This window comes from Micromonospora sp. WMMD1082 (genome assembly GCF_029626175.1).
Taxonomy (GTDB): Bacteria; Actinomycetota; Actinomycetes; order Mycobacteriales; family Micromonosporaceae; genus Micromonospora.
Genome location: NZ_JARUBM010000002.1, coordinates 7318154 through 7430596, shown reverse-complemented (window position 1 = coordinate 7430596; position 112443 = coordinate 7318154). Strand labels below are relative to the sequence as shown.

Annotated in this window: 112 protein-coding genes and 6 tRNA genes (1 of these 118 running past the window's edge); 68 read left to right on the top strand and 50 right to left on the bottom strand. The window is 71.2% G+C overall.

Annotation, left to right across the window (positions count from 1 at the left end):
• The 8 genes from O7615_RS34255 to O7615_RS34220 form a co-directional block, all read left to right on the top strand.
• On the top strand, positions 1-982 hold a 982-nt coding region (locus tag O7615_RS34255; RefSeq protein ID WP_278181922.1), incomplete at its 5' end, for an extracellular solute-binding protein.
• Positions 983-1091: 109 nt separating this feature from the next.
• Complete coding sequence (locus O7615_RS34250) at positions 1092-2060, top strand: sugar ABC transporter permease (RefSeq protein WP_278175045.1); 969 nt, start codon at positions 1092-1094, stop codon at positions 2058-2060.
• Between the two features lie 10 nt (positions 2061-2070).
• The gene (locus tag O7615_RS34245) at positions 2071-2913 is read left to right on the top strand and encodes a carbohydrate ABC transporter permease (protein ID WP_278175044.1); all 843 of its coding nucleotides are present in this window, start codon (positions 2071-2073) and stop codon (positions 2911-2913) included.
• Positions 2910-4343, top strand: coding sequence for a GH1 family beta-glucosidase (locus O7615_RS34240; protein ID WP_278175043.1), 1434 nt, complete (start codon positions 2910-2912; stop codon positions 4341-4343). Before O7615_RS34245 ends, O7615_RS34240 begins: the two co-directional genes overlap by 4 nt.
• An 82-nt stretch (positions 4344-4425) precedes the next feature.
• A complete protein-coding gene (locus tag O7615_RS34235; RefSeq protein ID WP_278175042.1) occupies positions 4426-5472 on the top strand; it encodes a LacI family DNA-binding transcriptional regulator in 1047 nt (348 codons plus the stop codon).
• A 224-nt stretch (positions 5473-5696) separates the two neighbouring features.
• Positions 5697-6398 carry an amino acid-binding protein gene (locus O7615_RS34230; RefSeq protein ID WP_278175041.1) on the top strand — a complete coding sequence of 234 codons (702 nt, stop codon included), beginning with the start codon at positions 5697-5699 and terminating at the stop codon, positions 6396-6398.
• A 108-nt stretch (positions 6399-6506) separates the two neighbouring features.
• Complete coding sequence (locus tag O7615_RS34225; protein WP_278175040.1) at positions 6507-7568, top strand: GNAT family N-acetyltransferase; 1062 nt, start codon at positions 6507-6509, stop codon at positions 7566-7568.
• Positions 7569-8045: 477 nt separating this feature from the next.
• Positions 8046-11120 (top strand): glycoside hydrolase family 9 protein, encoded by a 3075-nt coding sequence (locus tag O7615_RS34220; protein WP_278175039.1) that lies wholly within the window; start codon positions 8046-8048, stop codon positions 11118-11120.
• Between the two features lie 34 nt (positions 11121-11154).
• Here O7615_RS34220 and O7615_RS34215 read toward each other — a convergent pair whose 3' ends face one another.
• From O7615_RS34215 to bioB, 3 genes are read right to left on the bottom strand one after another with little or no spacing between them, the layout of a single operon-like run.
• Positions 11155-11658, bottom strand: coding sequence for a GNAT family protein (locus tag O7615_RS34215; protein ID WP_278175038.1), 504 nt, complete (start codon positions 11656-11658; stop codon positions 11155-11157).
• A gap of 5 nt (positions 11659-11663) precedes the next feature.
• A complete protein-coding gene (locus O7615_RS34210) occupies positions 11664-11882 on the bottom strand; it encodes a hypothetical protein (RefSeq protein WP_278175037.1) in 219 nt (72 codons plus the stop codon).
• A complete protein-coding gene (gene bioB, locus O7615_RS34205; RefSeq protein ID WP_278181921.1) occupies positions 11882-12877 on the bottom strand; it encodes a biotin synthase BioB in 996 nt (331 codons plus the stop codon). Before bioB ends, O7615_RS34210 begins: the two co-directional genes overlap by 1 nt.
• Before the next feature lie 237 nt (positions 12878-13114).
• On the opposite strand from bioB, the gene O7615_RS34200 reads away from it, so the two are divergent.
• Positions 13115-14251 (top strand): 8-amino-7-oxononanoate synthase, encoded by a 1137-nt coding sequence (locus tag O7615_RS34200; protein WP_278181920.1) that lies wholly within the window; start codon positions 13115-13117, stop codon positions 14249-14251.
• Positions 14239-14976, top strand: a complete 738-nt coding sequence (gene bioD / locus O7615_RS34195; RefSeq protein ID WP_278181919.1) for a dethiobiotin synthase — start codon at positions 14239-14241, stop codon at positions 14974-14976. Before O7615_RS34200 ends, bioD begins: the two co-directional genes overlap by 13 nt.
• Before the next feature lie 40 nt (positions 14977-15016).
• Here the strand turns inward: bioD and O7615_RS34190 are convergent, their stop codons facing one another.
• Complete coding sequence (locus O7615_RS34190) at positions 15017-16129, bottom strand: cytochrome P450 (protein ID WP_278182340.1); 1113 nt, start codon at positions 16127-16129, stop codon at positions 15017-15019.
• A 102-nt stretch (positions 16130-16231) separates the two neighbouring features.
• The gene (locus O7615_RS34185; protein WP_278182339.1) at positions 16232-16900 is read right to left on the bottom strand and encodes a 50S ribosomal protein L11 methyltransferase; all 669 of its coding nucleotides are present in this window, start codon (positions 16898-16900) and stop codon (positions 16232-16234) included.
• Positions 16901-17075: 175 nt separating this feature from the next.
• Between O7615_RS34185 and O7615_RS34180 the strand changes: the two genes are divergently transcribed.
• Positions 17076-18008: a hypothetical protein gene (locus tag O7615_RS34180; protein WP_278181918.1), complete on the top strand. Its 933-nt coding sequence runs from the start codon at positions 17076-17078 to the stop codon at positions 18006-18008.
• 92 nt (positions 18009-18100) lie between these two features.
• Here O7615_RS34180 and O7615_RS34175 read toward each other — a convergent pair whose 3' ends face one another.
• Entirely contained in the window at positions 18101-18703 is a 603-nt protein-coding gene (locus O7615_RS34175; RefSeq protein WP_278181917.1) for a TetR/AcrR family transcriptional regulator, read from the bottom strand.
• A gap of 248 nt (positions 18704-18951) precedes the next feature.
• Here O7615_RS34175 and O7615_RS34170 point away from each other — a divergent pair.
• From O7615_RS34170 to O7615_RS34160, 3 genes are all read left to right on the top strand, one after another.
• Positions 18952-19024: transfer RNA gene (locus O7615_RS34170), tRNA-Gly, on the top strand.
• Between the two features lie 34 nt (positions 19025-19058).
• Positions 19059-19129 (top strand) — tRNA-Cys (locus O7615_RS34165).
• Positions 19130-19142: 13 nt separating this feature from the next.
• Positions 19143-19217, top strand: a tRNA-Val gene (locus O7615_RS34160).
• A 240-nt stretch (positions 19218-19457) separates the two neighbouring features.
• Here the strand turns inward: O7615_RS34160 and O7615_RS34155 are convergent.
• The gene (locus tag O7615_RS34155) at positions 19458-20138 is read right to left on the bottom strand and encodes a hypothetical protein (RefSeq protein WP_278181916.1); all 681 of its coding nucleotides are present in this window, start codon (positions 20136-20138) and stop codon (positions 19458-19460) included.
• A gap of 127 nt (positions 20139-20265) precedes the next feature.
• Here O7615_RS34155 and O7615_RS34150 point away from each other — a divergent pair, with 127 nt between their 5' ends.
• Entirely contained in the window at positions 20266-20394 is a 129-nt protein-coding gene (locus O7615_RS34150) for a LuxR C-terminal-related transcriptional regulator (protein WP_278181915.1), read from the top strand.
• Between the two features lie 28 nt (positions 20395-20422).
• Here O7615_RS34150 and O7615_RS34145 read toward each other — a convergent pair whose 3' ends face one another.
• The 5 genes from O7615_RS34145 to O7615_RS34125 form a co-directional block, all read right to left on the bottom strand.
• Positions 20423-20812 carry a DUF4260 family protein gene (locus tag O7615_RS34145; protein WP_278181914.1) on the bottom strand — a complete coding sequence of 130 codons (390 nt, stop codon included), beginning with the start codon at positions 20810-20812 and terminating at the stop codon, positions 20423-20425.
• Entirely contained in the window at positions 20809-21237 is a 429-nt protein-coding gene (locus O7615_RS34140) for an SRPBCC domain-containing protein (RefSeq protein ID WP_278181913.1), read from the bottom strand. Before O7615_RS34140 ends, O7615_RS34145 begins: the two co-directional genes overlap by 4 nt.
• A gap of 349 nt (positions 21238-21586) precedes the next feature.
• On the bottom strand, positions 21587-21910 hold the full coding sequence (locus O7615_RS34135) for a hypothetical protein (protein ID WP_278181912.1): 324 nt from the start codon (positions 21908-21910) through the stop codon (positions 21587-21589).
• Positions 21907-22290 (bottom strand): winged helix-turn-helix domain-containing protein, encoded by a 384-nt coding sequence (locus O7615_RS34130; protein WP_278181911.1) that lies wholly within the window; start codon positions 22288-22290, stop codon positions 21907-21909. The genes O7615_RS34135 and O7615_RS34130 overlap by 4 nt, the downstream gene beginning before the upstream one ends.
• Before the next feature lie 402 nt (positions 22291-22692).
• Complete coding sequence (locus tag O7615_RS34125) at positions 22693-22935, bottom strand: DUF6458 family protein (protein ID WP_278181910.1); 243 nt, start codon at positions 22933-22935, stop codon at positions 22693-22695.
• Between the two features lie 160 nt (positions 22936-23095).
• Here O7615_RS34125 and O7615_RS34120 point away from each other — a divergent pair.
• From O7615_RS34120 to O7615_RS34100, 5 genes are all read left to right on the top strand, one after another.
• Positions 23096-23168: transfer RNA gene (locus tag O7615_RS34120), tRNA-Gly, on the top strand.
• Positions 23169-23207: 39 nt separating this feature from the next.
• Positions 23208-23279 (top strand) — tRNA-Val (locus O7615_RS34115).
• 267 nt (positions 23280-23546) lie between these two features.
• Positions 23547-24218, top strand: a complete 672-nt coding sequence (locus O7615_RS34110) for a nucleotidyltransferase domain-containing protein (RefSeq protein ID WP_278181909.1) — start codon at positions 23547-23549, stop codon at positions 24216-24218.
• A 96-nt stretch (positions 24219-24314) separates the two neighbouring features.
• Positions 24315-24716, top strand: coding sequence for a tetratricopeptide repeat protein (locus O7615_RS34105; RefSeq protein WP_278181908.1), 402 nt, complete (start codon positions 24315-24317; stop codon positions 24714-24716).
• Positions 24717-24836: 120 nt separating this feature from the next.
• A complete protein-coding gene (locus O7615_RS34100; protein ID WP_278181907.1) occupies positions 24837-24983 on the top strand; it encodes a hypothetical protein in 147 nt (48 codons plus the stop codon).
• On the opposite strand, the gene O7615_RS34095 is transcribed toward O7615_RS34100, so the two are convergent.
• Together O7615_RS34095 and O7615_RS34090 are read right to left on the bottom strand one after the other, a co-directional pair.
• A complete protein-coding gene (locus O7615_RS34095; RefSeq protein ID WP_278181906.1) occupies positions 24972-27131 on the bottom strand; it encodes a glycogen debranching N-terminal domain-containing protein in 2160 nt (719 codons plus the stop codon). The two genes, O7615_RS34100 and O7615_RS34095, sit on opposite strands and share 12 nt — an antisense overlap.
• Positions 27132-27281: 150 nt before the next feature.
• Positions 27282-27965 (bottom strand): class I SAM-dependent methyltransferase, encoded by a 684-nt coding sequence (locus O7615_RS34090; RefSeq protein WP_278181905.1) that lies wholly within the window; start codon positions 27963-27965, stop codon positions 27282-27284.
• A gap of 20 nt (positions 27966-27985) precedes the next feature.
• Between O7615_RS34090 and O7615_RS34085 the strand changes: the two genes are divergently transcribed.
• Positions 27986-28312: a metalloregulator ArsR/SmtB family transcription factor gene (locus tag O7615_RS34085; protein WP_278181904.1), complete on the top strand. Its 327-nt coding sequence runs from the start codon at positions 27986-27988 to the stop codon at positions 28310-28312.
• Positions 28312-28698, top strand: coding sequence for a VOC family protein (locus tag O7615_RS34080; protein WP_278181902.1), 387 nt, complete (start codon positions 28312-28314; stop codon positions 28696-28698). Before O7615_RS34085 ends, O7615_RS34080 begins: the two co-directional genes overlap by 1 nt.
• A gap of 16 nt (positions 28699-28714) precedes the next feature.
• Here O7615_RS34080 and O7615_RS34075 read toward each other — a convergent pair whose 3' ends face one another.
• The 3 genes from O7615_RS34075 to O7615_RS34065 all read right to left on the bottom strand — a co-directional run bounded on the left by O7615_RS34075 (position 28715) and on the right by O7615_RS34065 (position 32608).
• A complete protein-coding gene (locus O7615_RS34075) occupies positions 28715-29386 on the bottom strand; it encodes a polysaccharide deacetylase family protein (protein ID WP_278181901.1) in 672 nt (223 codons plus the stop codon).
• A 95-nt stretch (positions 29387-29481) separates the two neighbouring features.
• Entirely contained in the window at positions 29482-30657 is a 1176-nt protein-coding gene (locus O7615_RS34070; protein WP_278181900.1) for an endo-1,4-beta-xylanase, read from the bottom strand.
• Positions 30658-30985: 328 nt separating this feature from the next.
• Positions 30986-32608, bottom strand: coding sequence for a glycoside hydrolase family 43 protein (locus O7615_RS34065; RefSeq protein WP_278181899.1), 1623 nt, complete (start codon positions 32606-32608; stop codon positions 30986-30988).
• Between the two features lie 257 nt (positions 32609-32865).
• Here O7615_RS34065 and O7615_RS34060 point away from each other — a divergent pair, with 257 nt between their 5' ends.
• From O7615_RS34060 to O7615_RS34045, 4 genes are all read left to right on the top strand, one after another.
• On the top strand, positions 32866-34158 hold the full coding sequence (locus tag O7615_RS34060; RefSeq protein ID WP_278181898.1) for an extracellular solute-binding protein: 1293 nt from the start codon (positions 32866-32868) through the stop codon (positions 34156-34158).
• A 35-nt stretch (positions 34159-34193) separates the two neighbouring features.
• Entirely contained in the window at positions 34194-35213 is a 1020-nt protein-coding gene (locus O7615_RS34055) for a LacI family DNA-binding transcriptional regulator (protein WP_278181897.1), read from the top strand.
• A gap of 148 nt (positions 35214-35361) precedes the next feature.
• On the top strand, positions 35362-36378 hold the full coding sequence (locus O7615_RS34050) for a LacI family DNA-binding transcriptional regulator (protein WP_278181896.1): 1017 nt from the start codon (positions 35362-35364) through the stop codon (positions 36376-36378).
• A gap of 332 nt (positions 36379-36710) precedes the next feature.
• A complete protein-coding gene (locus O7615_RS34045) occupies positions 36711-37739 on the top strand; it encodes an NAD-dependent epimerase/dehydratase family protein (protein ID WP_278181895.1) in 1029 nt (342 codons plus the stop codon).
• Positions 37740-37791: 52 nt separating this feature from the next.
• On the opposite strand, the gene O7615_RS34040 is transcribed toward O7615_RS34045, so the two are convergent.
• On the bottom strand, positions 37792-38766 hold the full coding sequence (locus O7615_RS34040; RefSeq protein WP_278181894.1) for a nitroreductase: 975 nt from the start codon (positions 38764-38766) through the stop codon (positions 37792-37794).
• Positions 38767-38934: 168 nt separating this feature from the next.
• On the opposite strand from O7615_RS34040, the gene O7615_RS34035 reads away from it, so the two are divergent.
• Positions 38935-39573, top strand: coding sequence for a response regulator transcription factor (locus O7615_RS34035; RefSeq protein WP_278181893.1), 639 nt, complete (start codon positions 38935-38937; stop codon positions 39571-39573).
• A 10-nt stretch (positions 39574-39583) separates the two neighbouring features.
• Here the strand turns inward: O7615_RS34035 and O7615_RS34030 are convergent, their stop codons facing one another.
• The 6 genes from O7615_RS34030 to O7615_RS34005 form a co-directional block, all read right to left on the bottom strand.
• Positions 39584-41257: a GAF domain-containing sensor histidine kinase gene (locus tag O7615_RS34030; RefSeq protein WP_278182338.1), complete on the bottom strand. Its 1674-nt coding sequence runs from the start codon at positions 41255-41257 to the stop codon at positions 39584-39586.
• 95 nt (positions 41258-41352) lie between these two features.
• Positions 41353-42387 carry a nitroreductase gene (locus O7615_RS34025; protein ID WP_278182337.1) on the bottom strand — a complete coding sequence of 345 codons (1035 nt, stop codon included), beginning with the start codon at positions 42385-42387 and terminating at the stop codon, positions 41353-41355.
• Between the two features lie 115 nt (positions 42388-42502).
• Positions 42503-43408: a universal stress protein gene (locus O7615_RS34020; protein WP_278181892.1), complete on the bottom strand. Its 906-nt coding sequence runs from the start codon at positions 43406-43408 to the stop codon at positions 42503-42505.
• Between the two features lie 10 nt (positions 43409-43418).
• Positions 43419-45812 (bottom strand): phosphoketolase family protein, encoded by a 2394-nt coding sequence (locus tag O7615_RS34015; RefSeq protein WP_278181891.1) that lies wholly within the window; start codon positions 45810-45812, stop codon positions 43419-43421.
• Between the two features lie 117 nt (positions 45813-45929).
• A complete protein-coding gene (locus O7615_RS34010; protein WP_278182336.1) occupies positions 45930-46748 on the bottom strand; it encodes a universal stress protein in 819 nt (272 codons plus the stop codon).
• A gap of 197 nt (positions 46749-46945) precedes the next feature.
• Positions 46946-47332, bottom strand: coding sequence for a VOC family protein (locus O7615_RS34005; RefSeq protein WP_278181890.1), 387 nt, complete (start codon positions 47330-47332; stop codon positions 46946-46948).
• A gap of 129 nt (positions 47333-47461) precedes the next feature.
• Between O7615_RS34005 and O7615_RS34000 the strand changes: the two genes are divergently transcribed.
• The 8 genes from O7615_RS34000 to O7615_RS33965 all read left to right on the top strand — a co-directional run bounded on the left by O7615_RS34000 (position 47462) and on the right by O7615_RS33965 (position 54881).
• A complete protein-coding gene (locus O7615_RS34000; protein WP_278181889.1) occupies positions 47462-47857 on the top strand; it encodes a VOC family protein in 396 nt (131 codons plus the stop codon).
• Positions 47858-47948: 91 nt separating this feature from the next.
• On the top strand, positions 47949-48185 hold the full coding sequence (locus O7615_RS33995; protein ID WP_111218248.1) for an HTH domain-containing protein: 237 nt from the start codon (positions 47949-47951) through the stop codon (positions 48183-48185).
• A complete protein-coding gene (locus O7615_RS33990; RefSeq protein WP_278181888.1) occupies positions 48185-48763 on the top strand; it encodes a Clp protease N-terminal domain-containing protein in 579 nt (192 codons plus the stop codon). The genes O7615_RS33995 and O7615_RS33990 overlap by 1 nt, the downstream gene beginning before the upstream one ends.
• A gap of 125 nt (positions 48764-48888) precedes the next feature.
• Positions 48889-50250: an IS4 family transposase gene (locus tag O7615_RS33985; RefSeq protein ID WP_278175131.1), complete on the top strand. Its 1362-nt coding sequence runs from the start codon at positions 48889-48891 to the stop codon at positions 50248-50250.
• Positions 50251-50416: 166 nt separating this feature from the next.
• On the top strand, positions 50417-51400 hold the full coding sequence (locus O7615_RS33980; protein ID WP_278181887.1) for a diacylglycerol kinase family protein: 984 nt from the start codon (positions 50417-50419) through the stop codon (positions 51398-51400).
• Positions 51401-51451: 51 nt separating this feature from the next.
• The gene (locus O7615_RS33975; RefSeq protein WP_278181886.1) at positions 51452-52468 is read left to right on the top strand and encodes a YihY/virulence factor BrkB family protein; all 1017 of its coding nucleotides are present in this window, start codon (positions 51452-51454) and stop codon (positions 52466-52468) included.
• 81 nt (positions 52469-52549) lie between these two features.
• Entirely contained in the window at positions 52550-54040 is a 1491-nt protein-coding gene (locus O7615_RS33970; protein WP_278181885.1) for a phosphatase PAP2 family protein, read from the top strand.
• A gap of 19 nt (positions 54041-54059) precedes the next feature.
• Positions 54060-54881, top strand: a complete 822-nt coding sequence (locus tag O7615_RS33965; protein WP_347405116.1) for an endonuclease/exonuclease/phosphatase family protein — start codon at positions 54060-54062, stop codon at positions 54879-54881.
• 125 nt (positions 54882-55006) lie between these two features.
• On the opposite strand, the gene O7615_RS33960 is transcribed toward O7615_RS33965, so the two are convergent.
• Positions 55007-55969, bottom strand: coding sequence for a TIGR03557 family F420-dependent LLM class oxidoreductase (locus O7615_RS33960; RefSeq protein ID WP_278181883.1), 963 nt, complete (start codon positions 55967-55969; stop codon positions 55007-55009).
• A 351-nt stretch (positions 55970-56320) separates the two neighbouring features.
• Here O7615_RS33960 and O7615_RS33955 point away from each other — a divergent pair, with 351 nt between their 5' ends.
• Positions 56321-57709 carry a cellulase family glycosylhydrolase gene (locus O7615_RS33955; RefSeq protein WP_278181882.1) on the top strand — a complete coding sequence of 463 codons (1389 nt, stop codon included), beginning with the start codon at positions 56321-56323 and terminating at the stop codon, positions 57707-57709.
• A 204-nt stretch (positions 57710-57913) separates the two neighbouring features.
• Here the strand turns inward: O7615_RS33955 and O7615_RS33950 are convergent, their stop codons facing one another.
• A complete protein-coding gene (locus O7615_RS33950; RefSeq protein ID WP_278182335.1) occupies positions 57914-58150 on the bottom strand; it encodes a hypothetical protein in 237 nt (78 codons plus the stop codon).
• A 32-nt stretch (positions 58151-58182) separates the two neighbouring features.
• Entirely contained in the window at positions 58183-58437 is a 255-nt protein-coding gene (locus O7615_RS33945) for a DivIVA domain-containing protein (protein ID WP_278181881.1), read from the bottom strand.
• Positions 58438-58872: 435 nt separating this feature from the next.
• Here O7615_RS33945 and O7615_RS33940 point away from each other — a divergent pair, with 435 nt between their 5' ends.
• The 3 genes from O7615_RS33940 to O7615_RS33930 all read left to right on the top strand — a co-directional run bounded on the left by O7615_RS33940 (position 58873) and on the right by O7615_RS33930 (position 61177).
• The gene (locus O7615_RS33940) at positions 58873-59730 is read left to right on the top strand and encodes a helix-turn-helix transcriptional regulator (protein ID WP_347405140.1); all 858 of its coding nucleotides are present in this window, start codon (positions 58873-58875) and stop codon (positions 59728-59730) included.
• Positions 59727-59936 (top strand): DUF397 domain-containing protein, encoded by a 210-nt coding sequence (locus O7615_RS33935; protein WP_278181879.1) that lies wholly within the window; start codon positions 59727-59729, stop codon positions 59934-59936. The genes O7615_RS33940 and O7615_RS33935 overlap by 4 nt, the downstream gene beginning before the upstream one ends.
• A 194-nt stretch (positions 59937-60130) precedes the next feature.
• A complete protein-coding gene (locus O7615_RS33930; RefSeq protein WP_278181878.1) occupies positions 60131-61177 on the top strand; it encodes a sporulation protein in 1047 nt (348 codons plus the stop codon).
• Positions 61178-61269: 92 nt separating this feature from the next.
• Here O7615_RS33930 and O7615_RS33925 read toward each other — a convergent pair whose 3' ends face one another.
• Together O7615_RS33925 and O7615_RS33920 are read right to left on the bottom strand one after the other, a co-directional pair.
• Positions 61270-61647, bottom strand: a complete 378-nt coding sequence (locus O7615_RS33925; protein ID WP_278181877.1) for a hypothetical protein — start codon at positions 61645-61647, stop codon at positions 61270-61272.
• Positions 61648-61810: 163 nt separating this feature from the next.
• Entirely contained in the window at positions 61811-63853 is a 2043-nt protein-coding gene (locus O7615_RS33920) for a glycerophosphodiester phosphodiesterase family protein (RefSeq protein ID WP_278181876.1), read from the bottom strand.
• Positions 63854-64034: 181 nt separating this feature from the next.
• Here O7615_RS33920 and O7615_RS33915 point away from each other — a divergent pair, with 181 nt between their 5' ends.
• Positions 64035-64430: a hypothetical protein gene (locus O7615_RS33915; protein ID WP_278181875.1), complete on the top strand. Its 396-nt coding sequence runs from the start codon at positions 64035-64037 to the stop codon at positions 64428-64430.
• 63 nt (positions 64431-64493) lie between these two features.
• On the opposite strand, the gene O7615_RS33910 is transcribed toward O7615_RS33915, so the two are convergent.
• The 3 genes from O7615_RS33910 to O7615_RS33900 form a co-directional block, all read right to left on the bottom strand.
• Positions 64494-66716, bottom strand: coding sequence for an AAA family ATPase (locus O7615_RS33910; RefSeq protein ID WP_278182334.1), 2223 nt, complete (start codon positions 66714-66716; stop codon positions 64494-64496).
• Positions 66717-66934: 218 nt separating this feature from the next.
• Complete coding sequence (locus tag O7615_RS33905; RefSeq protein WP_278181874.1) at positions 66935-68911, bottom strand: tetratricopeptide repeat protein; 1977 nt, start codon at positions 68909-68911, stop codon at positions 66935-66937.
• A 68-nt stretch (positions 68912-68979) separates the two neighbouring features.
• Entirely contained in the window at positions 68980-69441 is a 462-nt protein-coding gene (locus O7615_RS33900) for a MarR family transcriptional regulator (RefSeq protein ID WP_278182333.1), read from the bottom strand.
• 49 nt (positions 69442-69490) lie between these two features.
• Between O7615_RS33900 and O7615_RS33895 the strand changes: the two genes are divergently transcribed.
• The gene (locus O7615_RS33895; RefSeq protein WP_278181873.1) at positions 69491-70012 is read left to right on the top strand and encodes a VOC family protein; all 522 of its coding nucleotides are present in this window, start codon (positions 69491-69493) and stop codon (positions 70010-70012) included.
• A gap of 118 nt (positions 70013-70130) precedes the next feature.
• A complete protein-coding gene (locus O7615_RS33890) occupies positions 70131-70994 on the top strand; it encodes a hypothetical protein (protein ID WP_278181872.1) in 864 nt (287 codons plus the stop codon).
• 503 nt (positions 70995-71497) lie between these two features.
• Here the strand turns inward: O7615_RS33890 and O7615_RS33885 are convergent.
• From O7615_RS33885 to O7615_RS33875, 3 genes are all read right to left on the bottom strand, one after another.
• Positions 71498-71677: a DUF4236 domain-containing protein gene (locus tag O7615_RS33885; protein ID WP_278181871.1), complete on the bottom strand. Its 180-nt coding sequence runs from the start codon at positions 71675-71677 to the stop codon at positions 71498-71500.
• A 120-nt stretch (positions 71678-71797) separates the two neighbouring features.
• Positions 71798-72253, bottom strand: coding sequence for an Rrf2 family transcriptional regulator (locus O7615_RS33880; RefSeq protein WP_278181870.1), 456 nt, complete (start codon positions 72251-72253; stop codon positions 71798-71800).
• Positions 72254-72358: 105 nt separating this feature from the next.
• A complete protein-coding gene (locus tag O7615_RS33875) occupies positions 72359-73258 on the bottom strand; it encodes an AraC family transcriptional regulator (RefSeq protein ID WP_278181869.1) in 900 nt (299 codons plus the stop codon).
• A 228-nt stretch (positions 73259-73486) separates the two neighbouring features.
• Between O7615_RS33875 and O7615_RS33870 the strand changes: the two genes are divergently transcribed.
• Positions 73487-74263 (top strand): SDR family oxidoreductase, encoded by a 777-nt coding sequence (locus tag O7615_RS33870; protein WP_278181868.1) that lies wholly within the window; start codon positions 73487-73489, stop codon positions 74261-74263.
• Positions 74264-74490: 227 nt separating this feature from the next.
• On the opposite strand, the gene O7615_RS33865 is transcribed toward O7615_RS33870, so the two are convergent.
• A complete protein-coding gene (locus O7615_RS33865) occupies positions 74491-74922 on the bottom strand; it encodes an SsgA family sporulation/cell division regulator (RefSeq protein WP_007457244.1) in 432 nt (143 codons plus the stop codon).
• Positions 74923-75552: 630 nt separating this feature from the next.
• On the opposite strand from O7615_RS33865, the gene O7615_RS33860 reads away from it, so the two are divergent.
• The 6 genes from O7615_RS33860 to O7615_RS33830 all read left to right on the top strand — a co-directional run bounded on the left by O7615_RS33860 (position 75553) and on the right by O7615_RS33830 (position 79453).
• Positions 75553-75969 carry a TIGR02611 family protein gene (locus O7615_RS33860; RefSeq protein ID WP_278181867.1) on the top strand — a complete coding sequence of 139 codons (417 nt, stop codon included), beginning with the start codon at positions 75553-75555 and terminating at the stop codon, positions 75967-75969.
• Positions 75970-76019: 50 nt separating this feature from the next.
• Positions 76020-76094: transfer RNA gene (locus O7615_RS33855), tRNA-Val, on the top strand.
• Positions 76095-76473: 379 nt separating this feature from the next.
• Positions 76474-77685 (top strand): helix-turn-helix transcriptional regulator, encoded by a 1212-nt coding sequence (locus O7615_RS33845; RefSeq protein ID WP_278181866.1) that lies wholly within the window; start codon positions 76474-76476, stop codon positions 77683-77685.
• A 133-nt stretch (positions 77686-77818) separates the two neighbouring features.
• Positions 77819-78028 (top strand): hypothetical protein, encoded by a 210-nt coding sequence (locus O7615_RS33840; RefSeq protein WP_278181865.1) that lies wholly within the window; start codon positions 77819-77821, stop codon positions 78026-78028.
• Positions 78025-78321: a hypothetical protein gene (locus tag O7615_RS33835; RefSeq protein ID WP_278181864.1), complete on the top strand. Its 297-nt coding sequence runs from the start codon at positions 78025-78027 to the stop codon at positions 78319-78321. The genes O7615_RS33840 and O7615_RS33835 overlap by 4 nt, the downstream gene beginning before the upstream one ends.
• 121 nt (positions 78322-78442) lie before the next feature.
• Entirely contained in the window at positions 78443-79453 is a 1011-nt protein-coding gene (locus O7615_RS33830) for a DUF5954 family protein (protein WP_278181863.1), read from the top strand.
• A gap of 26 nt (positions 79454-79479) precedes the next feature.
• Here O7615_RS33830 and O7615_RS33825 read toward each other — a convergent pair whose 3' ends face one another.
• Positions 79480-80256 (bottom strand): hypothetical protein, encoded by a 777-nt coding sequence (locus O7615_RS33825; protein WP_278181862.1) that lies wholly within the window; start codon positions 80254-80256, stop codon positions 79480-79482.
• 220 nt (positions 80257-80476) lie between these two features.
• Entirely contained in the window at positions 80477-80830 is a 354-nt protein-coding gene (locus tag O7615_RS33820) for a helix-turn-helix domain-containing protein (protein WP_278181861.1), read from the bottom strand.
• 84 nt (positions 80831-80914) lie between these two features.
• Here O7615_RS33820 and O7615_RS33815 point away from each other — a divergent pair, with 84 nt between their 5' ends.
• Positions 80915-81805, top strand: a complete 891-nt coding sequence (locus tag O7615_RS33815; protein ID WP_278181860.1) for a pirin family protein — start codon at positions 80915-80917, stop codon at positions 81803-81805.
• A 43-nt stretch (positions 81806-81848) separates the two neighbouring features.
• Here the strand turns inward: O7615_RS33815 and O7615_RS33810 are convergent, their stop codons facing one another.
• Entirely contained in the window at positions 81849-83075 is a 1227-nt protein-coding gene (locus tag O7615_RS33810; protein WP_278181859.1) for a serine protease, read from the bottom strand.
• Positions 83076-83273: 198 nt separating this feature from the next.
• Between O7615_RS33810 and O7615_RS33805 the strand changes: the two genes are divergently transcribed.
• Both O7615_RS33805 and O7615_RS33800 read left to right on the top strand, forming a co-directional pair.
• Entirely contained in the window at positions 83274-83681 is a 408-nt protein-coding gene (locus O7615_RS33805; RefSeq protein WP_278181858.1) for a YciI family protein, read from the top strand.
• Between the two features lie 8 nt (positions 83682-83689).
• Complete coding sequence (locus O7615_RS33800) at positions 83690-84832, top strand: DUF6596 domain-containing protein (RefSeq protein ID WP_278182331.1); 1143 nt, start codon at positions 83690-83692, stop codon at positions 84830-84832.
• Between the two features lie 38 nt (positions 84833-84870).
• Here the strand turns inward: O7615_RS33800 and O7615_RS33795 are convergent, their stop codons facing one another.
• A complete protein-coding gene (locus O7615_RS33795; RefSeq protein WP_278181857.1) occupies positions 84871-86862 on the bottom strand; it encodes an acyl-CoA dehydrogenase in 1992 nt (663 codons plus the stop codon).
• Positions 86863-86934: 72 nt separating this feature from the next.
• Between O7615_RS33795 and O7615_RS33790 the strand changes: the two genes are divergently transcribed.
• From O7615_RS33790 to O7615_RS33775, 4 genes are all read left to right on the top strand, one after another.
• Positions 86935-87534: a TetR/AcrR family transcriptional regulator gene (locus O7615_RS33790; protein ID WP_278181856.1), complete on the top strand. Its 600-nt coding sequence runs from the start codon at positions 86935-86937 to the stop codon at positions 87532-87534.
• 103 nt (positions 87535-87637) lie between these two features.
• Positions 87638-87826: a hypothetical protein gene (locus tag O7615_RS33785; protein WP_278181855.1), complete on the top strand. Its 189-nt coding sequence runs from the start codon at positions 87638-87640 to the stop codon at positions 87824-87826.
• Positions 87827-88219: 393 nt separating this feature from the next.
• A complete protein-coding gene (locus tag O7615_RS33780) occupies positions 88220-88804 on the top strand; it encodes a hypothetical protein (RefSeq protein ID WP_278181854.1) in 585 nt (194 codons plus the stop codon).
• A 265-nt stretch (positions 88805-89069) separates the two neighbouring features.
• Complete coding sequence (locus O7615_RS33775) at positions 89070-89684, top strand: lytic polysaccharide monooxygenase (RefSeq protein ID WP_278181853.1); 615 nt, start codon at positions 89070-89072, stop codon at positions 89682-89684.
• An 83-nt stretch (positions 89685-89767) separates the two neighbouring features.
• Here O7615_RS33775 and O7615_RS33770 read toward each other — a convergent pair whose 3' ends face one another.
• On the bottom strand, positions 89768-90664 hold the full coding sequence (locus O7615_RS33770) for an RNA polymerase sigma-70 factor (RefSeq protein ID WP_278181852.1): 897 nt from the start codon (positions 90662-90664) through the stop codon (positions 89768-89770).
• A 36-nt stretch (positions 90665-90700) separates the two neighbouring features.
• Entirely contained in the window at positions 90701-91888 is a 1188-nt protein-coding gene (locus tag O7615_RS33765; RefSeq protein WP_278181851.1) for an FAD-dependent oxidoreductase, read from the bottom strand.
• Between the two features lie 155 nt (positions 91889-92043).
• Here O7615_RS33765 and O7615_RS33760 point away from each other — a divergent pair, with 155 nt between their 5' ends.
• The 3 genes from O7615_RS33760 to O7615_RS33750 all read left to right on the top strand — a co-directional run bounded on the left by O7615_RS33760 (position 92044) and on the right by O7615_RS33750 (position 94978).
• Positions 92044-92526, top strand: coding sequence for an Rrf2 family transcriptional regulator (locus tag O7615_RS33760; protein ID WP_278181850.1), 483 nt, complete (start codon positions 92044-92046; stop codon positions 92524-92526).
• A 67-nt stretch (positions 92527-92593) separates the two neighbouring features.
• Positions 92594-93259 carry a BBE domain-containing protein gene (locus tag O7615_RS33755; RefSeq protein ID WP_278181849.1) on the top strand — a complete coding sequence of 222 codons (666 nt, stop codon included), beginning with the start codon at positions 92594-92596 and terminating at the stop codon, positions 93257-93259.
• A 126-nt stretch (positions 93260-93385) separates the two neighbouring features.
• Positions 93386-94978 (top strand): GGDEF domain-containing protein, encoded by a 1593-nt coding sequence (locus O7615_RS33750; RefSeq protein ID WP_278181848.1) that lies wholly within the window; start codon positions 93386-93388, stop codon positions 94976-94978.
• A 69-nt stretch (positions 94979-95047) separates the two neighbouring features.
• Here the strand turns inward: O7615_RS33750 and O7615_RS33745 are convergent, their stop codons facing one another.
• The 5 genes from O7615_RS33745 to O7615_RS33725 form a co-directional block, all read right to left on the bottom strand.
• Complete coding sequence (locus O7615_RS33745; RefSeq protein ID WP_278182330.1) at positions 95048-96106, bottom strand: glycoside hydrolase family 11 protein; 1059 nt, start codon at positions 96104-96106, stop codon at positions 95048-95050.
• Between the two features lie 349 nt (positions 96107-96455).
• Complete coding sequence (locus O7615_RS33740; RefSeq protein ID WP_278181847.1) at positions 96456-97937, bottom strand: permease prefix domain 1-containing protein; 1482 nt, start codon at positions 97935-97937, stop codon at positions 96456-96458.
• A complete protein-coding gene (locus O7615_RS33735; RefSeq protein WP_278181846.1) occupies positions 97934-98308 on the bottom strand; it encodes a helix-turn-helix transcriptional regulator in 375 nt (124 codons plus the stop codon). The genes O7615_RS33740 and O7615_RS33735 overlap by 4 nt, the downstream gene beginning before the upstream one ends.
• 149 nt (positions 98309-98457) lie before the next feature.
• A complete protein-coding gene (locus O7615_RS33730) occupies positions 98458-99846 on the bottom strand; it encodes a DEAD/DEAH box helicase (RefSeq protein WP_278181845.1) in 1389 nt (462 codons plus the stop codon).
• 165 nt (positions 99847-100011) lie between these two features.
• Positions 100012-100230, bottom strand: coding sequence for a hypothetical protein (locus O7615_RS33725; protein ID WP_278181844.1), 219 nt, complete (start codon positions 100228-100230; stop codon positions 100012-100014).
• A 359-nt stretch (positions 100231-100589) separates the two neighbouring features.
• On the opposite strand from O7615_RS33725, the gene O7615_RS33720 reads away from it, so the two are divergent.
• Positions 100590-106097 carry a biotin carboxylase N-terminal domain-containing protein gene (locus tag O7615_RS33720; RefSeq protein WP_278181843.1) on the top strand — a complete coding sequence of 1836 codons (5508 nt, stop codon included), beginning with the start codon at positions 100590-100592 and terminating at the stop codon, positions 106095-106097.
• 58 nt (positions 106098-106155) lie between these two features.
• The gene (locus O7615_RS33715; RefSeq protein ID WP_278181842.1) at positions 106156-106629 is read left to right on the top strand and encodes an SRPBCC family protein; all 474 of its coding nucleotides are present in this window, start codon (positions 106156-106158) and stop codon (positions 106627-106629) included.
• A gap of 65 nt (positions 106630-106694) precedes the next feature.
• On the opposite strand, the gene O7615_RS33710 is transcribed toward O7615_RS33715, so the two are convergent.
• On the bottom strand, positions 106695-108071 hold the full coding sequence (locus O7615_RS33710; RefSeq protein WP_278181841.1) for a hypothetical protein: 1377 nt from the start codon (positions 108069-108071) through the stop codon (positions 106695-106697).
• A gap of 168 nt (positions 108072-108239) precedes the next feature.
• On the opposite strand from O7615_RS33710, the gene O7615_RS33705 reads away from it, so the two are divergent.
• Positions 108240-108605 (top strand): hypothetical protein, encoded by a 366-nt coding sequence (locus tag O7615_RS33705; RefSeq protein WP_278181840.1) that lies wholly within the window; start codon positions 108240-108242, stop codon positions 108603-108605.
• A gap of 26 nt (positions 108606-108631) precedes the next feature.
• Entirely contained in the window at positions 108632-109498 is an 867-nt protein-coding gene (locus O7615_RS33700) for a DUF2637 domain-containing protein (RefSeq protein WP_278181838.1), read from the top strand.
• A 116-nt stretch (positions 109499-109614) separates the two neighbouring features.
• On the opposite strand, the gene O7615_RS33695 is transcribed toward O7615_RS33700, so the two are convergent.
• A complete protein-coding gene (locus tag O7615_RS33695) occupies positions 109615-109821 on the bottom strand; it encodes a DUF397 domain-containing protein (protein WP_278181837.1) in 207 nt (68 codons plus the stop codon).
• An 18-nt stretch (positions 109822-109839) separates the two neighbouring features.
• Positions 109840-110706, bottom strand: a complete 867-nt coding sequence (locus O7615_RS33690; RefSeq protein WP_278181836.1) for a helix-turn-helix transcriptional regulator — start codon at positions 110704-110706, stop codon at positions 109840-109842.
• 210 nt (positions 110707-110916) lie between these two features.
• Between O7615_RS33690 and O7615_RS33685 the strand changes: the two genes are divergently transcribed.
• The 5 genes from O7615_RS33685 to O7615_RS33665 form a co-directional block, all read left to right on the top strand.
• A complete protein-coding gene (locus O7615_RS33685; protein ID WP_278181835.1) occupies positions 110917-111198 on the top strand; it encodes a hypothetical protein in 282 nt (93 codons plus the stop codon).
• On the top strand, positions 111195-111440 hold the full coding sequence (locus O7615_RS33680) for a hypothetical protein (protein ID WP_278181834.1): 246 nt from the start codon (positions 111195-111197) through the stop codon (positions 111438-111440). Before O7615_RS33685 ends, O7615_RS33680 begins: the two co-directional genes overlap by 4 nt.
• 226 nt (positions 111441-111666) lie before the next feature.
• Positions 111667-111921: a hypothetical protein gene (locus O7615_RS33675; RefSeq protein WP_278181833.1), complete on the top strand. Its 255-nt coding sequence runs from the start codon at positions 111667-111669 to the stop codon at positions 111919-111921.
• A 10-nt stretch (positions 111922-111931) separates the two neighbouring features.
• Positions 111932-112189, top strand: coding sequence for a hypothetical protein (locus O7615_RS33670; RefSeq protein WP_278181832.1), 258 nt, complete (start codon positions 111932-111934; stop codon positions 112187-112189).
• Between the two features lie 175 nt (positions 112190-112364).
• A protein-coding gene (locus O7615_RS33665) for a hypothetical protein (RefSeq protein ID WP_278181831.1) crosses the window boundary here: on the top strand, positions 112365-112443 show its start. Its footprint extends 488 nt past the window's final position; only the first 79 of its 567 coding nucleotides appear in the window; the start codon lies at positions 112365-112367; its stop codon lies off the right edge, out of view.

Genomic DNA, 112443 nt, shown 5'->3' with positions numbered 1-112443 from the left:
CATCCTCAACGAGTTCAAGGCCAACCCGCGCAACTGGGTGGACCTGACTCCGCTGGTCGACGACCACTCCACCGAGTATCTCCCCTGGAAGTGGGAGCTGGGCAAGGCGCCGGACGGGCGGCTGATCGGTCTGCCGACCGACGTCGGCAGCCTCGCCGTCTGCTACCGCAAGGACCTGTTCGGGGCGGCCGGCCTGCCCACCGAGCGGGACGAGGTGTCGGCGCTCTGGCCGGAGTGGAGCGGCTTCCACGCGGCCGGCCAGAAGTACAAGCAGGCCACCGGCAAGAACTTCATCGACTCGATCACCGCCGTCTCCAACGGCGTGCTCTTTCAGCAGGGCAGCGACCTGTTCTACGACAAGGAGAACAACATCATCGCGGACAGCAGCCCCGCGGTGAAGGCGGCCTGGGAGACCGCGACCTCGATGGCGGACATCTCCGCCAAGACGGCGACCTGGTCGCCCGAGTGGTCGGGCGGTTTCAAGCAGGGCACCTTCGCGGCGACCTTCTGCCCGTCCTGGATGCTCGGCATCGTGGCGGACAACTCCGGTGAGGCCAACAAGGGCAAGTGGGACGTGGCGGCCGTGCCGGGTGGCGGCGGCAACTGGGGCGGCTCCTGGCTGGCCGTGCCGGAGCAGAGCGCGCACCAGAAGGAGGCGGCGAAGCTCGCCGAGTTCCTGACCAACGCCACCAGCCAGGTGGAGGCCTTCAAGCTCAAGGGCCCGCTGCCCACCAGCCTGGAGGCGCTGCAGAACGAGGCGTTCCTCAGCTACACCAACGAGTACTTCAGCAACGCGCCGACCGGCAAGATCTTCGGCGAGAGCGTCAGCAAGATCGAGCCGGTGCACCTGGGCCCGAAGCACCAGGCGGTGAAGGAGAACGCGCTCGAGCCGGCCCTGCGGTCGTTCGAGAACGGGCAGGCCAGCAAGGACAAGGCCTGGGAGCAGTTCGTGAAGGACGCCGGTGTTCAGGGCGCCTTCTGAGTGATTCCCAACCGGTGGCGTTCGGGGACTACCCGGACGCCACCGGTCGGTCCCCTTCTGGGTTGCCCCTGCGCGAGGGCCCCCGGCCTCGCCGGAAAAGGAAAACAGCATGAGTCTGTCGGCCACGACGGCGCCGCCGTCGCCAGCACCACCACCACCCGATGCTGCGCCCCGGCGTCGTCGCGGGTACCTGCTCAACCGCCTGGATCTCAAGTACTCGCCGTACCTCTACATCGCGCCGTTCTTCCTGATCTTCGGCGTGTTCGGGCTGTACCCGATGCTGCGCACCGCCTGGATGTCGCTGCACGACTGGGACATGATCGGCGATCACTCGTTCATCGGATTCGACAACTACACCCAGCTGGTCTCCGACGAGTACTTCTGGAACGCGCTGGTCAACACCTTCGGCATCTTCGCCCTGTCGACCATCCCGCAGCTGCTGCTGGCGCTCTTCCTGGCGAACCTGCTCAACCGCACGCTGCTGCGCGCCAAGACCTTCTTCCGGATGGCCATCTTCGTCCCGAACGTGGTCTCGGTGGCTGCGGTGGCGATCGTCTTCGGCATGCTGTTCCAGCGCGAGTTCGGCCTGTTCAACTGGCTGCTCAGCTTCGTCGGGGTGGACCAGATCGACTGGCGGGCGCAGCGGTGGAGTTCCTGGACGGCGATCGCCACCATGGTCAACTGGCGGTGGACCGGCTACAACACCCTGATCCTGCTCGCCGGCATGCAGGCCATCCCGAAGGACCTGTACGAGGCGGCCGCGATCGACGGCGCCAGTCAGTGGCGGCAGTTCTGGCGGATCACCCTGCCGATGCTCAAGCCCACCTTCATCTTCGTGGTCATCCTCTCCACGATCGGCGGCATGCAGCTCTTCACCGAGCCGCTGCTCTTCGCCAACGGGCGCATCCTCGGTGGCAATCAGCGGGAGTTCCAGACCCTGGCCATGTACATGTACGAGAAGGGCATCGACAACCTGAGCACCGCAGGCTACGGGGCCGCGGTGGCCTGGGCGATCTTCATGATCATCGTCTTGATGTCGCTGCTCAACTTCGTTCTCGTCCGCCGCGCGGCCAAGTGAGGAGAGGTCTGTGTTCTCGGCTTCCCAGCGCCTGTGGCGCACCAGTCCATTGACCTACATGGCCCTCGTCCTGGCGGCCCTGTTGTCGATCTACCCCTTCTACTACATGCTGGTGATCGGCAGCCGCACCCTGGACGCCATCAACGACGTGCCGCCGCCGTTCACCCCCGGAAGTGCCTTCGGCGACAACTTCGGGCGGGTGCTCGACAACGACGCGGCCAACTTCCTCACCGGCCTGACGAACTCGATCATCGTCTCCTCGGTGGTCACCGTGTCGGTGGTGCTCACCGGCTCGCTGGCCGGCTTCGCCTTCGCGAAGCTGCGATTCCGGGGCCGCAACATCCTGCTGCTGGCGATCATCGTCACCATGATGATCCCGACCCAGATGGGCCTCATCCCGCTCTGGGGCATGATGCAGGAGCTCGACTGGCATGGCACCCTCTACGCGGTCACCGTGCCGTTCCTGGTCACCGGCTTCGGCGTGTTCATGATGCGGCAGTACGCCAGCCAGGCGATCTCCGACGAACTGATCGAGGCCGGCCGGGTCGACGGCGCCAGCACCTTCCGGATCTACTGGAACATCGTGCTGCCCGCGTTGCGTCCGGCCGCCGGCGTGCTGGGTCTGTTGACCTTCATGGAGAACTGGAACTCGTTCCTCTGGCCGTACGCGATCCTCACCCCGGAGAACCCGACCCTGCAGGTCTCGCTCTCCTTCCTGTCGTACGCCTACTACACCGACTACTCCCAGGTCTTCGCCGCCACGGCGGTCGGCACCCTGCCACTGGTCCTGGTCTTCATTCTGTTCGGCCGCCAGATCATCGGCGGGATCATGGAAGGTGCAGTCAAGTCGTGAGTAACCCCGCCACCCCGCCCGCCGTCGGCGTCCTGGACGAAGACGCGCCGCTGACCTTCCCACCCGGCTTTCTCTGGGGTGCGGCGACCGCCGCGTACCAGATCGAGGGCGCGGCGGCCGAGGGCGGCCGGACCCCGTCGATCTGGGACACCTTCAGCCACACCGAGGGCCGGACGGTCGCCGGGCACACCGGCGACGTCGCCTGCGACCACTACCACCGGCTCGGCGAGGACGTTCGCCTGATGGCCGAGCTGGGGTTGAAGTCGTACCGTTTCTCGGTTTCCTGGCCCCGGGTGCAGCCGGGCGGGTCGGGCCCGGCGAACGCCGAGGGGCTCGACTTCTACCGGCGGCTGGTCGACGAGCTGCTGGCCAACGGGATCGAGCCCTGGCTCACCCTCTACCACTGGGACCTGCCCCAGGAGCTGGAGGACGCCGGTGGCTGGCCGGCTCGGGACACCGCTTACCGGTTCGCCGACTACAGCCAGCTGGTGGCGGACGCGCTGGGCGACCGGGTGAAGTACTGGACCACGCTCAACGAGCCCTGGTGCTCCGCCTTCCTTGGCTACGGCTCCGGGGTGCACGCCCCCGGCCGCCGCGCCGGGGCGGACGCGGTCCGCGCCGGGCACCACCTGATGCTCGGGCACGGGCTCGCCGTGCAGGCGCTGCGCGCGGCCCGGCCCGGCCCGCAGCTCGGGGTGACCGTCAACCTGTACCCGGTGACCCCGGCCACCGACGCGCCGGGTGACGTGGACGCCGCGCGACGCATCGACGGGCTGGCCAACCGGTTCTTCCTCGACCCGCTGCTGCGCGGAAGCTACCCCGCCGACCTGGTCGCCGACCTGGCCAAGGTGACCGACTTCGAGCACGTCCACGACGGGGATCTGGCCACCATCGCCACGCCGCTGGACCTGGTCGGGGTCAACTACTACAGCCGGCACGTGGTGGCCGCACCGGTGCCCGGGGAGAAGCCGGAACCCTACTGGCGGGCGTCGTCCAGCTGGCCGGGTAGCGAGGACGTCCGATTCGTCACCCGGGGGGTGCCGGTCACCGACATGGGCTGGGAGATCGACTCCCCGGGTCTGCTGGAGACGCTGCGCCGGGTGCACGAGGAGTACACGGACCTGCCGCTGTACGTGACGGAGAACGGGTCGGCCTTCGTCGACGTGGTGGTCGACGGTCAGGTCGACGACGCCGACCGGCTGGCCTACTTCGAGGCCCACCTGCGCGCCTCGCACGAGGCGATCAGCGCGGGCGTCCCCCTGCGGGGATACTTCGCCTGGTCGCTGATGGATAATTTCGAGTGGGCCTGGGGTTACACCAAGCGGTTCGGCATGATCTACATCGACTACGACAGCCAGACCCGTATCCCCAAGTCCAGCGCCAGGTGGTACGCGGAGGTGATCCGACGCAACGGTCTGGCCGCACAATAGGGCGACGGCCAGCCAGTAACGGGCGGCCCGGCACCGACGCTGAAGCAGGTGCCGGGGCCGCCTGACGTCGGAGGAGCAGACGATGACAACGCAGCGCACCCGGTCGCTCGGGCGCCCGACCCTCGACGCGGTCGCCGCCCGCGCCGGTGTCGGCCGCGGCACGGTCTCCCGCGTGGTCAACGGCTCCCCCCAGGTGAGTCCGGAGGCCCGGGCCGCCGTCCAGCAGGCCATCGCCGAGCTGGGGTACGTGCCGAACCGCGCCGCCCGGGCACTGGTCACCCAGCGGACCGACTCGGTGGCCCTGGTGGTCAGCGAGTCCGGCGAGCGGATCTTCGCCGAGCCGTTCTTCGCCGGCATCGTCCGGGGGATCAGCTCCGCCCTGCTGGAGACGCCGTTGCAGCTCTGGCTGGCCATGGCGCAGTCGCCGCTGGAGCGGGAACGGGTCGAGCACCACCTGACCAACCAGCACGTCGACGGGGTGCTGCTGCTGTCGTTGCACGATGCCGATCCGCTGCCCACCCTGCTGGAGGAGCGCGGCCTGCCCACCGTGCTCGGTGGCCGTCCCGCGCGGATGCTGCACCCCGACGCGCAGCCCGCCTCGTTCGTCGACATCGACAACGCCGGTGGGGCGCGGCAGGCCGTGGAGTACCTCGCCGGACGGGGGCGGCGGCGCATCGCCACCATCGCCGGGTCGCAGGACATGGGCGCCGGCCTGGCCCGGTTGTCCGGGTACCGGGATGCGGTACGCACCGCCGGGTTCGGCGTCAACCCCGATCTGATCGCGTACGGCGACTTCAGCGAGGAGAGCGGGGCGACGGCCATGCGGCAGTTGCTGGACCGCTGTCCCGACCTGGACGCGGTCTTCGTCGCCGCCGACCTGATGGCCTTCGGCGCGTTGCGGACGCTGCGCGAGGCGGGGCGCCGGGTGCCGGAGGACGTGGCCGTGGTCGGCTTCGAGGACGCGCCGATCGCCCGGCAGGCCGACCCGCCGTTGTCGTCGGTGTTCCAGCCCACCGAGGAGATGGGGCGGCAGATGGCGCGGCTGCTGGTCGCCCGGATCCGGGGCGACGAGATCCCCGCGCCACACATCGTCCTGGACACCCAGTTCGTCGAGCGCGCCTCCGCCTGACCCCTCGGCCGCCGGGCCGGTCACGGCTTGCGGCGCCTCGGGCTGTCGGCCCGACCAGCGGCGCTATCTGCCCGCATGTCGCGATCTCAGCAGCTCGGGCGGGGTGTCAAGGTCAGGTTTGACCCTCGGGTCATGCCACCGCAACAGGGACGAAATGGTCATCTGACAGGCTGGGGATCAGCCTGTCGGCCACCGTGCCGGCCCGCCGAGCGGAGGGGTTAGAGATGTTGTTGCGCGTGCGGGTCACCCTGCCGGACCGCCCGGGCACGCTCGGCCAGGTGGCGCGCACCCTCGGGGTGTCGGGCGCGGACATCGTCCAGGTGGTCGTGCTGGAACGCCTCGGCGGCCGGGCGGTCGACGACTTCACCGTGGTCTGGCCGGGCGCCGCCCGGGTGGAGCGGCTGTTGGCGGGCCTGGCGGCGATCCCCGGAGTGCGGGTGGACGGCGTGTGGCGGGCGATCGGCGCGCCCACCACCACCGGCCAGGACGCCGAGCTGCTGGCACAGGTCGCCGGCAACCCGGTCGACGGGCTGGCCACCCTGGTCGACGCGGTGCCGGGGCTGCTCGCCGCCGAGTGGGCGGTGGCCGCCATGGTGCCCGTCGACTGGGCCTCCCGCAGCGGAGGCGGCGGCGCGACGGTGGGGCACGCCAGCTGGCGTACGCCCGTACCGCCGCAGTTGCCGGAGGTGACCCCGCTGCGCGCCCGGTCGATGACCATGCCCGACGGCGGCCACTTCGCGGTCGCGCCGTTCGGTCGGGCCGGGCTGGTCCTGGTGGTCTGCCGCGAGCACAGCGAGACCCTGGCGCCCGCCGCGTTCCACTCCACCGAGGTGGATCGGCTCGCTCAGCTGGTCCGGGCCAGCGCGGTGATCCTCGGTGACCGGCTGGACCTGGTCGGCACCCCACCGGTCAGCGCGAACCCGTGACCGGGCCCCAGCTGTGACGCAGACCGCACGGCTGGTCACGGCTGGACATGGTGGGGCAACCGGCTGGCAACAGCGGCAGGCGAGGGTGGCACGGGAAGGGAGGCAACGATGACGCTGTGGCGGATCCGAGCCACCGTGGACGACCGGCCGGGCTACCTGTCGGTGCTCACGGCGAGCCTCGCGTTGCGCGGAGTCAACATCCTCACCGTGCAGGTGCACACCACCGAGCGCGGTGCCGTCGACGACTTCCTCGTCGACGCGCCGGACACTCTCGACGAGGCGGATCTCCTCGCCGCCGTCGAGCGGGGGCGGGGTCGGGACTGTTGGGTGGCACGCAGTGAGGCGCGTGGTTTGGCCGACCAGCCCACCCGGGTGCTCGGGCTGGCCACCCGGCTGGTGCACGACCCGGACGCGACCGGCGAGGTGCTCCGGGCCCTGCTCGGCGCCGACGAGGTGACCTGGCGGCCCGCACCCGCCGCCGCCCGCCCGGGGATCGACGATCTGACCATGTCGCTGGCCGATCCCAACGGCGGGTCGTATCTGCTGCGCCGGGTCGCGCCGAGCTTCACCCCGGCGGAGTACGCCCGGGCGCAGGCGCTGCTGGAGCTGGGTGCCACGGCGGCCCGTCGCAGCACCGAGCAGGTCACCGTGGTTCTGCCGGACGGTGCCGAGCTGATCGTACGCCCCGCCGTCGCGGACGACCTGACGTCGGTGGTCGAGCTGCACCAGGCCTGTTCGGCGGCCAGCCGGCAGCGTCGTTACCTGGGAGGTGCGGGCCAACCCTCCCCGGCCCGCCTGCGCCGGCTGCTGGAGCCGGTCCGTGGGCTGACCCTGATCGCCGCGACGACCGGCTCCGGCGGGGCGGCGGAGTCGGTCGTCGCGATGGCCAACCTGCTCGCCGAGGGCGACGAGGCCGAGCTGGCGCTGCTGGTGCGCGACGACTGGCAGCGGCGCGGGCTGGGCTCGACGCTGCTGCGCCGGCTCACCCGGCAGGCCGAGTCGGCCGGTTACGCGGCGCTGGTGCTGCACGTCCAGGCGGACAACGCACCGATGCTGCGTACGCTGCGCCGACTGTCCCGGCCGACCACGATCGAGCGGGACGGTGCCCTGCTGACCATGACCATGCCCCTGGCCGCCCAGGTGCCGGCACCGGCCGAGACCAGCGGCTGAGGGCGGGTTGGTCGGCGGATCAGACGACCGTCCTCCGGTGCGGAGGACGGTGAGGTGGGCAGGGCCCCCGGTGCGGGAGCCCTGCCCATCGCTTGGCCGGGGACTGGTCCGTGGACGATCGTTTGCGGTTGAGTGACTCGCACAGCGGCGCGTCGAGTCACTCGGCGGCAAACGATCAGCAAGCCCAACCGGGCGTGCCGTTAGCGCGGAACGGCAACTGTCCAAGATTTGCTCGTGCGGCGGGACGCGTGCCCCTGTGTGGCGTACGTTCCGGCGTGTGCGGCCTGGTGTGCCGGGGGCCGGTGGCGTGGCTCTTCACAAGCGGTGACTCGGGCATTACATTGCTGGGTATCCATGGGAGCGCTCCCGCTCCTGTTGAAGCCACCTCGCACCGCCACCTCCGTCGGCAGCCGTCCACTCCGACGCGCCCACGCGTCTGGTCGATGCTGCCCGCCACGCATCGACAGGAGCAGTCGCATGCATCACCACCCACGGCCGCGCCGCGCCCGCGCCAACCGGCACCGACCGAACCATCGCCCGGACCAGCCCTGGCCGCGTCGTGCCGACCAACCGTGGCCCCGGCTCCGCCGCGCCGACCAGCCTCGCCGCGCCGACCAGCCTCGCCGGGCGGACCAGCCTCGCCGGGCCGATCAGCCCTGGCCTCGCCGCCCCGACCAGCCCTGGCCGCGCCGACTGCTGGCCGTCGTCACGGCGCTGGCCGCCGGGCTCGCGCTCGCGCTCGGCGTACCCGCGACCGGCGCCGCCGCCGGGCCGGTCGGCGGGGGCGGATCCGACGGGGCCCAGCCCGCTGTCGCGCCGGCGTTCAACTACGCGGAGGCGTTGCAGAAGTCGCTGCTGTTCTACGAGGCGCAGCAGTCCGGGACGCTACCGGAGTGGAATCGGGTGTCGTGGCGCGGCGACTCCGCACTGCGCGACGGCGCCGACGTGGGGGTCGACCTCACCGGTGGCTGGTACGACGCCGGCGACCACGTCAAGTTCGGCTTTCCGATGGCCTTCAGCGCCACCATGCTCGCCTGGGGTGCGGTGGAGTACCGGTCCGGGTACGCCGCCTCCGGTCAGCTGACCCACCTGCTGAACAATCTGCGTTTCGTCAACGACTACTTCGTCAAGGCGCACCCGTCACCGAACGTCCTCTATGGACAGGTGGGTCGGGGCGACGACCACAAGTGGTGGGGGCCGGCCGAGGTGATGCCGATGGCGCGGCCCGCGTACAAGATCGATGCGAGCTGTGGCGGCGCGGACCTGGCGGGGGAGACGGCGGCGGCGTTGGCCGCGTCGTCCATGGTCTTCCGGCCCACCGACGCCGCGTACGCCGACAGGCTGCTGACCCACGCGCGGCAGCTCTACACGTTCGCCGACACGGTACGCAGGAGCTATCACGAGTGCATCACCGACGCGACGAACTTCTACCGCTCCTGGAGCGGGTGGCAGGACGAGCTGGTGTGGGGCGCGATCTGGCTGTACCGGGCCACCGGCGAGGCGGCGTACCTGGCCAAGGCGGAGAGCGAGTACGACCAACTCGGCACCGAACCGCAGACCTCCACCCGTTCCTACAAGTGGACGGTCGCCTGGGACAACAAGCAGTTCGGGGCGTACGTGCTGCTGGCGAACCTGACCGGCAAGCAGAAGTACGTCGACGACGCCAACCGGTGGCTCGACTTCTGGACGGTCGGCGTCGACGGGGAACGGGTCCGGTACTCGCCCGGCGGGATGGCCGTGCTCGACTCGTGGGGCGCCCTGCGCTACGCCGCCAACACCGCGTTCGCCGCGCTGGTCTACAGCGACAACATCACCGACGCGACCCGCAAGGCCCGCTACCACGACTTCGCCGTCCGGCAGATCAACTATGCGCTCGGCGACAACCCGCGCAACTCCAGCTACGTCATCGGCTTCGGCGCGAACCCGCCGAGGAATCCGCATCACCGCACCGCGCACGGCTCATGGTGGGACAGCATGACCGTGCCCACCGAGACCCGGCACACCCTCTACGGCGCGCTGGTCGGCGGCCCGTCCGCGCCGAACGACGCGTACACCGACAGCCGCTCGGACTACGTCATGAACGAGGTCGCCACCGACTACAACGCCGGCTTCACCTCCGCGCTGGCCCGGCTGACCCAGGAGTACGGCGGCACTCCGCTGGCCAACTTCCCGGTGCCCGAACAGCCCGACATCGACGAGCTGACCGTGGAGACCACGATCATGCAGAACGAGCCTCGGGCCACCGCGATCAAGGCGATCATCTACAACAAGTCGGCCTTCCCGGCCCGCGCGCTGACCGACGCGACGTTCCGCTACTACTTCCGCCCCGACGGCACCGGACCGGTGCAGGTGACCCCCGGCTACACGCAGGGCTGCCCGGCACCCACCACCGCCCGGCAGGCCGGCGGCGACCTCTGGTACGTCGAGGTCGACTGCACCGGGCACACCATCGCCCCCGCCGGGCAGTCGCCGCACCGGATGGAGGTGCAGTTCAAGGTCGGGGTGCCCGAGGGCGGCACCTGGGATCCGAGCAACGACCCGTCGTACCAGGCGACCACCGGGCCCAACCCGACGGTGCCGCTCTACTCCGGCGGGGCGGTGGTGTGGGGCGCCGAGCCCACGCCGGCAGCCGGCGACACCACCCCGCCGAGCACCCCGGGCACCCCGGTGGCGACCGAGGTCACCTCCCGGTCGGCGAGCCTGACCTGGGCGGCCTCCACCGACACCGGCAGCGGGATCGACCGCTACCAGGTCAGCGTCTACATGGTCGGCGGTGACGTGTACTCGTACTCCTTCGCCACGACCAACTCGCTGGTGGTCACGCTCTCGCCAACCCGCACCTACGAGATCCAGGTGCAGGCCATCGACCAGGCCGGCAACCGCTCCCCGTGGTCGGCGAAACTGACCGTGACCACACCGTTCACCGACACCGGGGACACGGTCCCGCCGACCGCGCCCGGTTCGCTGACGGCATCGGCGATCACTGCGACCGGGGCGACGCTCACCTGGGCCCCGTCGACCGACAACGTGGGCGTGACCGGGTACCGGGTCTACCGTGGGCCGGCCCTGGTCGACGTCCTGCTCGACACGGTCACCGACACGACGTACGAGGCGACGGAGCTGGAGCCGCAGATCCCGTACTACTTCTACGTGGTGGCGATCGACGCCGCGGGCAACGTCTCGCCGCCCTCGGAGCGGGTGACGGTGACCACCTCCGCGCCGCTGCCGGCCTCGCCCTGTCGGGTTTCCTACGGCACCAACGACTGGGGTACCGGCTTCACCGCGAACATCACGATCACCAACACCGGCACGGCGGCGGTCGACGGCTGGACGTTGGCGTTCACCTTCCCCGGCACCGGGCAGCGGGTCGGCCAGGGCTGGGGAGCCACCTTCCAGCAGAGCGGTACGGCGGTGACCGCGACCAACCTGTCCTACAACCGCACCCTGGCGCCGGGCGCGTCGGCCGGCATCGGCTTCAACGGTACGCACACCGGCAGCAACCCCAGACCGTCGACCTTCACCCTCAACGGCGCCACCTGCACCGCCTCCTGACGCGTCTGGTCGCCAGCCGGCGGCGAGGTGCGGTTCAGCGCAGGTCGTCGGCGAGCAGGTCCATCAGCAGACCGTCGTGCCAACGGCCGTCGTCGCCGCGCTCGTAGCGGCGCAGGATGCCGACCGGCCGGAAGCCGACCTTCGCGTACGCCCGGATCGCGGCGGTGTTCGCCGCCGCCGGGTCGATGGTGAAGCGGTGGTGGCCGTGGGCGTCGATCAGATGGCGGATCAGGGTGCGGATGGCGTCCCCGCCCAGCCCGGCGCCGCGTACCGACGGGTCGAGGAAGATGTCGACGCTGGCGTGCCGGTAGTCCGGATCGTCCTCGGCGTACGACTGGATCGCGCCGACGACCCGGCCGTCGTGCTCGATCGCGTACACCGACAGGGTTTCGTCGGCGAGATCCGCCTCGACGGCGGCGACCAGGTCGTCGCCGCCGCGCCACCAGCGGCGTACCTCCGGTTCGGCCCGGATCGCCGCGAGCCTCGCCACATCGGTGGCCGCCGCCGGCCGCAGGGTGACGACCTCTCCCCGCAGCATCGTGCTCAGCCTCGCCGTTCGCCGTGCGCGACGCAGACCGCCGCCCAGCCGACCGGCAGCACCTGCACCTTCATCCGGCGGCGGCAGTGCGGGCAGTACCGGGGTGGCTCCAACGCCCGGGCCGCCGCGCAACCGGCGTGCGGCCCCGCCGACGCGGCCTCCCCACACCGGTCGCACCAGGACCCCACCGCCGGCCCGGCCTGCTCGCGGTCGGCGGTCGGCATCACAGGGTCGCCGAGAGCGCCTTGACCGGCATCTTCAGCTCGTCGAGCAGCTTGAGATCCTCGGTCGCCGGCCGACCGAGGGTGGTCAGGTAGTTGCCGACGATCACGGCGTTGATGCCGCCGAGCAGCCCGTCACGGGTACCGAGGTCACCCAGGGTGATTTCCCGGCCGCCCGCGTACCGCAGAATGGTGCGCGGCATGGCCAGCCGGAACGCGGCGATGGCCCGCAGCGCGTCCTTGCCCTCCACCACCGGGCGGTCGCCGAGCGGGGTGCCGGGTCGGGGGTTGAGGAAGTTCAACGGGACCTCGTGCGGGTCCAGCTCGGCCAGCTGCGCGGCGAACTCCGCCCGCTGCTCCACCGTCTCACCGAGGCCGAGGATGCCGCCGCAGCAGACCTCCATGCCGGATTCGCGGACCATCCGCAGGGTCTCCCACCGCTCCTCCCAGGAGTGCGTGGTGACCACGTTCGGGAAGTACGACCGGCAGGTCTCCAGGTTGTGGTTGTAGCGGTGCACACCCATCTCGACCAGCTCGTCGACCTGCTCCTGGGTGAGCATGCCGAGCGAGGCGGCGACCTGGATGTCGACCTCGGCCTTGATCGCGGCGACCCCCTCGCGCAGCTGCGTCATCAGCCGGGCGTCCGGGCCGCGTACCGCGGCCACGATGCAGAACTCGGTCGCCCCGGTGGCGGCGGTCTGCCTGGCCGCCTCGACCAGCGAGGGGATGTCCAGCCAGACCGACCGTACCGGCGAGGTGAACAGGCCGGACTGCGAGCAGAAGTGACAGTCCTCCGGGCACCCGCCGGTCTTGAGCGAGACAATGCCCTCGACCTCGACCTCCGGGCCGCACCAGCGCATCCGCACGTCGTGGGCGAGCTGGAGCGTGTCGGACAGGTGCTCGTCGGGCAGGCTCAGCACGGCGAGGACACCGGCCTCGTCGAGACCGACGCCGTTGTGCAGCACCTGGGCCCGGGCCTGGTCGAGGATCTCTGGCATGGCAGTACCCTACAAGGCCGCCGCGCCGGCAGGCCCGACCCGGCCGCCGGCGGGCCGGAGCGACCGCAGGCCGGAGGCGCTGCCGGCCCGGACCGGAGTTGCTGCCGGGTCGGCTGGTGACGCCCGGGCCGGTGGCGCGGCGAGCCGTACGGCGCCACGCCGGTGCGGGCCGGTCGGGTGGTAACTTCGCCCGGCGGAAGCGCCTGACGGGTGGGAACGGCGGGAAGGGACGTGGCGGTGGCGGACTGGCTGGCGGCACTGGACCGCCGCGCCGAGCTGCGGGCGAAGGCGGGACTGACCCGCCGGCTGCATCCGCGCGCCGCCGACGACGAGGTGGTCGACCTGGCCGGCAACGACTACCTGGGCCTGGCCGCGCATCCCGAGGTGGTTGCCGCGGCGGCGCGGGCACTGTCGGCGTACGGGCTGGGGGCGACCGGATCCCGGCTGGTCCGTGGCTCCACCGACGCCCACCACACGCTGGAGGACACCCTCGCCGGCTGGCTCGGCACGGACCGGGCGCTGGTCTTCTCCTCCGGATACCTGGCCAACGTCGGCGCGATCCGGGCCCTGGTCCGCCCCCGTACGCTGCTGGTCTCCGACGCGCACAACCACGCCAGCCTGATCGACGGGTGTCGGATCTCCGGCGCGGAGACGGTGGTGACCCCGCACGCCGACCTCACCGCGGTCGCGGCGGCCCTCGCGGCCGCGCCGGGCCGACCGGCGGTGGTGGTCACCGAGTCGATCTTCTCGGTGGATGGTGACCTCGCCCCGCTGGCCCGGCTGCACGCGATCGCTCGCGAACACGGCGCGGTGCTGCTGGTCGACGACGCGCACGCGCTCGGCGTGACGGGCCCGGCCGGTGCCGGCGCGGTGGCCGGCGCCGGGCTGGCCGGCGAACCGGACGTGGTGGTCACCGCCACCCTGTCCAAGGCGCTCGGCGGCGCGGGCGGCGTGGTGGCCGCCCCGGCCGAGTTCATCCGGCATCTGGTGGAGACCGCGCGGACCTTCATCTACGACACCGCCCTGCCACCGGTGGTGGCCGCCGGGGTGCACGCCGCCGTCGGGCTGGCGCGCTCCGGCGACGACCTGCGCGCCGACCTGGCCGAGCGGGCCGCCCTCGCGGTACGCCGGCTGCGCGCCGCCGGCCTTGACGTCTCCGCCCCGCGCGCCGCGGTCGTCTCGGTCACCGCACCCGGCCCCGAGGCGGCGACCGCCTGGGCCGCCGCCTGCCGGGACCGGGGAGTGGCGGTCGGCTGCTTCCGCCCGCCCTCCACCCCGGACAGCCGTTCCCGGCTGCGGTTGACCATCGGCGCGGGGGTGCCGCAGGCGGACTTCGCACGCGCCCTGGAGGTCATCGTGGAATGCGCGCCATGACGGATCAGTGGCGGGGACCGGTGCTGGTCACCGGGACCGACACCGAGGTCGGCAAGACGGTGGTGACCGCAGCGATCACGGCCGCGGCGCAGGCGGCGGGGCTGCGGGTGGCGGTGATCAAACCCGGCCAGACCGGTACGGCCACCGGCGAGCCCGGCGACGTCGAGGCGGTCACCCGGCTGGCCGCCCCGATGACCGGGCGTACGCTGGCCAGCTTCCCGGACCCGCTTGCCCCGCTGGCCGCCGCCCGGGTGGCCGACCTGCCGCCGCTGGAGCTGTACACCGCCGTCGACGCCATCCGGGAGGAGGCCGACAAGCACGATCTGGTGCTGGTCGAAGGCGCCGGTGGGCTGCTCGTACCGATGGGGCTGCGACCGTCGGGGGAGCCGTGGACGGTGGCCGACCTGGCCGTGTCGCTGGGCGCCCCGGCGGTGGTGGTGGCGCGCGCCGGCCTGGGCACCCTGAACCACACCGCGCTCACCCTGGAGGCCCTCGACCGGCGGGCCGTGCCGGCCGGCGTGGTGATCGGCGCCTGGCCGACCGAACCCGAGCTGGTGCACTGGGCCAACCTCAGCGACCTGTTGCCGAACCTGCTCGGCGCGCTGCCCACCGGTGCCGGCGCGATGGACCCGGGGGTGTTCCGGCGGTCCGCCCCGGGCTGGCTGACCCCCGGGCTGTACGGCGTGCTCGACGACTGGCGTTCCTGGGCCGACGAGATCAGCTGAGGCGTCCACCGGTACTGACCTTCGTCGGGTACCGCCCGGTTCAGCGGCGGACGATGAGCGCGTCGGGCATCCGGAAGGTGAGATTGTCCGGGTAGCGCGGCGGGCGAACCACGCGCACCCGGGCCAGCAGCGGTGCCGCCTCCGTGACCAGCGTGGTGGCCTCCATCCGGGCGAGCTGGTCGCCGAGGCAGCGGTGTGCGCCCGCCCCGAAGGCCAGGTGCCGGCGTGACCCGCGCTGCCCCGGCCGGAACTCCGCCGGCGACGACACCACGGCCGGGTCGCGGCCGGCTCGGGCCAGCCACAGCACCACGCTGGTCCCCGCCGGCACCGGCGTCCCGCCCAGCGTGGTGTCCACCGCGGCGACCCGTCGCCAGGTGACGATCGGCGGCTCCAGCCGCAGCCCCTCCTCGACCACGTCGCCGGCCGGTACGGAACCGTCGCGCAGCCCCGCGAGCACCGCCGGCTCGCCGACCAGCCGGTGCATCAGCAGGGTGAGGAACTGCGAGGTGGTCTCCTGGCCGGCGACCAGCAGGAAGAACAGCGCGCCGACCACCACGTCGGGCGGGTGCCCGGCGGCCCGCAGCGACCCGGCCAACCCGTCACCGGTGGCCGCGAACTCCCGCAGCAGCCGGTGGAAGCGCCCGACCTCGGCGGCGAGGACCCGCTGCCGGTCCGCGTCCAGCGGCGCCCAGAAGAGTTCCAGCGCGGCGCGGGCGAACTCCTTCACCGCGGCGACCGGAGTGTCGGGCAGGTCGACCAGCCGGGCCAGGACCAGCAGCGGCAGGTCGGCGGCGAGCGCGGCGTGCAGGTCCACCGGCGCACCGGTGTCCAGGGTGGCGTCCAGGTCGGCGATCCGCTGCCGGATCAGCCCGGCCAGCCAGTCCCGCTGGGCGGCCACCCGCGTCGGGTGCAGGGCGTCGGCCACCAGGGCGCGGATCGCGGGGTGACTCGCACCGCCGTTGTTGGCCAGCGTCGGGGGCAGCCGGAACCGGTGGGCGGCGAGCACCCGCAGCGCGGCCACCGGCATCGGCGTGACCGCGTCCAGGGCGTTGTCCGGCCGGTACGTCGCGGTGTCGGTGAGCACCTCACGCACCAGCGCGTGCCGGGTCACCAGCAGATGCGCGACGCCCACGTGATCGGCGACCCGGACCACGTCCGGGAACCGGGCCGCGTCGGGTGGCCGGGCCGCGTCGCGGCCGGCACCTTCGGTTGCCCCGGAGGCCGGTTCCCAGCTGCGGAAGAGCACGGCGTCACGCTAGTCGGACGGCCTCGGCCGTCCCGCGCGCAACCGCCACACCGTGGTGCGCTTCACCCGTACGCTCTCCAGCGCCTCGCTGACCGGCACGTCGTAGCGGGCGAGTTCGTCGAAGCGGTCGTGCGGCAGGAAGGCCCGACCGGGATCGCCGACCAGCACCGACGCCCCGGATCGGGCGGCGCGGAGCAGGAACCGCAGCACCCGGTTGGCCATCGCCTCGCTGTAGAACACATCCCCGGCGAGGACGACCTCGGCGTCCCCCGCGTCACCGTCGAGGATGTCGCCCAGCTCGGCGTCGACGCGTACCCCGTTGGCCTCGGCATTGAGCGCGACCGCCGCGACGGCCAGGTCGTCGACCTCCACCGCGCGCACGGCGGCGGCCCCGACCCGGGCGGCGGCGATGGCCACCAGGCCGGAGCCGGAGGCCAGGTCGAGCACCCGGCGGCCGGCGACCAGCTGCGGGTGGTCGGTGACATGGCGGGCGAGGGCCTGACCACCGGCCCAGGCGAAGGCCCAGAACGGCGGCGGCCGGTCGCTGCGGAACTCACCCTCGGTCAGCTCCCACAACCCGACCGGCTCGTCCGCCTGATGCAGCCGCACCTCGGGTACGAAGGCGACGGGCGCGAGCCGGGCGTGCAGCCGGACGAAGGCGGTGGAGAGCGCGGACACCCGGTGATTGTCCATCGTCACGCCCGGCGGCGTGTCGCGGGTGCGTCGTGAGCGGTTCAATACCGTACGTGAAAACGGGCATCTTGCTTCACCATGCGTGCGAACACGCCCGTCTACCGGCTGGCTTCGGACGCTCCTAGCGTGGCGAATGGAGGCGACCAACGGGAGGCGGATCGTGAAGAGACTGTGGCGGTACACGCTACGGATCGGTGTCGCGCTGGCATGTCTCACCGGAGTGGACGTCGCCATGGCCGGCCCGGCGCACGCGGCGTTCGCCACCGAACTCAGCGGGCTGCCGGACCAGTTCACCGCCGGAGGGCGGGTGGCGACGGTCTCCGCCGTGGTGTCCCGCTCCGACCAGGGTGGCTGCATCAAGGTGCGCTGGTCGATGGTGCTGGGTGTGCAGGGGCTGCGGCTGGACCAAATGCGGGTGGAGCGGATCGAGGAGACCGGTCCGTTCCCGGTGGAGGTCCGTGCCGAGGGTGACACGGCGCGGCTGACCGATCGCCAGCTCGACCCGGGCACCCTGTGCCCGGGGCGCACCGTGACCGCCCAGTACCGGATCGCGTTCGCCGAGGACGCCGGCCAGGGCCAGGTCAGCCTCGCGGCCGAGGCGTTCGACGAGAATTCCGAGCTGCTGGCCCGCCAGACCGCGACCCGCGAGGTGGTCGGCCGGCGTGCGGCGGCCCGACCCACGACCGCGGCACCGACCCCGTCCGAGGTACCGACGGTGGAGCCGACCGAGGCGCCGACGGTGGAGCCGACGGAGGAGCCGGTGCAGGTGCCGACGGTGGATCCGTTCGAGGAGGAGAACGACCTCGCCGACGACGCGGAGTACGCCGATGCGGCGAGCGCCCCGCCGGCCGCCGGTGCGGCGGGCAGCCAGGTGTCGCGAAGCGGCGGGTTCGGCCTGACCGAGGCGGCCTTCCTTCTCGGCGGCCTGCTGCTCTTCCTGGGGGTCGGCCTGTTGCTGCGGCTGCGGCACCTGAACCGGGAGCCGGAGGCCGTGGTCGACGGCCGTGCGGCGACCGTCACGGCATGGGAGGAGCAGCCCGGACCTCGCGGGCGCTGGCGGACCGTACCCCGCGACGGCCGCTACCTGAGCTGACCGCTGTTGTCTGGGCTGGCGCCCGTTATCCGGGCTGGCGGCCGCGCGCTCGTCGCACGGCGGTGGGCGCGCCGTGGTGACCGCGCGGGTGGCTACTCCAGCTGGGCGGGGTCGAGCCCCAGCTCGCGCGCGGTCACCAGGCGTACCCACTCGGCGAACTGCCGGCGGGAGATCACCCGGTCGTGCACCGCGAGCTGCACCGCGAGGCCGTCCATCACCGCGCTGATCCGCCAGGCCGCGCCGGCCGGGTCCGCGCATTCGAAGACGCCCTCGCGGACCCCGTCCGAGATCACCGTGGCGAGATCCTGGCGCCAGCGTAGGTCCAGCTTGCGGGAGACCTTCTCCAGTTCGGGAGTACGCAGCGACTCCGCCCAGCCGTCGATCCACATCGACCAGGAGGTGGCCCGCCCGGCCGGGGTGTAGAGCCGCAGGATCCGGCGGAGCTTGGTCAACGGCGGGGCGTTGGAGCGCGTCACCGCGTCCAGCCGGGCCAGATCCTGCTCGACGGCGTACGCGAAGGCCTGGGCGAGCAGCCGTTCCTTGGTGGCGAAGTGGTAGAAGACCAGCGCCTGGCTCACCCCGGCGGCCTGCGCCACGTCCGCCGTGCGGGTGTTCGCCAACCCGCGCTGCCCGATCACGTCACATGCGGTGCGCAGCAGGGCATCCAGGCGGATCTCGGCCGCACGTCTCGTCACGCCCGTCACCGTATCTGATCGAGACGGATACGGCCGGTCACCAAACCCTGGTTGATCTGGCTTGCGACAGTCGGAAGCCGGACACTTGCCCGGCGCCCGCGCGCTGCCCCGGCAGCCGTGATGCCGGGGCAGTCTCCTAGGAGGGTCAGGTGGCCGGATTTCGGACGCGCCGGGATGGGAACCCGATTTGGCAACCGTTCCGCCGCTCGGCTAGAGTTCTCATCCGTCACCGGAAACACCGGGGGCATGCGGACGTAGCGCAGTTGGTAGCGCATCACCTTGCCAAGGTGAGGGTCGCGGGTTCGAGTCCCGTCGTCCGCTCGGAGCTGCCGCCACGCGTGACGGGGGCAACCTCGGTGGGGTGGCCGAGAGGCGAGGCAACGGCCTGCAAAGCCGTGTACGCGGGTTCAAATCCCGTCCCCACCTCGTATAACAGCAAGGGCGATTGGCGCAGTGGGAGCGCGCTTCCTTGACACGGAAGAGGTCACTGGTTCAAACCCAGTATCGCCCACCACAGGTAGCCGTACGCGAACCGTGTCAGCGGTTCGTATTTGATCAAGGGCCGGGCCGTCGAGCGGATGACGGCCTCCGGTTCCTCCCGCGACGCTCTCGGGATCTCACCGTCACGTCGCTGCCCCTCACCCCGATCCGAGCGGGATCGTCCCCGCCGTGCGAATGATCATCGCGTCTCCGCTGTCAATCCGGTGACGGCTGCGAGCGCCAACCGTGGCGGCGGGACCAGGTCACGCACCTGTCAGTCGCCGCCGAAGAGCCCGCTGTCCAGGATCGAGTTGTAGCGCAGCCGGAGTGCCCGCTCGGTGCTCGCCACGAGCGTTGCCAGGACCAGCGAGATGTTCGCCCACGCCGGGAGGTGGAAGGGACTGAGGAATGTGCCGATCCGCTCCGCGATGGGCGGGATCTGCGTGATCTGCTCGACGATCTGCGGCACGCCGAGCAGGAGGGAGAAGGCGAGCACGATCACCGATGCGAATCCGATGCCACGGCTCAGCGCCGGGTGGTCCCGTGCCAGGCGGGCACGTCGCCCCTCGGTAGCGGCGGGATCGGGCACGAGCTGCCGCTGCGTCCCGTCCGGGGTGACGTAGTGGCAGCGGCGGAGGCCGTAATTGCTGGTGACGACCTCGATGAGGCCACCGGGTACCGGGAACGAGGCGGGAGGCTTCGCGCGAGCCTGATTCACGCCGTCGAGATAGAGCTGGACGTACACCTCGCCGTTCGAGTCACCCCCGTGCCTGACGTCGACGGACCACGTCTCCGAAGCCCCGCCCTCGCCGTCGAGACGCAGATGGAACAGGGAACGCGAGAACAGTTGCCACCAGCGATAGCGCGGCAATGCATGGCCGTCTCCTGGTCTGACCCGCCCCACGTCAGCCCCCTCCCGTTCCGCTGCCGTCGCAGAATCAGCCGACGACAGCACACCCTATTTCCTGTGACCGCCGCGAACCCGACGGGCGCGTCCGCCGCAGCCTGGTCCGCGCACGATCGCCGCGATGTCGGCCCGAGCGCGGCCAGCTCTCGTGCCCCAGGCGATGGACCCTCCCGCGATGGCGCGTTCTCGGAAGCGATCGTCGCTGACCGATCGCGAACTCGGTGTGTTGCGCGCCGGGCGGCACGGCGAGTCGACCCACCAGATCGCACGCACGCTGTCGCTCACCCCGGGCACGGTGCGTTGAGGATTCGGGATGGCGGCCGCGCGCACGGTCAGCGGCGGCCGCGACCGATTCGCCCCAGGTGGGTGTGCGTGAACCCCTCGGAATGCTTGAGGCCGTAGCCGAGCACCCGATCCGCCCCGATGTGAAACGCCCACGAGCAGGCAGCCAGGCCGAAGACCGTCGACAGCGCCGACAGCGAGGGTGCGGTGAGGAGTGCTGCGGTGGCGGCGAGCGCTGGCCCGGTGTAGTTGTGGACGAGGTTGTAGAAGAAGGCGCCCGCAGAGGGTGAGCGCAGGTAGCCGAGCGCGGAGAGGTCGAAGAGCACGAACGCCGCAAGCGGCATCCACCACCACTTCGGGTACAGCAGCGCTGCCGCCGTCATGGCGAGGGCCGCGATGACACCGTTCTCGACGCGCTGGACGACGCCAACGCCTGTCACGCCTCGGCCCGGGCGGCGAGTGCTGAGTTCATCTCCGCGAAGCCTGCCTCGGTCGAGCGCAACAGGCCGCGCACCATCGGCACGAGCACCCCGGAGAACCGCTCGGACTGGGTGAACCGGGTCGATGCAAGGCTGAGGGCTTCAAGTTCGAAGGAGTGTGCGCCGTCGAAGATGCCAGGGATGAGCAGGCGGCCGAGCCACGCGAGCCGCCGCTCGGGCTCCACGGCCGTGACAGTGGGAGTGAAGCGCTGCCGCTTCGCACCGGGCGGAGCGATCGTTACGGACAGCCGCGATCCGGGGACGAGGTCGCCGTCGAGCGCGATCATGAAGGGGTTCCATTCCGGGTACGCGGCGGTGTCGGTGAGGATTGCCCAGACGCGACTCGCGGGTGCGTCGATATCGATCGTGTGGCTGACGGTAGGCATGGTCGTCCTCTCGTGGTCTGGCCCAGGGGAGTGACCCTGACTACCGCAGCAGGACGCGTAGTCGAGGACGCGGTGGACGACCGACATGCGACACCCGGCGCACTACCCTGCCCAACGATGACAAGTCTTTCCGATCATACGAACCCGGGCTTGATCGGTGGATCGAGATTTGGTCGAGGACGGCGGTGGCGTTCGGTCTCACGACCGGGCCACGCCTCGGCCGGCGGTGGCGCACCGGCCGCCGGACCGCTCCCGGTCGCCACCACCGCCGGCCGGGCGGACCACTGCCGGGCGCACCGCGGACTGCCGCTCATGCCGCTCCTTCTCGTGGAGGTGCCGCCGCTCCTGCTCAGCCGATCTGGCTGAGCAGCCGTTCCAACTCGGCCAGGCGCCGCTTGACCTCGGTCATCTCGTCGCGGGCGCCACGCACTTCGGCGCGTAACCCGGTCAGTTCCTCCAGGGCCGCGGCGGTGGCCTCCGCCGAGCGGGTCTCGGCATCGACGACCCGCTCGACCAGGGCGTGGTAGGCCGCCTCGCCGGCCGTGCTCCGCCGGGCCCGGTAGAAGCCCAGGCTGACGAATCCGACAACGGCGGCCAGCGCGACCGCCAACGCGGCCGACGTGATCGTGGCGGTCTGCGCGATGTCCAGCTCGGCTGCCAACAGTCTGGTCACGTGTTCGTTTCCTCTCCCGATTCGCCCGCTGACGGGCCGTTCCTTGCCGGCGCGGCCACTCCCGAGTCCGGCAGATCCAGCGTCGCGACGGCCCCGGCGACCACCTCTGGGGTGAGTGCCAGCACGAACGGCACCACCTCGAAGTACTTCACCGAGCTGCCGTCCCGGGCCGTCTCCAGTTCGCCGACGACCAGGCCGGCCGCCTCCAGACGCTGGAGATGCATGTAGAGCAGGGGCCGGTTCATTCCCAGCCGGCGGGCCAGCTGGCTGACGTAGCTGCGTCCCGTGGCGAGTGCCGCGACGATCCGCAGCCGGTGCGGGCTGGCCAGCGCGGTGAGCATCAACAGCAGTTGCTCCCCCGTGGGCGGGGCCTGGGCCATGCGTCCGGCTCCCTTCCGGGTGTCAGTGTTGTCTGACAGGGGGTGTCAGATAACACTGACACCCCGGACGGCACGCGTCAAGCGGCCGGATCGGTGTCAGGTGGAGGCGGAGGTGTGCGTGCGTCAGGGTGCGGGGTGGCCGGCGTCGATGCGGCCGATCGCGGTGCGGGTGCGCTGGTGCCCCGTCATGCAACCGTGAACGGGCAATCCGGGGCCGGCTACGGCATCGGGTCCAGATCTTGGACAGTTCCCGTCAGCGCTGGACGGAAACTGTCCAAGATCTCGCGTCCGCATCTCATCCTTCGAGAACAGGGTCCGCGCCGGACAGGGCTTGGCCAGGGTGAGCCCAACTGCTGGTCGTCCCACGGGCAGCTGCGCATGTCCGGCCGCCGCGCCATCGAGTCACAGCGGCGGTGCGGCGTCCCGACGCTCTTCGACCCGGCGGTACTCCACCGGCTCCTCCGTGGTGGCGATCACCTGACGGCGGCGGCCCCAGACGAGGGTCGTCATGATCAAGCCGAGCACGCCGGCGGCCATCAGGATCCACCCGACCACGTCAAGGTCGAGCCCGCCGATGCTGGCGTTGACCGCGAAGGTGAGGACGGCGCCGAGCGCCAGCAGGAAGATACTGGTGCCGATACCCATGACAGCCTCCTTTGCCCAGGGGATGCGGTGTGCTGTCGAGGGAGGTCTGTACCCCGGCGCCGAGCGGCGCAACCACGGCCGTGCCGGGGCTCGGGGGCGCTGCCCTCGACGATCTTGTCATCGGGTAGACTTGCCACCGTCCCCGGCACCGACGGGGCGTGCGGACGTAGCGCAGTTGGTAGCGCATCACCTTGCCAAGGTGAGGGTCGCGGGTTCGAGTCCCGTCGTCCGCTCGCGGTCCGACCGCACCCACGGGTGCCGGCGGTCAACACGGGCGATTGGCGCAGTGGGAGCGCGCTTCCTTGACACGGAAGAGGTCACTGGTTCAAACCCAGTATCGCCCACTCGAAACGCTACCCAGGTGCGGCCGGCGAAGGCGGTAAAGCCGCTGGCCAGGACGCATCTGGGTGGTTCGCGCAGGGCGGTGGGTACGCACCGGCGGCCTGACGCGTGCTCCCTGGTTCGGTCAGGCCGTGTCTGATCCGCGGCCGCGTCCGTGCAAGCCGACCGTCACCAGCTGGACTGTTCCCACGATGACGGGGCCCGAGCGGCCGGGTCAGGCCGAGAGTGGGCCGCGCGTCTCGGCTGGCACTTGGGTAGCGTTGCCGGACGTGATCGATCTTGTCGAGCGGCGTACCGCCCTGGCCGTTGTGGTCGGGTCGCGGGCGTATGGGCTGGATGTGTCGGGTTCCGACTACGACCGGCGTGGTGTGTTCGTGGCACCGACCCGCGCGTTCTGGCACCTGGACAAGCCGCCCACCCACCTGGACGGGCCGGCGGCGGAGCAGTTCTCCTGGGAGTTCGAGCGCTTCTGTCTGCTCGCCCTGCAGGGCAACCCGACGGTTCTTGAGGTGCTCTGGTCCCCGCTGATCGAGACGATCACCGTGGACGGGGAACGGTTGCTGGCGGCGCGGCGGGCGTTCCTGTCGAGTCGGGTGGCCCAGACGTACGGCGGCTACGCCCGGGACCAGCTCAACCGGGTGGCGGCCCGCCGGGAGCGCACCGGCGAGACGAACCACAAGCAGGCTATGCACATGATCCGGCTGTTGATCGCCGGTACGCACGTGTTGCGTAGCGGGGAGGTCCTGGTCGACGTGCGGCACCTGCGCGAGAAGCTGCTCGCCGTGCGGCGCGGCGAGCTGCCCTGGGCGGCGGTCGACGCCTGGGCGGCGGACCTGCTCGTCGAGCTCGCCGACGCGACCGCCACCACCGCGCTGCCGGAACAGCCCGACCGGGAGACCGTGGATCGGCTGCTCACCGCCGTCCGAGAGAGGAACCTGTAGTGACCACCGAGGTGCCACGATGGATGAGGACAGATGAACTTCAGTGAGCGTGTGCGCTCGGCCTTCCGACGTGGTGAGACCGACGCGGTGGTGCGCATGAGCGAGGCCGAGATCGAGCGGGCTCAGGCGGCCGGCGACCCGGCGGGCGAGGTGGAGGCCCGGTACAGCCTGGCCCGGGTCGCCATCCGCGGCGGTGACCTGCCGGGCGGGGAGGCCCGGGCGCAGGAGGCGCTCGCGGTCGCGCTGCGCTCCGGCGACCGGAGCCTGGAGGAACGGCCGAGACATGTGCTGGCCGCCGTGGCGCGGATGTCCGGCGACCTGCGCCGTGCCCGGGATCTGTACCGGGAGAGCATCGCGCTCAACGAGGCGCTCGACCAGCCCGAGACGGTCAATTCGGAATATCACAACCTCGCGTTCTGTGAGCTGGGTCTGGGCAATCTCGACGTGGCCAGGGACCTGTTCGCCGAGGGCCGGGAGCGGGTGTTCCGCAACGGCTGAGCCGACTTCGTTCCGTACGTCTGCCTGGCCGGCGTCGCGCTCGCCTCGGCCGAGGACGATCAGGAGCGTGCGGCGCGGCTGATCGGTGCGGCGGATGCCGCGTTCGCGGTGCTTGGCCAGGTGCCGGATCCCGACGACGCGGCCGACCTCGACAGGGCACGCGCCGCGGCGATCGACGCGCTCGGCCCCGCAGCCTTCCGCACGGCGTACGCACAGGGCCAGCTCCTCGACCCGCGTACGGCCCTCGCCGGTGGTTCAGGGGGCTAGGCGGATGTAGGACTGGGTGGTGGTCGCCTCGATGTCCCACCGTGAGCCGAAGGCCGACACGTTCGTCATCCGGATCCGTCCGATCTCGGGCGGGATCTCGGGGTCGAGGGTGAGCTGATGGTTCCTGGGTTCCGTGCCGAGCAGTGTGCGGAGGAAGAGCAGCGGTGCGCCGCTGGCCCAGGCCTGCGGGTTGCAGGCGGTCGGATAGGGAACGGGGGCGCGCCCGAAGGACCGGTCGTAGCCGGAGAAGGCCTCGGGAAGACGGCATCCGGAGAACTGTGCGGCGTCGAGCATGGCCGTGACGATCCGGTTGGCTTCCTGGCGGAAGCCGTACCGGGCGAGGCCACAGGCGATGATCGAGTTGTCATGCGGCCAGACGGTGCCTCGGTGATAGCCGATGGGGTTGTAGGCGGGGTCGTCGGTGGCGGTGGTGCGGACGCCCCAGCCGGAGAAGAGGCGGTCGGACATGAGCTGGCCGGCGACGATGGCGGCGCGTTCGGTGGGCACGATGCCGCTCCAGAGCAGGTGGCCCTGATTGGAGGTCATCATGTCGATCTGTCGGTTGTCACCGTCGAGGCCGAGGGCGTAGTAACCGCCGCGGTCGTCGATCCAGAAGTCACGGTTGAACCGGTCGCGGAGGTCCGCGGCTTCGCTACGGAGTCGCCGGGCGAGGGAGGGGTCGTCGAGCGGACCGTCGGCGAGTTCGGCGAAGCGGAGCTTGGCGTCGTACGTGTAGCCCTGGATCTCACAGGTGGAGATGGGCAGGACAGGCATGGCGCCGGTGGAGAACAGGACACCGTCCCAGGAGTCGCGCCAGCACTGGTTGCCGAGCCCCTGGGGTGAGCGGGTGGCATATTCGACGTAGCCGTCGTTGTTGCGGTCGCCGTACTCGTCTATCCAGCGCAGGGCGGCGTAGGCGTTGTCGCGGAGGCCCTGGACGAACTGGTCGTCGCCGGTCCAGCGCCAGTACTCGGAGAGCAGGATCAGCCACAGTTGGGTGGCGTCCGCCGTGCCGTAGTACGGCTTGTGGGGTTTGAGGCCGAGCTTGGTCAGCTCACCTGACCGGTACTCGTGCAGGATCTTGCCCGGTTCCTCGTCGGTGAAGTCGTCACACTCGGTGCCCTGATGCCCGGCGAGGGCGAGAAGGGCGCCGCGGGCCAGATCCGGCCCGCCACCCATCGTCTGGTACGCGGTGATCAGCGTGTCCCGGCCGAAGATGGTGAGGAACCACGGCAACCCGGCCGACAACAGGACGACGGTTTCGTTCTCCAGGCGGATCTCGGTTCGCAGGGCAGTCAGGTCCAGGGCCGACTTGTGGTACACGTCGCGCAGCAGGTCAGAGTCTGACTGCAGGACCGGTTTGGCGTGCTCCCAACGGACGAGAGGGTCGTCCTGCTCGACGTCGAAGGCCTCGCCGAAGCCTCGCTCCGCCGGCCCGATCTGCACCTCGTCGTAGTGCAGCGGGACCTGCAGGTCACACCGCCACTCCTGGTTGGGCGCCAGGTGCAGCTCCCACACCAGAACGTCCCCGTCCACCTGATCGGCCGGCGGATCCGCCAGGACCCGCGTACGGACCTCGAAGGTGCCGTTACGGTAGGTGAATTCCAGCCGCGACCCATCACGGGCATGTGACCGGGTGATCTGGTGGGAACGGTCCCGGACGGTCTCCTTGATCTCGAACAGGTCCGCGAAGTCGGTACCCACCGCCAACCGCAGCTGGATCGATACCGGCTCCCCGGCGTACGACTGCAGTTCGAGACGCTCGTGCATGCCATTGCTGATGAACCGCTGCCGGCGTACCCCGATGGCGTTGGCCTGTAGGCCGGGAAGTTCGGGACTGGCCACGAAGAACGCCGCCGAGTAGTCCTCGACCGTGCCGGAACTCAGGACGAGCAGGGGCGACCCGCAGATCGTGAGTACCCACCGGTTCAGCAGGCGGGTGTCGTTGTGCACCAGCCCGCCGATCGAGCCCGCCGGCACGTCCCCGGCGGCGTTGGAGAAGACGAACGTCCGGCGGTCGAGCACGCCCACCGCATCCGGCCCCAGCTCCGGCGGCAGATTCCGTACCGTCTCGCTGGGTATGTCGCCTGGACGCGTCGCCTGGGGCATTGGATCGGCCGGCGTGGGCCGACGAGCCTCGTTCGCCACGGCACACCTTCCGACGAGGAGAGAATGACGGGACGTGCGAGAGCCTTACAGCTCACGGTAACTCCATCCGCCGACTGCGGATGCGCGAACCGCATAGTGGGGCCACTCCGGTCGCCGGTCCGCCAGGTGCGGACGAGAGCCGCCGCCCGCTCACCGGTGGGCGAAGACGAAGGCGCCCTCGATGTCGGGCGCCGGGTGGTGCACCAGCTCCGCCTCGACGGTGAACCCGGCCGCCGCAAGCCACGCGGCGACCCGGTCCGGCCGGCGATGATGGACGTAGACGTTCATCGGGTGGCCGCCGTAGCCCTCGGTCTTGAGTCGGCTGCCGTCGCCGCAGTGGAAGCCGAGCAGCACGACCCCGCCGGGCCGCAGGACCCGGTGGAACTCCGCGAGGGCGGTGGGCACCTCGTCGTCGGGGACGTGGATCAGGGAGAACCAGGCGAGGATTCCGGTCAGGGAGCCGTCGGCGATGTCGAGGCCGGTCATGGAGCCGACCTCGAAGCGCAGGCCGGGATGGTCACGGCGGGCCACGTCGATCATCCCGGGCGACAGGTCGACGCCGAACGCGTCCAGGCCGATGCGGTGCAGGTGGGCGGTGATCCGGCCGGGACCGCAGCCGATGTCGGCAACCGGCCCGTTGCCCTGGGCGCGGACGAGTTCGGCGAACAGCGCCAGGATGCCCCGCTGGAACGGCTCGCGGGCGAGAGCATCGCGCAGCACCTCGGCGTAGCTGACCGCGACGGTGTCGTACGAGGTGCGCGTGTCGTCGAGCCAGCCGGGAACCTGCACGCGAGCACGGTAGCCCAACGCCGCCAGGCTTGATAGGCAAGTCATTACTTGCCTATCATCGAGCCGTGGGTGACGACGCCGAACCTCCGCCCGACGTCGGCGAGGGCGAGGGCGACATCTTCAAGGCCCTGGCCGACCCGACCCGGAGGAGGATCCTCGACGAACTGGCCGAGCGCGACGGCCAGACGCTGTTCGAGATCTGCGCGCGACTGACCATGAAGTACCAGCTCGGCTCGTCCCGGCAGGCGATCTCCCAGCACCTGGAGGTGCTGGCCAGGGCCGGCCTGGTCACCAGCCACCGCGAGGGCCGCTACAAGTTCCACCACATCGACACCGCACCCCTGCAACGCCTTACCGATCGATGGCGCCACCGCCGAACGAGGGAGAACTGATGCGCATCAATCTCACCAGTGTTCTGGTCCACGACCAGGACGAGGCCCTGCGGTTCTACACCGAGGTGCTGGGCTTCGTGAAGAAGACCGAGGTCCCGCTCGGCGAGGCCCGCTGGCTCACGGTCGTCTCGCCCGACGATCCGGACGGCTGCGAGTTGCTGCTCGAACCGGACCAGCACCCGGCGGCCAAGCCGTGGAAGGAGGCCCTGGTCAACGACGGCATCCCGTACACGTCCTTCGCCGTCGAGGACGTCGCCGCGGAGTTCGAACGACTGCGCGGCCTGGGCGTACGGTTCACCCAGGCGCCGTTGCAGATGGGCACGGTCACCACCGCGGTCTTCGACGACACGTGCGGCAACCTGATCCAGATCGCGCAGGCCGGCTGACCGGCGGCCCGCGGTCTCAGCTGGCGAGCCGGTCGTCGGGCAGGGTGAACCGCCAGCCGCTGGCGCGGAGCACCGGGATCGCCCGGTCGACGGCGTCGACGGTCTGGCTCCGGTCCCCGCCGCCGTCGTGCAACAGCACCACCGCGCCCGGCACGACGCCCTCGGTGAGGCGACGCAGCAGCTCGTCGGTGCCGGGTGGTTCCCAGTCGGCCACCTCCAGCCGCCAACCCATCGGCCGCATCCCGAGAGCGGTCGCCACGGTGGGGGTCTGACCCCAGGCGCCGTACGGTGCCCGGAAGTAGGGGACGCGGGCCTGCGGCACCGCGTGCCGGACCACCGCGTTGGTTTCCAGCAGGTCCGAGGCGATCCGGCCGGCGGTCCAGGCGCTCATGTTGTCGTGGTGCATCCCGTGGTTGCCCAGCGCGTGCCCGGCCGCGGCGATCCGGCGTACCACCTCGGGGTGCTCGATGACGCGGTCGCCCTGGAGGAAGAAGACCGCCCGGACGCGATGGGCCGCCAGGATGTCGAGCAGGCGCGGGGTGTGCACCGGGTGCGGCCCGTCGTCGAAGGTGAGGCACACGACGTGGTCGGAGCCGACCACCTCGGCGGGGCGTACCGGTGGAGGCTCGGTGCGCTGCCCGGACGCGGCGGGATGCGGGAGGCGCAGGGGCTGGGCGGTGGACGACATCGGTCGGACCTTCCGGTGGTGGGCCGTGTGGGGCGGGCCGACGCCCCACACGGCCCGGTGGTGGTGGGTGGGTGGTCCGCCCGCCGCGACGAGCGTCAGCGGCGGGGCTTGGGTGCGATGCGCGGCAGGACGTACGGCGGGCCGGCGAAGATCAGGTCGGACTTGATCTCGTAGTACGCCCGCTTGGGCTGGAAGTTCTCGTCGTAGATGGTGGCCAGGCCCTCGGGCGGGTCGTTGAACCAGCTCGGTACCCAGGAGTACTTGTCGCTGAAGCCCCAGACGGTGTACGACAGGCAGCTGCGTACGGCGAGGCACGCCTTCAACAGCACGCTGAAGTTCGCGGCCGACGCCTGCAACCGGGGGTTGATCTCCGCCTCGTCGCCAGCCTGGACGGCCTCGGTCAGCTGGCTGCGGACGTCGACCTCGGTGAACGCGGTCACGAGCCCGAGCGCGCCGAACTTCTTCAGCGCGGCGGCCACCTGGAGGGTGTCGTAGTTGCCGTACTGGGTGCCCAGGTGGCCCTGGCTGCCGATGCCGTCGATCGGGACGCGCTGGGCGAGCAGCCGCTTGGCCATGTCGTAGACGAACTGCGTCTTGTCGTCCGCCGGGTCACCCGAGCCGAACGCCTCGATGTTGTAGTCGTTGTAGAACAGCAGCGCCTTGGGGTCGGCGGCGCGCGCCCAGCGGAACGCGTCGGCGATGTAGTCGGGCCCGAGGTGCTGGGCCCAGAACCCCTTGTAGTGCAGGGTGGGTGGGTTGTCCCACGGGTCGCTGACCGCCTCGTTGATCACATCCCACTGCGAGATCTTGCCCTGGTACCGGCTGACCACGGTGGTGATGTGCTTGCGCAGCAGCTCACGCAGCTCCTGCCTGCTGATGGAGCCGTCGGCCACGCCGCTGGTCAGCCAGGTCGGCAGCTGGTTCTGCCACACCAGTACGTGGCCACGCACGCTCTGCCTGTTGCGCTTGGCGAAGTCGACGAGCTGGTCGGCCGGGCCCCAGTTGTAGTTGCCGCGGGTGGGCTCCAGGCTCTCCCACTTCATCACGTTCTCCGCGGTCACCGAGGAGAACTCGGTCGCGACGATCTTGCGGTACTGCGGTTCGCTGGCATCGTTGAGGGCGGCCATGTCGACCGCGGTGCCGATCTGCAGACCGTGCCGCAGGCCGAGCTTGGCCAGGCTCTGCGTGGTCGGGTCGTACGGCTTACCGGCGGTGGCCGGCACCGTGTTCAACGCCGCCGCGGTCGCGAAGGCGACCACGCCAACGGTCATCCACCGTCTCCACGTCATCTGCATTCCCTTCGTTATGTATCGACGTAAGTCGATCGCAAGGTGCAGGGTTGGTGCCGGGGCTGAGCAGGATGAAACGATGATCGGCACCGGTGCCGGACGCGTCGGCTCGGGGGCGGGGCCGGGGTCGCGGAAGGCGCCGAAATTTTCCGGATGGCGATCGGTAACTTGGCCGAAACGTTAGGGCCATCGATGGCCGCAGTCAACCACGAAAACTTCCGGAAGCAGGCCGTGTGCCCTGCTGGAGACGCCCCAGGATGGGATCGGAAGATTCCCGATCCGGCAGGTGTGCGCCGGTCGGGCGGGGGATTCAGTGTTCGAGGTAGGTAGCGTGGTCGAAGTCGGCGTAGCGGCCGTCGCCGCCGAGATCCTGTACCCACAAACCGAGGAACGAACCGGTGAAGCCCCAGGCGGCCGGTTCACCGTCGACGATCTGGGCCGCGTGCTCGTCGGACAGGATGGTGGCGTCCAACTCGACCGGCACCTGCTGCCAGCCGTCGCCCAGGTCGTACGCGAAGCGCAGCGCCGGGCCGTCGAAGGTCACCCGCAGGCCGACCCGGCGGGCGCCACCGGTGTCGACGGTGAACTGCGGGTACGCGGTGCGTCGACCGCTGTCGCAGCTGAGCAGCTCCAGCACGGCCCGACCGTCGTCGGCCCGGGTCAGGTAGAGGTAGTGCCAGTTCTGGGTGTTGTAGTAGCCGGCGATCCCGGCCAGGTGCCGGTGGTCGCCCGGGTCGAAGTCGACGGCGGTCTCCAGCGAGCAGTGGGCCGCACCCACCCGCCGCGCCACCAGGCTCGGCGTCTGTCTGCCGACGGGGGACTGGCCACCGTAGACGCGCAGGTGCGACGGGCGGGAGCACAGGTCGATCCAGTCGTCCGTCGCCGGGCGGCGCAGGGTCGACCAGCAGGCGGCCAGCTCCGGGGTGTCGAAGTCGTCGGTGGCCGGCGCGTCGGGCCACGGGTGGGCCGGCAGCTCCGGGGCGGGGATCTCGTCGGCGGGGACGCCGCCGGGGACGCTGGGCCAGCCGCCCGGCGACCAGTCGACCTTCTGCAACGCGGTCTCCCGCCCGAGCACGCAGTTGCCCAGCGGGGTGTAGGGGCGTCCCACCAGGTGGGCGAGGTACCAGTCGCCGTGCTGGGTGCGGACCAGACTGCCGTGGCCGGCCTTCTGCAGGGTGAGGTCGGGCCGGTCGACGGAGGTGAGCAGCGGCCCGGCCGGGTCGACCTCGTACGGCCCGAAGAGGTCCCGCGACCGGGCGACGGTGACCTGGTGCTCCCAGCTGGTGCCGCCCTCGGCGGTGACGAGCCAGTACCAGCCGTCGTGGCGGTAGAGGTGCGGCCCTTCGGTCAGGCCGACCTCGGTACCGGTGAAGATGATGCGAGGGCTGCCGACCAGTTCCCGCCGGACCGGATCGTACTGCTGGATCTCGATGCCGCCGAAGCGGTCGCGTCCCGGCCGCCAGTCGGCGCTCATCCCCAGCAGCCAGGTGGTGCCGTCGTCGTCGTGGAACAGCGCGGCGTCGAAGCCACGCGAGTGCAGCCGCACCGGGTCCGACCACGGGCCGGTCACGGCCGGCGCGGTGGTGAGGAAGTTTTGCGAGTCCCAGTAGCCGCTGGCAAAACTGGCCACGTCGCTGTAGACAAGGTAGAACAGTCCATCGTGGTAGGTGAGGTCAGGGGCCCAGACCCCGTTGGAGTCGCCGCAACCGCGCAGATCGAGTAGGCGGCGTTCCGTGATGATCCCACCGAGCGCGCGCCAGTGCACGAGGTCCTTCGAGTGGTGTACCCGTACCCCCGGATACCACTCGAAGGTCGAGGTGGCGAGGTAGTAGTCGTCGTCGACGCGCAGGATGGACGGGTCCGGATGGAAGCCGGTGAGCACGGGGTTTCGGATCGACCGGGCGGTGGCCACGTCTGCGATCTCGGTCGACATGTTCGACTCCTTCAGGTCCTGATCCCGGTGATTTCCCGGAAAAGAGCGCTCCGGATGCCCCAAGATTCGCTCACGGTATCGGCTGACGTCCCCTCGCGACAGCCCCTTGACCGCCGACGCAAAGGCGTCGTAACGTGCCCGCCATCACATCGAAAATACCGGAACCGAAGCGAAAGTCTCGGTCCGCGATTCCGTAGCACCGCCGATCTTGGGCGGTGCCCTCTCCGCGTACCCTCACCTTCCCGAAGGGATGAACCATGACAGCGCACATCTCCCGCAGGTCGCTGCTGGGTCTGGCCGGCGCCGGTGCCGGCGCCCTCCTGCTCGGCGCCTGCGGGGATGGGGAAAGCGGTGCCTCGGAAGGTCCGCAGAAGATCAACTGGTGGCACGTCCAGGACGCCGAGCCGATGCTGGGGGTCTGGGCAGACATGGCGAAGCAGTACGAGAACACGCACGGTAACGTCACGATCGCGGTGGAGCCGCTGGAGGTCGAGGCCTTCAAGACCAGGCTGAACGGCGCGATCGAGGCGAAGACGCCGCCGGACCTGTTCCAGTCGTGGGGCGGCGGCGCGCTGCGGCAGCAGGTCGAGGCCGGCCTCGTCAAGGACATCACCGAGGACGTCAAGGAGTGGATCGGGCAGCTGCTGCCCGCCTCGGTGCAGCCGTACACGGTGGACGACCGGATCTACGGGATTCCGTTCGACATCGGCATGGTCGGCTTCTGGTACAACCGGGACCACTTCGCCAAGGCCGGCATCGAGACGCCGCCGGCCACCTGGGCCAAGTTGCTGGAGGCCGTCGGCAAGCTCAAGGCGGCCGGCCTCGTGCCGATCGCGCTCGCCGGCAAGGACAAGTGGCCCGGGCACTACTACTGGGCGTACCTCGCGATGCGCATCGGCGGCCTCGAGGAGTTGCAGCGCGCGGCCGAGGACAAGAACTTCAACACCCCGGCCTTCGTCGCCGCCGGCGAGCGGTTCAGGGAACTGCTCGACATGGAGCCGTTCCAGCGGAACTTCCTCCGGGCGGAGTACGGGGCCGAGGGCGGGCAGGCCGCGACGATGGGTAACGAGGGCGCGGCCATGGAGCTGATGGGCCAGTGGGCGCCGTCGGTGCAGGCGTCCTCCTCGACCAGCAAGAGGGGCCTCGGCGACCGGCTCGCCTTCTTCCCCTTCCCGGCCGTCGAGGGCGGCAAGGGATCGGCGACGGACGCGTTCGGCGGCGGCAACGGCTTCGTGGTCGGCCGCGACGCGCCGGCCTCGACGGCGGACTTCCTGCGCACGCTGCTGCAGGCGAAGAACCAGCGCAGGGCCGCCCAGACCGGCGCGGTGCTACCCACCAACCAGGCCGCCACCGGCGGGATCAAGGACGTGAACAACCAGGTCGTGGCCGCCAACCTGGGCATCGCGACCGGCTTCCAGCTCTACCTCGACCAGGCGTTCCCGTCGGTGGTGGGCGGGCAGATCAACGACAGCGTCGCCGAGCTGATCGCCGGTACCAAGGATCCGGCCCAGATCGTCAAGGACATCACCAGGGTCGCGAAGCGGCAGTAACGGGTGTCCGGGACGGGCGAGGAGAGGGAGGACCGATGGCTGCCAACGACAACCGGACAGTGACCATCGCGGCCATCGCGCGCTTGGCCGGCGTGTCGGTGCCGACGGTGTCGCGCGTGATCAATGGTCGTTCGGATGTGGCTCCGCAGACCCGTGAGCGGGTGGAGGAGTTGCTGACGCGGCATGGTTACCGGCGTCGGCCGCCGAGTATGCGGGCGAGTTCCGGGTTGGTGGATCTGGTGTTCAACGATCTGGACAGCCCGTGGGCGGTGGAGATCATTCGTGGTGTGGAGGATGTGGCGCATGCTGCGGGCGTGGGCACGGTCGTCTCCGCCATTCACCGCCGCACCTCCTCCGCCAAGCAGTGGCTCGACAACATCCGGACCCGGTCCACCGAGGGGGTCATCTTCGTGACCTCCACCCTCGAACCGCCGCAGCAGGCGGAGTTGCGCCGGCTCAACATCCCCGCGGTGATCGTCGATCCCGCCGGCGTCCCCGCCCAGGACGCGCCGACCATCGGCGCCACCAACTGGGCGGGGAGCCTGCGGGCGACGGAGTATCTGATCGGTTTGGGGCATCGGCGGATCGGGTTCATCGCCGGGCCGCCGCAGTTGATGTGCAGCCGGGCCCGGATGGACGGCTACCGGGCCGCCCTGGAGACGGCCGGCATCCCGATCGACGACCGGCTGATCCAGGCGGGCAACTTCTACCACGAGGCGGGTTTCTCCGGTGGGGTGCGGTTGTTGGGGTTGACGGAGCCGCCGACGGCGATCTTCGCGTCGAGTGATCAGATGGCGTTGGGGGTGTACGAGGCGGTGCGGCAGCGGGGGTTGCGGGTGCCGGACGACATCAGTGTGGTGGGGTTCGATGATCTGCCGGAGGTGCGGTGGTGTTCGCCGCCGTTGACGACGGTGCGGCAGCCGTTGGCGGAGATGGGGATGTTGGCGGCGCGTACGGTGTTGCGGCTGGCCAGGGGTGAGAAGGTGGAGAGCCCTCGGGTGGAGTTGGCCACCGAACTCGTCATCCGGGACAGCGCGGCGGCGCCCGCGACCTGACCAGGAGTCCCGGGTGTGAACTGCGCCAACTACCGATAGTCGAGTGAAATTTCCGGCACTAGGGTGTGGGCTGGCAGTCGGTTGCCCGTCCCGACCGCCCCGGGTAGTCGTGCGGGCTGTCGCCGTACGGGTTGGGTAGGGGAGTGCCGTGGTTGCCAGAGACACCCGAAGAGTCACCATCTCCGCGATAGCGGACCTCGCCGGGGTGTCGGTGCCGACGGTGTCGCGCGTGATCAATGGTCGTTCGGATGTGGCTCCGCAGACCCGTGAGCGGGTGGAGGAGTTGCTGACGCGGCATGGTTACCGGCGTCGGCCGCCGAGTATGCGGGCGAGTTCCGGGTTGGTGGATCTGGTGTTCAACGATCTGGACAGCCCGTGGGCGGTGGAGATCATTCGTGGTGTGGAGGATGTGGCGCATGCTGCGGGGGTGGGCACGGTCGTCTCCGCGATCCATCGCCGGACCTCCTCCGCCGAGCAGTGGCTCGACGGCATGCGCCGGCGCGGCACCGAGGGCGTCATCTTCGTGACCTCGATGGTGGCGCCGCCCCTGCAGGCCGAGTTGCGCCGGTTGACCATCCCGGTGGTGATCGTCGACGCGGACGGCCTGCCGCCGGGCGAGGCGGTGACCATCGGCGCCACCAACTGGGCGGGCGGCCTGCGGGCGACGGAGTATCTGATCGGTTTGGGGCATCGGCGGATCGGGTTCATCGCCGGGCCGCCGCAGTTGATGTGCAGCCGGGCCCGGATGGACGGCTACCGGGCCGCCCTGGAGGCGGCCGGGTTGTCCTTCGACGAGGATCTCGTGTGCCCCGGAGACTTCTACCACGAGGCGGGGTTCTCCGGTGGGGTGCGGTTGTTGGGGTTGACGGAGCCGCCGACGGCGATCTTCGCGTCGAGTGATCAGATGGCGTTGGGGGTGTACGAGGCGGTGCGGCAGCGGGGGTTGCGGGTGCCGGACGACATCAGTGTGGTGGGGTTCGATGATCTGCCGGAGGTGCGGTGGTGTTCGCCGCCGTTGACGACGGTGCGGCAGCCGTTGGCGGAGATGGGGATGTTGGCGGCGCGTACGGTGTTGCGGCTGGCCAGGGGCGAGAAGGTGGAGAGCCCTCGGGTGGAGTTGGCCACCGAACTCGTCATCCGGGACAGCGTGGCGCCGGCAGCATAGCTGCCTATCGATAATCTTCCGGAAGTTGTTGACGCCCGCGTCCGGCGGGGCAGACGATGGGATGCGCCGTCCTTCGATGAAGGAGCCGGCTGGTGGTGCCCGCCGTGCCCGCGGCACCGCCCGGCCGTGTCCGGCGGACGCCTTCGACGCCCGCCGGGCACGGCACCTACCCGCAAACCACGCAGCCTCTGCGGATCACACGCCCTTCTGCGACTCGCGCCCTTCTGCGACTACGCACCCGTGCGCGGGTCACCGCCGGTTCTGCCGTCGGCAGATCCGCCGAGGGTGAACGAGCCCGCTCGGCGCCGCCGACGGGCGGCAGGCTGTAGCGCATGAGACTTCTCGTGATGGGCGGAACGGGATTCGTGGGCGGGGTGACGGTCGCCGAGGCGGTCCGCCGGGGCTGGTCGGTGACGGTGTTCAACCGAGGGCGGCACGGTGCGCCGCCGGCGGGCGTACGACGGCTGGTCGGCGACCGCACCGCCCCCGACGGGTTGGCCGCGTTGGCCGACGGGGAGTGGGACGTCGTGGTCGACACCTGGGACGGTGCGCCCCGGGTCGCGCGGGCGGCGGCGCGGGAGCTGTCCGACCGGGTCGGGCACTACGTCTACGTTTCCAGCTGCTCCGTCTATGCGCCGCCGGTGCGGGCCGGTGCCACCGAACAGTCCCCGCTGGTCGACGCGGACCCCGACGCCGTCGACGGTGACTACCCGACGCTCAAGGCCGGCGCCGAACAGGCCCTACGGGCGGTCTTCGGCGACCGCGTGCTGCTCGCCCGGGCCGGGCTGATCCTCGGCCCCGGAGAGGACATCGGCCGGCTGCCGTGGTGGCTGCACCGTCTCGCCCGGGGCGGTGACGTGCTCGCGCCCGGCCCCGCCGACCTGCCGGTGCAGTACGTCGACGTCCGCGACCTGGCGACCTTCCTGCTGGACGCCGCAGCCGCCGGGCGGGGCGGAGCGGTCAACGTGGTGAGCCGGACCGGGCACACCACCATGGGGGAGTTGCTGGCCGCCTGCGCCACGGTCACCGGAGCCGGAGCCCGGCTGCGCTGGGCCGATCCGGAGCAGTTGCTCGCCGCAGGCGTGGAACCCTGGAACGATCTGCCGGTCTGGATCCCGCCGGGGCACGCGTACCGGTGGATGCAGCAACTCGACGTCAGTCGCGCGTACGCCGACGGGCTGACCTGCCGGCCGGTGGCCGACACCGTCGCCGACACCTGGGCCTGGCTGCGCCAGGTGGGTGCCGTGCCGGCCCGGGCCGGCCGGCCGGCCCGGGAGCCGGTCGGCCTCGGTCCCGCCCGGGAGGCCGACCTGCTCGCCGCGCTCGCCACCGGCCCGACGATCCCGACGGCGCCCGCCTGACCCGGGCCTCGCCCGCTGCATCGCGGTGCGCCATCGCGGACCGGCCGCCTCCCTACGCCAGGCGTACCGGCAGGTCCAGCACCTCGTCGATCCGGCGGCGGGGGGTGGGCCAGCCAGGCTGGCCGTACCCGATCCGCATCACCATCTGCGGGGTGCCGAACCGCCCCAGCGACATCCGGAGCTGCTCCCGGGCCGTCGGCACCTCGATCGGCTGGGACAGCATCGACACCGACAGCCCGGCCTCGGTGGCGGTCAGCAGCACCCGCTGCAACGCCTGGCCGGCGACGACCTGGTCGACGGCGGTGTTGCCGGCCGACCCGAGCACTGCGACCAGTGGCTCGGGCTCGAAGTCGCGGCCGGGTGCCCGCTGCGCGGTGCCGATGCCGCGCGACGGGAGCAGGTCCTGCGGCTCGGCCTGCGGGCCGCCGGCGGTGGCGGGGATCCCGTCCGGTGCGTGTCCGGTGCGTACCCACGCCTCCCGCTCGGCCCGGTAGGCCGGGTCGCGTTCGAGGACCCGGTGCGCGCCGTGCGCGATCTCGGCGAACGCGTTGACCGCGCTCACCCCGATCAGCAGCTCCAGCCAGCAGTGCTCGGCGCGGGCCGCCTCACCGAGGCGCCAGCGGGAGTCGGCCGGCACCGGGTCGGGCCAGAACGGGGCGCGGTTGCTGAACCGGCGGGGGATCGCCGCGTACAGCTCCTGCTCGACGGGGGTGGGCCGGCGCGGCAGGTCTGGCAGCAGCCGGGCCAGCACGTCGGGTTCCGACGGGTACGGGCGCAGCCGTACCGTCGCCGGTGCGCCCGCCACGGCCAGGGCCAGGCGCAGGTTGAACAGCGCCGCCCCGCCGGCGACGCGGGCGCCCCAGCCGCTCGGGTCGGTGGCGGGCAGCCGCCGGGCCGGGTCGACCAGCACCTCGATCCCGCCGTCGCGCAGCCGGAACCGCCACGGCTGGACGTTGTGCAGCGAAGGTGCACGGATCGCGTCGGTCGCGGCGACCCGCAGCTGCTCGACGGTGTACCCGTTATCCATGATCGTGCCCCCTAGCGCTCGCCCCTCACCACCCCACAGTGCGCCCGCACACCTCCCACCCAGCAGGGCCACACGTCCCGACCCCCCAGGCCCCCTCTCCCACCCGGTTCGAAGGGGTTGGGACTTTCGGCCCGGGTGGGGGAGGGGGCGAGGGGGTAGAAAGGGGGGATGATCCGGGTGTTCCTGCTTGACGACCATGAGGTCGTACGTCGTGGTCTCGCCGACCTGCTGCACGCCAGCGGCGACATAGAGGTGGTCGGCGAGTCCGGCTCCGCCCAGGAGGCGGCGCGCCGGATCCCGGCGCTCCGGCCCGACGTGGCGATCCTCGACGCGCGGCTACCCGACGGCAACGGCATCGACGTGTGCCGGGACGTCCGGGCCGTGGACTCCACGATCAAGGGGCTGATCCTCACCTCGTACGAGGACGACGAGGCGCTGTTCGCGGCGATCATGGCCGGCGCGTCCGGGTACGTGCTCAAGCAGATCCGCGGCACCGACCTGGTCGACGCGGTACGCCGGGTGGCGGCTGGCCAGTCGCTGCTCGACCCGGCGATCACCACCCGGGTGCTGGAACGCATCCGCAGCGGCGTGGAGCAGCCCCGCGAGTTGCAGTCCCTCACCGAGCAGGAGCGGCGGATCCTGGAGTACGTCGCCGAGGGGCTGACCAACCGGGAGATCGCCGGCAAGATGTTCCTGGCCGAGAAGACGGTGAAGAACTACGTCTCCAGCGTGCTGGCCAAGCTCGGGCTGGAGCGGCGTACCCAGGCCGCCGTGCTGGCCACCCGCCTGCTCGGCAAGGCCCACTGACCCCCTGAGGTCAGTCCCGCAGCGGGACGGACCAGTGCAGCTCGGTGCCGTGCGGCGTGACGGGGCGTACCTCGAAGGTGCCGCCGTGGCGCTCGGCACGCTCGCGCAGGTTCACCAGCCCGCCCCGGGCGGTGGCCGGGTCGCACCCCACCCCGTCGTCGGTGACGACCAGGGTGAGCCGGGTGGCGTCGACGGTCACGGCCACCGACACGGCCGACGCCTCGGCGTGGCGTACCGCGTTGGACAGCGCCTCGCGGAGCACGGCGGCGAGGTCGGGACGGATCTCGTCGGGCACGGCGCTGTCGACCGGCCCGGTCAGCTCCAGCCTCGGCCGGAAGCCCAGCGACTCCGCGGCCGCCTCCACCGCGTCGCGGATCTCGGTGCGCAGCGCCGCGCTCATCGGGGTGCGCAGCTCGAAGATGGTGCGGCGGATGTCCTTGATGGTGGTGTCCAGGTCGTCGACCGCAGCGTTGATCCGCTTGGCCACCTCCGGCCGGGTGGCCACCGGCACCGCGCTCTGCAGTTGCAGGCCGGTGGCGAACAGCCGCTGGATGACCACGTCGTGCAGGTCCCGGGCGATCCGCTCGCGATCCTCCAGGACCACCAGCTGCTCCCGTTCCTCCTGGCCACGGGCGCGTTCCATGGCCAACGCGGCCTGCCCGGCGAAGCTGCCCAGCAGGGTCACGTCGTCGTCGGTGACGCCGCCGTGGTCGGCGGCGTGCGCGATCACCAGCACGCCGTGCAGCGTGTCGGCGGTGGCCAGCGGGGAGATCACCGCCGGCCCGGTGTGCAGCACCGCCGGCCAGGGCGCGGCGTGGGCCAGGTCGTCGACCAGGTCGTGCCGGCCCTGGGCCACCGGGCCGGCGAAGCTGGTGTCCACGGTCGGTAGCACCGTGCCGACCAGCGCGCGGGCCTGGGTGCCGGCGCCGTCGACGACCTCCACCGTGAAGTGCTCCGCCTCGTCGTCGTAGAGCAGTACGAGGGCCAGCTCGGCCTGGGCGACCTCCCGGGCGCGGCGCGCCACCAGGGTCAGCGCGTCGGTACGGCGTACCTCGCCGAGCAGCAGCGAGGTGATCTCGGCGGTGGCGGCGAGCCAGCGCTCCCGCCGGTGGGCCAGCGCGTAGAGCCGGGCGTTCTCGATCGCCACGCCGGCCGCCGCCGCGAGCGCCACGACGATCTCCTCGTCGTCGTCGGTGAACTGGGCGCCGCCCTGCTTCTCGGCGAGGTAGAGGTTGCCGAAGACCTGGTCGCGGATGCGTACCGGCACGCCGAGGAAGGTGTGCATCGGTGGGTGGTGCGGCGGGAAGCCGTAGGACTGCGGGTGCTGGGTGATGTCCGGCATCCGCAGCGGCTTCGGGTCGTCGATCAGCAGGCCGAGCACGCCCCGGCCGTGCGGCAGGTCACCGATCTTCGCGTGCAGTTCGGGGGAGATGCCGTGGGTGACGAAGTCGTGCAGCATGCGGTCCGGGCCGATCACGCCGAGCGCGCCGTAGCGGGCGCCGGCCAGATCACAGGCCGACTGCACGATCCGTCGCAGGGTGCTGCGCAGATCCAGGTCGGTGCCGATGCCGACGACCGCGTCGAGCAGTGCCCGCAGCCGTTCCCGGCTGGTGACCACCTCACCGACGCGGTCCAGCATCTCCTGGAGCAGTTCGTCCAGGTGGACTCGGGACAGCGGGCTCAGGCCGAGCGACGGTGGCTCGTGCCGGGGATTGGGTGCGCCGACGGTCACCCGGCGATGCTAACCGGCCGGTGTCGTCGCAGAACGCCCGAGGCCCGCTACGCCGCGTCGCCGGCCACCGCGGAGGTGTCCACCACCTGCTCGCGGGGCAGTCGCGGGGTGTGCGGCGGGCCGGTGTGGGCCGGGTCCGCGACCCCCAGGCGGAGCACGAGGTACGGGTGGCCGAGCCCGGCCAGCGCCTGACGCAGGGTCTGCCGGGTGGCCGGCACCTCCACCACGCCGCTGAGCGGCACCACCGACACGCCCAGCCGGGTGGCGACCAACCAGGCGGCCGACAACGCCTCACCGGCGCGCAGCCAGTCGACCGGCTCGTCCTCGTCGCCGTAGAGCACCGCGTACGACGCCGACTGGTCGTGCCCCGGCCCGACCGGCAGGGTGCCGGGGCGGCCGAAGTCCCGGCCCGGCACGGTGGTCTGTGCGGGCTGCTCCGGCAGCACCTCCGGGGTGAGCCCGGTGCCGCCCGCGCGACTCGTCCAGTACTCCAGCTCCTCGCGCAACCGCGAATCCTCCGCCTCCACCGTGGCGGCGTGCGAGGCGGCGGCCGCCAGCTGGAGGACCTGGTCGCGGTCGAGGATCTCCAGACGGCCGCCCTCTCCGCCGGCTGCCGACGCGATGGCGTTCAGCGCGTCGCCCGGAACCGGCTCGTCGCTGACCGGCCGCCGGTCGGTGTGCCGCACCTGCATGCACTGCACCATCCGCATCGCGTCCGGATCGGCACCGGCGGGCTGGGGGTCGGTCAGTCGGGCGAGCAGGTCCGCCTCGGCCGGGTCGGGCAGCCGCCGGACCGTCGCCGCCCAACCCTCGGCGGCCAGCGCCAGGCGGGCGTGGTGCAGCGCCACGCCGCAGCTGAGGGTGATCAGCTCTCCCTCCGGGTCCGTGGCGGCCAACCGGGGGTCGCGCACCACCCGCAGCTCCAGCGCGTCGGGGAGCACCCGCCAGCGCCACGGCTGGCTGTTGTGCACCGACGGCGCGTGGCCGGCCATCGCGGCGGCCTCCGCGAGGGCGGTGGTCAGCGGGCGGTGCGTAGCCGGCGACTGGTGGCTCATCCTCACGACCTTTCCATCTCTGCCCATGGTGCCGCACATCGGTACGGCCGTGGGCCGGGTCCGGTTCATCGTGCGCCACCGGCGGGCGGCGCGCCCGACCCGCAGGCCCCGACCCGGGCGGGACCTGCGGTGCGGATCCCGGTCAGCGTTCCCGGACGACCGCCACCGGGCAGTGCGCGTGCTGGATGAGCTGCTGGCTGACCGAGCCGAGCAGCATGCCCCGCAGCCCACCGAGCCCCCGGGTGCCGACGACGACCAACTGCGCGTTACGGCTGGCGTCGATCAGCAGGCCGGCGGGGGCGGCGGCGGCCGTCTCGACGGTTATCTCGACCTCGGGGAAGCTGTCCCGCCAGCGGCGCACGGACTCCTCCACCTCGGCGGCGTGCTCGGCGGCCACCGCGTCGCGGGCCTGCTCGGCGAGGAGGCTCCACTGGTCGCGCCGGGGCTGCCAGGCCCGCACCACGTGCAGCGGTACCCGGCGCAGCGCCGCCTGCTCGACCGCGAAGCCGAGGGCCAGCAGCGAGTGCTCCGAGCCGTCCACGCCGACCGCCACGTGCCCGGCCCGGGCACCCTCGGCCGACCGGTTGCGGACCACCACCACCGGGCAGTGGGCATGCGCGGTGACGGCGACGGCGGTCGAGCCGGCGAGCAGGCCGGCGAAGCCGCCCTGTCCACGGCTGCCCAGCACCAGCAGGCCGGCCCGCGCCGAGCCATCCTCCAGCATCACGGCCGGCGGGCCGTCCAGCACCTCCCCGCGTACGGTCAGGTCGGGGTGCGTGGCCGCGGCGTCGGCCGCCGCCTTGACGACCAGTTCCTCGACCTGCCGCCGGGCCTTCTCGTCGGGCCACATCCCGGGCGTCATGCCCGGGCCGACCCAGCCGGCCACGGTCAGCCATTCGAAGACGTACGCCAGCCGGACCGGCCGGCCGTCCCGTCGCGCCTGATCCAGCGCCCACTCCAGCGCCGCTGCCGCATCCGGCGAGCCGTCGTAGCCCACCAGGATCTCCGCGCCGCTCCGGCCGGAATCCACTCGTTGACCCTCGCTCACGGCTGCCTCCTCAGGGGTTGGTCTGGTCGGTCTCGCGGACCCAGCGCCACTCGGCCACCCGGGGATCGTCCTCGCCGTACCGGCGGGTGTAGTCGCGGGCCGACTGGCGGGCGTCGGTCATCTCCTGCCGTAGGTGTGCGGCGCGGGCGGCGAGCCCCGGCACCCGGTCGATCACGTCGATCACGAGGTGGAAGCGGTCCAGGTCGTTGAGCATGACCATGTCGAACGGTGTGGTGGTGGTGCCCTCCTCCTTGTACCCACGAACGTGGAGGTTGTCGTGGTTGGTGCGCCGGTAGGTGAGCCGGTGGATCAGCCACGGGTAGCCGTGGTACGCGAAGATGATCGGCTTGTCCTGCGTGAACAGCGTGTCGAACTCGGAGTCCGGCAGGCCGTGCGGGTGCTCGGTCGCCGGTTGGAGCCGCATCAGGTCGACCACGTTGATCACCCGTACCTTCAGCTCGGGCAGGTGCCGGCGCAGCAGGTCCGCCGCGGCGAGGGTCTCCAGCGTCGGTACGTCCCCGGCGCAGGCGAGCACGACGTCGGGCTCGCTGCCGTCGTCGGTGCTGGCCCAGTCCCAGATGCCCACCCCGCGCCGGCAGTGCGCGACGGCCTCGTCCATGCTCAGCCAGTTGGGCGCGGCCTGCTTGCCGGCCACCACCACGTTGATGTAGTGCCGGCTGCGCAGGCAGTGGTCCATGGTGGAGAGCAGGCTGTTGGCGTCCGGCGGCAGGTAGACCCGGACCACCTCGGCCTTCTTGTTCATCACGTGGTCGATGAAGCCCGGATCCTGGTGCGAGAAGCCGTTGTGGTCCTGCCGCCAGACATGGCTGGAGAGCAGGTAGTTCAGCGATGCGACGGGCAGCCGCCAGGGGATGTCCCGGGTGACCTTCAGCCACTTGGCGTGCTGGTTGACCATCGAGTCGACGATGTGGATGAACGCCTCGTAGCTGGTGAAGATGCCGTGCCGGCCGGTCAGCAGGTAGCCCTCCAGCCAGCCCTGGCACTGGTGCTCGGAGAGGACCTCCATCACCCGCCCGTCGGGGGAGAGGTGGTCGTCGCCGGGCACCGTGCGGGCCATCCAGGCCCGGCCGGTGACCTCGAAGGCCGCCTGGAGCCGGTTGGAGGCGACCTCGTCCGGGCCGAAGAGACGGAAGGTCTGCGGGTTGGCGGCGATCACGTCGCGGACCCACTTGCCCAGCTCGCCGGTGGCGCCGGTGACCGTCGCGCCGGGCCGCGGCACGTCGACGGCGTAGTCGCGGAAGTCCGGCAGGACCAGGTCGCGCAGTACCTCCCCGCCGTTGGTGACCGGGTTGGCGCCCATCCGCCGGTCGCCGGTGGGCGACAGCGCGGCCACCTCGGCGACCGGGGCGCCGGTGGCGTCGAACAACTCCTCCGGCCGGTAGCTGCGCAGCCAGCGCTCCAGCTCGGCCAGGTGCGACGGGTTGCTGCGCACGCCGGACAGCGGCACCTGGTGGGCGTGGTACGTCCCCTCGACCTGCTTGCCGTCGACCTCGCGCGGGCCGGTCCAGCCCTTCGGCGTACGCAGCACGATCATCGGCCAGCGGGGACGCTCGACGGTCGCGCCGGAGCGGGCCCGGCGCTGGATCGCGGCGATCTCGTCGAGCGCCCGGTCCAGGGTGGCCGCGAGGGCCTGGTGCACCGCGGCGGGTTCGTCGCCGGCCACCACGTACGGCTGGTAGCCGTAGCCCCGCATCAGGTCGAGCAGGTCGGACTCGGGGATCCGGTCCAGCACGGTCGGATTGGCGATCTTGTATCCGTTGAGGTGCAGGATGGGCAGCACCGCCCCGTCCCGGGCCGGATTGAGGAAGACGTTGGACAACCAGCTGCCGGCCAACGGCCCGGTCTCCGCCTCGCCGTCGCCGATGACGCAGGCGACCAGCAGGTCCGGGTTGTCGAAGGCGGCGCCGTACGCGTGACTGAGCGCGTACCCCAGCTCGCCGCCCTCGTGGATCGAGCCCGGCACCTCCGCCGCCACATGGCTCGGGATGCCGCCGGGGAAGGAGAACTGGCGGAACAGCTGGGCCATGCCCGCCTCGTCGCGGCCGATGCCGTGGTAGCGCTCGCTCCAGGTGCCCTCCAGCCAGGTGTTCGCCACCAGCGCCGGGCCGCCGTGCCCCGGACCGGTGATGTAGATGGCCGACAGGTCGCGGGCGAGGATGACCCGGTTCAGGTGGGCGTAGATCAGGTTCAGGCCGGGGGAGGTGCCCCAGTGCCCGAGCAGGCGAGGCTTGACGTGCTCGGGGGCCAGCGGTTCGCGCAACAGGGGATTGCCCAGCAGGTAGATCTGCCCGACGGTGAGGTAGTTCGCCGCCCGCCAGTAGGCGTCCAGCCGGCCCAGTTCGTCAGCGGTCAGGGTGCTCTGCAGGTCTACGGCGGTGTCCATACTGCTTGAGCCTCTCGCGGGTCGGTGAGTTCTGCATCCGCAACGCGCGGTTCCTACTACCAGCTTCGCCGGATCGGTGGATCTGGATCAGGGCCGTTGGTCCCGCCGGTCCGGGTGTCACGACCTGTCGCGGTCCGGTGGGCCGGTCACGCCGCGGATGACGATCACCGGGGAGGGGGCGTGGTAGAGCAGTGCCTGGCTGACCGCACCGAGCATGCCGCGCAGCGGCTCGTCGCCCCGCGCGGCGACCACCACCAACTGCGCCGAGCGGGACTGGTCGACCAGCACGTCACCGGGTTCGCCCCGGATGACGTGGCACTCCACCGCGACGTCGGGACGGCCGGCCCGGTGGCGGGACACCAGGTCGCCGAGTCGCTCGGTGGCCTCCTCGATCATCGCGTCGGAGTCGACCACCCACACCGCCAGCAGCCGCGAGCGGTGCGCGTCGGCGCAGGCGAGCGCCCAGCCGAGCGCGACCTCGGCGGACGCCGATCCGTCCACTCCGACCAGCACCGGGCCCGACGGCGGCGGTTCCCGCCGGACGACCAGCACCGGGCACTCGGCGCGGGCGGCCACCTGCACGGCCGGGCTGTCGGCCGGGATGCACCGCTCGCAGTGCGCCATGCCGCCGTCGCCGACGGCCACCAGGAAGGCCGTCGCCGACCTGCGGACGAGGTTCGCCACCGCCGCGCCCTCGGCGATCTCGGTGGTGACCGGCACGCCCGGTTCGTTCTCGTTGACCGCCGCGGTGGCCTGTGAGATCAGCTGCTCGGCGTCGGCCCGGGATCCGGAGACCGCCGGCGCCTCCAGATCGGCCCAGTTGAAGGCGTGCAGCAGGTGCAGCCGGCGTCCGTGGGCGGCGGCCACCCGGGCGGCGAGCCGGGCCACCGGCAGGGCGTCCTGCGGACCGACGCCGACGAGCACCGGCGCGTCCATCGGCGCGTCTCCCGGCGCGTCGCTGGCTGCGGCCACCTCACATCACCCCCGCAGCTGTCCCGCCGGCCTGCGTCTGAGGCTAGTCGCGGCGGTACGCCACCGGGGCCGGATCGCCACACGGCGGCGGTGAGCACCTCTGGCAGGTTGTCAGCGCGCCCGGGCGGATCGCGGCTGAACGCGGCGCAGGGTTGAGGGCGTCAGCCGAGCAGGTCCCAGCGGTTGCCGGCGATGTCGAGGAAGACCGCGACGCGGCCGTACGGCTCGGTGCGTGGCTCCCGGACGAAGGTGACCCCGGCTTCGACCATCCGCGCGTACGAGGCATCGAAGTCATCGACCCGGAGGAAGAAGCCGACCCGCCCTGCGGCCTGGTCACCCACCGTCGCGCGTTGGCGGTCCCCGTCCGCACGGGCGAGCAGGATTCCGCTCTGCGCGCCGGGCGGCCGCACCACGACCCACCGCTTGGGTCGCCCGTCGTTCGTCAGCGAGGGTGCGTCCTCCACGAGGTCGAAGCCCAGCACGCCGGTGAAGAACTCGATCGCGGGGTCGTAGTCGTTGACGATCAGAGCAACCAGGTCGATCCGCACCGGGGCAGGGTAGAACGGTCCCGGCGTCGACGCGGGCCGCCTCTGACCACGTACCTGCTGTCACGATCGCGCTCGGTGAAGCGTGCCCGCTCGTCGGCCCGGCCGCGTACCGGATGCAACGATGCCCGGGTGACGTCCTTTATCTCTCATACCAGCGTCGACTGCGCCGATGCGTACACCCTGTGCCGCTGGTGGCAGGCCGTCCTCGACTACGTCGAGGACCCTGATGATCCGAACGAGCCGGGGCACGAGGAATGCATGATCTTGTCTCGGGACCGGACGCATCGACTGCTCTTCATCGAGGTGCCGGAGTCGAAGCAGGTCAAGAACCCAATCCACTTGGACCTGCGTCCGGTCGAAGGCTCGCGCGACGCCGAGTTGGCCCGACTGATCGAGCTGGGTGCGACCACCGTCGACGACCGGCGCAACGCAGATGGAACCGGTTGGGTAGTGCTCGCCGATCCGGAGGGGAACGAGTTCTGCATCCTCCGGAGCACCGCCGAGGTCGCCGCCGGGCCAACCTGACACCACCGCACGCCGTCTGGCCCGGAGGGGCGTGTCCCTGATGTTGTCAACTGAGGTTGACGTACTCCTGATGTCAATGTAGGTTGACAGCATGAGTCAGGCAACGGAACTCGCGGCCGCGGCCGGCAGCACCGACCCGCGGGTCGGCCTGCGCGCGGTCCGCGCCCTGCGCCGGCTGCTCGAACGGCTTGAGGTGGTCCAGGTGGACAACGCCCGACGGCAGGGCTGGTCCTGGCAGGAGATCGCCGACGCGCTCGAGGTCAGCCGGCAGGCGGTCCACAAGAAGCACGCCGGGCGACCGGCGGTCGGATCCTCCTGGGAGGCGTGATGTTCGAACGATTCACCGACCGTGCCCGTGCGGTGGTGCGGCGGGCGCGCGACGAGGCCCGTGTCGAGGGCCAGCGGCCGGTCGGCACCGAGCACCTGCTGCTCGCCATCCTCGCCGACGGTGACGGTCTGGCCGTGCGGGTGCTCCGCGACGCCGGTGTCACCGCCGACGACCTGCGCGAGCGCATCCGTCGGCACACCGAGACCGGCGGCAGTGGCCTGGCCGAGGCCGACGCCGCCGCACTACGCGAGATCGGCATCGACCTGGCCGCCATCGTGGCCCGGATCGAGGAGTCGTTCGGCCCCGATGCGCTGCGCGAGGCCATGCCGGCGCCGCGCCGCCGCTGGGGCCGGCGACGGCAGGTGGGCGGCCCGTTCTCCGCTCGGGCGAAGAAGGTGCTGGAGCTGTCGCTGCGCGAGGCGCTGCGGCTGCGCCACCGCCACATCGGCACCGAGCACATCCTGCTCGGCCTGCTGCGCGAGGGCAACGGCCTCGCCGCGCTGGTCCTCACCGAAGCCGGCGTAGACCTGCCCGCCACCCGCCGCCAAGTAGAAACCGCCCTCCGCACCCCCGCCTAACCCCAATGCCGCTCAGTTAAGGGGGCGGGGCGTGTGTCAAGGGGTGTGGTGGTAGACGAGGACGGCGGGGTCTCGGTATAGAGGTTTGTCACTCCAAGACAGCCTCTGGACCGGGAGCCCCGCCGTTGGAACAGTCTGCCATCACGTCCACGATCACGGTGGCTGCGGGGCGGTTCGCGCCGGGTCATCTGGGTGAGTTGACGCAGCAGGTGCCGTTCGAGATGGTCGATGCGGTGCTGGCCGAGGCCGGTGGTGTGCAGTCGCGGGTGCGGGATCTGCCGTCGCGGGTGGTGGTGTATCTGCTGCTCGCGGCGGGGTTGTTCGCTGAGGTCGGTTACCGGCAGGTGTGGGCTCGGTTGGTTGCCGGGCTGGACGGGTTGACAGTGGCGCTGCCGACGTCCTCGGCGCTGTCGCAGGCTCGCCGGCGGGTCGGGGACAAGCCTCTGGTGGCGTTGTTCCGGCTGCTGTCGGGTCCGCCGGCGGGGGCCGCCCGGTGGCGGGGTCTGCTGGTGTGCGCGATCGACGGCACCAGCATGTTCGTGCCCGACACTACGGCGAACTTGAGGGTCTATCCGCGTCAGGCGGGCAGCCACGGTGGGTCGGGGTATCCGATGCTGCGGCTGGTCGCCGTCGTGGCGTGCGGCACTCGCGCTGTCATCGACGCCGTGTTCGCGCCGATCAGCATCGGTGAACTGGGCTGCGCCGGCCGGCTGCTGAGCTGCCTGCGCCCAGGAATGCTGCTGCTGGCCGATCGTGGGTTCGCCGCCCGTCAGATGATCGAACAGTTCGCCGGCACCGGCGCTGACCTGCTCATCCGCGACAAGGACGACCGGCGGCTGCCCGTCATCCGCCGCCATCGCGACGGGTCCTGGCTGTCTGTCATCGGCGCGATGACGGTCCGGGTCGTTGACGCCGAGATCGTCGTGAGCATGAACGGTAAACGCCACGTCGGCCGGTACCGGTTGATCACCACCCTCACCGACCAGCGCCGCTTCCCCGCCCTGGATCTGGTCACCCTCTACCACCAACGCTGGGAGATCGAGACGGCGTACCTGGAGCTGAAGTCCACCCTGCTGGGCGGACGGGTCCTGCGGGCACGGACCCCGAACGGGGTAAACCAGGAGGTCTACGCCCTACTGGCCGCCTACCAGGCGGTCCGGCTGGCGATGGCTGACGCCACCGCCAGCCAACCCACGACCAGCCCCGACCGGGCCAGCTTCACCATCGCGCTGCACGCCGCCCGCGACCAGATCATCCACGCCGCAGGTGTCATCGCCGAGACCACCATCGACCTCGTCGGCGCCATCGGCCGCGCAGTCCTGGCCGACCCACTGCCCCCACGCCGCACCCGAGTCAGCCCTCACGTGGTCAAACGAGCAATCTCCAAACACCGCGCCAAAGGCACCATCGACCGCACCAACTACCAAGCCACGATCAACATCAACATCCTCGCCACAGCAGGGTTGACGACCGGCCCAGAACCCTAACTGAGCGGCATTGCGCCTAACCCCCCACCCGTACCCGTGTCGTTGATCATGAAGTTGTTGTCCCGACACGCCGGGGGGGGTGACAACAACTTCATGATCAACGCCGGTGGGTCGGGGTGCGCTGGCTCGGGTCGCTCAGGGGTGGGCGGTGCTGCACACTGGCGCGGTGGATGGTGGATGGGACAAGGGCGCGCTGCGCAGCGCGGTGGTGCTCAACCCGGTCAAGGTGGCGGACCAGGACGCGCTGCGCCGTACGGTCGGCGACACGCTCGCGGCAGCCGGCTGGCCCGAGCCGCTCTGGTTCGAGACCACCGCGGACGATCCCGGCCGGGGTCAGACCGAGCAGGCTCTCGCCGCCGGCGTCGACGTGGTCTTCGCCTGCGGCGGCGACGGCACCGTACGGGCCTGCGTCGATGCCCTGGTCGGCACCGAGGTGGTGCTCGCCGTCCTGCCGCAGGGCACCGGCAACCTGCTCGCGGCCAATCTGGGACTCTCCGACGACCTGGCCGCCGGGCTGGCGGTGGCCGTCGAGCGCGGGCGGCGGCTGCTCGACGTCGGTGAGGTGGACGGGCACCACTTCGCGGTGATGGCCGGTATGGGCTTCGACGCCCAGATGCTGGCCGCCACCAGCGAGACGACCAAGCGGCGGATCGGCTGGCCGGCGTACGTGGTGGGAGCCACCCGACACCTGCGGGACCGGCCGATGAAAGTACGGATCCGCCTCGACGACCAGCCGCCACTGCGCCGCCGCGCCCGCTCGGTGCTGGTCGCCAACGTCGGTCGGCTCCAGGGCGGGCTGACCCTGCTCACCGAGGCCGAGCCGGACGACGGCTACCTCGACGTCGCCGTGCTCACCCCCCGGACGCTGCGGCACTGGCTCTCGCTCGGCTGGGCGGTGCTGCGCCGAGCCGAGCGGGTGCCCCGGATGGAGGTGTACCGCGCCCGCCGAGTGGAGATATCCAGCAACCGGAACCAGCCGCGCGAGTTGGACGGCGACCTGATCGAACCCGGCCGCACCCTGCGGGCGCAGATCCGGCGGCGGGCGCTGTGGCTCTGCGTACCGAGGCCGGAGCGGGCACCCGACCTGGCCGAGGACGCGACGGCCGCCGCCGAGCGGGGTGAGCGCCTGGTCGAGGAGGGGCACCCGTGAGCGCGAGGAGTGAGCTTGCGAGCCCCGCAGTCGCGAACGAAAGGCGGCCCCGTGAGTAGTACTCGGATGGTGCCGGAGACGCGGCTGATGTCCGACGAGCAGCTCTGCGCCGATCACGCGTGGCGGACGCTGCGCCGGGAGGGCGGCTGGCACCTGCTGCGCGACGCCTTCACCCGGTTCCGCTACGGCGACGGATTCAGCCACTCCCGGGCCTTCGCGTTCCAGCTGTGCCTCGCCGTGGTGCCGTTCCTGATCGCCCTGACCGGGCTGATCTCCGAGCTGGGGGTGGCGGAGGGCGGCGAGGTGGTCGCCGACACCGTGCTCGCGCTGACCCCCGGCACCAGTGAGCAGATGGTCGCCGGCCTACTCGGCGAGGGGGAGAGCGCGGGCGCCGAACGGGTCGAGGAGATCGGCGAGGTGGCGCTCGTCCTGGGCCTGATCACCGGGCTGGTGGCGCTGACCACCACGATGGCGCAGATCGAGCGCGGAGCCAACCGGATCTACGGCGTCGAGCGGGACCGCCCGGCACTGTGGAAGTACGTGCGGGCGGCCGTCCTCGCCGTCACCGCCGGCCTGCCGGCGCTGGCCGGGTTCCTCATCCTGGTCGGCGGCGGGCCGATGGGCGACTCGGTCGAACGCCACTACGCGTGGGGCGACGCCGCCAGCGTCGTCTGGGACCTGGTGCGCTGGCCGCTCAGCCTCGGGTTGACGGTGCTGGCCGTCGCGGTGCTGTTCCGCCACGCGCCCCGACGCCGGCAGCCCGGCCTGTCCTGGCTCTTCTTCGGCGCCGGCATCGCCACCGCGCTGTGGTGGCTGGCCAGCCTGCTGCTCGCCGGCTACGTGCGTTTCAGTGAGGACTTCGGGCAGACCTACGGCGCGCTGGCCGGGATCATGGCGCTGCTGCTCTGGGCGAACCTCACCGGGATGGCGCTCTTCGGCGGCCTCTCCTTCGCGGCCCAGCTGGAGGCGGTCCGCATCGGTGTGCAGGAGCCGGCCAAGCCGGACCTGTGGGAGCCGGACACGCAGCGCGTCGCCCTGGTCGACACGGGCGAGATGACCGCGCTCTAGCCGGGCCGGGCTGTCGCGCCGCCGGGTGTATCGGGGTGTCCCGTCGGGTACAGCGCCACGCCAGAGGCGAAGGAGGCTGCCGTGGGTGCGGTCAGAGACGTACTGCGACGCCCGCTCGGGCACTTCACCGAGCGTACGCTCGCCGGCCTGGCGCTCGTGCTCGGTGCCGGGGTCGGCTTCGGGCTGGTGCTGGTGCTGGTCCGGGTGCGATGGTCGCCGCTGTACGACGTGGACCACGGCGTGGCGCGGTGGCTGAACGACCAGGTGGCACCGGTCGGCCCGCTGGTGACGGTGCTCAACGCCATCACCGACCTCGGCGGGCGCCCGGTCATCGTCTGGCTGGTCACCGTCGCCGTGGTCGGGTTGCTGATCCGCCGGCAGGGCCGGCTCGCCGTCTTCCTGATCGTCACCGGCGCGGGGGCGCTGATCCTCGACCCCTCGCTGAAGACCCTGGTCGACCGGTTGCGCCCCGAGGTGGCGGTGCCGATCGGCACGTATGCCGGCCAGAGCTTTCCCAGCGGGCACGCCCTCGGGTCGATGGTTGCCTACGGCGCGCTGCTGCTGGTGTTCCTGCCGGCGATGGCCCGCCGCTGGCGCCGGGCAGCGATGATCCTGGTCGGTACCGTCGTCTTCCTGATCGGGTTCACCCGGGTCGCGCTCGGCGTGCACTTCCTCTCCGACGTGATCGGTGCCTGGCTGCTCGGCGCGGCCTGGCTCGGCGTCACCGCGTACGCCTTCCGGCTGTGGCGGTTGGAGCGGGGCCGGCCCGCGACGCCGCTGACGGACGGGCTGGAGCCGGAGGCCGCCCACGAGGTGGCGCCCGCGCCGGACGAGGAGAAGCTGCTGCCGCACGCCCGCGCCGGTGTCGCCGAGATCGTCGTCGGCTGGGTGCTGGTCTTCGGCGCCCTCTACGCCTTCGGCATGTTCGCCAGCTACCACGCCGGCGGCACCTTCCTCGCCAGCCTCGACGAGGTGGTGCCGAACTGGTTCGCGTCGCACGGCACCCCGCTGCTCGACGACGTCAGCTGGTGGTGGAGCAAGGCCGGCGACACCCACGCCATCATGGCGGTCTCGCTGGTCTTCTGCCCGCTGGTGCTGGCGGTCTGGCGGCGCTGGCGGCCGGTGCTGTTCGTGGCGCTGACCATGTTCGGCGAGCTGACCCTCTTCCTCGCCTCCGCCGCGGCGGTGGACCGGCCACGCCCGCCGGTGGAGAACCTGGACGGCCCGATGCCGACCTCCTCCTTCCCCTCCGGCCACATCGCGGCCACCCTGTGCCTGTGGATCGTCATCGCCGTCATCGTCCTGCCGCGTACCGACCGCTGGTGGCGGTGGCTCTTCGTGGCGGCGGCGGTGATCCTGCCGGTCGGGGTGGCGGTCTCCCGGATGTACCGGGGGATGCACCACCCGACGGACTTCCTGGGCGCGATCATTCTCGCCGCGCTCTGGATCGGGCTGCTCTACTGGGCGATCCGCCCCAACGAGGACGTGCGGGAAGGCAACCGACCCGAGATCGAGTCGGCGGACGTGGACACCCTCGACGACGAGCTGGCCCGGGCCGGCCGACCGGGTTGAGCCGACCGTGCTGCGGCTGATGACCTGGAACATCCGCACCGGCGGGCAGGACCGTGGCGGTCCCGACCGGCGCGACCGGCTGGCCCGGGTGATCGCCGAGCAGCGGCCGGACGTGCTCGCCGTGCAGGAGTTGGGCGGCCTCGACGTGGCGGGCTTCGCCGCCGCTGCCGGCCTGCGGGCGTACCTGGCGGGCTCCTGGCTGGGGCAGCCGGTCGCGGTACTGGTGCGCCCGCCCTGGCCGGTGCTGGACGCCGCGCCGGTCCGCCGGCCGTTCCACCACTCGGCGCAGCGGGTGGTGCTGGGCACCGACGCCGGTCCGTTGACCGTGCTCGGCACCCATCTCCACCCGTACTCGGGCACCCGCCGGCTGGTCGAGGCCGGGTGGGCGGCCGCCGCGCTGCGCCGGGACCGCGCCGCCCTGGCGCTGCTCGCCGGCGACCTGAACACCCTCGACCCGTACGCGGAGCACGCCGATCGGGTGGGCCGGTTGCCGCCCGCGTACCGTCGCCGGCACCTGCGCCCGGACGGGCGGACGGTGGACACCCGGGCGGTGGCCCGGCTGCTCGCCACCGGGCTGGTGGATCTGGCGGCGGCCGCCGGACCGACCGTGCCGACCGGGCACGGCGGGGTGGAGTTCGCCGACATGCGCCTGGACTACCTGCTCGGCACTTCCGCCCTGGCCGCCCGCTGCACCGGCGCCCGGGTGGTACGCGGCGGCGACGCCGAGCACGCCTCCGACCACTACCCGGTCCTCGCGGAGTTCGACCTCTCCCCACCCGCCCCGCCGGGACCGCCGGGGTGGGCTGGGCCGCCGGGGCCGGCGGTTACAGGATCAGGTTGATCAGCACGGTCAGGACGATCGAGGCGACGATCGAGAAGAGGATCATCAGGAGGCAGCCGAGGCCGCCGCCGGCGGGCCGGATCTCCGTGTTGCCGATGCGCATGCGCCTATCCCATCCCGCCCGTTCACAGCTCGCGCAGCCGGGGCAGCAGTTGCTCCTGCGCCCAGTCCAGGAACATCGGCTGGCTGTCGCCGCCGATCTGGACCAGTGCCACGTGGGTGAAGCCGGCGTCGACGAACTTCTTGAACGCCGCCACGTGCCGGTCCACGTCCGGCCCGCAGGAGATGCCCTGCGCCACGTCCTCCTCGCGGACGGTCTGGCTGGCCGCCTCGAACGCGTCGGTGTCGGGCAGCGCCGAGTTGACCTTCCAGCCCAGGCCGAACCAGCGGAACTGGTCGTGCGCGATCTTGCGACACTCGGCCTCGTCCGGGCCGTAGCAGATGGCCACCTGCCCGTAACGGGGTCGCCCGGCGCCACCGGCCTCCTCGTACATCTCGACGAGGTGCGGTTCCGGCTCGGTGGCGATCATCCCGTCGGCGTACTCGGCGGCGAGGGTGGCAGACTGCCGGCCGGACGCGGCCACCGCCATCGGCACCGGGTCGTCGGGACGGTCCCAGACGTACGCGTCCGGCACGTCGTAGTGGTTGCCGGAGAAGGTCAACGTCTCCCCGTTGAGCAGCGGCCGGATGATCTGCAACGCCTCCTCGAACATCTCGTGGCGCTGCTGCACGTGCGGCCAACCGCCGACCACGTGCTCGTTGAGGTTCTCCCCGGCGCCGAGGCCGAGGGTGAACCGGCCGTCGGAGAGGACCCCGACGGTGGCGGCCTTCTGCGCCACGACCGCCGGATGGTAGCGGCGGATCGGGCAGGTGACGAAGGACATCAGCTCGGTGCGGGAGGTGGCGTGCGCGACCGCGCCCAGCACCGACCAGGCGTACGGTGAGTGACCCTGCGACTCCAGCCAGGGGTAGTAGTGGTCGGACATGACGAGTTGGTCGAAACCGGCCGCCTCGGCCCGCACCGCGTGGTCGACGAGTTCCTTCGGACCTGCCTGCTCACACATCAGGGTGTAGCCGATGCTGACCATTGACGTCTCCTTCCGGGCCGGCGGACCGTTCCGGATACCCCGGTCCCGTTCGGTCAACCCTGACTGGTCTTGACGGTTGGCCGGAGCGCTGCCTACCGTTGCCTGAACCGGTTCAGATGCCGGCGTGGTGCGCATCCTGTGGTGGGGATGTCCACCCCCGTGACGACTCGGTGTGCTCCTGAGTCGTCACGGGCAGCCGGCGTACTGAACCGGTTGCTTTCGTTAGGCCATCGGCATACGCTGATGCCTGCCTCGCCGGGCCTCCGGGAGCGGCTGTCGGGCTGCAGCCGCGACACCTGCCAACCACCGCACCCCGCATGGGCACGGGGAGACATCTCCTGCGAGGAATCCATGAGAAAACTGTTCGCGGGCGTCGGCGCCATCCTGCTGGCGACCGTCGCCGCAGTGTTCGCCTTCGGCCCGTCGGCGCACGCCGCCACCGGCTTCACGGTCAGCGGCGGCAAGCTCTACGACGCCAACGGCAACGAGTTCATCATGCGCGGGGTCAACCACGCGCACACCTGGTTCACGAACCAGACCAGCACGTTCGCCAACGTCAAGGCCCTCGGCGCCAACTCCGTCCGGGTGGTGCTCTCCAGCGGCGACCGGTGGACCCGCAACAGCGCCGACGACGTGTCCAACGTGATCCGGCTGTGCAAGGCGAGCCGGCTGATCTGCGTGCTGGAGGTCCACGACACCACCGGGTACGGCGAGCAGAGCGGCGCGATCACCCTGGACCGCGCGGTCGACTACTGGCTCAGCATCTCCAGCGCCCTGAACGGCCAGGAAGCCTATGTGATCGTCAACATCGGCAACGAGCCGTACGGCAACCAGAACTACTCCGCCTGGACCACCGACACGTCCAACGCGATCCGTCGGCTGCGCAACGGCGGCATCGGGCACACCATCATGGTGGACGGCCCGAACTGGGGCCAGGACTGGTCCTTCACCATGCGCGACAACGCCCCGACGGTGTTCAACGCCGACCCGGCCCGCAACACGGTCTTCTCCGTCCACATGTACGGCGTCTTCGACACCGCAGCCAAGATCAGCGACTACCTGGGCCGGTTCCGCAGCCGCGGGCTGCCCATCGTGGTCGGCGAGTTCGGGCACAACCACTCCGACGGCGACCCCGACGAGGATGCCATCCTCTCCTACACCCAGGCCAACGGCATCGGCTGGCTGGGCTGGTCGTGGAGTGGCAACAGCGGTGGCGTGGAGTACCTCGACATGGCCACCAACTTCAACCCCAACCAGCTGACCAGCTGGGGCCAGCGGTTGTTCAACGGCACCAACGGCATCCGGCAGACCGCGCGGGAGGCCAGCGTCTTCGGCAGCACCCCGCCCACCACGCCGCCCCCGTCGACCCCGCCGCCGTCCACCCCGCCGCCCTCGACTCCGCCGCCGTCTACGCCTCCGCCCTCGACGCCGCCGCCGGCCGCTGGCTGCTCGGCGACGTACTCGATCGCCGGTCAGTGGCAGGGCGGCTTCCAGGCTGACGTCCGGGTGACCGCCGGCACCAGTGCCATCACCGGCTGGACGGTGCGCTGGACCTTCGCCAACGGCCAGTCGGTGACCCAGTCCTGGAACGCCACGATCACCAGCAGCGGATCCACCGTGACCGCCCGCAACGTCGACCACAACGGCCGCCTCGGCGCCGGGGCCAGCGCCAGCTTCGGCTTCCTCGGCAGCTGGAACGGCACCAACTCGGCTCCCACGGTGACCTGCACCGCGAGCTGATCACTCCGTGACACCACCGGTGGCCGGGTCCGCCCGGACCCGGCCACCGGCTCGTCCGCTGCCCGTCCGGCGAGGGCACCATTCTCAGAGCTTGAGAGGTGGATGCGAGATCTTGGAAAGTTACCGTTCCGCGCGAACGGGAACTGTCCAAGATCTGGACCGAATGTCGTGGCCGGCTCCGGATTACCCGTTGCGGGTTTGACCCTATGGCGGAAACGTGGGGGAGCACGGGCCGTCGTGGTCGGCCCGGCGGGCGCACCGGCGTCGGTCCCGCATGATCAGGTCACAGAACACCCAATGTCGTACGTGCTGAGCATCCTCGGCGGAGACGGTCGTGCCGGCCACCTCGATCCCCGGTATCAGGGCCAGCGAGCGGGTCAACGAGTACGCGAAGCGCAGCGCCCCGGCCAGATCGGTGACCGCCACCGGCAGATGGATCACGTGCCGCGTCTCCGGGCTCACGACATCCGCGCTCACGACATCCGCCGCTGCGCCTGCGCGCTCTGCCAGTCGCGCAGCGCCCGCTTGATGCGGACGTTCTCGTCGCCCAGCCGGGCCACATCCTGATGCAGGCTGGCCAGTTCCCATGCCACGCGGTGCAGGAACTGGCGTACCTGCTGCGGGTCGAGGCCGCGTCGGCCGAAACCGACGGTGGCGAACTGCCGATCCCGGACGTGGCGCGGGTGCAGCCGTGGCGGTCTGCCGGTGTAGACGGTGCCCTGGTTCATCGGTCGTCTCCCGTGTTGGAAGGGGCGGTCCTGCGGCGAAGGGGGAATTCCGGGCAGGACCGCCCCGCCCGGCGACCGCAGCCTCATTCGGCGGGTACGGCCACCGGGCTGCCGGTGGGTTTGCGGATTTCCGGATCGGCGGGGTCGCGAAGACCCGCTGCTCCGTGATAGGTATTCGTCAAGTCGGTCGGAGCCGGAATGCGCGCGTCATCGCGGCTCCATGTGGAGACCCGACGAGAGTCGGTATGCGCCTGCCACACGCCACGCCGTCTCTCGTCACCTTCTCGGCTGTTGGCCCAGCCGCGGTTGCCGTGCTTGCACCGGGCGTCCCCGGGGGTCGGTGATCACCCTCACCCGAGGGCCACATTTCCAGTGGCCTTGAACTGGAGCAATGGTTCCTTCGCGGGCGACATCGACTTTTTCAAGGGGTGGATCATGCCGCACAAGCCGTTCATCAGGACACTCCGCGCGCAATGGCTGGGTCAGCGACTGCGCGTACTGCGGGAGCAACGCGGGCTGACGTTGAAGCTCGTTGCCGAACATCTGCAACGCGACACGTCCGCGCTGGGGCGTTACGAACGGGCCGACTGGCCTATCCGCAAGGGCGATGTCGTCGCTCTGCTGGACCTGTATGGATTTCACGACGCGGCCGAGCGGGCCCGCCTCTTAGCGCTGGCTGAGGAGGTCTGGCGTACCGACCGCTGGGACGAGGATTACGGCGATGTGGTCGACTCGTCCTTCATCCAATATCCCTGGCTGGAAAGCCGCGCGGAGAAGATCTGTTCGTACAACACGATGTTGCTGCCAGGGTTGATGCAGACGAGGAACTACGCCGAGGCGGTCATTCGGAACGCGGAGCCGCCGGATGCTCCCGCCGGCACGATCAACCGATGGGTGGAACTTCGGCTGGAACGCCAACGAGTCCTCGACGGAGACACGTGGATCGAAGCGATCCTTGACGAGACGGTGCTGCGACGGCTCGTCGGTGGACCTACCATCATGCGCGAGCAACTATCGCATCTACACCAGTTGGCGCCGCGCCCCAACGTTGTGCTTCGCGTACTTCCGTCGTCGACTCCCCTGCACGCGGGCATGGATGGCTCGTTCACGCTGTTCCGGCTGCCCAAGCCCTACCCGGCAGTCGCATACCTTGAGAGCCTCGGCGGGAGGCTCTACGTGGAGGCACCCAAGTCGATGAGGTTCGTGGATGCCTACGATCGGCTGGGTGCGGTTGCACTCAGCCCCGGCGAGTCGAGGCGGCTGATCGAATCGATACTGAAGGAGTTGTCATGACGGAAGGGGTTCCCCCGGTTGCCTGGCATATCAGCACCAAGAGCAATGACAACGGGGGGAGTTGTGTTGAGGCGGGGCCGGTGCTCGACGGCTCCGGGCGGGTGGCCGTGCGGGACAGCAAGGCGCGGGAGGACGGCGCGATCGTCTATCCGGGCGAGGTCTGGACGGCGTTCGTTCGGGGTGTGAAGACCGGCCGGTTCGGCTGACTGGTCCTCTCCGACGGCAATCGGGTCCGGGCGACGTGAATCGTCTGCGCCATCAGCTCGACAGGACGCCAACGCCACTGACCGGACCGCGCCGGAGGGCGGTTTTCAGCGACCTCACAGCCCCGCTCGATAGGGTGCCGCCGTCAGCGTCCGGTCCTCAAGGGAGCCCGGGCACCAGACTCGCAGGAGTTCCGATGGTCTTCAAGAAGATGTTGAGTGCGTTGGGCGTGGGCGGTCCCAGTGTGGACACCGTCCTGACCAACCCGAACACCCGGCCCGGGCTGGCCCTCGACGGTCAGGTCAACCTGCTTGGCGGGGAGGCCCCGGCGAACATCGAGCAGATCGTCGTGGGGCTGGTCACCCGGGTCGAGGTCGGTGAGCAGGCCGGCGTCATGGAGTTCCACCGGCAGGTGGTCAGCGGCCCGCTCCAGCTCGCCGCGAAGCAGGCGCTGTCCATCCCGTTCCAGCTTCCGGTGCCGTGGGAGACCCCGATCACCGCGCTGTACGGCCAGCAGCTGCACGGCATGACGCTGGGGCTGCGTACGGAGCTGGCGGTTGCCCGAGCCGTGGACAAGGGCGACCTCGACCAGGTCAACGTGCATCCGTTGCCGGTGCACGAGCGGATCCTGGAGGCGTTCCTCCAGCTCGGTTTCCGGTTCAAGTCGGCCGACCTGGAGCGGGGGCGGATCCACGGGGTGCAGCAGACGCTGCCGTTCTACCAGGAGATCGAGTTCTTCGCCGCGCCGCAGTACGCGCAGACCGTCAACGAACTCGAACTGACCTTCGTCACCAACCCGCACGGCGTCGACGTGGTGCTGGAGTGCGACAAGCGCGGCGGCTTCCTCGCTCCCGGCCACGATGTCTTCGGCCGCTACCAGGTCGCCCACGCCGATGCCGAGCGGTCGGACTGGACGCAGGTGGTCGACGGCTGGCTCCAGGAGACGATCGGTCGCTTCGGCACCCTGCGGGCCCAGGCATTCGGCCCGCAGGGCCACGGTGCCCCGCACGGCTACGGCGCTCCGAACAAGTTCGGCCACCCGCAGCGGCGTGGCGGCGTCGGCATGGGCGGGGTGGTGGCCGGCGCGGCGCTCGGTGCCGCGGGTGGCATGCTCGCCGGCCATATGATCGGCAACGCCTTCGAGGGCGCCGGTGAGGAGGTCACCGAGGCGGCCGGTGACTTCGGTGGCGACTTCGGCGGGGACTTCGGTGGCGGCGACTTCGGCGGCTTCGAGGAGTTCTAGACACCACTAGGCGCCACGAGACGGTGGCCCTCCGGGATCTCTCCCGAAGGGCCACCGTGCGTATGCGGGCCGTGTGGTCCCGCGTACGAGGGTCAGCGCCCGCGTCCGCCGCCGGAACGCTTCTGGCTGCCGGCCTTGGCCAGACCACGGCTACCCAGGTAACCGAGGGTCAGCAGGGTGATGTAGAACCACGCCTGGCCGGGGTTGTTCAGGTTCAGCCCGTGATCGGTGGTGCCACGCCAGAAGGCGGCGATGACCACGGTGGTGACGGCAGCCGCGTAGATCCAGAACTCCGTCGTCAGGAACGACTGCTTCGTCTCCGTCCCCGGCGCCGGCGACTGAGACTGCTCCCGGTGCCCGTCGTGCATCGACGGCATCGGACGGGTGGGAGCCTCCTGCATGGACGCGCGGTTCTGCACGTCCTGCGCAGGACGGTTCATCGGCCTGGTAGATGCAGCCTGCGTGCTCATCTGTCCTCCTCAGGATGTGATGAGTCGTAACCTGCGACCCTCGCCCCGCTACCGCGTGTCGGCCACGGCACGGTTCGCGCTCTGTGGCGGGGGCACCACGGGTCTACCCGGTGCGTCGGGGCAGTAACACCCGGCCGTCGGCGGATCACCGGAGCGGCCCCGGTCAGCGCAGGCCGTTGCGCACGGCCACGCTCACCAGCAGATCCGGGTCGTCGGTGATGATGCCGTCGACGCCGAGGTCGATGACCCGCTGCATCACCCCGGCGTCGTTGACGGTGTAGGGGATCACCTTCAGCCCGTATCGCGTCTGGAGGGTGCGTACGTCCGGTCCGTGGAAGTACGCCGGGTCCTGCCGCAGGTACCAGTCCGCGTGGGTGACCGAGCCCTGCGCCGGGTCGTGCACCTGCCAGTTCGCCGAGACGGTCGAGGCACCGGCCGCCCGGGTGAGCTTGCCCAGGTCGCGGTACTTCCACCAGTCCAGACCGGCGGTCCAGGGGCTCTTCACCGACCGGTCGCCGTACACCGCCCGCAGCGAGCACTCGTCGGCCAGCCCGGCGCACTCCGCCGGGCCGTACTGCCAGACCAGGGCCACCGTCTCGATCCGCCGGTCCAGCTGCCGGGCGTAGGTGATGGTGCGCCAGTCGAACGACTGGATGGTGACGCGGCTGGTGAGGTCGGCGCGCTGCACGGCGGTGACCAGCTTGCGGGTGAAGCTACGGTACGGCTCCGTGTCGTTGACCAGCGGGCTGATCTTCGTCTCGACGTTGAACCGGACATCCCTGCGGCCACTGGCCTTCACCAGTGCGAAGACCTCCTCCAGGGTGGGAATCCGCGCACCCGGGACAGGCACCTGGTCGGGCATGTCGGCGGCCGTCTTCGTCCCGCAGTCGAGGGTCTTGAGCTGCGCGAGGCTCAGCTGGTGCACCAGCTTGCCCACGTACGGGAACTTCGGATCGCGCGGCCGGACCGGTGCGGTGTCGATGCAGTGTGCGCCGTTGACGGTGCGGTCGTGCAGCACCACCAGCCTGCCGTCGGAGGTCACGCCGGTGTCCAGCTCCAGGGTGGAGATCGCCGGGTTGGCCAGTGCGTTGGCGAAGGCGGGCAGGGTGTTCTCCGGCCGGGTGGCCCGGCCACCGCGGTGGGCCTGGATGTCGAACGGCGAGGCGTACGCCCGGGGGAGCCGGAAGCCGCGCTGCGCGAGCAGGCCGCGTAGCCGGTCCGGGTAGTCGGTGATGATGCCGTCCACCCCGTCGTCGATCAGCTTCGCCATGGTCGGTACGTCGTTGATCGTCCACGGGACCACCTTGATCCCGTTACGGTGCGCGTGCCGCACCATCTCCCGCGTCACGTACGGGCGGTAGTCGGCGTCGTCGACGGTGCCGTTCTGCGGGAAGCCGTGCACCGGCGAGAACGCGTCGGCACCGAAGCTGCGGATCGCCCTGATCGGGTCGCCGCCGAAGTCGTCGATGTCCAGCCCGCCCAGCCACGGTGACGCACCGGGCTGCCCGACCTGAAGGAAGTCGTAGTTCGTCAGCGCCACCAGCGGCAGGCGCGGCTCGACCTGGCGCATCCGCATCAGCGCGCCCCAGTCGAAGCTCTGGATGGTCACCTGCTTCAGCAGCCCGGCGGCCCGGATCTCCGCCGCGGTGACCCGCACGAACTGCTCGCGCGGGGCGGTCTCGGTGGGCGCACCCGCCTCCACCTTGGTCTCGATGTTGAGCCGCACCCCATCCGCCCGGTACCGCTTGACCAGGGCGAACACCTCACGCAGCAGGGGCATCCGGGCGCCGGGGACGGCGAGCTGCCCGGGCCGGTCCGGCAGGGTCCGCGAGCCGCAGTCGAGGGTACGCACCTGGGCCAGGGTGAGCGTGTTGACGTACTTGCCGACGTACGGAAAATCGGGGTCGCCCGGCGTGACCGGGCCGGTGTCGGCGCATTTCGCGTCGCTGACCCGCCGGTCGTGGGTGACCACGGCCTGGCCGTCCCGGGTGATCTGGACATCCAGTTCGAGGGTCGTCACCCCGAGCTGGAGGGCGTTGCCGAACGACGCGAGGGTGCTTTCCACCCGCAGCCCCAGGCCGCCGCGATGGGCCTGCAGGTCGAACTCCCGGTCCGGGCGCGGTGTCGCCCCGGCGGGCGCCGCGAGCAGTGACGTCACGATCGTCGCGGCCAGGGCCGCGACGGCGGTACGGCGTACGGTGCGCACGCTGTCCTCCCTCCTGCGGGGATCTCCCGCCGGTATCCGCCGCACAGCATGGACAGCCGGGACGGCGGGCAGGCGAGCGCCGGGGGACCGGCCGGTGAACCGGCGGTGCGGGTTTGCCCCGCCCGTCACCGGGCACGCAGAACGACCGACACTTCTGCACGCTTCTGCGAGGTGATGGATCATGCGTGAGGACGACATGCGACAGGACGCCGCCCGCCGGGCCGAGGAGCGCATCGCCGGCGGTGTGTACGGCGAGGGTGCCCTGGACGAGGTGACCGTGCCGCCGACCGATGTGGAGAGTCAGCTGCAGCGTGAGGATCCGGACGATCCGGCGCACGTACCGATCGACCCGAACGTGCTGCGCGACGGTGGTCCCACCCGTGGACAGGGCGCGATCACCACGACCGGCGGTACGGCCGGCCCGGCCAGCACCCGCCGCGTCGCCCGCCAGCCAGAGCGCCACTCCGGCAAGGTCGCCCCGACCACCACCGGCGACGCCACCACCGGCGGCCTAACCACCCCCACCAGCGGCTCCACCAGCGACCAGTCCACCCATCCCCCCACCCCACCCCGCTGATCATGAAGTTAGCGGCACTTTCTGAGATCAAAGTCGCCGCTAACCTCATGATCAACCCGACGGTCAGGGGGTTGGGGTGAGGGTGGTCAGGTGTTGGGTGGGGCGGGTCAGGGCCACGTAAAGGTCGCTGCGGCCTCGGGGGGACTCGGCGACGATGCGGTCGGGGTCGACCACGATGACCGAGTCGAACTCCAGACCCTTGGCCTCGGCGACGGTGAGCACCACGACGCGGCTCTCCAGGTCCGGCTGCTCACCGACGGCCGCCTCGGGCAGCGCCGCCGTCAGCACGGCACCGAGGTCGTCGACCCGTCCGGCCGGGACGATCACCCCGAGCCGCCCATCGGTCAACCCGGCGGCCTCGGCCGTGGCGACCCCGACCAGTTCCGCCGCCAGTCGCTGCGCCGGCACGGCGCGGGCGACCGGCGGGACGCCGCTGGAGCGTACGGCCCGCGGTGGGCGAAGCGCCGGGTCGATCTCGGCCAGCACGCCCGCGGCGACCTCCATGATCTCGGCGGGGGTGCGGTAGCTGACGGTCAGCTCGGTCAGCCGCCACCGATCCGCCACGTACGGCGCCAGCGCGTCGGCCCACGACGGGGTGCCGGCCAGCGCCCCGGTCTGCGCGACGTCGCCCACGATGGTCATCGACCGGCTCGGGCAGCGGCGCATCAGCAGCCGCCAGGCCATCGGCGACAGCTCCTGCGCCTCGTCGACGATGACGTGGCCGAATGCCCAACTCCGGTCGGCCGCCGCCCGCTGCGCGGTGGTCAGCCGGTCCGCCTCCTCCTGCCGTTCCAGCAGCCGGTCGGCGTCGAGCAGGTCGGTCACGCCGAGGATCTCGCCGCCCTCGGCCTCGTCCTCGACGTCGATCGACCGGGAACCCCGGGCGATCTCCAGCACGCCCTCGGCGTACTCGCGTTGCAGGGAGCGGATCCGCTCCCGGCGGGCGGCGGCGGCGCGGTCGTCCTCGCCGAGCAGCTCCGCCGCCTCGTCCAGCAGGGGCACGTCGGCCGGCGTCCAGCCACCCGGCTCGCGGTGCAGCGCGGCCCGCTCGTCGGCGGTGAACAGCGGCGCGGCGGTGTCGAGCCGGTCGGTGTCGGCGTACAGGTCGGCGAGCAGGCGCTGCGGCGTGAGCACCGGCCACAGTTCGTCCAGCGCCGCCCGCACCTCCGGTTCCTCGCGCAGTTCGCGGCGGATCTCGGCGAGATCCGCCTCCTCCAGCAGGTTCTCCCCGCCCAACGGGTCGGCGCCGATCCGGTCGGCGACCTGGCCGGCCAGCGCATGGATGATCTCGATGTCGAAGACGGCGCGGGCCAGGTTGTGCGGCCGGCCGCTGCGCCGCGCCCGGTCGCGCGCCGCGCGTACGGTCTGTGGGTCGAGGACGAGGATCTCCCGCTGCGGCAGTTCGATCTCCAGCGGTTCGTCGGGCACCCGCTGCCGATCGCGTACGGCGTTGGCGAGCACCTCGACCATCGCGGACCGTCCCTTGAGGGCGGCGGTGGTGGCGGGCTCGGTCCTGCGGGCGCTCACCCCCGGGAAGAGATCGCCCTGGGTACGCAGCAGCACGCCCGTCTCGGCCAGCGCGGGCAGCACCTGCGAGATGTAGCGCAGGAACGTCACGTTGGGGCCGACCAGCAGCACGCCCCGGGTGGAGAGTTCCCGGCGGTGGGTGTAGAGCAGGTACGCGGCCCGGTGCAGCGCGACGGCGGTCTTGCCGGTCCCCGGCCCGCCCTGCACCACCAGGACGCCGGGCAGGTCGGCGCGAATGATCCGGTCCTGTTCGGCCTGGATGGTCTCGACGATGTCGCGCATCCGGCCCGTGCGCCCCGCGTTGAGCGCGGCCAGCAGCGACGCCTCGCCGGTCAGCTCCTCGTGGGCGGTGGGGGAGGCGGTGGCCAGGTCGAGCACCTCGTCGTTGAGGCCGACCACCTTGCGTTGCCGGGTACGCAGGTGCCGGCGGCGCCGGATGCCCTGCGGGTTGGCGGCGGTGGCGAGGTAGAAGGCGCGGGCGGCCGGGGCGCGCCAGTCCATCAGCAGCGGCTCGTAGTCGCCGTCGGTGTCGAAGATGCCGATCCGGCCGATGTAGTGACTGTCCCCCTCATCGGTGTCCAACCGGCCGAAGCAGAGGCCGTTCTCCACCGCCGAGAACTGTTCCACCTGGTCGGCATACATGCGAACGGTGCCGTCGCGTTGGGAACGCGCCTGCAACGTGCCGCCGGTGGCCCGTAGCTCCTCGGTCAGCCGCGTCGACGCCTGCTCCCGCAGGTCGTCCAGGCGCTGGTAGAGCATCGAGACGTACTCCTGCTCGCGGCCGATCTCGTCGTCGGACGGCGAACCGCCGGAGTGCCTTGACAATCCGTCTCCCGATTGGCTAGTATTCGAATTAAGAGCGGCTTATTCGAGCCGTTCTTTTTTGTGCCTGAACTGCCCAAGGTACCGCGCGGCGAACGGTGAAGCCAATCCCGTCACCGCGCCCGCCCGGCCCCCGCCGTCGGCGACTCGGCGATTCAGCGACGCTCGGTGCAGACCTCGCCGGAGCGGGCGATGGTGTCGGTGGACCAGGCGACCGCCACCGTGAAGCAGTAGTCGAGGCTGCGGTTGAGGCCGTAGACGACGAAGCTGTCGCTGCCGGCGGGCAGGTCGGCGAAGGCGTTCTGCGGCTGCCCGGTCCGGCCGCCGGAGACGATCACCGGCCCTTCCCCGCCGGCCGGATAGGTCCACCGCAAGGTCACGCTGTCCCGGTTGTCGCGCAGCGACAGCCCGCTCGGCGCGGCGCCGGGGGAGACGGGAGGCACCTCGGGGGCCGTGGTCGTCGGGGTCGCCGCGTCGCTCGGTGCGGCGGTCGGTGCGCCGCTCGCGGCCGGGGGTGCCGGGTCGCCGCCGCCGTCGACGCGGGACACCCCGGCGATGACCGCCGCGGCGCCGAGGAGCACCACGAGGACCCCCGCCGCGACGATCGGCACCAGCCGGTTCGACCGCCGGGGCGGCGGTACGGCGGCACGGCGTACCGGCACCGGCAGCAGGCGTGACGGTGTCCCCGGCTCGGCCGCCCGGCGCATCCGTGACGGCGTCTCCGGTTGCGCCGGCTCGGTGACCCGGCGCATCCGGTACACCCCGGGAGCCTGCGGCGGGCCGGCCAGTCCGATCACGCTCGGCGGCACGGCCGTGTCGGTCGCCTGGTCCTCCGGACCGGTCGCCTGGTCCTCCGGACCGGTCGCCTGGTGCGCCGCACCGGTCTCCGGGTCCTCGGGGCGCGGATCCGGCTCGGCCAGCTGCTCGGTCGGAGGGCCGATCCACCAGTCCTCCGGCGGCCCGGCCGGGCCGTCCGCCGGCTGCCGTGGCGTGGGCACCGCCGGCGCCGCACCGGCCGGCGGGTGCCCGGCGGATGGGTGCCCAGCGGATGGGTGCTCGGCCGGCTGGTACCCGTGGCTCGGGTGGTAACCCTCCGCGGGATGCTGCTCCCGACCGGCGCGGTACCCCGTCCGCCACTCCTGATCGGCGTCGTCCAGATCGGGCCAGCCCGGCCGTGCCGGCTCCTCGTCCGGTATCGCCGCCCATCCCGGGGCGTCGGGCGGCGGCGTCGGCTGCCCGTTCGGTGTCGCGGCCCATCTCGGGGCGTCGGGCGGCGGCGTCAGTTCATCGTCCGGTGGTGCCGCCCATCTCGGGGCGTCGGGCGGCGTCGGCTGCTCGTCCGGTGGTGCCGTCCACGCCAGATGCTCGGCGTCGTCCGGCGGTGGGGTGCGGGCGGCCGGCACGACCGGGTCCGCGGTACTGACCGGCGGGGTGTCGGTGCAGACATGGCCTGGATTGGCCGCCGCCCGGGCCAGCGCCGCGACCTGCGCGGTCAGCGGGTCGTCCGGGGCGAGGTGCTGGCGGGCCAACTCACCGGCCAGAGCCAGGTTGTCGTGCCCCTCGACGAAGTGCCCGCAGTCGCGCTGCATCGATCCGAGCCGGGCCAGCATCTTGATCCCGCTCGGGTGGCCGTCGCCGTACACCTCGCGGTGCAGTTCCCAGGCGTCCTGGAGACGGTCGCGGGCAACCTCGCACTGACCTCGGGCGTACTCCACGGTGGCCAGGTCGGCGTGGGCGGCGAGCACCCGCAGCGACTCCGGCCCGTCGGATGCGGTCAGCTCGATGATCACTTCCTGGTACAGCCGCGCCGCCCGCGACCAACTGCCCACCCGGTGCAGCACCGCCGCCAGGGTCGCCGCGGCGGCCACCGTACGCGGATCGGGGCGGCCGAGCAGCCGGGTGCTGGCGGCGTACGCGTAGGCGGCCCAGCCCCGGGCCGACTGCGGCTCGCCGAGCGCGAGCAGCACCCGCGCATGCAGGCCGGCCGCCTCGGCAATCTCGGGCGTGGCGTTGGCCGGGCGCGGGTCGGCGCCGGTCAGCGCGTCGGCGAGCAGCCGTTGGGCGCCGGCGAGATCGCCGGCGGAGACCAGGTCGTGCGCCTGATCAGTCAGTTCACCGAAGCCGGAGGGCACGCCCCATCGTGCTCATCCGACGACGTTATGTACAAGACCCGCGCCGGAGTGGTTCGGTCAGGATCCGGTCAGGGACGGGTCAGGCGATCGGTCAATGCCTCGCTGATCCGGCGTAACTGGTCGACCTGAGCGGGACTGAGCGCGTCGAACAGGTGCCGGCGTACCCCCTCGACATGGCCGGGCGCGGCGGCGGCCAGGGCGGCGAAGCCCTCGTCGGTGAGGAGGGCGAGCTGGCCGCGCCGGTCGGTCGGGCAGTCGTCGCGGCGGACCCAGCCGGCCGCCTCCAGCCGGGACACGGCGTGGGAGAGCCGGCTGCGCGAGGAACCGGTGGCGTCGGCCAGCTCGCTCATCCGGAGCCGCCGCTCGGGTGCCTCGGAGAGGCATACCAGGATCTCGTAGTAGGCGTGCGGCATGTTGGCGTCGCGTTGCAGCTCCCGGTCGAGCGTCTCCATCAGCGCCCGGGAGGCGGCCAGGAACGCCCGCCAGGTGCGCTGCTCGTCCGGGTCCAGCCAGCGGGTCATGACCACCATCATACCCATATAGTTGAACGCTCAACTAAAGCGAGCTAGTCTCGGTGGCATGGGAATCCATCGCCTCAACCACGCCGTCCTCTACGTCGGTGACCTCGAGCGCAGCGTCGCGTTCTACCGCGACGTGCTGGGCTTCCGCCGGGTGCCGATGACCCCCGAGGGGTTCCGGGGTGCCGCCTTCCTCCAGGCGCCCGGCTCCACCAACGACCACGACCTCGGTCTCTTCGAGGTCGGCGCGAGCGCCGGCCGGTCGACCGCCGGGCGGGCCACCGTCGGCCTGTACCACCTGGCCTGGGAGGTGGACACGCTTGACGAGCTGGCCGCCACCGCCCGGCGGCTGACGGCGGCGGGCGCGCTGGTCGGCACCTCCGACCACGGCACCACCAAGAGCCTCTACGGTCAGGATCCGGACGGGCTGGAGTTCGAGGTGGTCTGGCTGGTGCCCGCCGACCTGCTGGACGACGCCGCCATCGCCGCCCGGACCAGGATCGGCCGGCTGGACCTGGCCGCCGAGATCCGGCGCTACGGCGGGCAGACCCGTGGCGGGGTCGGGATCTCGGTGCCAGCCTGAGTGGTGCCAGCCTGAGTGGTGCCGGGCCTGAGTGGCGCCGGGCGGTGCCCGGCTCGCGCGGGTGCCCGGCTTGGGTGGTGCTGCCCGCCGTCGCCGCCGGTTGCGGTAGAACGGCAGGATGCCGATCGACACCGTAGGTCACGAGCTGTTCCTCCGGCACCTGGACAGCTGGGTGCCGGCCGCGCTGCACCGCGCCCGGCGGGCCACCGTCGTTCTCGGGTACGACGGCAGCGTCCCGCGCCTCGCCGAGGAGACCCTGCGGCTGGTCGGCGAGCATGTCGCGCCGCGGCGCGGCTGCCGGCTCACCGTCCTGGTGCTCGCCGACGGAACCGTGGACCTGCCGGCCCGGCTCGGTGACGCCGAGGTGGGACTACCGGCCGACGTGGCCGTACACCTGATGCCCGGTGACACCGGCCGGCTGCCGGTGGCGCTGCGTGCGGCCGGCGCCGCCGGTGCGCCGGTGCTGTCCTACCTGGAGGCCGGCGGTCCGGTGGACCCGGTGGCCCTCACCGCCGCCGCGACCGGCCGGCCCGCCGAGGCGCTGGTGGTCGCCGGCGCGGGCATCCCACTGCGCTCCGCGCTGGTCGATGCCGGGTTCCCGCTGGCCACCGAGGTCGAGCTGGTCGACGCCGACCGGCGGCTCGGCTTCGGCACCGGTTCGGACCGCAGCCTGGAGGCGGTGAAGGAGAGCCTGTGGGCGACCGGGCTGCGGCTCCGTGACCCGCACGGCGCACCGCTGTCACCCGCGCCGGAGGCGGATCCCGCCCCGTTGGGTCGTGCCCTGCTGGACGAACTGACCCGGCGCGGCCCGCGCACGGTCACCGAACTGCGTCGGTACGCCGTGACCGACACGGCGTACCGGGCCGTGGACGCGGTGCGGGCGCTGACCACGTTGCTCGACGAGGGTCGGGTGACCCGGGCACCGGAACACGGCCGGCTCGCCGGCGACGTACTGATCACGCCCGCCCGGTCAGCTACCTGACGCGCGCTGGCACGGTCCACGGCGACGCGCGCTGGCACGGTTCACGGCGGCCCAGCCGCGCACCGCGCCCGCCGGCGACCAGCCCAGCCCAACCTGGCCCGGCCCGCACGCACCTACGATCGTTACGTCGCGTAGTTCCGCCCTTCCCCGACCTGACTCCCACTCGCTTCCTTTGCTCTGCTTCAACCCACGCAACGGTTACTATCCGCGTCGACCGGCTCGCTGCGGCGCTGAGTGAGGGCCCGCGTCAGTGCAGCTCAGGGCCTGTTGCGTGGGTTGAAGCAGAGCAAAGCGTGCGCATGTGGGGTGGGGGTGGGAGGTGCTGCCGTTACGAACAGTCACCTGGCGAGGTGAGGTGTCGTGGTAGCGGACGGTGACGGCTGAGCTGCTATGGCAACGCCGACCCGGTTGACGCGATGGGGCGGTGATCCGGTCGCTGACGGTTGGCGCAGACGCCGAGCGGGGCGCCGGTGAACTCCGGCGCCCCGCTCGATCCCGGGACCTCACGTCCCGGACTTGTCCTGCTTCCAGTGCAGCGGCCCCGGCAGGTCGACGCGGTGCGCCCTGGCTCGGGAGTTCCAGGACCACCGGCCGAGCTTGATGCTCCAGGATGAGAAGCCGTTCTGCGTGAAGTTGAGGATCAGCGGCCCGAACTTCTTGCGCTTGCGCAACATCAGACCCATCGCGGGCCTCCCTTCGTCACGTCCCCCTGCGCGCTCGAAGATGCCCGTAACGCCGACCCGGCAAACAAGACGGTCCGCAGTGAACCCGCCAACCCGAACCACGCGACGTGGCGGCGGGGATCAGCGCGGTTCCCAGGCGTCGGGCAGGGTGGTCAGCCGCCGGACATGGGTCGGCAGCCGACCGTTGACGACGTCCGCCAGGCTCACCTCGTCGACCACCCGCCGCAGCGAGGCGCGGACCGCCACCCAGAACTCCGGTAGGTGCTCGGCCACCCCTTCGTACTTCGTCTCCTCCGGACGCAGGCCGCGTACGCCGGCCAGTGGCCCCTCGACGGCCCGCAGCACCGCGCCGATGGTCACCTCGCGGGGCGGCTGGGCCAGGGCGTAGCCGCCCTCCGCGCCCCGCTGGGCCCGGACGATGCCGGCCCGGCGTAGATCGGCCAGGACCGCCTCGAGGAACTTGCGGGGCATGTCCTGCTCCGCGGAGATGGCCTGGGTGGACAGCAACGACGGGTACGCGGCGGCGAGACTCAGTGCCGCCCGTACCGCGTAGTCACCACGCGCGGATATCTGCACCCTGCCATCATGCCCAACGTGCGCCGGTCGAGCGGCATCCGGCCGGCGGAATCGCCTGCGTGCTGCCGCCGCCCGCGTCCGTCAGGCCGGTGGACGCCGTGCCCGTCACGCCCGGTGGGCGCCGGTACGCGCGTCGGCCGGCGGGCGGGGACGCACCACCGGTGCCGGTGCGGGCTGCTCGCGGGCGGCCCGGAACGCGCCGGGGCTGACGCCGACCTCGCGGGTGAAGAACCGGCCGAAGTTGGTCGGCTCGGTGAAACCGAGCTGCCGGCCGATCCGGGCGACCGGCTCGTCGGTGGCGGTGAGCAACCGGCTGGCCTGGAGCGCGACCCGCTCGTCCACCACCTGCTTGGCGCTGCGCCCGGTGACTGCCAGGCAGGCCCGGGTGAGGGTACGCACCGAGCAACCCAGCCGGTCTGCATAGTCCTCGACCCGGCGGGTGTGCTGGTAGCCGCGTTCCACCTCCCGGCACAACCGACGGAAGGTGTCCTCCTCGGGGCGCGCCGCCCGCCCCGCACCGGACGGCAGCATGCTCAGCCGCAGCAGCAGCACGGTCAGCTGATGGCGCAACAGGCTGCGGGCGGCCGGCGTGCCCGCGTGCCGGCGGGAGTCCACGGTCAGCTGGCTCACCTCGTTGATGACCGCGTCCTCGTCCTCGCCGGCGAGCTGGACCCAGGTCGGCACGTCGTCGGCGTCGACGTCGAGCCCGTGCAGCGCCTCCGGGTGCCAGCGCACCACGGTGGCGTCCAGCTGGGGGAGCGTGCAGCGCAGGACCTGCCCGGCGCGTACCCGCAGCAGTGTGCCGGGCCGGCAGGGCAGGACGCGGAAATCCACCTCGGCGAGGCCGTGACCGCCCGTGGTCAGCACGATCAGCTCACGGTCCAACAGCACCGGTCGCCGCCACCCGGGGTCGGGAGTCAGATCACCGAGTGTGATCGTATCGATCCCGGCCGGACCGGCGGCGGCATCGGGCAGGGCCGTGACGAGGTGACCGGAAGGGACCATCACCTGCGACGTTAGCCCGCGACCGGCCCGCACGCACCCCTTGCGGCCCGGGTAATCGTCGCGTCCTTTACTCGGCCCGGGGGTCGCTTCCGGGTGCTCGGGGTTGTCCCGGTGCGGGCGTGCGGTTAGGTTACCGATCGGTAGCTATCTGGTCGTCGTGGCGCCCGAGCGGCCTCTGGCGGCGGCCCTGACATCCGGCCGGGTCGGCCGGCTCGTGAGGGGATGGGCATGAGCGATCTGTTTTCCGTCGACGGCAAGACGGTCCTGGTCACCGGTGGCTCGCGGGGAATCGGGTTGATGATCGCCCGAGGCTTCGTCGCGGCCGGCGCACACGTGATCATCTCGTCGCGCAAGGCCGAGGTCTGCGAGGCCGTGGCCCGGGAACTGTCCGGATCCGGCCGCTGCGAGGCGATCCCCGTGGACCTCGGCCGCGACGGGGGCCCGCAGGAACTGGCGGCGACCGTCCGGGACCGGGTCGACAGGCTGGACGTGCTGGTCAACAACGCCGGAGCCACCTGGGGCGCACCGCTGGAGAGCTACCCGCAGAGCGCGTTCGACAAGCTGTGGGCGGTCAACGTCAAGGCGGTGTTCCAGCTGACCACCGCGCTGCTGCCGGCCCTGCGTGCCGCCGCCGGCGCCGACAACCCGGCGCGTGTGATCAACATCGGCTCCATCGACGGCATCCGGGTGCCGGCCATGGAGGTGTACGCCTACTCCGCCACGAAGGCGGCGGTGCACATGCTGACCCGCAGCCTGGCCCACCAGTTGGCCGGCGAGCGGATCACCGTCAACGCGATCGCGCCCGGACCGTTCGAGAGCAAGATGATGGCGTTCGCGCTGGACGACCCCGGCACCCGGGCGGCCATCGAGGCCCAGGTGCCGCTTGGACGGATCGGCCGACCCGAGGACATGGCCGGCACCGCGATCTACCTCGCCTCCCGGGCCGGCGCCTACCTCACCGGCGCCGTGATCCCCGTAGACGGCGGCCTAACCACCCACGGCTAACCCCGTACCCCCACCCTCCCCGCCCCCCGCCCGCGCGCCTCGCCCCTTGCCGCGCCTCGTCGATCTTGCACTTTGTGTCTCGACATACCGGGCGTAAGCTGTATATCGGCGACCGAAAGTGCAAGATCGCCGCTGTGACGTGCGTGCGGCGGGGATGGTGGCGCGGAGGGCGGACAGGCGAGGACCGCGCGGACTCGGCAGATCCGCGCGGCCCCGTTCCGTCGTGGTCAGCGACCGGCCAGCAGCCGGTTCACCGCCGTGTCGACGTCCAGGTGCTCGGCCTCCCGACCGCGCGGGACGACGACGTAGGTCCGCCGCAGGAAACGCACCAGCACGCTGCGCGGCACCTCGAACAGGGCGTTGCCGTCCGGCGACGACAGCGCCAGCGCGACGAAGTCGCCGCGCGGAGTGGCCCAGGGCCAGACCCGTACGTCTCCGATGCCCGCCGGCTCGTCGAGCCCGGTGACCAGCAGTTCGCGGGCGAAGGACCAGCTCACCGCCTCGCCGCCGGCCGATTCGGCATGGAACAGGACATGGACCGCATACGGGTCAGCAGGGTCGTAACGCAGACTGGCGCGCACCGGCAAGGCGGTGGCGTCAGGTGCGACGAGCCTTAGCGACGTCTCGACCTCTACGGTCGTCGGTCGAATGACACTCATGAACGTTCTCCCCCCGGCACCGCTGCGGAACGCGCGTGTCCCGCTTTTCCCATACTCAGCCGCTCTTCCTGGCTACGCTCCGCCATGCGCTGACTTCACCCAGTGGTGGGAAGGGGGTCCGAAAGGCCGTCTGAATGTGAAAATTCATGTAGGATTTCCGGTTCTGCCCAGTGGGTTCATCCAGCCCGGCATCGGGTTTGTTCAGTCGTCGACTTACTCCGGTAACGTCCAGTCGGCCGTTGCAGTGACGGGCCCGCGCAACACTGGGGGGTGAAATGGTCGCAGAAGCGATCCTCAGTGGATCCGGTGACCGCGCGGGGCCCGTCAAACGTCGCGGTCCGCGCAGCCGAACAGCGGGGGTACGGGGTGCCGAAGGAGCAGCAGGATCGACCCGGTCGGTCCGTGGCCGATCGCGGCGCGGCGGGTGGCCGCGACGCGGAGGGTGATCGAGGTCCGGTGGGTGATCGGGGTTCGGCGAGTGATCGGCGGCCGGCGGCCGGCGGTCGGGCCGGACGTAACGGACGTGACTATGCCCGGGGGAGCGGCGCCAACGGACGCGCCACGTCGGTGGGGCAAGGCCGTCGCGGCGAGACGAACGGAGTCGCGGAGCGTGAGGGGGGTGTTGTCGCCGTGTCCGAGCGACGTGGCCCACCACACTGGCGGCAGCGGATATCCACCACCCTCGCATTGATCCGGGCCAACCCCACCGGCCGCGTCGCACTCAAGGTCATAATCGGGGTGCTCGGCGCCCTCGTGGTGTCCGTCGGCATCGTGCTCATCCCGCTGCCCGGCCCGGGCTGGTTGCTCGTGATCGCCGGCCTCGGCATCTGGGCCGTGGAGTTCCACTGGGCCAAGCGGCTGCTCGGCTTCACCCGCCGCCACGTGCACGGTTGGACGGCATGGGTGAAGAGGCAGTCACTCGCCGTACGCGTGGTGATCGGCTCGGTCGGCATCGTCTTCGTCGGCACCGTGGCCCTGCTGTCGGTCAAGTACAGCCTCGGCATCGACGTGATCGCCCAGGTGCTGCGCTACCTGGCGACGAACTGACCCCGGGTTCGCGGTCCGGTCGTTCGATCGGGTAAGGTGATCCGCGCTGAGGGCGATTAGCTCAGCGGGAGAGCGCTTCGTTCACACCGAAGAGGTCACTGGTTCGATCCCAGTATCGCCCACCACGAATAAGCAGCTGAGGCACCCTCGGAAGAGGGTGCCTCTCTTGCTGACTGCATCGATGAGCATGGTCATGAGTCAGCTATGAGTCAGCGAACGCGTCGCGAATGCGTTGACCCCGTCCGTCCGATCGGTGAGTGTAGAGGTTCAACGTTGTCGACGGTTTCTCATGGCCCATCACCGCCCTGAACGTCGTTGATCGGAACGCCGCGCGACATCAGCTCGGTCGCGTACGAGTGCCGCAGGTCGTGAAACGCAGCCCGCCCGGCGCCGACCTCGCCACATGCGCGACCGCTTCCCGTGAGTCTAGGATGCCGCTACAGATAGTGCAGATTGCGGCCGCTGGGTCGGTGGTGCATCCCCGTGCTACGCGAGGAGGTTCCGGTGGATTCCTTGCCGGAGTTGACGTTCGGGCAGCGGTTGAAGGTCTACCGGGAGCGGTCCGGGAAGACTCGTGCGGTGCTCGGTGGGTTGGTGGGGCGTAGCGCCGAGTGGGTCAAGGCGGTCGAGACGGACCGAATCCTGCCGCCGCGCATTCACATGCTGGATCGGATCGCCCGTGCCCTGAAGATCGACGTGTCTGCCTTGGCGGCGGAGTTGGGCGACCGGTCCGCTGTGGTCAACGGGCCGGAGCATCCGGCGCTGGCGTCGGTCCGGGCCGCCGTGAACCATGTCGCGCTCCCCGGTGACATCCCGCCGGAGTCGTTGTCCGGTCTGAGGGAGCGACTTGCGGCAGGGTGGCGGGCACGCCATCAGGCGGCGGATCACCGTACGGTGCTGGGCGGGTTATTGCCGGGGTTGCTCCGGGACGGGCAGCGGGCCGTGTTGGCGTACGAGGGTGAGCAGCGGCGGCAGGCCCAAGCCCTACTGGCGGAGACGCTCGGGCTGGCGCAGATGTTCCTTGCGTACCAACCGGCTGCGGAGTTGCTGTGGCGGGTGGCGGACCGGGCGATGGTGGCGGCGCAGGAGTCCGGTGATCCGGAGGCGATCGCCGGTGCGGCATGGTTCCTGTGCCAGGTGCATCGGGACGCCGGGGACTGGGACACCGCGATGGCGGTGACGCTGAACGTGCTGTCGGCTCTGGAACCGCGAACGGCCGACGGGAGCACGAACCTGCTGGCGTTGTGGGGTGCGCTCAACTTCGAGGCCGCGTACACCGCCGCTCGTGCTGGTGAGGAAGGTCGTGCCTGGCGGTACTGGGACCGCGCGGATCAGGTGGCGCAGCGTCTGCCGGAGGGCTTCTACCAGCCGCAGACGTCGTTCTCCCGGGTCATCATGGGCGCTCATGCGGTGACCGTGGCGGTGGAGTTGCAGCAGTCGGGCGAGGCGGTGCGGCAGGCCCGTCGCCATGATGTGGCGGCGATTCCGTCGAGGCCGCGTCGGGCACGCCATCTGATCGAGGTCGCGCGGGCGCACTACGGCAAGGACGACAAGGAAGCGACCGTGGCGGCGCTGCGGCGGGCGTACGAGTCGGCTCCGGAGACCATCCGCTTCAACGGGTACGCCCGCCAGATCACCCTGGACCTGCTCGACGGTCCGCGTTCCACCCGAGACGACGCCCGTGACCTGGCGGTCAAGGTCGGCCTCGTGTCGTGATCCAGGGGTAGGAACCTTACCCAACCCAGCCCGCCACCGAACGTAGCTTCTCGCTCACGGGATGCGGTGGTCGGCGCGAGTCACGCCCGGCCGCCGCGTCCCCCAGCCAGAGGGCGACGAAGCTGCCGCCCTCGTGAGCGACGAGGGAGGGTACGTGCGGCGCGTCTCGTACGACGGCTATCTGTCGGCCACCGCGTTGACCTTCGCCCGGCGGCATCGGCCGGTGTGGTCCTGGCAGCGCTGGCGGCGCATCTGCGGCTGCGGAGCTGACCTGCCGTGCCGGACCCGGCACCGGCTACCGATCAACCGAGGGCACTGGCCACCGACGGATGATCAGCGGTGACCACCCACGGGCCGGTACTGCCGATCTGGAGCTGCGGTGGCTGCGACCTGCCGTGGCCGTGTCCGACGCGGCGGCGGGAACTGCGCGCGGAGTACGCGGACGCGCCGGTGTCGCTGGCTCTCTACCTCGGTGCCTACCTCATCCAGGCCGCCGAGGACATGCCCTGGGCGCCAGCCGGCACCCTGCACCGCCGCTTCATCGGCTGGACGAGGCAGCCGCCGGAAGTACAGCAGCGAAGTACAGCAACCGTGCCAGCCGAACTCGACCGGCACGAGCGTCACCAGGCTGGATGATCATTCCCGCCCGCCCCCCGAGGGGTGCGACCCGACTTTGTGGAGGAGTTACTGGCATTTGTGGAGGGACCGTGGTGGTGGCGGTGCTGCGTTTCGGCGATCCGCGGCACACAATGCGTGCATGGCCTATCGCGACGAGCGGGTGCCCGATCACCTGCTGATCAAGATCGAGCAGCGGGACGACCCGGTGTCGGCGGTCTCCGAGGACGACGCCCGGCACCGCTCGGTCGCATACCCCACGATCTTGTGGAGCGCGCCGATCTTCGGCTGTGCCGAGGAGGTGGACGGCCGGTGGCGGATCCTGCGGCTGAACGCCGACGAGCCGCAGGACGCCCGGGACAGCCTCGCGTCCCACTTCCGCAAGCTGTTCAGCGAAACACCGCAGACCGCTGAGCATACGGTCGAGCGGGCGGCCTACGAGGAGGCGTATGAGCTGCTCGACTGGGAGCCTGTCGACGAACTCGCGGCCAACGGGCGCCGCTACCGGATCATCCGCGCCCAACCGTTCATCCGGATGGGCCCGGACGGCCCGGAGCCGCCCCGGCCCACCGATCCGGACCCGCACCCGCCGGGGCAGGCGGAGCGGAGCGCATCGCGGTGGGACGGCTTCGTCATCGACCCGACCGCTGGTACGGGGCTCGCCGACGGGCTGGTCCGGATGGAGATGATCTCGGCGTCCTACCGGGCGGAGACTGTCCCCGAGGATGTGCACGCCGACTCCCGCCGGGCGGTGGCCACCCACCCGAACGTGGTGCTGCTCCCGGTCTGCTACACCGTCGGGGAGCACGTCTCCGGCCGGTGGCGGCCCCGGTCGTCCAACAACTACCCGACACCCCAGGCCGCCCGGGACGCGGAGTCCCTGTCCGTCGGCGACATCGCGCGCACCGAGAACACCTCGATCGAGGAGCTCATTGCGGCGTACGCCCGCGCCCGGGCGGCGCATCGGCCCCCGCGTACCGACGACTTCGAGGTGCAGGGCGTGCCGTGCCGGGTGACTCGGGTCGAGACCTTCGTCCGGGTTGGCCCGGACGGCCCCGAGGGACCGCGCCCCTCGGACCCGGATCCGCTTCCACCACCGGCGCGGCAGGTCCAACAACTCCGCGACCAGGGACTGATGCCCGATCCGGACTGACCCCCGGCTCGGAGACGGTGGTGGGGTCAGCAGCCGATGCGGGCGGTGGAGAGCGCGATGTCGTCGATCCAGAGGTCGAACTCGCCCGGCGTGGTGCCGCCCTGGTAGAGCTGCCAGCCGATCTTCACGGTGTTCACCGTCGGCAGGATGAAGGGCACGTCGTTGCCGCCGTGCGTGTTGGTGGAGGCGGTCAGCTCCGGGTTGGCCACGCCGTCGATCCACACCGTGACGCGGTTGTCCGCCGGGTCGAGTTTCCACTCGAAGCACTGCCAGGTGTCTTCGACCACCGGGGCGGACTCGCGCCAGTTGGTCCAGTCGCCGGTCGGTCCGCCATCGGCGCCCAGGCCCCAGAAGATTCCGGGGACCGTGGGGGCGTACTGGCCGCCGATCGGGCGGACGATCTCCGAGCTGCCGGTGCCAGTGGCCTCGACGAGGGTGAAGTGTGCCCAGTCGGGGGCGGTCGGGAAGGCGTCGACGCGTAGCCGCATCCGGCCGTAGAAGCGGTTGCCGGGTGCGGCGAAGTCGTCGACGCGGAGGAAGGCGCGTCCGTTGTCGACGGTGTGGATGTGCAGCACCTGGTTGCCACGGGCGGCACGTTCGACGGTGAGCGTGCCGTTGCGGGTGTCGATGCCCCAGTTTAGGGTGCTGGGGCCGCCGCGCGGCAGTCGCTCGAAGTCCTCACAGAAGAGCAGGTGTCGGGTGCAGGAGCCGCGGTGGGAGGCACCCGCCGCGTCGGACGGGACGCTGCCGGCCGTGGCGCCGAGCACCAGGGCGGCGGTCAACGCCGCGAGAAGGTTGCGCATGGTCTCCTCCGTGACTTCGGTCCTCAGCACGCCGACGGAGTGCCGATGGACACGGCGCTCGACGCTTGGAAGCGTTCCCACATATAGCAGATGTTCAATGCCTTCGCTGCGCGTTCGGCGTCGAGGTGCGGTGCGGACGCCACACCGATGCCCGGTCAGAGCACGTCTTCGAGGGTGATCGGCAGCTTGCAAACCCGTCGCCCGGATGGGTCGGCCGCCGTCACCCTTTCTCCTCCGGAGGGTGCCGCCTGCTCCAGTGGGACAGGGGCTGAAGCGCGGTGATCAGCTCCACGCCGTCCGGCGTGAGGGCGTAGGTGATCTGCACCGGTGTGCTGGGGATCACGGTGCGGGCGATGAGCCCCCGGGTCTGGAGGTCCTTCAGCCGCAGCGAGAGCTGCGGATCGGAGATGCCGGGCACCATGGCGCGGTAGTCCCGGAACCGGCGGGCGCCCCGGGCGGCGGCGAGCAGGATCGCACCGGTCCAGCGGACCCCGATGATCTCTACCGTGCGGACCACCCGGCGGCAGTCGTCGTGGTCGGCAGGGGTGGCGGGCAGGCCCGGCAGCGTGGTCACTCACCAAAGATAAGTAGCTTGGGTGGCCTTTGCCAGCAACGGCGGCCCGGCAGGACGCTTTCCCCATCGAGCAGGGAGGGCATGATGGCCAGCCACAGCACACCGGTCACGCGTGGGGTCGACCGGATCATCGACAAGGTGCGCATCGGTCGTACCGCACATTCTGACGACAGCGCACTCATCATCGCGCCGGGCAACAACGCCTGGACCGACCCGTTCCTGGTGATGGGTGAGGAACTGGTCAACGAGCCGGGGTTCGACTGGCATCCGCACCGCGGACTGGAAACCGTCACCCTGATCCTGGACGGCGCGCTGGAGCACGGCGACAGCCTTGGCAACGCCGGCGTGCTCGGGCCGGGCGACATCCAATGGATGACCGCCGGGCGCGGCATCATCCACCGGGAGGTCGCCGCCCGATCCGAGCGCGCGCACATCATCCAGATGTGGATCAACCTGCCGGCCGACCGGAAGCTCGCGCCCACCCGCTACCAGGATCTGCGTGCCGGCATGCAGGCGGTGCACACCGAGCCGGGTGTGCTGATCCAGGTCGTCTCGGGCGAGACCGCCTCGGCTCGCGGTCCGGCGATCAACCACTGGCCGATCCTGGGGATGCTCATCACACTCGATCCAAGGACCGAGTACCGGCAGGTGCTCGACGGGGACCAGCGGGCCTTCGCGTACGTCATCTCCGGCCGCCTGGCGGTCGCCGGCCGGACGGTCGACGCGGGCCAGATCGCCTGGTCGGACCCGGTCTCCCGGCAGGGCGGCCCGACCACGCTGGCGCTGGCCACCGGCGACGGCGACGAGCAGACCCGGGTCATGCTGTACGCGGGACGGCCCATCGGCGAGTCCGTGGTGGCCAGCGGCCCCTTCGTGATGAACACCCGCGCGGAGATCGCGCAGGCGTACCGCGACTTCCACTCCGGCAGGTTCGGCAGCATCCCGCGGAACACCCGACTGCCCGCGGGCGCATAGGCGGTGGTGGGGGAGGGGTCGCCCTGCCCCACCACCGTCCCCGTCAGCCGTTGTCGATCAAACTGGCGATCTCGTTGTAGATGAGGTGCGCCTTCGCACCCTGGTTGGACGGGCAGCCGCCGAGGTGGTGCAGGGCGATCACCCGGTGGCTGCTGTTCAACACCGGCGAGCCCGAGTTGCCGCCCGAGGTGTCACAGCTGTAGCTGATGTTCCAGGTGTTGTAGTTCGCGTTGCGGACGGTGCAGCGCGGGCCGTTCTGGGCGTCCTCGAAGATCGACAAGCGCTTCGGGTTGCCGTCGCCGTGTCCGGGGATGTACATCTGGGTGCCGTTGCTGGTGGCGCTGGTTGCCAGGTAGAGCGTGCCGAAGCCCTGGATGGCGGCGAAGTTGTTCACCGAGTACAGGGCGTAGTCCAGCTGGCTGGAGCCGCCGGCGCTCACCCGGTAGAGGGTGGCACCGCTCACCTTGGTGCCGGCCCCGGGGTTCGCGCCGCCGCAGGTGGCGCACTGGTAGTTGAACTGCATCTCGCTGCCGCTGACCGCGGACTGCGTCGAGAAGCAGTGCTTGTTGGTCAGCATGCGGTTGGTGTTGCCGACCCGCCAGGTGGTGCACATGCCGCCGCCGCTGATGAGCAGCCGGGCCACCGCGTTGCTGCGGGCGTACTCGGTGGGGTGGCTGCTCTGGTAACAGACCACGTCGCGGCGGGCGTCGGTGCTGCAGACGGACTGCGTGGAGAAGTTGTACTGCGAGATCTCCGCGCGGTCGTAGCCGCGCCAGAACCGGTCGATGGTCGCGGCGCTGCCCCGGGAGGTGCGGCTGCCGTGCAGCGTCACCACTGCGGTGTCGCCCTCCACCGACATCGCCCAGAAGCCCGGTCGCCCGTCGGTGGTGTAGTCCGCGCCGGTCGCCCGGTCCAGGTGGCGGTCGTACCGGTAGCTCTCCCGGCCGTCGGGGCTGGACACCGTGACGTACTCTCCCGGCGCCAGTCGCAGGGAGCTGAAGTGCACCTTGACGTACGTAGCACCGGGGTGCCGGATGACCTGGGTCCGGCCGTTGCGGGCGGACGACAGCGAGCCGTCGACGGTGCGTAGCTCACCGACCGTCGTCACGCCCTCGGCGGTGAACTGATCCGACTCGGGTGCCCGGTCGGAGTGTGGCGCGAGGGGTTGAACCGAGTACGCCTCGGCGGGTGCCGCCAGCAGGCTCAGCCCGAGCGTGCAGGCGCCGAGCGTCACCGCCACCGTTCGCAGGCGTCGCAGGGCATGTGTCATGGTCGCTCCTCCCCAGGAACCGGAACCTTAACGAGTCCTAAGTCTTCATACACGAGCGCGATCGACATATGCAAGATTCTCGATCTCTGGGAAGTGAGCCGAGAAAGTTCGGAAGATGATGTCGAGAACCCGTGGTGGGCGTCGTCCCCGGGGTGACGGTGACCAGAATGGGTCGCACCAGCATCGAGGAGAAGCACGATGGCCAAGTACCTGCTGCTCAAGCACTACCGCGGCGCTCCGGCTGCGGTCAACGACGTGCCCATGGAGCGGTGGACGCCGGAGGAGATCTCCGCGCACCTGCAGTACATGAGCGACTTCGCGACCCGGCTGGAGGGGACCGGGGAGTTCGTCGACGGTCAGGCCCTCGCCCCCGAGGGGACGTTCGTCCGGTACGACGGGGAGGGGCGCCCGCCGGTCACCGACGGCCCGTTCGCCGAGACCAAGGATCTGATCGCCGGCTGGATGGTGATCGACGTCGACAGCTACGAGCGCGCCATCGAGTTGGCCGGGGAGCTGTCGGCCGCACCGGGGGCGGGTGGGAAGCCGATCCACGAGTGGCTTGAGGTGCGCCCGTTCCTGGGCGCGCCGCCCACCATCACGCCGTGACCGGCGAGTTGGACGAGGCCCTGCTCCGGAGCCTCACGCCGAGCGTGCTCGGGATCCTCGGCCGCCGCGGAGCCGACTTCGCGGCGGCCGAGGACGCCGTGCAGGACGCGCTGGTCGAGGCGGTACGCGTCTGGCCGGTCGACCCACCGCGTGACCCGAAGGGCTGGCTGGTCACCGTGGCCTGGCGCAGGTTCCTCGACGCGGCCCGGGCGGACACCGCCCGCCGCCGGCGGGAGGACCGCGTCGACGAGGAGCCGGCGCCCGGTCCGACCCCCGCGGTGGACGACACGCTCCAGCTCTACTTCCTGTGCGCCCACCCGTCGCTGACGCCGTCGTCCGCGGTCGCGCTCACGCTGCGTGCCGTGGGCGGGCTGACCACCCGCCAGATCGCCCAGGCATATCTGGTGCCCGAGGCGACCATGGCGCAGCGCATCAGCCGGGCCAAGCGCACCGTCTCCGGGGTGCGGTTCGACCAGCCCGGCGACGTCGCCTGCGTGCTGCGGGTCCTCTACCTGGTCTTCAACGAGGGTTACTCCGGTGACGTCGACCTCGCCGCCGAGGCCATCCGGCTCACCCGGCAGCTCGCGGCCGCGATCGACCACCCCGAGGTGTCCGGCCTGCTCGCCCTCATGCTGCTCCATCACGCCCGGCGCGCCACCCGGACCGCGCCCGACGGCAGCCTGGTGCCGCTCGCCGAGCAGGACCGTGGCCGGTGGGACACCGCGTCGATCGCCGAGGGCGTCGAGATCCTGCAGGCGGCCCTCGCCCGCGACCGGCTGGGCGAGTTCCAGGCCCAGGCCGCCATCGCGGCACTCCACGCCGACGCGCGCACCGCCGAGGAGACCGACTGGGTGCAGATCATCGAGTGGTACGACGAACTCGCGCGCCTGACCGACAGCCCGGTCGTCCGGCTCAACCGCGCGGTGGCCGTCGGCGAGGCCGACGGACCGCGCGCCGGGCTGGCGGCGCTCGCGGCGCTGGACGACTCACTACCCCGGCACGCGGCGGTGGCGGCATACCTCCACGAACGCGACGGCGACCTGCCGACCGCGGCGCGGCTGTACGCCGAGGCCGCCCACAAGGCCCCCAACCTCGCCGAACGCGACCACCTGATGCGCCAGGCCGCCCGCCTCAACGAACACCGGGCCTGAGACGGCGCCGACCAGCGTAGGCGGGGGAGCGGCCCCGCCTACGCCGGGACGGCCTGCGGATCACCGGCGGCGTCGTGGGCCGCCATGGTCTCCTGCCGGCCGGGCTCCTCGCGCAGGATGGCGCAGTGCAGCCACGTCTCCGGGATGGCGAAACCGTCCACCAGCGTCCGCATCTGCGGGCGCAGCTCCCTGAGCAGGCCGTTCATCACCCCGGTGACCGCCTTGGAGCGGGCGGGCGTGAGCCGGCCGTGCTCCAGGAACCATCCCTTGTGGGCCTCGATGACGCTGAGCGCGTAGAGGTCACAGACGCGGGAGAGCAGGGCCTGGACCGCCGGGTCCTCGGTGGCGGCGATGCCGGCGACGAACGCCTCCAGGGTGACCCGGTCGATGTGCGCGGCGGCGACCGTGAGGACGTGATCCTGGACGTCGTTGAAGATGTCGAAGGGGCGGTCCTTCTTGACGGCCGCACCGTTGCGGAGGCGGCGGATCGCGCCGTCGAGGAGGTGCTTCTCGCGATCCTCGAAGACCTTGAGCTGCCAGCCCCGGTCGGTGACCGCGACCTCCTCGTCACGGCCGGGAACGGCGCTCACCAGCCGCTGGATGAGCGACCGCGCGGCGGTGCGCTCCAGCACCATTTCCCGCACCTGTTCGGCGACGAAGGAGGCACGCCCCCACCCGTCCAGCGAGCCGAACTCGTCGCGGTAGCCGGTGAGCAGCCCCTTGGCCACCATCTGCAGCAGCACCGTGTTGTCGCCCTCGAACGTCGTGAAGACGTCGGTGTCGGCCTTCAGGCCGGGCAGCCGGTTCTCGGCCAGGTAGCCGGCGCCGCCGCACGCCTCGCGGCACATCTGGATGGTGCGGGTGGCGTGCCAGGTCTGCGCGGCCTTGAGACCGGCGGCCCGGGACTCCAGTTCCCGCTGCCGGTGCTCGTCGAGCGGGCCGTCGCCGCCCTGCGCCTCGCTGAGCGCGGCGACCAGCTCGGCCTGGGCGAAGTGGAACGCGTACGTGGTGGCCAGGGCGGGCAGCAGCTTGCGCTGGTGGGCCAGGTAGTCGTTGAGCGGCACCTCGCGATCGGCGTCGGGCGCGCTGAACTGCCGGCGGATGTCGCCGTAGCGGACCGCGATGGTCAGGGCCGACTTGGTGGCCGCCGACGCGGCGCCGCCCACGCTGACCCGGCCACGGACCAGGGTGCCGAGCATGGTGAAGAAGCGCCGCGAGTCGTTCTCGATCGGGCTGGAGTAGGTGCCGTCCGCCGCGACCTGACCGTACCGGTCCAGCAGCATGTCCCGGGGCACCCGCACGTGGTCGAAGCTGAGCCGTCCGTTGTCCACACCGAGCAGGCCGGCCTTGGGGCCCGCGTCGCCGATGGTCACGCCCGGCAACGGGTTGCCCCGCGCGTCGCGGATCGGGACCAACCACGCGTGTACGCCGTGCCGCCGCCCCTTGGTGATCAGCTGCGCGAAGACCACCGCCATCCGCCCGTCCCGGGCCGCGTTGCCGATGTAGTCCTTGCGGGCCGCCTCGTGCGGGGTGTGCAGGTCGAAGGTCTGCGTCTGCGGGTCGTACGTGCAGGTGGTGCGCAGCTGCTGGACATCGGAGCCGTGACCGGTCTCGGTCATCGCGAAGCAGCCGAGGGTGTTGGCGGAGATGATGTCCCGGAGGTGGGCGTCGTGGTGCCGCCGCGTGCCGAGGGCCACCACGGCGCCGCCGAACAGGCCCCACTGCACGCCCGCCTTGACCATCAGCGACAGGTCGACCTGCGCCAGCATCTCGCTGGCGATGATCGAACCGCCGACGTCGGACGCACCGCCGTACTCGGTGGGAAAGGCCGCCCCGATGCCCAGCTCGGCCGGGAGTTCGGTGAGCAGCCGGGTGACCCGCGCACGTGCCTGGTCGCCGGTCTCGCCGTACACCGGGAGGAAACGCGCGTCGAGGCGGTCACGGTGGGCGGCGCGGACCGTGGCCCACGGTCCGTCGAGCACTTCCCGCAGGCGGGCGAGGTCGATGTGGCCGGGCGCTTCACTGGGCATGGCTACCTCGTCGGGACGCGTGTGGGTACAGCTCGTACCCAATCGAGGATACAGAGCCGTTACAGTGGCCCGGTGAGTAACGCGGCGGTGAAACGGGACACCATCGCCGCCCGCCGGGCCGGCGGCGCCCCGGACGAGCGGGCCCGGCGGCGACAGTTGATCGTGGAAGCGGCGGTCCGGACCATCGAGGAGCACGGCACCGACACCGGCCTCGGCACGGTGGCCGACCGGGCCGGGCTACCCAGACCGCACGTGTACCGCCACTTCGCCAGCAAGGACGACCTTGACCAGGCCGTCGCCCGGCACGCCGCCCGGCTGCTGAGCGCGTGGATCCGCCCGTCGCTGTCGGCCCCGGGCGCGCTGCCCGAGGTGGTGCACGGCGTCATCGGCCAGGTACTGAGCTGGGCGGTGGAGCACCCGAACCTCTACCGGTTCCGGGCGCGCCTCGGCACCCCGCAGGCCGTCGCCGAACTCACCGACGCCGCCGTCGCCAACCTGCGCGCCGCCGGCCGCGAGGCACACCTGCCCGCGTACGCGGTGGCCAGCGTCATCGGCATGGTCGACGCCGGCATCATCTGGTGGTTCGACCACCGGGACGAGGTCGACCTGCACCAGCTGAACGACTGGCTCGCGGCCCAGGTCTGGCGGGTTGTCGCCGACGTGGTGACGTGATCGTGACCGCCTGACGCCATAGGCTCCGGTCTGGATGAACGGGGTCGGTAGCTGTTGGCGTGTCGTGCATCTTTGGCGCTCTTGGGGCAGCCATGTTGCTCGTGTGAACTTGAAGGAATGGGCGGCGTCGACCGGTATCGCGTACATCACCGCTCGGCGGCAGTACGCGGCCGGGACGTTGCCCGTTCCCACGTACCGGATCGGCCGTCTGATCATGGTGGGGGAGCCGGTCGGTACCGACCCGGCGTCGATCGGGCCACCCCCGGTCGCGGACGGTCATGACCACGACTAGCGAGACCAGCGCGTCATCGCGCCGGCACCGGACGCCGCTGCGCCCGTCCCTGGTCGGGCCCGTTGAGACGATCAGAACCATCGATGTTGCCGGATCGGGTCCAAACGTGTTGGAATGGCTCACATCGCCGCAGTGCGGGGGCAACCGCACTGGGAACGGCTAGCACGGGAGCATCGCAGTGCCGGCAGCGCGCCGTTGTGGCAGACGCTCGCGCGCCGCACCGCCGGGCCATCTTCACGACGACGGGCGCACATCCCTGGGCAGGTGTCCCCGCCGTCCATGTCCCCCGGTACGTGTCCCCACGACGGCCGACGCGCTCGACGTCTGGCACGCCGGAGGCGTCCGATGGGGTCTGCCAACGCACCAGAACCGGCGACGAGGTGAGAAGCAATCATGATTTCCCGGGAGAGTTTCGCGGGGTGGTACCGAAACCGCTTCGTGGGGGTGGCGGTGATCCTGCTGGCGGTCTCCGCCGGCACGGTCGTACTGGTCAACACGGCCGGCTCCGAGGCGCGGCCGGCGGATCTGCACGGGCAGATCGTGACCCGGATGCGCACCACGCTCGAACAGGCGGACCCGGAGCAACACAACCACGGTGGACATGGTGTCCAGCAGGTGGCCACCGGGGATGAGGCGAGGCCGGCGGTGATCTGTGGCGTCCACGTCTACGGCTACGAGCCGGCCGAGGCCACCACGTACGCCGATGTGCATACGGTCTACGGTTTCCACCTCTGCGGGGTCGCGGAGCAGAAGCGCACGTGGGACTGGGCGGTCAAGCTGGCCGGCCCGGTGATCATGGATCTGTCCACCGAGCCTCCGGGCATCCAGGTGGTCGAGGCGACCGAAGACGTCATCTTCATCGACCGGCTGCGGCAGATGTTCCCGGAGAAGTACGCGGAACTGGCGCAGCGGGAAGCACTGGGCGAGTCCGAGATGGCTGATCTGCGCCGCCGGTACGACGCCGCTGCCGGGTTCTGAGCCGGCCGGTCGGCCGGGCGGGGGCGGACGCTCCGGCACCCGTTCGGCCGATCCGGACCTGTCCAGTACGGCAGCTCCGGGCAACTCCATACACAGATGCACCAACCAGATGATTTGACATCGACATCGATCAATGTAAGGCTGTTGTTGGAAGCGCTCCCATATCGATCGCCATCACCGACGAACGGAGGATGAACCCATGCGTTCACGCAAGCCCGATCAATCCGGCGGGCAATCCCGGTCAGCCGTCCGCAAGCCCCTTCGGGTGGTTGCCGTACTGCTCGCCATGATTGTCGGCGCGCTGCCCTGGAGCGGCGTGGCTCAGGCGCACGGCACCATCGTCAACCCGGCGTCTCGCGCCTACCAGTGTTGGCAGTCCTGGGGTAACAACCACACGAACCCGGCCATGCAGCAAGAGGACCCGCAGTGCTGGCAGGCGTTCCAGTCCAACCCGGACACCATGTGGAACTGGATGAGCGCGCTGCGGGATGGCCTCGGCGGTCAGTTCCAGGCCCGTACTCCCGACGGGCAGCTGTGCAGCAACGGCCTGTCCCGGAACGACAGCCTGAACCGGGCGGGACAGTGGCGGCAGACCAGGGTCGGCAGCAACTTCACCGTCCAGCTGTACGACCAGGCCAGCCACGGCGCTGACTACTTCCGGGTCTACGTCAGCAAGCAGGGGTTCAACCCGGCCACCCAGACCCTCGGCTGGGGCAACCTCGACTTCATCACGCAGACCGGGCGGTACGCGCCGGCGCAGAACATCTCGTTCAACGTCTCGACCTCCGGATACACGGGACACCACATCGTCTTCGTCATCTGGCAGGCGTCGCACCTCGACCAGGCCTACATGTGGTGCAGTGACGTGAACTTCGGCTGATCGGCACGACCGGACAGCTGCGACACCGCTCCGGCCCAGGGCACTGATGCCCTGGGCCGGAGCCCCCCGTGGTGGTGCGGTGTTCAGTGCAGGGTGAGGGCGGTCTCGGAGGCGATGCGGGTCAGCTTCTCCGGGTTACGGACGTAGTAGAGGCCGGCGATGCGGGCGCTTTCGACCCGGATCGCGATGACCCCGTCGAGTTCGCCGTCCAGGCGTACGAGGAGTGCCGGGTTGCCGTTGACCACGGCGGGGTCGACGGAGAGCGGGACGTCGGCCTTGCGTAGCCCACTGAAGAACACGCGGACCACCTTGTCGGCTCCGATGATCGGTCGCGGCACGGCCTGTTTGACGCCGCCGCCGTCGGCCACCAGGACGACGTCAGGGGCGAGCACGTCCAGGAGGCCCTGCAGGTCCCTGGCATCGATCGCGCGCCGGAACGACTCCAGCGCCGCCCGGGTCTCGCCCGGGGAGACCGCCACACGAGGGCGCCGGGCATCGACGCGCTGGCGGGCGCGGTGTGCGATCTGGCGGACGGCCGCGGGGCTCTTGTTCACGGCGGCCGCGATCTCGTCGTAGGTGACGTCGAAGGCCTCCCGAAGGACGAAGACGGCACGCTCGGTCGGCGAGAGCGTTTCGAGTACGAGCATCAACGCCATCGACACGCTCTCGGCGAGTTCGACATCCTCGGCCACGTCCGGCGTGGTCAGCAGCGGCTCGGGCAGCCAGGAGCCGACGTACACCTCCCTGCGGCGCTTCATCGTGCGCAGCCGGTTGAGCGACTGCCGGGTCGTCATCCGGACCAGGTAGGCGCGCTGGTCACGGACCTGCCCCAGGTCGACCTTGACCCATCGCAGCCAGGTCTCCTGAAGGACGTCCTCGGCGTCGGCCGCCGACCCGAGCATCTCGTACGCGACGGTGAAGAGCAGGTTGCGGTGGGCGAGGAAGGTCTCGGTCGCCGCGTTGGTGGTGTGGTCGCTCACGCCGGCACTCCGCTGCGCTCCATGCGGGCTGCCCGTTCAGCGGGTGACCGGCGCGTCGCCGCGCTCGGCCCGCACCAGCTGCTGGCGCTTGTCGTCGGTGAACAGCCAGCTGAACGAGCCGGGCTTGCGCGCCTCGGCCGCCAGCTCCTTGAGTATGCCCCTGATGGCGATCTCCTTGATCGTCGCGGCGGCACGGCCGCCGAGGTAGAAGCCGTTCGGGGTGTCGTCCTTGGCCGCCATCTGCACGGTGGCGGCGCGACGTCCCAGACCGATGCACTGGCCGAAGAATCCTACGTCGATCCGCGCGGGCTGCTCACCCCTGATCCGGCTGAGCACCGTGTCGGCGGCGTGCGCGCCCAGCGGACGCGCGGACTGGCAGCTCATCCGCAGCGGCAGGCCCGATGGTGCCGCCGAGTCCCCGGCCGCGACGATGGGCACGTCGTCCACGCTGGTCAGCGTCTCGTCGACGAGCAGGCGGCCCACGGCGTCGGTGCTCAGCCCGCTGCGCGCGGCCAGGTCCGGCACCCCGAACCCGGCGGTCCAGATGGTCACCGTGCCGGGAAGCTCGCGGCCGTCGGCGAGCCGCACGGCGTCGCGCGTCACCGCCGTCACCTTCGTGTCGGGGCCGTCGAGCACGGTCACACCGAGCTTGGCCAGCCGCCTGGCAACCGAGCGCCGACCACGCGGGTGCAGGTACGGGCCGAGCGCCCCGCCGCAGGCCAGGGTCACCCGACGGCCCTCCTCGGCCAGCTCGGCAGCGGTCTCGATGCCGGTCGCACCGGCTCCGACCACCGTCACCGTGGCGGTGGCGGGCGCGGTGTCGAGGACCCGCCGCAACCGGTGCGCGTCCTCCAGGCTGGCGATCGGGTAGGCGAACTCCGCCGCCCCGGGCACCCGAGGGCCGGCGCTGCCACTGCCCACCGCGTAGATCAGGTAGTCGTAGCCGACCGTGCCGCCGGTCGCCAGCCGCACGCCGCGCTCGGCCGCGTCGATCCGTGTCACGGTGTCGACCACCAGCCGGACGCCCTCGGCCAGGACCTCCCGGAAGTCGACGACCGCGTCGTGGGAGCCGCCCACCACCTGGTGCAGGCGGATCCGATGGACGAAGGTCGGGCGCGGGTTGACCAGGGTCACGGTCACGTCGTCGCGCTGCGTCAGTCGGTTGGCCGCCATGACGCCGGCGTACCCGCCGCCGATCACGACCACATCGGTGTGCTGAGCCATGGTGTCTCCCTCGTCGTGGGGTTCGGCCACGAGACACCCCTCGACCGGTCGCTGTGACGGCGCGTGAGGCAGACCACACCGATGTGGCTCGACGCGGCGTCGGCACCTGCGCCGTCCAGGTTGCGGTACCTAACCTGGATATGTAACCTCCGGGTATGCGGCTGAGTCAGGGCGTCGAGTGGGCGGTACACACCTGCCTGAACCTCACCTGGCTGGGCGCGGAGCGTGGCGCGTCGACGTCGCGGCTGGCGGCGTTCTACGACCTGCCGCCGGCGTACTTGAACAAGCAACTGCAGAGTCTCGTACGAGCGGGGATCCTGGCCTCGACGCCGGGGCGCCGTGGCGGATTCTCGCTGGCCCGCCGGCCGGCCGACATCTCCCTGCTGGATGTTGTCGTCGCCATCGAGGGGTCGGACCCGCTGTTCCGCTGCGAGCAGATCCTGCGGGCGGGGCCGGGCGGCCGTCCGGACGTGGACTACCGCGAGGTGTGTCTGGTCTCCGGGGCGATGCGCCGAGCGGAGCTGGCCTGGCGGCAGGAGCTGGCGAGCCGAACGCTGGCGGACCTCAGGGCCGACGTCGAGCGGACCTACCCCGCCACGCCGGACGCGACCCGCGCCCGGTTCGCCGAGTTGCACTAGATCAAGCCTGATCCACCACCCCGCGCTCCGTGCCTACGTCGAGTGGACCGACACGATCCCGGACGAGATGGCCTCGTCGGTTCTGCTGATGCGGATGCCCGACCTCGGCGGCGTACCCGAGCCGCTGCGCGGGCGCCGGATCGCCCACGTCCGGATCGCCTACCTGGGCGATCCCGCCACCGCCGCGCACCTGCTTCACCCGCTGCGTGCCTGCGCTCCCGCAGCCATGAACACGATCGGTGTACTGCCGGTCAGCCAACTCGCCAGCATCCACGGCGAGCCCCCGGGCCCGGTCACCTTCGAGGCCCGCAACACGCTGCTCGGCCGCCTCGACCCGTCGGCCACCGAACGGCTCATCGACCACGCCGGCGCCACCGGCAACGACGACTACCTCGTCGAACTGCGTCACCTCGGCGGTGCCCTCCGCCCCTCGGCGGCCAGCCGGGCGGTGATCGGCCGCCGAGACGGCGAGTTCGTCCTCTACACCGGCAGCCGGCTGGACCCGCTCACCGGCGACGACGCCGCCTCGGCGCAGGACCAACTGCATCGGGCCATGGCGGCCTGGAGCACCGGCGGCAGCACTCCCGCGTTCCTGTCCGGCCCGCGCGTCACCACCACGCAGCTGCGGACCGCCTACGCCGACGGCGACTACCGGCGGCTCACCGAGACCAAGACGGTCTGGGACCGGGACAACCTCTTCCGGATCAACCACAACGTGCCTCCGCGCACCTAGCGCTGCCGGATCTGCGGCCCGGCACCGCCGTACGGGTGGGACTACGGTCGGTGCCGGTGGCCCTCGGAGTGGAGTCATTCCCGTAACATCGGGCTGTTCTTCCCTGGGCGGTGCGGAGGAGACCGCATGGATGATGTGACCCTCCGAGCCCTGCGGCTTCTGGAGGAGGCCCAGGCCGGCGGCGCGGCCCAGGTGCTGGCGGTCGCCGAGGCGGCGCTGCGCGAACCGACCGGGGAGATCTGCGACGGCCCGGCGGCGATGCATTTCGCCCGGGTGGTGGCGTTGACCCGGCTGGGTGACCTGCGCGCCGCCATCGCGGCCGCCGACCTGATGCTGGCCGCCGCCGAGCGGGAAGACAGCGCCGGGTGGCGCTCCTGCGCGCTGTCGCTGCGCGCCGACCGGCGGCTGCGCCTGGGCGACCAGGACATCGCCGAGTACGACATCGAAGGCGTGCTCCGGGATCTGGTCAGTGCGGAGACCGCCCTGCTGGCCGACGAACCTGACCCGGTGATCGCGGGTAACGCCCGCACCGGCTTGGCGATCGGCTACGCCAAGCTGCGCCTCTACGAGCTGGCCGCACCCCAGTTTCAGGCGGCCTACGAGACGACCTGCCGGGCGACGCACCCGGACAACGGCAACCGGGCGATGTGGCTGTGCAATCTGGCGGAACTCAACCTCATGTGGGCGCTGGAGTTGTACCAGGTCGGCCAGGTCGCCGAGGCGGAGAAGCACACCACGGCGGCCGAGGAACACGCGGCGCGGGCGGTGGCCGAGGCCTCCGGACCCAAGGCGGAGGTGTGGCGGCTCTCGGCGTTGCTGTTCGCGGCGTGCGCCCGCGCCGATCGCCAGGACCCGGCCGCCGCGGCGGCGGACATCCCCCGGTACATCGCGCTCCTCCAGGACCACGGAGTCGAACGGCGGCAGCAGGAGATGCTGCTGTGCCAGCCGTTCCACGCCGTCGCGCTCAGCCGGTCGGGGCGACCGGACGAGGCGCTACGCGTCATCGAGGAGGCCGTCACCGCCCTGTCGTCCGACAGCGACTGGCTGATCTCGGCGGCACTGCACCGGACGCACGCGGTGCTGCTCTCCGCGAACGGCTCGGGCGACGCCGTGCCGGGCCTCACCTACGGAGACGCGCTCGCGGAACTGCTGTGGCGCCAGCGGCACCGCTGGCTGCACGCGGCGGTCACCATGCAGTCGTACGACGTCCTGCGGTGGCAGCACGAGCGGGCCGAGCGGGCGGCGCAGATCGACCCGCTCACCGGGGTGGCGAACCGTCGCGGTCTCGACAACTTCCTCCAGAATCTGACCACCTCCGCTGCCACCAGGCAGGACCCGGTAGCGGTGTTGGTCGTGGACCTGGACCGCTTCAAGCACATCAACGACTCGCTGGGGCACGCCACCGGCGACGCCGTGCTGCGGGCCGTCGCACAGGTGCTCACGGCCAGCGTACGGAAGGGCGACTTCGTGGCCCGGCTGGGCGGAGACGAGTTCGTCGCCATCCTGCCGGGTGCCGACTCGGTGGCCGCCGAGCAGGTGGCCCAGCGGACGGTCTCCGCCGTGGCCGCGATGACGGCGTGGCGGGCGGAGGTCAGCGTCGGTGTGGCCAGCGGTTCGGCGTACACGCTCGGGGAGATCCTCGCGCACGCGGACCGCGCGATGTACGCCGCGAAGCGCGCGGGCGGGAACCGGGTGAGCGGCCGCCGCCCCGCGTCCTGATCGACGGTCCCGGCGGGCCGGCTGGGTGGGGCCGGGTCTGGCTGTGCCAGACCCGGCCCGACAGAGTGGTCAGCTGCTGCAGGTGGTGCCGTTGAGGGCGAACCCGGTCGGCGCGCCGCCGTTGCCGGAGTGGGTGGCCTGGTAGCCGATGGACGTCGAGCCACCCGGTGGAATGGAACCGTTGTAGCTGACGTTGGTCGCGGTCACCTGACCGCTGGACGGCGAGTAGCTGGCGCTCCAGCCAGAGGTGATGGTCTGCCCGGAACCGAGGGTGAACCGCAGTGACCAGCCGTTGATGGCGGCCGAACCCGTGTTGGTGATGGTCAGGTTGTTGGTCAGACCGTTGTTCCACGAGTTGAGCGAGTTGGTCACCCGGCAGCCGCCGCTACCGCCCGGCGGGTTGGTCGGGGGGTTGGTCGGCGGCGGGTTGGTCGGCGGTGTCGTCGTCGGCGGGGCGGTGGGACCGACCGGGCCCTCGCTCACCGTGATGTCGGAGCTACCGCTGCTCTGGTACCCCTCGGTGGCCATGATCTGGTAGTAGTGGTTGCCGAGGTTGAGGCCGAGGGCGGCCCAGGCGTTGAAGTGGTTGGCGGTGGTGATGGTGCCGCTGCTGCGCTTCTGCTGCCGGACGCTCCAGTACTGGTAGAACGTCGCGGTGCCGTCGATGGAGGGCTGGTTGACCCGCTGGGTGCGGTAGATGTCGTAGGTGCTGCCGTCGGTGGTGACGGAGCCCAGCCGGGTGGCGCCCGTGCTCGGGTTGTAGCTGCCGAAGTTCTCGACGACGTAGTACTCGATGAGCGGGTTCCTCGTCCACCCGTACAGCGCCAGGTAGGTGTTGCCGCTCGGGACGTACGTGCCGGAGTAGTTGATGGTGCGGCTGGTGCCAGGGTTCCAGCCCTTGCCGACGACGGTGTTGTTGATGCCGCTCCACTGGAAGGTGTACCGGCCGTTCTCACGCAGCGTCATGGTGGCGGTGCCGCCGCTGTCCTTCCAGAACGAGAAGAAGAAGCCGTTGTGGGTGCCTTCGGTGTTCGAGGTGACGGTCCGGTCGGGCTCGGCGTGCGCGGCGGTGGCCACGGTCATCGAGGCCGCGATCAGCACGAGGGCGCTGGCGCCGCCGACGAGCATCCTCAGCCTGTTGCGTCTGCGGCCCTTCAGGGGGACGGGAGAGTCGTTCACGGGTGTGCTTCCTTCTCTGAGGGCAGCCCGAGGACCGGGCTGCGCAAACCACGTGACGCAGTGGTGGGGGTCTGCGGCGCGGCCACCGTCAGCGTCGGACGACACCACGGACTGTGCCGGTCGTGTTCCGATCGACGACGACGAACCAGGTCGGCAGTGAGATGGTCGAGCTTATTCGATACATATCGATGCTTGGAGTATCGATCGACCCTCGTCACGTTGTCAACGCCGTGACTCCACCGGTGGAGTCAACGGTTTGCCGGCCGCCGGTCGACCCGCCCCGCTGTCTGGTGTCCGATCAGAGGTGGTGGAACATCGGGGGGAAGAGCAGGACCACGGCCCAGGCCCAGCCGGCGTACACCGGCAGGTAGCCGGTCTGCCAGCGCTCCAGTGCCGCGAACGGCGCGCGCCGACGGACGAAGCCCAGCATCAGCCAGGCCGACCAGGCGAGGTTGGCCAGCAGGATGACGTTCTCGCCGAGCGCCGCCAACTTGTTGGGGGTGGTGCCGTACTCGGTGATGCGCGCGGTGATCTCCCGCAGTACCAGCACGTCGATGATGAGCGCGCTGACCACGAGGGCGAGTTGCAACCGGTCGAACAGGCCGGGCGGGGCCAGCGGGTCACGGGCCGAGATCGAGTAGAGCAGCAACCCGAGCACCACGACCAGCAGCAGGTTGAACAGGATCAGGGCCTCCCGCTCGACGTTGATGCCGGAGGTGGTCCAGACGAGGGCGACCAGGAAGGCGAGTAGCGCGGCGGTGAACAGCGGCGTGAACAGGCGCGTGAGCACGGGTGCGATGTTCTCGACGACGCTCTGTTTGGCCTCGACGAGCCAGCCCGCCACGACCACGGCGGCCACCACGCCGCAGGGCAGCAGCCACTGCGAGATGAAGCCCTCCGGGTCGATCCCGATGGCCTCGAAGGTGCCGACCGTGAAGGCGACCAGCACGCCGCCACCGAGGGCGATCAGGACGAAGTAGACGAAGCATTCACCGGTGAAGCGGATGAAGTCCATCCGTCGTCGCGACGAGCGCGGATCGTCGGCCACGTAGGCCAGGCCGACCACGAACCACAGCGCGATGGGCAGGTGGATGCTGGTCAGCACCAGTGACTGGGAGTCTTCCGCGAGCGGGTAGACGTTGGCGGCGACCGCGCCGAGCGCGAACAACGCCACCATCACCCCGATCAGCGCCGTCCCGGCCCGACGGCGCCGGGCCAGGTACGCGGCCAGCCAGGGCAGCGCGAACAGCGAGAAGTTGGGCGCGTAGAAGGCGCCGTCCCGGTCGAGGCTCAGCCCGAACAACTCCGGCACCTTGATCGACAGGGCGGCACCGGCCGCACAGATGATCATCGCGGTCAGATCCCGCCGCGATCGGGTGTCCGTCTCCGTGTCGTCGGCCCCGCCGGTCAGCACCAGCTGCTTCCACAGCCGCTCCGAGTGCTCCCGGGCGAACTCGCGGGACAGGTCGTCCAGGCCGCCGAGGCGTTTGACCGCGACCAGGAACGCCTCGTCGGGGCGGAGGCCCACGGCGACGAGTTCGTCGACCGAGCCCCGAAGGTGGTCCTCCAGTTCCTCGGCGTCGGACTGCTGCAGCTCGGGGCGACGCTGCACGTACTGACGCCACTGGGCGAACTGGGCCTCCAGCCCGCCCGGCCCCTCCCCGGCCGTCCTGCCGCCCTGGTCGCCCGGCGCCGTCCTGTCGCCCTGGTCGCCCGGCGCCGTCCTGTCGCCCTGACCCTCTGCCGCCGTCCTGCCGTCCTGGCCGCCTGGCGCGGTCATGCCGGGCCGCCGAGCGGAATCGCCGCCGAGCGCCGGACGTCGCCGGGGCCGACCCAGATCTCCTTGAGCGCGCCCACCACCGTGTCCCATTGGCGACGCTGCTCGGCGAGCTCGGCGAGGCCACTGCTGGTGATGCGGTAGTACTTGCGGCGGCGCTCCCCGGGCACCGACTGCCAGCTCGACTCCACGTGACCGAGGCGTTCGAGGCGGTGCAGCAGCGGGTAGAGCAGCCCCTCGGTCCAGTCCAGCTCGCCGCCGGACAGTTCGTTGATCCGTCTGAGGATGGCGTACCCGTAGCTCTCCCCGTCGGCCAGGATGCCCAGCACCATCGGTGTCGCCGAGGCGGCCACGAGATCCTTGGTGACCCTCATGAAACTCTCCCACCTTCAATACCTAGAAGCATGAGGCATAGTAGTTCTAGGTATCGAGGCGGCGCAAGGGAACGCCCGCCAGCGTCGCCGGCAGGATCAGCGGTGGTGTCGTCGACGATCGGTAGGGCGCGGGCAGTGTCGCGTACGGCTCAGCGGCCGCCGCCGCGCGCGCCGGGCCGGGCCCGGGCGGAGAAGGCCGCCGCACCGGATCGCGTCGGTGCGGATCGCGTCGAGGCGGTCAGCGTGGCCTTGCCGCCGCGCCGTCCCCGGCCGCCGCCGTGGGCGGCCGGCGCCTCCTGCCGGGCCCTGGTGGGCTGCGGTGCCGGCTGCGGGACCAGTCGCCGCTCGCCGGGCGCGAGTTCGCGCAGCAGTGCGTCGCCCGGCCGCAGCCGGGTGGTGGTCGCCGCGATGCCCGCCTTGCGGGTCAGCTCCCGGACCTCGGGCGCCTGGGTGTCGGTCATCAGCGTGACGACCGTTCCGGCCGCGCCGGCCCGGGCGGTACGGCCCGAGCGGTGCAGGTACGCCTTGTGTTCCACCGGCGGGTCGGCGTGCACCACGAGCGCCACGTCGTCGATGTGGATGCCCCGGGCGGCGATGTCGGTGGCGACGAGCGTCCGCACCTCGCCGTCGGAGAACGCCTGCAGGTTCCTGGCGCGGGCGCCCTGGGCCAGGTTGCCGTGCAGTTCCACGGCGGTCACCCCGGCCGCCACCAGCCGGCGGGTGAGCGTCTTCGCCCCCCGCTTGGTGCGCGTGAACACCACCGTCCGGCCCGGCGCGGCGGTCAGATCGACCAGCACGGCGAACCGGTCCTCGGCGTGCACGTGCAACACGTGGTGGGTCATCGCGGCGACCGGCGAAAGGGTCGAGTCGACGCTGTGCACGACCGGATCGGTGAGGAACCGCCGGACGAGAACGTCGACGCCGGAGTCGAGGGTGGCGGAGAAGAGCAGGCGCTGCCCGCCGCGCGGGGTCTGGTCGAGCAGTCGTCGCACGGTCGGCAGGAAACCGAGATCGGCCATGTGGTCGGCCTCGTCGAGCACGGTGATCTCGACGGCGTCCAGGTGCGCGTGACCGGCGTCGACGTGGTCGGCGAGCCGACCCGGGCAGGCCACCAGGACATCGACCCCGGCGCGCAGCCCGGCGATCTGGGGCCGGGCGGCGACACCGCCGAAGACGGTCATGGTGCGCAGCGACAGCGCCTGTGCCAGCGGCGCCATCACGCTGTCGATCTGGGTGGCCAGTTCGCGGGTGGGCGCGAGGATCAGCGCCCGGGGGCGCCCGGCCCGCCGCGCCCTGCCGGTGGCGGCCAGGCGGGTGAGCACCGCCAGCACGAAGGCGTACGTCTTGCCGGAGCCGGTGCGGCCCCGGCCGAGCACGTCGCGCCCGGCGAGTGCGTCGGGCAGCGTCGCGGCCTGGATCGGGAACGGCCGGTCCACGCCGGTCGTGGCCAGTACGCGGGTGAGCGCCTCGGGCACGCCGAGGTCGGCGAAGGTCGGTGAGGTGGATGAGGTGTTCTGGTGCGGGCGGCGTGCCGCCATGAAGGCTCCGAACGTCGAAGGGGACGTCCCGCCCGGCGCTGACCGTTCGGCCGCGGCGCGTGGCCTGGGACATCGAACCCGGCCCACGATGACGGGCCGTACCACAAGTCTAGCCGAGCGCACCGCCTGCTCGCGGGCGGTGCGCACGATATCGGTGCCGGCCGATCAGGGAACGATGGCCTGCCAGCGGCTCTGCCCGCCCATCCACGCGCCGGCCAGGATCTCCGCCGACTTGCGGCCCGGGCACGGGTAGATCTTCGACCGGCCGGTGCCGCCACCGGCTCGGGCCTCGACCTCCCACGATTCGCCATCGGTACGGATGTAGACATCACGACGCCCACGCGGGGTGCGGTCGCCGTTCCACCAGTGACGCTCGACTCTCACCCACCGACCGTATAGCACCAGGTCCGCGAGGGAAATGTTGATGATCTTGGCAAGCTGGGCAACCTCGTAGAGTAGTCGTCGCATCACTGTCCTGTCGATGCCGGATGGTCGCTCCGGCGTCCTTCGAGGGATGGGTGGATCGGCCCTCGGCTGGCAGTCGGATCGTGACCGGCGGGCGTGATCTGGGCCACGGCGGAGCGGCCGGCGCCGCTGGAGTTGGCGGGTTCCCACAACTTTCGTTGTCCGAAGGTGGCAGTTCCCACCTCTTCCCTACCGGTCAGTAGCCGCGAAGGTTGGTGGAACGGGACCTCGACCCGAGGGTGCCCCGGTCGGGAACGACACGTTCGGAGGCTCGCTCGGTGTTCAGCCGCATCGCCATCGTCAACCGGGGTGAGGCCGCCATGCGGCTGATCCACGCTGTTCGCGAGCTCAACGCCGAGAGCGATGGCCCACCGATCGAGACCGTCGCGCTCTACACCGACGCGGAGCGCGCGGCCACGTTCGTCCGGGAGGCCGACCAGAGCTACCGCCTCGGGCCGGCATCGACGCGACCGTACCTCAACCACCGGGTCCTCGAACGGGCGCTGATCGAGACCGGTGCGGACGCGGCGTGGGTGGGCTGGGGCTTCGTCGCCGAGGACCCGGCCTTCGCCGAGCTCTGCGAGAAGAACGGCATCACCTTCATCGGCCCGAGCGCCGAGGCGATGCGCAAGCTCGGCGACAAGATCGGCGCGAAGCTGATCGCCGAGGAGGTCGGCGTCCCGGTGGCGCCGTGGAGCCGCGGCGCGGTGGAGAGCCTGGACGCGGCCCGGCGCGCGGCGGCCGAGATCGGTTACCCGCTGATGCTCAAGGCGACCGCGGGCGGTGGCGGCCGGGGCATCCGGGTGGTCCGTGACGACGAGGAACTCGCCGAGGCGTACGAACGCACGAGCCTGGAGGCCCAGCGCGCGTTCGGCAGCGGCGTGGTCTTCCTGGAGCGGCTGGTCACCGGCGCGCGGCACGTCGAGGTGCAGGTGATCGCCGACGGTCAGGGCACCGCGTGGGCGCTGGGCGTGCGGGACTGCTCGGTGCAGCGGCGCAACCAGAAGGTGATCGAGGAGTCCGCCTCGCCGGTGCTCTCCGCGGAGCAGGCCCGCGAGTTGAAGGCGGCGGCCGAGCGGCTCGCGCTGGCCGTGGACTACTGCGGCGCGGGCACCGTCGAGTTCCTCTACCACCCCGGTGACCGGTTGTTCGCCTTCCTGGAGGTCAACACCCGGCTTCAGGTCGAGCACCCGATCACCGAGGCCACCACCGACTTCGACCTGGTCAAGGCCCAGATCCAGGTGGCTGGCGGCGGCCGGCTCGGTGAGCGGATCCCGGCCGAGGCCGGGCACGCCGTCGAGGCGCGGCTCAACGCCGAGGACCCCGACCGTGACTTCGCGCCCTCGCCCGGCCGGATCGTCCGGCTGGTGCTGCCCAGCGGCCCGGGCGTTCGGGTGGACACCGGGGTCAGCGAGGGCGACGTGATCCCGGCCGACTTCGACTCGATGATCGCCAAGATCATCGCGTACGGCCGCAGCCGCGACGAGGCGCTGGGCCGGCTGCGCCGCGCGGTCGCCGAGACCACGGTGATCATCGAGGGCGGCACCAGCAACAAGAGCTTCCTGCTCGACCTCCTGGATCAGCCCGAGGTGATCGACGCCAGCGCGGACACGGGCTGGATCGACCGGGTCCGCGCGCAGGGCCGCCTGGTGTCCACCCGGCACTCGGGCGTCGCGCTGGCCGCCGCCGCGATCGAGGCGTACGAGGACGAGGCGCACGTCGAACGGCAGCGGCTGCTCTCCACCGCGCACGGCGGACGTCCGCAGGTACAGCACTCCAGCGGCCGCCCGATCGACCTCAAGCTGCGCGGCGCGACCTACCGGGTGGCCGTCGCGCAGACCGGGCCGCACCGGTTCCGGGTCGGCATCGGCGACGCCTCCACCGTGGACGTCGAGCTGGAGCGGTTCGACGAGCACAGCGGGCGGATCCTGGTCAACGGAGAGCGGTTCCGGCTCGTCACCGACACCCACGGACCCATCCACCTGGTCGAGGTGGACGGCGTCACCCACCGCGTCAGCCGCGACGAGGGCGGCGTGCTGCGTTCCCTGTCGCCGGCGCTGGTCGTCGCGACCCCGCTCGGGGTCGGGGACGAGGTCGAGGCGGGTGCCCCCGTGCTCGTCCTGGAGAGCATGAAGATGGAGACGGTACTGCGCGCGCCGTTCACGGCGAAGGTGCGCGAATGCCTGGTCTCCGTCGGCAGCCAGGTGGAGACCGGTGCGCCGCTGCTGCGCCTGGAGCCGATCGGTGACGAGGCCGCGGGCGAGGCCGCCGAGACGGAGGCGGCCGACCTGGAACTGCCGCCCGAGCCGACCGGCCTGTCCGTCGGCGCCCGGGTCGCCCGAGGCATCGCCGACCTGCGCAGCCTGCTGCTCGGCTACGACCTCGACCCCCGTGACGAGCGGCGCGCCCTCGCCGCCTACCTCGCCGCGCGGGCCGAGCTGCGCCACCGGCCGCTGGCCGAAGAGGTCGGCCTGTTGCAGGTCTTCGCCGACCTGTCCGAGCTCAGCCGCAACCGCCCGGCGGGCGAGGAGGGCAGGGCCGACACCCGGTTGCACAGCCCGCGCGAGTACTTCCACACCTACCTGCAGTGCCTCGACGTCGACCGGGCCGCGCTGCCGGAGACCTTCCAGCACCGGCTCGCCCGGGTGCTGGCCCACTACGGCGTCGACGACTTCGAGCGCACGCCCGAGCTGGAAGAGGCCGTGTTCCGGATCTTCCTCGCGCAGCAGCGGGCGTCGGCCGACGTCACGGTGATCGTCACCTTCCTGCAACGGTGGCTGACCGAGCCGCCGCCCGGCGACGACCTGCGTGAACTGGTCGGCCAGGCGCTGGAGCACCTGATCTTCGCCACCCAGCGCCGCTTCCCGGTCGTCGGTGACCTCGCCCGCAGCGTGGTCTTCCGTTGGGCGGCCCAGCCGATGCTGCGCCGCAAGCGGGCCGAGGTGTACGTGGACGTCCGCGGCCATCTGCGCTACCTCGACCGGAACCCGGGCACGGCCGATCGCGCCGAGCGGATCGCGAAGATGGTCGCCTCGCCCGAGCCGTTGGTCCGGCTGCTCGCCCAGCGCATCGGCAGGCCGGGCGTCGACCACGGGCCGATGCTGGAGGTGCTCAGCCGGCGCTACTACGGCAACCGTGGCGCGAGCGACGCCCGGGCCGTCGAGGTGGCGGGGCAGTCGTTCTTCACCGCGGCGTACGACCGCGACGGTGAACACTTCCGGCTGGTCGCGGCGGCCACGGACTTCGGTGGGTTGCCGCAGACCCTGGCGAGGGTCGCCGGGTTGGCCGGCCCGGGCTCCGGCGACGACTCCGGCCCGGCGTCCCACCGCGACCCGGAGTCGTCGGTCGCCGACGTGTACCTGACCTGGGTCGAGCAGCCCGACGTGGAGGCGATGGCCGGGATCCTGCGGGAGGTCCTCGACGGGGCCGGGCTGCTGGACGTGCTCCAGCGGGTCACGATCTCGGTGGCCGGCCGCAACGGCGCGGAGATGCACCACCACTTCACGTTCCGCTCCGGCCTCGGTGAGGACCGGGTCATCCGGGGTCTGCACCCGCTGATCGCCCAGCGCCTGCAACTGCCGCGGCTGCGCAACTTCGACCTGACCCGGCTGCCGTCGGCCGACGAGGAGATCTACCTGTTCCACTGTGTCGCCCCGGACAATCCGGCCGACGAACGACTGGCCGCGATGGCCCAGGTGCGCGACCTCACCCCGCTGCGCGACGCCGACGGTCGGATCCTCGCGCTGCCCGCGGTCGAGGGCGCGCTGGACGCCTGCCTCGACGCGATCCGCAAGGTCCAGGCGCAGCGCCCGGCGAAGAAGCGGTTCGACACCAACCGGATCACCATCTTCGTCTGGCCGCCCAACGACCTGAGCATCGAGGAGCTGAACACCGTCGCCCAGCGGGTGCTGCCGCTCACCGCCGACGCGGGGCTGGAGGAGGTCCTGTTCCTCGGCCGGCAGCGCGACGAGGACACCGGCGAGCTGATCGACATCGCCGTGCAGATCTCCTACGACGAGGGCATGCGGGTCTCGGTCGCCGCGCCGACGGCCGAGCTGATCCAACCGCTCGACGACTACCGGCAGAAGGTGCTCTCGGCCCGCCGGCGCGGCACGACCTACCCGTACGAACTGACCGGGATGCTGGCCGGGCGGCACGGCACCTTCACCGAGTACGACCTGGACGACACCGGTGAGCTGGCCCCGGTGCAGCGGCCCAGGGGGCGTAACCGGGCGGGCATCGTCGCCGGTGTGGTGAGCACGCCGACCGAGCGCTATCCCGAGGGCGTCACCCGGGTGGTACTGCTCGGCGACCCGACGAAGGCGCTGGGCGCGCTGGCCGAGCCGGAGTGCGCCCGGGTGATCGCCGCGCTCGACCTGGCCGAGCGGATGCGCGTACCGGTCGACTGGTTCGCGCTGTCGGCGGGTGCGCGGATCTCGATGAGTTCGGGCACCGAGAACATGGACTGGGTGGCCGCCGCGCTCAAGCGGATCGTCGAGTTCACCCAGGCCGGTGGCGAGATCAACATTGTCGTCGCCGGGATCACCGTGGGCGCCCAGCCGTACTGGAACGCCGAGGCCACCATGCTCATGCACACCAAGGGAATCCTGGTCATGACGCCGGATTCGGCGATGGTGCTGACCGGCAAGCAGTCGCTGGACTTCTCCGGCGGGGTGTCGGCCGAGGACAACTTCGGCATCGGCGGCTACGACCGGGTGATGGGCCCCAACGGCCAGGCCCAGTACTGGGCGCCGGACCTGCGCGGCGCCCACCGCGTGCTGATGGCGCACCACGACCACACCTACATCGCGCCGGGCGAGACCCGACCCCGCCGGGCGGTCACCGCCGACCCGGTCGACCGCGACATCTCCGACTACCCGCACGCGGTGCCGGACAGCGACTTCACCACCGTCGGCGAGATCTTCTCCCGGGAGCGCAACCCCGACCGCAAGAAGGCGTTCGACATTCGTACGCTGATGCGGGCCCTGGCCGACCAGGACCACGCCGTCCTGGAACGCTGGGCGGGCATGGCCGACGCCGAGACGGCGGTCGTGCAGGACGTACACCTCGGTGGCATCCCGGTCTGCCTGCTCGGCATCGAGTCCCGGTCGGTGCCGCGACGCGGCTTCCCGCCCACCGACGGGCCGGACACCTACACCGCCGGCACGCTGTTTCCGCGCTCGTCCAAGAAGGCCGCGCGGGCGATCAACGCGGCCAGCGGGAACCGCCCCCTGGTGGTGCTGGCGAACCTCTCCGGGTTCGACGGCTCGCCGGAGTCGATGCGGCAGCTGCAGCTGGAGTACGGCGCGGAGATCGGCCGGGCGATCGTCAACTTCGATGGACCGATCGTCTTCTGCGTGATCTCGCGGTACCACGGCGGCGCGTTCGTGGTCTTCTCCAAGGCACTCAACCCGAACATGACCGTGCTCGCCGTCGAGGGCTCGTTCGCCTCCGTCATCGGTGGCGCGCCCGCCGCGGCCGTGGTGTTCGCCGGTGACGTCAGCGCGCGTACGGCGAAGGACCCGCGGGTGGTCGACCTGGCGGCGCGGGTCGCGGCGGCGACGGACGGGCAGCGGGCGGCACTGGTCACGGAGCTGATGGACGTGCGGGCCGCGGTGCGGGCGGAGAAGCTCGGCGAGGTGGCCGCCGAGTTCGACGGGGTGCACAGCATCCAGCGCGCGGTCGAGGTCGGCTCCGTGGACGCCATCATCCGCCCCGACGAGCTGCGCCCACAGCTCATCGCGGCCGTCGAGCGTGGCCTGGCCAAGGCGGACCAGCCGTCCTGACCGGTCGGGCAGGCCGGCGGCGGGCCACGGTTCGGCCGCCGGCGTGCCACGATGGGGCGTGCCCGAGGACCGGAAGCCGCCGATCGCGTTCGAGACGACCTGCACCGTCGCGGCCCCGCCCGAGGTGGTGTACGCACACCTGGCCGACCCGCGCAGCTACATCGGACTGTCGCCGTTGATCGTGGCGGTCGACGACGTGCGGCACGGCCGCGACGCCGAGGGCCGGGCGGTCGCCGACTACGTCGCCGTCGAGCGGTTCCGGCTGGTCGGGCCGGTGCGGTGGGACAACCGCATCCGGGTCCGGATGGTGTCGACGCGACCGGGCGATCAGCTGGTCAGCGACGTGCGTAGCCCGGGGCGGGTGACGCTGCGGGCGGTGGTGGACCTGACCGCCGTGACGGACGGCACCCGGGTGCGCGAGCGGGTCACCGCGAACGCGCCGGCACCGCTGCGGCGCTTCGTGGCCACGCAGGCCCGCCGGGTCGCGGCGTACCGGGCGGCCGAGCTGACCCGCCGCATGGCGACCCGGTAGCCGCGCCGGCCGACACTCGGCGCGCCCGTGGAGAACGTCGTGGCGCCAGCCACGGTGCCGGCCCGTCACCAGGCCCAGACCGTCGGCTCACCGAGGTCGTGAACGTCGGCGGTGAGGTGCGGCGTGGCCCCGGTGCGCAGGGCCGAGTCTTCACTGTCGAAGATCGTCACGCGGGAAACCTTGCGATGGTCGATCTCGAAGACACCGACTCCGTCGGTGAGTGGTCCTTCCGCCACCGTTGTTCCCCCAGCATCGACCAGTTCGGCGCGGACCGCAGACTCAGGCCCGGACACCAGCACGCCGGCAGCCTCGCCCGGCAACGGCACGGCGACGAGGTCGAATGTGCCGATGCCCGTCCGGTAATCGATCAGGGTTCCCGAATCCGTCCGCAGGAGCCGCACGGCGTCGGTCTTGAGCAGGGCGGCGCAGCCGCCGTCAGCCGAGCAGGAAATGGCCAGGGACGCTGTCGGCGCTCCGGAAACCCAGTCGGGCAGGCGACCGGTCCAGATCACCCGAGGGCTCGGCCCGGTGAGGCCGTTGCGGTCGAGCATTCCCTGCAACTCCTGTACGGCGGAGGAAGCGGTGAACATGCGTAGATCCACGGCAGACCTCGCCGGTGTCGGCCCGATCGCGCGGACCATGGCTCCGCCCGCGGCGGGGCCGGCGTAGCGCACCACCCCGTCACAGGTGAACCGCCACCGTTCACCCGTCTCGCCGGCCCCGCGGACCACGAAGCCATCGGTGCTGGCCGGCTGCCACGATCGGACGACGGATCCGTCCGGCTGGAGCCGGCCGCCGACGGAGGTATCGACGCGGCACCCGGCCGGTGCCAGTCCGACCGCGAGGTCGGTACCGTGACCGTCCACGAGAGAGTGCCGCCCGAAGGAGACGTAGGGCACCAACGGCTGCGGCTCGTCCGGCGTCCCGGTCTGGTCGAGCAGTTCCGGTACCGACGCGCCTGCGCGGCCGCTGCCCGCCCGGAGCAATGCGTGTGAGCCGCCCAGAAAGGCCACCACCACCGTGCGGGCGCCCGGCACTTCGTGGGCGAGCAACACCCTCACCTCGTTGAGCGCCGGGTCGACCAGGAGTCGGGCGCGGGCTGCCCGGTACTCGCGCTCGATGCTCGCGACAAGCGTCGGGTCACCGGCCAGATTGCCACGGGTGGGGGAGTCGAGCAGTCGCTGCACCATCGGTTCGTCGATCGGACTCGCCGGCTGGTATTCAGCCGTGGCCGGCGACGGCTCGTCGGCGGTCGTCAGCCGGTCCACCGCGCCGAACGACGGTAGCGCCGTGGCGGCCATCATCAATCCGACCACGCCCGCCATCGCCATCCGTCGCCGCCGGCGCCGCCGCACGCGAAGGAGCAGCCGCTCGTACGGGTCGGGTCGTGGCACCACGGGTTCGGCGAGCCGGGCCAGTGCCTGCCTGATCTCATCGGCCATCGCTGGGGTCTCTCCTTCTCGTCGTGACCGGCACGGCGGCCAGCGAAGCTTGTTCAACGTCTCGTTGCGGTACTGCCTGTTCCGGCGTCGACGAACGGGGCAGCGATGCCGGCAGTACCGCACGTAGCCGGACGAGCGCCCGCGAGGTCTGGCTCTTGACCGTAGTCAGTGAACGTAAGCAGCCAGAAAAATCTTGGACCTGTTGAAACCACCCCTGACCAGGGCCATCCCGCGTGGTGTGACCGCGCCGGATGCACCGCTAATCCGGCCAGCCAGGCCAACGGCTACCGGGCCGGTGTCGGCGGCGAGCACCGGTCCGCACCGCTCCGACTCGACCTGTCCTGCGCGTTCCCGCTTCCCAAACCGGCGGGTGAGGCGTACCTGACCGAAGCGGTAGCGCCGTGGCCGTGTTCGACCTACCTCCGCATCCGGGTTGGGGACGCCGAGGTGTCCATATCCGTCGAACGGGCCGCGCCGGTCCTTTCGGCGCTGCACATGCTCGTCGCGGCCGGGGAGGAGGTGACGCCGCGATGAGGACCCGTACTGACACCATGCTTCTGGTGCTGACCGGGCTGTGCGTCGCCGGGCTGGCCATCGTCGCGGGTGCGATCTCCTTCGCGCACATGCGGGAATTGGCCCTTGAGCATGGTCAACTTGGTTGGAAGTCGCTGGCGTTCCCGATCAGCGTGGACGGCCTGGAGATCGTCGCCAGTCTCTATCTTGTGGCGCAGCGTCGCGCCGGGCGGCCTACCGGCTGGATTCCGTGGGTCGCGCTGATCGTCGGCACCGCCGCGAGCCTCGCCGCGAACGTCGCGGTAGGTGGTGCGGACCCGATCGGCAAGGCGCTTGCCGGGTGGCCGGCAGTCTCCATGTTGGTCTCGATCAAGCTTCTGTTTTCCATGATCGACCACACCAAAGATGATCAGCGGACGACCGTCCGGGACGATCAGCGGACGGCCGGGAGCGTCCCGGACGCCCCTGGGACCGTCCAGCAGACCGGGCGGGACGGGACGGCAGCGTCCGGGACCGCCCCCGGCGAGCGGACAAGCGCCCACGCGCCGTCCGCGATCGACCCGGCCGACCGGCCCGCCGAGGCAAGTGGGGGCACCCCGGGCGGCGCGGGCCAGCCTGGTCCGGGCGGGACCGGCGACCCGGGCGACCGAGCGGCGGCGCTCGACATCCGCGCCGTGGCGCACCTGATACCGGCGGCGCGGGCGGGCCGCGCGAGCCTCGCGGCCAAGGGTCGGTCACTGTCGCGAGACAACCTCGCGGACGCCATGCGCAACGACGGGCACGGCGTGTCCAACGAACGTGCCTCACTCCTGCTCAAGATTCTCAAGGCAGAGTATGACGTGACCACAATCGGCCCGGCGTCCGTCCGGTCCTGTCCACAGGAGCCGGAACCGCTGTCGGAGGTGGTGGCATAGCTCGATCATGAACGTGGACAAGACGGTCGGGGCGCCCCAGCACCGAGGGGCGTCCCCCTGTACTCAACGCGAAGGGCACCCGTCCGAAGATCGGGTGCCCTTACGCGACGAGTTGGTCAGCCTCGATCAAACTCCCCATCCTTGGCTCCCTCGATGAAAGCCGCCCACCCGTCGGGCGTGAACACCAACGCCGACCCCGAGGGGTCCTTGCTGTCACGCAGCGCAATGGCTCCGGTGAGCTGGGCAACTTCCACGCAGTTGCCGTTTGCGCCGCTACGGGTGCTCTTGCGCCACGTCACGCCGCTCAGGTCTGAAGCGTTCACCTTTCCACCTCCTCACACTCAGTCTATGTCGATCAAGCGAGCAACGAGCCTCCGCGAATCGGTCACGTTCAGGGCAGCCGCTCGGAGCTGGTCGAACATCTCGGCGTACCGCCGGACGTCGGCCTCTTTCTCCAGGTACAGCGCGCCGGCCATGTTCTCGATGTAGACAAGCTCGGGGTCGGCGGTGTCCGGGAAGTCCATCACGGCGAACGCGCCGTGCATACCCGGATGTGCGCCGACCTTGTAGGGCAGCACTTGGAAGGTGATGTGTGGCTGCCGGGTCATGTCCAGCAAGTGCCGTAGTTGGTCGACCATCACCTCCGGGCCGCCAACCTCACGGTGGAGCACGGCTTCGTCAACGATGGCCCACAGCTTGAGCGGGTCGTCCTTGGTGATGGACGTCTGCCGCTGGGCGCGGGTCTCAACGCGCTGTTGGATCTCTTCGTCACTGGCGGATGGCAGGCTGGCCGTGACCACGGCACGGGTGTAGCCCTCCGTTTGGAGCAAGCCCGGCACGAACAACGACTCGTAGTTGCGGACGCTGCGCGCCTCGCTCTCGAAGCTGATGTAGGTCGTGTACTCCTCGGGCAGCTCGGATTCGTACGCCTGCAACCATCCCAGTTGCGTCGCCTGCTTGGACATCTCGACCAGCGCGGCACGGCGCGTTGGGTCAGTCACGCCGTATTTGTCCAGCAACGTCAGGAGCGTGCGCCGCTGCGGGCGAGCCTTGGCGGTCTCGATGCGGTACAGGGTGGCGCTGTTGATGTTCGTCTGCACGGCCGCGTCTTCCCGCGTCAGGCCGGCGGCTTGACGGAGGTTGCGCAGCTCACTGGCAAGTCGGCGTAGCCGAACGGTTGGTGGCTGGCGACGTGTTGACAAGTCCATCCCCTTTGTTCCGCTTCCCCAGAAGTTTGCTGGTCTTGCGAACGCACCATCAACCCGGGGTAGACGAATCCTACTCAGGCGAACGCAAGTCTTGCGTTCTCACCACATGCGAGCGCAGGATAGACGAAAGCATGGCACGCCGGTGACTGTCGGTAGCGCCGGCTACCCGAACGGGGCCGGCGGTCGGGATTGGCCGCGTGTCACGCGCCGATGAGCTGGGAGGTGGTCGGGATGCTCCTCGCCGCAGCGGTGGCCGCCCGGATGGGGGACTTCCTTGGCGGCCCACCCAGCTTCGAGATCAGCCGACAACCGGCCGCGACGCGCCAAGTCGGCCTTCCATGGGAGGTGATCATCCCGGTGTTGATCGGCGCTGTACTCGCTGCGTTGATGCTTGGCTACCTGGCGGGGCTATGGTCGTTCAAGGTCAAGAGTCGGTGGTGCCCGCGTTGCGGCGCGACAACGAGTGATCTTGTCCGTGAGCACGCGCGATGATCACGCTCAAGGTTGGCGATGTGATCGAGGTCGATGACCGTGACTACAACTACGGCACCGGCAAGCTGATCATGCGGGTTACCCGAATCGGTAGCCGGACCCGCACGGCTAATGGCGAGTGGCTTGATCTTGACGGCCTTCAATTGCGGCCGGACGGCACACAGCTTGGACCGCAACCGCGTCATGCCGCCGTCCGGGTCGGTGCCGTACGTGTTCGGCGGGGTCCAAATGCTTCGCGCTGAGAACCGGAGCAGCCGGCCGCCCGTCGGTGTCCTCGCGGGCGGCGCGCACGCGGGTTCGCCGCGTGCCAACCACAGGAAACGCCAAGTGGCGCCCCGCTTCTGCGTGACATCGGGCTCCGTGGTGGCGGGTGTATCGGGTCGGGCGTGCCGCGCGGCACCGCTCGTGAGGCTCCCCACGGGGACCGCGCGGCACGCCTGTCCCTCGTTGGACGCAAGGACGTGTGAGATGGCGACGACGTATCACGGCGGAACGCGGATCGATCAAGCGCAGGCGATGTTGGACCGGCACGCGGTGTCCAGCGGCGACGGGCTGTGCGTGGAGTGCAAGGTGCTCGGCCCGTGCCCGGAGCATGAGGCGGCGGCCAAGGTGTTCGCGCTGTCGGCGCGGTTGCCTCGGCGTCGACCCGGTGCGACGCGGCCGGAGTCGGTAAACGCCAGACGGGGCGAGTTCGGTTGGCTGTCAGCGCGGGCGGCGGGTTGAGGTGCCGGCCGTGGCGGGGCGGCGGAGCGGGCCGCGTGGCGGGGACGTGCTGTTCATCGGCCGTGCGGCCAGCGTGCAGTTCGGCGGGGCTAACTCGTTCAACTTCCGGGTCATCCGCGTGGATGACAGGCCCACCTATGACGGGTGGCTGTGGTTGGAGGGCTACGTGCTCGGCCCGCGCGGCGACGCAATCGAGCGCCGATCCATCTTCGTCCAGTTCGCCGGGCTCCGCCCGGCACACCCACACACTCCGCAGGGGCGGGGATAGGAGAGGGGTCCGCGCACCGCTGCGGAGTGCGCGTACCGCTCGCCTAGCCCATGTCTGCCAGGACAACCACGCATTTCAGGGACGGATGTACACAGTGGCCTATCAACCAGGTCCGAACGATCTGTTGCGCAACGCGCGCCGGGCGCGGCGGTCCCCGTCCGGGTCGGGTCGGCCGATGTCGCGGCAGGAGTTGGCCGAGGCGGTCAACGCCTATCTGTACGAGCACGCGGGACGCCGCTTCGCCATCCACGCGG

Bases quoted from the DNA above. Each gene is read 5' to 3' on its own strand.
- O7615_RS34250 (WP_278175045.1), top strand. From the start codon at position 1,092: ATGAGTCTGTCGGCCACGACGGCGCCGCCGTCGCCAGCACCACCACCA.
- O7615_RS34235 (WP_278175042.1), top strand. From the start codon at position 4,426: ATGACAACGCAGCGCACCCGGTCGCTCGGGCGCCCGACCCTCGACGCG.
- O7615_RS34230 (WP_278175041.1), top strand. From the start codon at position 5,697: ATGTTGTTGCGCGTGCGGGTCACCCTGCCGGACCGCCCGGGCACGCTC.
- O7615_RS34225 (WP_278175040.1), top strand. From the start codon at position 6,507: ATGACGCTGTGGCGGATCCGAGCCACCGTGGACGACCGGCCGGGCTAC.
- O7615_RS34220 (WP_278175039.1), top strand. From the start codon at position 8,046: ATGCATCACCACCCACGGCCGCGCCGCGCCCGCGCCAACCGGCACCGA.
- O7615_RS34215 (WP_278175038.1), bottom strand. From the start codon at position 11,658: ATGCTGCGGGGAGAGGTCGTCACCCTGCGGCCGGCGGCGGCCACCGAT.
- O7615_RS34210 (WP_278175037.1), bottom strand. From the start codon at position 11,882: ATGCCGACCGCCGACCGCGAGCAGGCCGGGCCGGCGGTGGGGTCCTGG.
- bioB (WP_278181921.1), bottom strand. From the start codon at position 12,877: ATGCCAGAGATCCTCGACCAGGCCCGGGCCCAGGTGCTGCACAACGGC.
- bioD (WP_278181919.1), top strand. From the start codon at position 14,239: ATGCGCGCCATGACGGATCAGTGGCGGGGACCGGTGCTGGTCACCGGG.
- O7615_RS34150 (WP_278181915.1), top strand. From the start codon at position 20,266: ATGGCGCGTTCTCGGAAGCGATCGTCGCTGACCGATCGCGAACTCGGT.
- O7615_RS34140 (WP_278181913.1), bottom strand. From the start codon at position 21,237: ATGCCTACCGTCAGCCACACGATCGATATCGACGCACCCGCGAGTCGC.
- O7615_RS34130 (WP_278181911.1), bottom strand. From the start codon at position 22,290: ATGGCCCAGGCCCCGCCCACGGGGGAGCAACTGCTGTTGATGCTCACC.
- O7615_RS34125 (WP_278181910.1), bottom strand. From the start codon at position 22,935: ATGGGTATCGGCACCAGTATCTTCCTGCTGGCGCTCGGCGCCGTCCTC.
- O7615_RS34105 (WP_278181908.1), top strand. From the start codon at position 24,315: ATGAGCGAGGCCGAGATCGAGCGGGCTCAGGCGGCCGGCGACCCGGCG.
- O7615_RS34090 (WP_278181905.1), bottom strand. From the start codon at position 27,965: ATGACTTGCCTATCAAGCCTGGCGGCGTTGGGCTACCGTGCTCGCGTG.
- O7615_RS34080 (WP_278181902.1), top strand. From the start codon at position 28,312: ATGCGCATCAATCTCACCAGTGTTCTGGTCCACGACCAGGACGAGGCC.
- O7615_RS34075 (WP_278181901.1), bottom strand. From the start codon at position 29,386: ATGTCGTCCACCGCCCAGCCCCTGCGCCTCCCGCATCCCGCCGCGTCC.
- O7615_RS34070 (WP_278181900.1), bottom strand. From the start codon at position 30,657: ATGACCGTTGGCGTGGTCGCCTTCGCGACCGCGGCGGCGTTGAACACG.
- O7615_RS34065 (WP_278181899.1), bottom strand. From the start codon at position 32,608: ATGTCGACCGAGATCGCAGACGTGGCCACCGCCCGGTCGATCCGAAAC.
- O7615_RS34060 (WP_278181898.1), top strand. From the start codon at position 32,866: ATGACAGCGCACATCTCCCGCAGGTCGCTGCTGGGTCTGGCCGGCGCC.
- O7615_RS34055 (WP_278181897.1), top strand. From the start codon at position 34,194: ATGGCTGCCAACGACAACCGGACAGTGACCATCGCGGCCATCGCGCGC.
- O7615_RS34045 (WP_278181895.1), top strand. From the start codon at position 36,711: ATGAGACTTCTCGTGATGGGCGGAACGGGATTCGTGGGCGGGGTGACG.
- O7615_RS34040 (WP_278181894.1), bottom strand. From the start codon at position 38,766: ATGGATAACGGGTACACCGTCGAGCAGCTGCGGGTCGCCGCGACCGAC.
- O7615_RS34035 (WP_278181893.1), top strand. From the start codon at position 38,935: ATGATCCGGGTGTTCCTGCTTGACGACCATGAGGTCGTACGTCGTGGT.
- O7615_RS34025 (WP_278182337.1), bottom strand. From the start codon at position 42,387: ATGGGCAGAGATGGAAAGGTCGTGAGGATGAGCCACCAGTCGCCGGCT.
- O7615_RS34015 (WP_278181891.1), bottom strand. From the start codon at position 45,812: ATGGACACCGCCGTAGACCTGCAGAGCACCCTGACCGCTGACGAACTG.
- O7615_RS34010 (WP_278182336.1), bottom strand. From the start codon at position 46,748: ATGGACGCGCCGGTGCTCGTCGGCGTCGGTCCGCAGGACGCCCTGCCG.
- O7615_RS33995 (WP_111218248.1), top strand. From the start codon at position 47,949: ATGAGTCAGGCAACGGAACTCGCGGCCGCGGCCGGCAGCACCGACCCG.
- O7615_RS33990 (WP_278181888.1), top strand. From the start codon at position 48,185: ATGTTCGAACGATTCACCGACCGTGCCCGTGCGGTGGTGCGGCGGGCG.
- O7615_RS33965 (WP_347405116.1), top strand. From the start codon at position 54,060: ATGACCTGGAACATCCGCACCGGCGGGCAGGACCGTGGCGGTCCCGAC.
- O7615_RS33960 (WP_278181883.1), bottom strand. From the start codon at position 55,969: ATGGTCAGCATCGGCTACACCCTGATGTGTGAGCAGGCAGGTCCGAAG.
- O7615_RS33955 (WP_278181882.1), top strand. From the start codon at position 56,321: ATGAGAAAACTGTTCGCGGGCGTCGGCGCCATCCTGCTGGCGACCGTC.
- O7615_RS33945 (WP_278181881.1), bottom strand. From the start codon at position 58,437: ATGAACCAGGGCACCGTCTACACCGGCAGACCGCCACGGCTGCACCCG.
- O7615_RS33940 (WP_347405140.1), top strand. From the start codon at position 58,873: ATGCCGCACAAGCCGTTCATCAGGACACTCCGCGCGCAATGGCTGGGT.
- O7615_RS33935 (WP_278181879.1), top strand. From the start codon at position 59,727: ATGACGGAAGGGGTTCCCCCGGTTGCCTGGCATATCAGCACCAAGAGC.
- O7615_RS33930 (WP_278181878.1), top strand. From the start codon at position 60,131: ATGGTCTTCAAGAAGATGTTGAGTGCGTTGGGCGTGGGCGGTCCCAGT.
- O7615_RS33925 (WP_278181877.1), bottom strand. From the start codon at position 61,647: ATGAGCACGCAGGCTGCATCTACCAGGCCGATGAACCGTCCTGCGCAG.
- O7615_RS33915 (WP_278181875.1), top strand. From the start codon at position 64,035: ATGCGTGAGGACGACATGCGACAGGACGCCGCCCGCCGGGCCGAGGAG.
- O7615_RS33910 (WP_278182334.1), bottom strand. From the start codon at position 66,716: ATGCTCTACCAGCGCCTGGACGACCTGCGGGAGCAGGCGTCGACGCGG.
- O7615_RS33900 (WP_278182333.1), bottom strand. From the start codon at position 69,441: ATGGTGGTCATGACCCGCTGGCTGGACCCGGACGAGCAGCGCACCTGG.
- O7615_RS33895 (WP_278181873.1), top strand. From the start codon at position 69,491: ATGGGAATCCATCGCCTCAACCACGCCGTCCTCTACGTCGGTGACCTC.
- O7615_RS33890 (WP_278181872.1), top strand. From the start codon at position 70,131: ATGCCGATCGACACCGTAGGTCACGAGCTGTTCCTCCGGCACCTGGAC.
- O7615_RS33885 (WP_278181871.1), bottom strand. From the start codon at position 71,677: ATGGGTCTGATGTTGCGCAAGCGCAAGAAGTTCGGGCCGCTGATCCTC.
- O7615_RS33875 (WP_278181869.1), bottom strand. From the start codon at position 73,258: ATGGTCCCTTCCGGTCACCTCGTCACGGCCCTGCCCGATGCCGCCGCC.
- O7615_RS33870 (WP_278181868.1), top strand. From the start codon at position 73,487: ATGAGCGATCTGTTTTCCGTCGACGGCAAGACGGTCCTGGTCACCGGT.
- O7615_RS33865 (WP_007457244.1), bottom strand. From the start codon at position 74,922: ATGAGTGTCATTCGACCGACGACCGTAGAGGTCGAGACGTCGCTAAGG.
- O7615_RS33830 (WP_278181863.1), top strand. From the start codon at position 78,443: ATGGCCTATCGCGACGAGCGGGTGCCCGATCACCTGCTGATCAAGATC.
- O7615_RS33825 (WP_278181862.1), bottom strand. From the start codon at position 80,256: ATGCGCAACCTTCTCGCGGCGTTGACCGCCGCCCTGGTGCTCGGCGCC.
- O7615_RS33815 (WP_278181860.1), top strand. From the start codon at position 80,915: ATGGCCAGCCACAGCACACCGGTCACGCGTGGGGTCGACCGGATCATC.
- O7615_RS33810 (WP_278181859.1), bottom strand. From the start codon at position 83,075: ATGACACATGCCCTGCGACGCCTGCGAACGGTGGCGGTGACGCTCGGC.
- O7615_RS33805 (WP_278181858.1), top strand. From the start codon at position 83,274: ATGGCCAAGTACCTGCTGCTCAAGCACTACCGCGGCGCTCCGGCTGCG.
- O7615_RS33795 (WP_278181857.1), bottom strand. From the start codon at position 86,862: ATGCCCAGTGAAGCGCCCGGCCACATCGACCTCGCCCGCCTGCGGGAA.
- O7615_RS33780 (WP_278181854.1), top strand. From the start codon at position 88,220: ATGATTTCCCGGGAGAGTTTCGCGGGGTGGTACCGAAACCGCTTCGTG.
- O7615_RS33765 (WP_278181851.1), bottom strand. From the start codon at position 91,888: ATGGCTCAGCACACCGATGTGGTCGTGATCGGCGGCGGGTACGCCGGC.
- O7615_RS33760 (WP_278181850.1), top strand. From the start codon at position 92,044: ATGCGGCTGAGTCAGGGCGTCGAGTGGGCGGTACACACCTGCCTGAAC.
- O7615_RS33755 (WP_278181849.1), top strand. From the start codon at position 92,594: ATGGCCTCGTCGGTTCTGCTGATGCGGATGCCCGACCTCGGCGGCGTA.
- O7615_RS33750 (WP_278181848.1), top strand. From the start codon at position 93,386: ATGGATGATGTGACCCTCCGAGCCCTGCGGCTTCTGGAGGAGGCCCAG.
- O7615_RS33745 (WP_278182330.1), bottom strand. From the start codon at position 96,106: ATGCTCGTCGGCGGCGCCAGCGCCCTCGTGCTGATCGCGGCCTCGATG.
- O7615_RS33740 (WP_278181847.1), bottom strand. From the start codon at position 97,937: ATGACCGCGCCAGGCGGCCAGGACGGCAGGACGGCGGCAGAGGGTCAG.
- O7615_RS33735 (WP_278181846.1), bottom strand. From the start codon at position 98,308: ATGAGGGTCACCAAGGATCTCGTGGCCGCCTCGGCGACACCGATGGTG.
- O7615_RS33730 (WP_278181845.1), bottom strand. From the start codon at position 99,846: ATGGCGGCACGCCGCCCGCACCAGAACACCTCATCCACCTCACCGACC.
- O7615_RS33710 (WP_278181841.1), bottom strand. From the start codon at position 108,071: ATGGCCGATGAGATCAGGCAGGCACTGGCCCGGCTCGCCGAACCCGTG.
- O7615_RS33690 (WP_278181836.1), bottom strand. From the start codon at position 110,706: ATGGACTTGTCAACACGTCGCCAGCCACCAACCGTTCGGCTACGCCGA.
- O7615_RS33685 (WP_278181835.1), top strand. From the start codon at position 110,917: ATGAGCTGGGAGGTGGTCGGGATGCTCCTCGCCGCAGCGGTGGCCGCC.
- O7615_RS33680 (WP_278181834.1), top strand. From the start codon at position 111,195: ATGATCACGCTCAAGGTTGGCGATGTGATCGAGGTCGATGACCGTGAC.
- O7615_RS33675 (WP_278181833.1), top strand. From the start codon at position 111,667: ATGGCGACGACGTATCACGGCGGAACGCGGATCGATCAAGCGCAGGCG.